Origin of the sequence: Roseiconus lacunae, assembly GCF_008312935.1 — a bacterium.
Lineage (GTDB): Bacteria > Planctomycetota > Planctomycetia > Pirellulales > Pirellulaceae > Stieleria > Stieleria lacunae.
In genome coordinates this window covers 1-115343 of sequence record NZ_VSZO01000005.1, presented here as the reverse complement: position 1 = coordinate 115343, position 115343 = coordinate 1, and the positions used below count along the sequence as shown (strand labels likewise).

Genomic DNA, 115343 nt, shown 5'->3' with positions numbered 1-115343 from the left:
CCGATGATTCTGCCGAAGTCTGGCCGCCGGTCGATCAACAGTTTCAGATCCGCCATCTCTCGAACACCATCGACGCCGAAAGCCGAACGTTCGATTTCTATGTTCCGTTAGATAACCAGTCCCGAAGCTACGAGAAAGCTGGCGAGACCTTCCTCGTCTGGCGTTTTCGCCCCGGACAAAGGACTCGCATCCAGGTTCCTGTCGAGAAACTGGAAAACGCTTTCATTCTTCCCTCGGAAGCCGTCGCGCACGAAGGACCTGAGACCTTTGTCTATCGGCAAAACGGCGACCTGTTCAATCAAATCGCCGTCCACGTACTTCACGAAGATCGCCGGCATGTCGTGATTGCCAACGATGGCAGCATCACTCCGGGGACCTTCCTTGCTCAGAATGCGGGCGCATCGCTCAGGCGTGTTCTCAAGTCGCAGTCGGCCAGCGGTGAACAACCTGGTCTCCATGTCCACGCCGACGGCACAGTCCACGCGGCGCACTAGAAGAGGTCAACATGCTCAACGCAATCATTCGCCTTTCGCTTCGTTATCGGATGCTCGTGATCATCGCAAGCTTGTTGATGCTTGGATACGGTTCGTATCTTGCATCGACAATGCCGATCGATGTTTTTCCCGATCTTGACCGACCACGTGTTGTCATCATCACCGAAGCACCCGGACTCGCGACGGAGGAAGTCGAGACGCTGGTCACGCAACCGATCGAAATCGCATTGATGGGATCCAATGGCGTGCAAGCAGTTCGCAGTCAAACGACGGCCGGTCTGAACGTCCTGTATGTCGAATTCGATTGGTCTACGGAAATCAAAGCAGCACGGCAAACAGTCAGCGAACGGCTGGCCACTCTGGAAGGGATTCTGCCTGAAGGAATCCGTCCGCAAATGACGCCGCCGTCGTCAATCATGGGCCAGATCGTCGTCGCGGGCATCTATCGCCAGCCTGGTCCGAACGGAGGCCAGCTCGCACCTGTTGAACGGACCAGTTGGGTTGCGGAACTAGTTCGCGATCGCGATCAAACCAAGATCAATCTTTGGATACCGGGTGATCGGGATCACGTCGATCAGTGGGAGCATATTGAAAGTGAGATGCTCGAAGTCACAACCCGCGGAATCGATCCGGGACTGGCCGCGATCGCAACAGTTCGCATTGGGGATCAAACGCATGAAGTACAATTTCAAACCGAAGCGAAACAACTCCTCGAACTTCGCACGATCGCCGACTGGGTTATCCGTCCGCGTCTCTTAAAAGTCACCGGAGTCGCCGAAGTCTTCATGCAGGGTGGAGATCGAAAACAGTACCAAATCCTGCTCGATCCCACCGCCTTGCTCGAACACGACGTTACGGTTCAAGACGTCGAGCAAGCTCTTCGCGAAAGCAATATCAATACGAGTGGCGGCTTCGCCATCACGGGCGAGACTGAGCGTCCTATTCGAATCCTTGGACGGCTTGGCACCGAATCCAACAGCGTCGTGGAGGACTTACGAAAAGTCCCAGTTGTTCGGCATCCAAAAAGAAGTGTCTTGCTGGATCAAGTCGCGTCGGTAGTCGAAGGTCCGGAGCTAAAACGGGGCGACGGTAGTGTGAACGGGCACAGCGGAATTGTTTTCACGGTTGTGAAGCAGCCGCACGTGGACACTCGTCGATTGACGGACGACGTGGCAGCCGCCTTCGAAGAAGTCGAGGCATCGTTGCCGCCGGACATTATCATCAACTCAGAGCTATTTCGATTAAAAAACTTCATCGATCGAGGCATCTTCAACGTCGGCGAAGCGTTGGTGATCGGCGCGACGCTGGTCATCATTGTCCTGTTTCTTTTCTTGCTCAACTTTCGGACGACCTTCATCACTCTCACCGCGATACCTATGTCGTTGGTGATGACGACGCTGGTATTTCGCATTGTTAGCTGGCTGAGTGGAAGTGAGCTTTCGATCAACGTCATGACACTTGGCGGTATCGCGGTCGCCATGGGTGAGCTCGTCGATGATGCGATCGTGGACGTGGAGAACATTTTTCGGCGTTTGAAGGAGAACAATCACCGCGACAATCCAGAGTCTGCCATTCGCGTGGTGTACGAGGCGAGCAAAGAGATTCGCAGCGCGATCTTGTTCGGCACTGCAGTCGTGATTCTTGTCTTCCTGCCTCTGTTCGCACTTTCGGGTGTGGAAGGCCGACTATTCGCTCCGCTCGGTTTTGCCTATATCGTCAGCATTCTGTCTTCATTCCTCGTGTCGCTCACGGTAACGCCGGTTCTTTCGTACTACCTGCTGCCAAATTCGGGAGCAACACACCGCGAGTCGGACGGACCGGTGCTACGCGGTTTGAAAGCGATCGCCACACCGTTGATTCGCACAAGCATGGCAATCCCGGGCAGCCTGCTCTTGCTCACATGGATTGTCGTTGGGATTGCCGGTTGGCAACTCGCGAGATTGGGACGAAATTTCCTACCGGCTTTTGACGAAGGTAGCGTGCAGGTCAACGTCACGCTTCCGCCAGGCTCATCCTTGCAGGCCTCCAACCAAGTCTCCAGCAACATCGATGACGTGTTTCTCTCGATGCAAAAATCGCCGTCAAACCCCGATGGCGAAATCCTGAACTTTGTTCGCCGGACTGGGCGAGCCGAGATGGATGAACACGCGTCCCCGGTCAATTTCGGCGAGTACATCCTGAGTATGAACCCGGAGGCCGACCACAACCGAGAGGAAATGCTGGCGGAGCTGCTCGACAGAATCCACGATGAGGTGCCTGGCGTCGATATCGAAGTGGAGCAACCACTGGCGCACTTAATCAGCCACATGGTCTCCGGTGTTTACGCACAGATCGCGATCAAGATTCACGGTGATGACCTGGACCAACTACTAAATCTGGCAGAACAAGTCAAAACGTCCATCAAAGACATTCCCGGAATCACACCTCCGATTATTGAGCCGATTCGGATGACACCGGAGTTGCATATCCAGCTGCGTGGTGATGATTTGGCCTTGTATGGACTGACTCGCGAGTATGTCGCCGACGTTTTACAAACGGCGTTACAGGGCGAAGTCGTATCGCAGGTTTTGCTTGGCCAGAGACGTTTCGATTTATTGATTCGGTTGGAAGAACAGTATCGGACCGACTACGCGAATCTCGGTCGACTACGCATTGATCTTCCGCACCTGGAAGGTCAAGCCGAACGCGGGCAGATCGAACTACGTGATGTCGCGACGATTGGCGAGGGGGCAGGTCCCAATTCGGTCAATCGCGAAAATGCCCGTCGGCGGATTGTTATCCGTTGCAACACACAAGGCCAAGACTTGGCAAGCGCCGTGCAGGCGATCAAGCAGCAGGTTAATGTCAATTTGAATCTGCCGGTCGGATACTACGTCGAATATGGCGGCCAGTTTGAAAGTCAGCAAAACGCAACACGATTGATCATGATCTTGGCCGGTGTCGCCGTGGTCGGGATGTTCGTCGTGTTAATGATTCTATTCCCCTCGGTTCGAGTGGTGCTACAGATACTCAACGCATTGCCGACTGCGTTTATCGGTGGTGTGCTCGCGTTGGTGATCACGCAACAGAATCTGACCGTCGCCAGTCTTGTTGGCTTTATTTCGCTGGGCGGCATTGCAGTGCGCAACGGCATTCTTCTGGTGACGCACTACTTCCATCTGATGAGTGAAGAATGTGAGAGCTTCACGGAGGAAATGATCTTGCGCGGCAGCTTAGAGCGACTTGCCCCCGTCCTGATGACTGCGCTGACCGCGGGTATCGGCTTGATTCCGCTGGTCTTGGGCGGTCAAGAACCCGGTCGTGAGATTCTGTACCCGGTCGCGACGGTCATCCTCGGCGGCCTGACAACGTCTACGTTTTGTGAGTTCCTGATTCATCCGGGACTCTTTTGGAAATTCAGTGGTCAAGACGCCAAGCGGCTCGTGGACGCTGAAGAAGTTACCTCGATTTGAAGGATTGAATGAAGATGAAGAAGTTTCGTTTTGTAGCCGTTTTGTGTCTCGTCGCTTCTGTGATGGGATGCAATAAGTCCACTCCAACATCAGACCAGGCGTCCAGCAGCACCAGCAGTTCTGCAAGTGATGATCACGGACACGACCACGCGGATGGCGACGCCCATGCTCATAGTGTCGAAGGGCATGCACACGGAGTTGGACCGCACGATGGCACCATCGCCGATTGGGGTGGTGGCAAGTTCCACGTTGAATTCACGGTGGACCATGACAAACAACAAGCCACGGTGTTCGTGCTGGGAAGCGATGAGAAGACGGCCACTCCGATTGATGCGGAATCGATCGAGCTGAGCATCACCGATCCGGAGATGCAAGTCACCTTGTCGGCCGAGCCACAGGAAGTCGATCCGGAAGGAAAGTCATCACGCTTTGTCGGAACGCATGAAAAGCTCGGCGTTGTGCAAGAGTATGCCGGCACGATGACCGGTGTTGTTGACGGAACGCCATACTCGGGCGACTTCAAGGAAGAAGCCCACGGCCACGAACATTAGGTCGTGAGGGCCTTCGGCACAGGTCGCAAGTTTCAGATGTATTCTTCGAGTCGGCCGCTTCTAAGAACGGAACCACATCGACCGAAGCGAGTTCCATCCTCTTTGAGTTGATATTGGTTCGACAAACTTCCAGCACGAAGCGATTCCGCTTCGGCGCGGAGGTGACGTAAACTGATGCGAGTTACGGTCTTCCCCGAGCGAGCACTAGCGGCCAACACTGATTTTTTCACTCTGGATGTCGCTGGCCGTCGGTTTTTGGTAGCCTTCAACTGGCATCACCTTCGATCTGTTTCGATTCTTCCTGATGTCGCAAAGGGCTTTGCGAGGGATCAGCCACAGCCGTGCGCGTCGATCGTTACCGGTTTTACCCCGCATCTCGTCAAGCCACACACCTTTGATCATCGACCATTCCAGTCAGGCACAATAGCGGTTTCCGTAGCTGGCGTTCAGTGCCAACAGGATCATCGCGTGCATCTCGACGTCAGCATGATCAAGAGACTATGGATTTCTTCGCCAGTGAACTTCTTTTGCGGCTTCTTGCGGCGATCGGCCTTGATGGCCTTCGCCGATGGTGGGTCGAAGACTTCGCCATAAACGGGCGCCCGTTCAATGCAACCTTGCTTCGTTACTCCCCAACTGAACAACGAAAGGACGAACACGATTTGCATCGGAATCGATCTCGGCCCCAGTTCTTTGGAAATGCCTTTCGATAGGCGGTGAAGTCGCTTGCGCCGAATGACTCTGCGGGTCGGTGTCGCCCAAAGTAGCCAAGCAAGTGCTTGCAGCCTGCTTTCGCGTCATCGAGCGTGTCACGTGACCTTTGGCCTGTTTCGTGGAGATCTTCTTTACTTGCAGTGTTGAGATCGCAAAAAGATCGTCGATCGTCAGGTGTTCAGGCCTGGCGGGATCAATGCCAAGCGTCAGCGAAGCCTCGATCCGTCGCCATTCTTCGAGGGCCTCATCTGGATTCGACCAAGGGCCACAGTACTAATCTTTTCCTCGAAACCGTTTCCGCCATTGCGAAGACTCATGGGCGGTCAACAGATAATCGGAATAGGGTATCGCTGTTTTCCAGCAGGAATGAACGGCAGTCATGTTCGCATCTCAACAGCGATTTTTGACCAGCCCGACATTGACTTTACCAGCGACTTCGTCGGGCGTTCTTATTGAGCCCTGACCAAGTAATCGGCGGCCGACGGTACCGCCACAGATTGCGGACGCAGCACTGCCTCGTCAAATTTATCGCAGCGCGCACAAAAAAAGCCCGCGATTTGCGGGCTAATTCTGCTTAGCGGAGGACATGGGACTCGAACCCACAACCCCAATGGGGCAACTGATTTCGAATCAGTCTGCTGGCCAATTCGCTTATCCTCCGGGACGTGGACCACGACGCATTTTGGTGTCACGACCACGTTCGGGAAGTCTAACCGCGAAACCGGGTTGGCGGCAAGAGCCGCTACCCAGATTCATGGCGGACTCGACCTAGTTTTATCGCTGCGGCCAGACTCATTGGATCAGCCAATCCGTCACAGTCAATCAATGGCAAAGAACAGGACAGACATCGAACCATTCGCGATGCTGGTCGGCCATCCACTGATTCGACTCGGTCGGTCCCCATTGACCGGTTTGGTACTGATGCAACTCCGGTGCCGCGGGGCTGCTCCAAGCCGCAATGATCGGGTCAATGATCCCCCAAGCCAGCTCGACTTCGTCGCTGCGGGCGAACAAGCTCGCATCCCCGAGCAACGCGTCAAGCAGCAGTCGCTGGTATGCGTCTGGCATCCCGCCGGTCGACGAGGCGTTAAAGTCGAAATCCAGCGTGCTGGTTCGTGTCTTCATCTCGCTCTCGGGAACTTTTGACTCGAAGTGCAACTGAATGCCTTCGGCCGGTTGCACTTGGATCACCAACCGGTTGCCCATCGGGGCACGTGTTTTTTGACCGAACAAGATATGAGGGACTTCGCGGAATTGGATGACGATCTGAGTCGTGCGACAGGACATCCCTTTGCCGCTCCGCAAGTAGAACGGCACCCCCTTCCATCGCCAATTATCACAATAAAGTTTTAAGGCCGCGTACGTTTCAGTCTGGCTGTTCGCCGGCACGCCTTCTTCGTTCAAGTAGCCTTTGTACTGGCCGCGAACGGTGTTGGTCGCGAAGTCGCCGCCGATCATTTTGCGAACGCTGTGAAGGACCTTCACTTTTTCGTCTCGCACCAAACTGGAATCGTAGCGTGCCGGTGGCTCCATCGCAGTGATCATCATCAACTGCAAAATATGGTTCTGAAACATGTCACGCAGGATTCCAGAGCCGTCATAGTAGCCCGCTCGACGACCGATGACGACTTCTTCGGCAACGGTGATTTGCACGTGATCGACGTAGTTACGGTTCCAAATCGGCTCGAAGATCGAGTTCGCGAAACGCAAGGCGAACATATTCTGGACGGTTTCTTTGCCGAGATAGTGGTCGATTCGATAGATCTGGTCTTCACGAAAGACCTTATGAATTTGCTCGTTCAGGAACTGTGCCGAACCGAGGTCGGTCCCAAACGGTTTCTCGATGATGACTCTCCGAAAGCCATCGCTGTCGTCGGCAAGACCGGCGGCCCCAAGTTGTTGAATCGCGTCTAGATACAACTGAGGCATCGTGGAGAGATAATAGATTCTTCCGACCGGCTCGCCTTCTTCGATTTCTGTCAAAAAACCAGCGAGCTTTTCGAAGTCTTCGGCCTCTTTGATGTCGCCGGCGTGATAAAAGATCTGATTGCTGAATTGCTCCCATGATTCGGCATCGAAGAGATCTTTGGTGAACTTCTCCGTCGATTCTCGAAGTGAATCGCGATAGGCGGCGTGCTCAAACGGAGACCGAGAGACGCCGACGATTCGCAATACCTGATCTAACTTGCCCTTCTTGAACAGACTGTAGAGGGCGGGAATAAGTTTGCGGCTGGTCAGGTCGCCGGAAGCACCGAAGATTACGATCGTGTGAGCCATCGCTAAGGTCTGATTTGAGAGGCAAGTGTGGTCCATCGTGCCGCGCGGTGCCGCTGCCGGCGCGGATCAGTGGAGCGTAGCTTTAAACAATCGCCCTTGCCAGGGGACGGAGGGTGACCGCAACAGAGCGAGGGAGAACCTTCAACACCGAGGGCCAACGACCGCAAGCCGGCCGACGGAGGATGTCGAGTACGGCGGAGGTTCCGGCGAGCAAGTAGCACGGGAAATTGCGCGGTGTCTGGATCGAAAACCAGAATTTGGGCTTAGCGGAAATAGCCGACGGCTTGTTGATCTGGTCGAATTGAGCGATTCAGCGATCGGCCGACGGGTTAGAGCCCATGTTTGCGCGGGAGAACCGCACGCGATCGCGTTTACGGCTGACAAAATCAACATCCCGCCGGCGAGTTCCGCCATGTGGAAACGAGAGTAGGGCTCGTACAAACCACCGCAGGAGCGCCGGCAAGAGCGCGAATCAGCCGCGATTCTAACCGCGGCGAGGCTTGGCGAACTTGATTTTTTCGATCAGCTTGATGACTTGACCGGTGCCTTCGTCCCGATAGCCGCTGACAGCGGTAATCGCTTGGATCACGTGGGCGTAGCGAAGGTTATAGTCGGTATCGATTTCGATTTCCGGACCGTCTTCGCCTTCGACGGGATCATCGGTCCCGACCAGTGAAACGATGTTTGCCCGGAGCTTGTCGAAGTCGGTACCTAGGTTGATTTCATTAAGTTCGATCGCAGTCAGTGACCCTTGATCGTCGGCGCGCAAACGCAATTTGTAGGGTAGATCCAGGTCGGTTGAACTGGATTGCCCGTCGCCGGCAAGCGGCATGCGTACGGTGAAGTCGCCTTCCATTTCGACGATCTTGAACGTCATCACGAAGAACACCAACAGTAGAAAGACGATGTCGATCATACTGGTCATATTCAGTTCATTTTTTTCCTGCTCGACTTCGCGGCGAATCTTCATTACGAACGGTCCTCTTTAGCACGAAGTGCGAACTGCTCCAGTTTTTCATCCTGGGCGACCTTGATGATCTCCTGAACTTGCCCCGCCGCGGTGTCTTGGTGACCACGAATGATCACATTGGCTTCGGAGGGTTCTTTGTTTTCGGCGCGCAGGACGGCAAGTTCCCGGCGCAAACCTGAACCGAGCGTTTCGGTGGTGTAACTGTCGCCACCGAGAATGATTTCACCGTCTTTGGCGACGTGCAAGATGATCGGAAACTCCAGTGGTTTGTCTGGAGGTTTCACGAGCGTACTGCTGGGCAGCACGACCCGCTCGTTCGATTCGGTTTGCGAAAAGTTGATCAGCACCATGAAGAACGCGATCAACTGAAACGTCATGTCGATCATGGGAGTCAAATCACCCTCGGCCAAGTCGACCTTTTTGGATTTGACTTTCACTGCGCGGTGCCTCCGGGCTGAATGTCTTCAAACCGGCTCATCAAGTTTTCGCTTTGTACGCCGACTTCGAGCAGAAGCCGTGCGACACGGTTACGCAGGATGTTGTAGGCGGCGATGGCGGGGATCGCGATCGCGAGTCCAACCAAGGTGGTGAACAACGCCGTCGATATCCCTTCGGCCAACTCGGAAGGCTTGGGCGTTTGCGGACTGGTGGCGATCACACGGAACGATTCGATCATCCCTTGAACGGTTCCAAACAGTCCGATCATCGGACTCAAGTTTCCAATCAGTGCCATGTAGGAAAGACGGTGTTCAAGTTTCATGCTCTCCTCTTCACCGACTTCTTGCATGCCCTCGATGGCCTTGTTGTAGCCTCGCGAGATCTTTGCCAATCCCGCCGATAACACTTGCCCTAGAACTGATTCGTCGGTGCGGGCCATGTCATAAGCTTCTTGGAACTGTTTTGCGTTGAGCTTTTCCTCGAACGACTCGACCAGTTCTTGTGGACACAATGTGTCACGTCGGGCCGCCAACATGTTCATCACAAAAAGCGATACGAGCGTGACCGAAAGCAACAGGAACACGATCATGTAAGTGTAGCCGAGTGATTCGAGTACCCAACCGAGTAACGAATCGCCTTCGGCACTGTCCGCCGCACCGCCACCCGCCGCGTCGCCTGCACCACCATCTTCACCGGCGGGAGCTTGTCCGGCATTGTCATCGGCCGGAGCTTCGTCGACCGGTGGCTCTTCCCCTGGACCGGCGACGTCACCGAATTCGGCATCGATGTCGTCTTGTGCAATCACAGTGGAGGGCGCCGTGGCTCCGATCATGGTGATCCCGGCGAACAAGATCATCGCCAGCAAGGGCAGTTTCAGACTTTGGCCATGAACGTTGATCATCAACGAAGCTCCAGAAGAGATGAGTGAAAGGGCTGATGGGGAGGGGCCGAAGAAGCCCGATGTCATCACTAGGTCGCACGCATCGCCTGACTGTGATGACTTCGATGCCATTAGAACACAATAGTTTACCAGACGTTCCCAACGACCTGGGCACTACGTCCAGGGAAAAGAGATTGAACGCGTCTTAGTTTGAACGAACCGCGTTGAAGATTCAGTCCGATCGGCAGAATCACCAAGCAGATCGTGGGGCACCCGTCTGGTCAGAAGGGTTGCGCCGATTGGATCAACGAATTGATGCGGACGAGAGAAAGCGGTTCCGATCGAGGCGCAGCATACGGACGCACTTCAAGCATGATCGGACGTTTCATGGCCGCAGCCCAAAATCCACCCAACGCCCATTAGTCATGGGTGTTGGAGGGCACACGATCGTCGTCGCGCATTCATGAAAGCCACGGCAATGACCATTTGGCTGAATCTGAATCTGATCAGAACCCTAGAATGCGAGCAGTAGCCGACTGGGGGCTTCCAAGTAGCCAATCACGTCATTGAGGAAACGAGCCGCCGTGCCACCGTCAACAAGCCGGTGATCATAAGAAAGCGAAAGCGGCATCATCAGTCGAGGCTGGATGCTATCGTCGGGCATCACGACGGGCAGTTTGCGGCTGCGTCCGACCAACAGAATTGCAACTTCGGGAACGTTGACGATCGGAGTTGAGTACTGACCGCCGATCGCGCCGAGGTTACTGATCGTGAACGAACCACCGCGAAGATCGTTGACAGGGAACTGCCCGCTGCGGACTTTGCCCGCCATCTCGGCGAGGGCACGCGTGATACCTGGAACGCTCATTTGATCCGCGTTCTTCATCACCGGAACTACCAGACCGCGATCTGTGTCGACCGCGATTCCGACGTTCACATAGTCTTTGTAAATGATCTGTTCGTTCTCGCGATCGACGGTGGCGTTGATCGACGGGTGGTGCTTCAAAGCGGTTGCGACCGCTTTGATTAAGAACGGCATCGACGTCAGCTTCAGCCCTTGGGCGGCATAGTCTTCTTTGCTGCTCTGACGCAAGCGTTCCAGTTCGGTGATGTCCGCGTCATCAAAGTTTGTGACACGAGGAACGTTCGACCAGCTTTTGTGCATTTGGTCGCTGATCGTTTTCCGGATCTTGCTCATCCGTTCCACACCGACGGTTCCGTAATCGTCACTGGCGATCGTGCCTGGCAATTGGGACGAAGCGGCACCGGCTTGCGGCGCGGCCGCCTGCGGAGTCGACGCAGCAGCCTGACCGGCGGAAGCGGGTGGCTGAGCGACGGCGGCTTGGCTGGACGAGCGAACGGCCGACAAAACATCGTCACGCGTGATGCGTCCGCCTTCGCCGGTTCCGGCAACGCGTCCCAAGTCGACGCCGACTTCTCGAGCGAAACGCCGCACGGCAGGCCCGGCAGGGATCACATCGCCGGAGGCCGGTGCGGGTGCGGGTGCGGGCGATTGAGGTGCGGGTGCGGATTGGACTGGCGCGGCAGGTTGTGGCGGCGCGGGTGCAGGCGTTTGAGGAACCGTTGGTGACTGCTGTGCCGGTGGTTGTGGGGTCGGCTCTGGGGCGGGCGCCGCTTCTTGTTTCGGCTCGGGTGCCGCTTCGGGTTCTTTCGCCGGTGCTTCTGGGGCTGGGCTTTCCGGCGCTGGGGTGCTGGCCCCCGACCCGGCTTCGACTTCGATCAAGACGCCACCGATCGCGACGGTGTCACCTTCGCTGACCACAATCTTGGAAACCTTGCCGGCTACCGAGGAGGGAACGGGAACGGTCGCCTTGTCCGTTTCCATTTCGACGATGTCTTGGCCTTCGGTGATCGTGTCGCCAACGGAGACGAAAACTTCCAGGACGTCGCCGGATTCGATTCCATCGCCAAGTTCGGGAAGGGTAACTTCGGTTGCCATCGTTGTGAATTCTTTAACGCTTGATCGGGAAAATCGCCTGCGGTCCAAGTCACCGGGTTGCAACCAAACGCAGCCCTTCGATGACTCGACCGATGAAACGGGAAATGTCGGGGTATTCCGACTGGTTATGCATAGTACGGATCGACTTTGTCGGGATTGTACCCGAGGTCTTCGATCGCCTTTTGGACATCTTCGGGGCCGAAAACGCCAGCCTTGGAAAGTCGGCTGAGGGTCGCGATCACGATCGACTCGGCGTCAACTTCGAAGTGTCGACGCAGTGCCTCGCGGGTTTCGCTGCGGCCCATGCCGTCGGTACCGAGGACGAAGTAGTCACCTGGCATCCAAGGCGTCAGTTGTTCGCCGAGTGCACGAACGTAGTCGCTCGCCGAGATGAAGGGACCCTCGACACCTTCGACGCATTCTTCCAAGTAGCTTTTGCGTGGTGTTTCGGTGGGGTGCAGCATGTTCCAGCGTTGGCATGCGGCCGCCTCACGACGCAGTTCGGTGTAACTGGTCACGCTCCAGGCATCGCTGGCGATGCCGTACTGTTCGGCCAAGATTTCTTGAGCCTTGAGAACACAGTTCAGGATCGCACCGCTGCCGAACAACTGCACGCGAGCTTTGGGGCTATCGACATCGCGGCTTTGGTACTTGTACATCCCTTTGACGATGCCCTCTTCGCAGCCGGCCGGCATCTCCGGGTGCTCGTAAGCCTCGTTCTCGGACATCAGGTAGTAAATGCACGTGTCACCTTCGGCGTACATCTTCTTCAGGCCGTGCTGGACGACGACAACGGCTTCGTAAGCGAAGGCCGGATCGTAGGAGCGAACCGTCGGAAACGCGATCGCATTGAGCAAGCTGTGCCCGTCCTGGTGCTGGAGACCTTCGCCGTTGAGCGTCGTTCGGCCGGCGGTGCCGCCGATCAAGAACCCTTTCGCACGCATGTCGGCGGCGGCCCAGATCAGGTCGCCGATCCGCTGGAACCCAAACATGCTGTAGTAGATATAGAACGGAATCATGTTCACGCCGTGGCAGCTGTACGCGGTGCCGGCGGCGTTGAAGCTGGCCATCGAGCCCGCTTCGGTGATTCCTTCTTCCAGGATCTGCCCGTCCTGAGCTTCTTTGTAGTACGAGATGATCGCCGAATCGACGGGCTCATAAAGCTGACCGGCGTGAGCGTAGATCCCGAATTGGCGGAACATGCCTTCCATCCCAAACGTGCGGGATTCATCGGGCACGATCGGCACCATGAACTTTCCGATCTTCTTATCGCGGCACAGCGCGATCAACGTTTGCACGACGGCAAAGGTCGTGCTGATGGTTTTGTTTTCAAGCTTTTTGATGACCTTAGTCATGTCCTCCATCGAGGGGACTTCCATGGTCAACGGTTCGGTCGGCCGCGAAGGGAGGTAACCGCCAAGTGCTTTGCGGCGCTCATGCAGGTACTTGATCTCGTGGCTGTTCGCCGGCGGCTTGTAGAACGGGGTTTTGACGACTTCTTCGTCGCTGATCGGGATGCCAAAACGCGAGCGGAATTCGAGAAGCTCCTCGTCGTTGAGCTTCTTTTGGTTGTGGGCGACGTTGCGACCTTCGCCTGCTTCGCCGAGTCCGTAGCCTTTGATCGTCTTGGCGAGAACGACGGTGGGTTTGCCGTTCTTCATCTCGGTCGCCGTCTTGTACGCGGCGTAAACCTTTTCGGGGTCATGTCCGCCGCGACTGAGCTTCTCGAGCTTTTCGTCGCTGTAGTTTTCGACCAGCTTCAGTAGTTCGGGGTACTTGCCGAAGAAGTGCTCGCGGATGTAGCTACCGGGCATACCGGTGTATTTCTGGTACTGGCCGTCGACGACCTCGCCCATGCGTTTGACGAGCAAGCCGCTTTCGTCGCGTGCGAGCAGTTCGTCCCAATCGCCGCCCCAAATGACCTTGATGACGTTCCAGCCGGCGCCGCGGAAGATCGATTCCAATTCTTGGATGATCTTGGCGTTGCCGCGAACGGGGCCATCGAGTCGCTGCAGGTTGCAGTTGATGACGAAGATCAGGTTTTCCAGCTTCTCTCGCGAAGCCAACCCGATCGCACCGAGAGTTTCCGGTTCGTCGCATTCGCCGTCGCCGAGGAACGCCCAGACGCGTTGGCCGCTGGTGTCTTTGATGCCACGGTCACGCAGGTATTCGTTGAAGCGAGCTTGATAGATCGCCATGATCGGACCGAGTCCCATCGAGACGGTTGGGTATTCCCAGAAGCTTGGCATCAGCCATGGGTGCGGATAGCTGCTCAGCCCGCCGCCGTCTTCGAGTTCACGTCGGAAGTTGGTGAGCTGTTCGGCCGACAGACGTCCTTCGACGAACGCACGGCTGTACATCCCAGGCGACGCGTGACCTTGGAAGTAGACCGAGTCACCGCTAAAGCCATCCTCGCCACGTCCGCGGAAAAAGTGATTGAACGCGACTTCATAGAGCGTCGCGCTTGAGGCAAACGTACTGATGTGACCACCGACGCCACCGCCCCGATTATTACCACCGACAACCATCGCCATCGCGTTCCAGCGAATGATCGATTTGATCCGACGTTCGAGATCTCGGTTGCCCGGATACGCCGGTTGCTCGTGAACGGGGATCGAGTTCAGGTACGGCGTGTTGGTATCGGCGGCGACCGCATGCACGCCTTCTTGGGCGGCGCGGTCACGAAGCTTTTCAAGCAAGAAACGGACCCGCTCGGGGCCTTTGCTTTTCAGGACGTATTCCAATGAAGCCATCCATTCATTCGTTTCCGCCGAATCGACATCGATCTCTGACTGTCGCTCCAGTTCGCCGAGCTGCTTGCGTACTTCGTCTTGAGCAATGGTCTTAGAATCGGACATAGAGAGAATGCTTGGGTGGGGAATAGAAAGGTAAAGGCAAATCTGGGACCGGTCGTATGGGACCGGCAAGTGGCCAAATTGCGGGCTTTACGTCGAGTGGACCGCCTCAAAAGGGTAGCTTTCCAAGTGACGTTACGGCAAGGGCACGAAGGGGCGGAGGTTCACCGCAGCGCCCTTCGGTCGCAGGATTCGGGGGCCGAATCACCGCTAGGTTTGACCTTAGGCTAGCTCGTCCCCCGTAAAGTCCGCTCGCAACCGAAGCCGTCGACCGCTAAAAACTTTGCGTCTTCATCAGGATTTTACCCGGTTTCTCCCTCGACGGAGGAGTCCGCAAGGCGTTTTCGGTGTCCGGGCGTTCGATCCACATGATCAGCGTTCAAATGTTTTCTTTTCAAGGGAGTTTAATCGAGCATGACGCACCCACATCGTCGCGCCGTCGTCACCGGGGCCTCTTCCGGCATCGGCCAACAAATCTCGCTGCATCTAGCCCAGCAACCGTCGGTCGCGCAAATCGGGATTCACTACCGGAACAACCGAGCCGGCGCCGAGGAGACGGCAGCGATGGTTCGCTCGCTAGGAAAAGAAGCCGTGTTGCTGCAAGCCGATTTTGCATCTGAAGAAAGTTGCCACAAATTTGTCGACCAAGCCTGGCAGGAGGTGGCTGGGGACGATGGATCAAGTGGATCGCCGGACGGACCGAACGTCTGGATCAATAACGCGGGGGCAGACGTTTTAACTGGCGAAGCGGCCGGGTGGAGTTTTGACGAAAAGCTGCGTTATCTGATGCGAGTCGATGTGACCAATACCATCGCAATCAGCCGCCGTGTCGCAGCGAAAATGCGAGCGGATATCAAACAGTCGCAACGCCATCGTCGTAGCGAGTCACTCGATAGCGAAGACGTTTCGCAGTCACGCAACGATCGATCGATGGTCTTCATCGGTTGGGATCAAGCGCCTCACGGGATGGAAGGCGACGCCGGTCAAATGTTTGGGCCAGTCAAAGCAGCGGTGATGGCTTTTGCCGCTAGCTTGGCTCAAGAGCTTGCACCGGAGATCCGGGTCAACACCGTGTGCCCCGGCTGGATCCAAACGGCTTGGGGGGATTCCACGAGCGAGTACTGGGATCGTCGCGCGAAGGACCAATCGTTGATGCAGCGTTGGGGAAAGCCAGAAGATGTTGCCAAAGCCGTTGCCTTTTGCGCCGACGAAGCAAACACGTTTTGTTGCGGCCAAGTAATCAACGTAAACGGTGGATGGAACCGGCGCTATTAGCTGGTGCAAAGATTAACTGGTGCAAAGCGTGCCGCGATACCTTTTTCCTTCGCGCAAGTTGCCCCGGTAATTTCTTGTAGATCGGCAGCATCGCCCTGCTGGCGGTACCGCCATGCCGTTGGTTAATTTCGCTATCTCCCGAAAGGGTATTCAAGGACGCACTTCGACCGCCTGCAAAATCACGTCACTCAAGTAACCTTTGCGGTCGCAATCGAGCGCAACCGCGAGCATTCGAAACGGCAGGGTGAAAAAGATCGCAAACGCCCCAAACGCGACTTTTGTGCGTCCACGACGGCTTGTGGATTTTTGCGTTCCCCCCGTTCACCTTCGCGAATCGAAATCGGATAAACTGCTTGCTCGAACCTACAACTTGTCTTTCCCGATCGAGCTTTCGATGAGCAGCGTTACTGATTCTACCCAGCAAAAAGCAGACGACTTCCGTCAACGGTATGAACGAGTTCGGGAAATGATTGGGCGGGTGATCGTCGGTCATGACGAGATCGTTCAAGGCGTGCTGACGGCGATGCTCTGTGGCGGCCACTGTTTGCTCGAAGGCGTACCCGGACTCGGGAAAACGATGCTGGTGCGAACGTTATCAGAAGTCCTCGACCTGGACTTCAATCGTATTCAGTTCACGCCCGATTTGATGCCCGCAGATATCCTGGGCACCAACATGATTGTCGAATCGGATTCGGGGCATCGCGAGTTTCAATTTCAGCGTGGTCCGGTGTTCACACAAATTCTGCTTGCTGATGAAATCAACCGCGCGACTCCCAAAACGCAGTCTGCGATGCTGGAGACGATGCAGGAAGGCACGGTAACAGCTGCCGGCGAACGCTACGAACTGAAAAAACCATTTTTCGTTTTGGCGACCCAGAACCCTATCGAGCAAGAGGGGACATACCCGCTTCCGGAAGCTCAGCTTGACCGGTTCCTGTTCAAACTGGTCGTTGGCTACAGCAGCCGTGACGACTTGAACGAGATCGTTGAGCGGACCACACGGGGCGAGAAACCGACGATCGAAAAAGTCATCGACGGCCAATCGATCTTACAAATGCAGTCGATGGTCCGTGACGTGGTACTGACACCGCCAATACGCGATTATTTGGTCCGGCTGACCCTGGCGACTCACCCGGATGGGCCACATTCGGTTGATGCAACCAATCAATACGTTCGGTGGGGCAGCAGCCCTCGGGGGGCGCAAACGCTAGCACTCGCTTCAAAAGTACGCGCGATCTTAGCCGGCCGGTTCAATGTCAGCTTCGAAGACATTCGCCGTGTATTCTTACCAACGATGCGCCACCGCGTCTTGCTGAATTTTGAAGCTCAGGCGGAGGGGATCGAGCCGGATCAGGTTCTGCTCGATATCCTGGAAAAGGTCAAAGAAGCCGCCGACTGACGCGGAGGGGGGAAGGCAGTCCGCTCTTAAGGAACGGTCGTTGTCGCCCAAGCTTTTTCGACAAGTACCGCCCCCTCGCCACGCTCACAATTCTGTCTTACCGGATCGGCCTTACTGCTGATTACGCCACACGGCCGATTGCAGGGTGGTTCAAAGCCGAGTCCACCGGGTGAGGATTGGAACGTTTACTTCCAGCTTGCGGTGGGAGAACCGCTCGCTGTTTCTAGTACGCCGTTTCGATTAGAATTCGCGACCGAGTGGGGACGCGGCAAGTGATCACGTGAACGACAACTCGCTGAACTCCCCGAAAGAAGATTTTTACGATGCCTGGGATTTCAACGCCGAGTTTTTTGTTTCGGCGCAGGGCGAGATCATGCCCCGTTTTTCGGGGATTATGGGAGATGGGCCCTCGGGTGGCCCCGTGTAGGCGGACGCAGACTCCGCCTTCATCCAATCTTCATTCGTTGAACACGCCCATTGTGGTCGTCATTGTGGGCCCGCACTGTTATGTTTCGCGCGTGCCAGAAAATGTGGGATCGTGATTGTGGACAATTTCGAGCGGCATCTTTCTGACAACAAACGGCGCGTCTTTGTCATGACGCGTTTTACGGCCAAGCCAGCACAGTGATCTACCACCTATCACCGGAGTGATTTCCCCCGATGGCCACTCACTTGAAGAACATGCAACTGATGAAGCTAACCCTCCCCGTGGCAATCGCGGTCCTCTGTGCCGTGGGTTGTGGAAAATCGAGCACACCTTCCGACGACGATGCGACGCCTACGAGCGACGAAACCGTAGCGGTTTCGAACATGGCCGGGTCGATCAAGATCAACGGCAGCAGCACGGTTCTGCCGATTAGCAACGCCGTCGCCGAGCAATTCAGCAAGCAGTATCCTGAGGTTTCGGTTTCCGTTGACGGAGCGGGCACTGGCAATGGCTTCAACGACTTCGAAGTCAAAAAGACCGATATCTCTGACGCGTCGCGGCCGATCAAACCAGGCGAAAAGGAAAAGTGCGAAGCGAACGGGGTTGAGTTCGTCGAGGTTCCAGTCGCTTACGACGGTTTGACGATTGTGATCAACCCGCAAAACGACTGGGTCGACACTCTGACCGTTGAACAACTTCAGAAAATCTTCGTCGGTGAAGACGCGGCAAAGACTTGGAAAGACGTTGATCCTTCTTGGCCAGACGAAAACATTGACATCTACGCCCCCGGAACGGGCAGCGGTACCTATGACTACTTTCACGAAGTCGTCGTCGGTAAATCCGATGCCGAATTGCGGAAAGACATGAGCTTGAACGAGGACGATAACATCTTGGTCAAAGGTGTTGCCGACAATAAGAACGCCATCGGGTTCTTCGGCGTCGCTTACTATGAAGAAAGCAAGGACAGACTGAAGGCTGCCAAGATCGTCAATCCCAAAGACGGCGAGGCATACTTGCCTACCGGCGAAAACATCGCCAGTGGGAAATACGCGCCGTTCAGCCGTCCGTTGTTTATCTACGTCAGCACCGCGTCGCTGAAACGAGCCGAAGTCCAAACGTTTGTCGATTATTACTTGAGCAACGTCTCGGAACTCTGCGAACGCGTCGGCTACGTCCGACTGCCCGATTCGATCGTCGAGAAGGGCAAGTCAAATGTCGAAAATCGCGTCGCCGGAACTCACTACATCTCCCCGGAAGGAGAGACCCGCAGCGGTGCATTAGAAGACATCTTCGTCGAATCCAATTTGGTGAAGTAGTCTATTACGACGTGTTCGGTTTTTTCAACGAGATCCCACGACATCATGTCACTGCCTAAGGCCTTGCAATCGAAAGAGTTCCGATCAACCAGTCTTGGCGCTTTGTCCGAGCGGTTGATCGTCCTGAGCTTGGCGGCCTGTGCGACCATCACGGTTCTGATCACGATCGGCATTATCTATATGCTGGTCAGCCAAAGCGCGAGTTTTTTTGCCAGTGACGCGGTCACACTCGGCGGTTTCTTGACCGACACCGAGTGGACGGCACTACAGAGCAAGGAACTTGAGAAGGCGAAGTTTGGGATCTTGCCGTTGCTCAGTGGAACTCTGCGAGTCACCGCGATTGCCATGCTGATCGCTTTACCGCTGGGACTAGTCACGGCGATCTACTTGAGCGAGTTCGCTTCACGAAGAATTCGCTCTTGGTTGAAACCGACCTTGGAAGTAATCGCGGGCATTCCCACGGTCGTACTGGGGTACTTCGCGATCCTTGTGATCAGCCCGACGCTGCAATTCTTTGCCGACGGCTTCACAACGTTTAACGCGACGAGTGCCGGGATTGCCGTGGGGATCCTTTGCTTGCCCATGGTTTGCAGCCTTTCCGAAGATGCAATGCGAGCGGTCCCTAGGGCGTTACGCGAAGGTGCCTATGGACTCGGTTGCACCCCCTTCGAAACGTCGATCAAAGTGGTCGTCCCGGCGGCACTCAGCGGGATCGTTTCCGCGTTCTTGCTCGCCTTCAGTCGCGCCATCGGAGAAACGATGGTTGTCGCGTTGGCGGCCGGTACACTGCCGACGCTGACCGTCGATCCCACCCAACAGGCTCAGACGATGACGGGGTTCATTGTTGAGATGATTAAGAGCGAAAGTGAGTACGGTACGGTGCAGTATTTCAGCCTTTACGGCGTTGCGATCACGTTGTTCTTGATCACCTTCGGAATGACGCTCGTCGGCCAAATCATTCGTCGCCGCTTTCAGGAGTCGTATCAGTGAGCACGATGCCTACGGCTTTGACGAACCAAGATGCCCAGTACTTAACGAACAACGCGATCCGTCGGAAACGGATGAGCCGATGGTTTTATGGCCTCTGTGTAGCCATCGCGTTTGTAAGTGTGCTCATCCTGGTCGTCTTGTTGGCCGCCATTTGGACTCAGGGACAATCGCGATTGACGACCGATTTGTTGACACGTGCTCACAGCGAACTGGAAATCGAGCGCAGTGGGATGTGGCCGTCGATCATTGGCTCGCTGATCGTTTGTTTTGTTTGTGCCCTTGCGGCGCTACCGCTTGGGATCGCAACGGCGGTGTTCCTGGAAGAATTTAAACCGACAAGCAAACCGCTTCGTTTCGTCCACGGTTTCATCCAATTGAATATCGCGAACTTGGCAGGCGTACCCTCGATCGTTTACGGCCTTTTGGGTCTGACGGTCTTTGTCTACATGTTCAATATTTTCGGCCAGATCAAGGTCAACGAGTCGCCCGGTTGGGAGATCATGGGCGCCGAACACTATTACCAGGTGATGACCTTACAACCGGGGCATGTCGTCTTTGTCCCACAGGAAGATTCCTCGGTCCCTGAAATCGAGATCACCGAACCGACAATCGGAGTCGACAACGAGGGAAAACAACTCGAACTCGCTGTCTGGGAGCCCGGTACGCCGCGTCCGAAAGACGAAGCGACGAAGCGACGGACAATTGAGAAAGGCGCAATCGGCGGAACGATCACCCGCCGTAGTTGGTATTACTTCCGCCTGCCTTTGGACAAGAGTTTCTTGTCCGGAGGGCTCACGTTGGCGTTGGTGATTTTGCCGATCATCATCATCGCGTCTCAGGAAGCGTTACGGGCGGTGTCTCCGTCGCTTCGCGAAGCTTCGATGGGAATCGGCGCCACGACTTGGCAAACGGTGCGGCATGTTTGTTTACCCGCGGCGGTTCCAGGTATCATGACGGGAGCGATTTTGGCGATGGGACGTGCGATCGGTGAAGCCGCCCCGATCCTCGTTGTCCTTGGTGCGAATGTGATGAAAAGCGGGGCACCGGAACATTTAATGGACAATGCGGTCACGATGCCGGTGCTCATTTTTAATTGGGCGGGAAGGCAGCAGATCGAATTCCAAGAACTCGCCGCGGCGGCCATCATCGTCCTGCTGGTTGTCTTGTTGATCCTGAACTCGACGGCAATCATCATTCGCCAAAAAGTTCAAAAAGCTCATACCTGATCCCTACAACGCTATGTCTACCGCCCCGACGGCTCAAACTGACAATCCTCCGACGGTAACGTCCGCCGATCAAACGCTGATTCGGATCAAGGACCTCTGTGCTTGGTACGGCGATTACCAAGCGCTCCACAATCTCACGTTGGATATCGCCAAGAATCAGGTAACGGCGTTCATCGGTCCGAGCGGTTGTGGCAAGAGCACACTGTTGAAGTGGATCAATCGGATGAATGACATCGTGCCCGGCGCTCGGGCGAAAGGGCAGTTGTCACTGCTGCACGAAACCGATGGCGATGGGGCCGGCAAAAGCAAGGATCTGAATATCCTTGACCCTTCGATTGATGTCGTCGCGCTTCGTCGGCAAATTGGCATTGTCTTCCAAAAACCGAACCCATTTCCCAAAAGCATTTACGACAACGTTGCCTTCGGGCCTCGGTTGCACATGAAAACAACCAAGGCGGAACTGGATGAGTTGGTCGAATGGTCGCTCCAGAAGGCAGCCGTTTGGGACGAAGTGAAGGACCGTCTGCACGGACCCGCGCTCGGTTTATCCGGCGGTCAGCAACAGCGGCTTTGCATCGCACGTGCGATTGCCGTCGGTCCCGAAGTTCTGTTGATGGACGAACCGTGTAGCGCGTTGGATCCGGCTAGCACACTCGCGATCGAGGATCTGATTTTCGAGCTGCGATCTCAGTATACGATCGTGATTGTCACGCATAACATGCAGCAAGCCTCCCGGTGTAGTGATCGAACGGCGTTCTTTTTTGAGGGAAGGTTGATCGAAACGGGCGACACGAAACAAGTCTTTACGAAACCAGAAAAGAAGGAAACGGACGACTACGTCCGCGGCAAGTTTGGATGATCTCCATTGCAGCCGACACCATGTGTATTCAATGCGGTGAATGAAGGAGACACGCGAATATGTCGAAACATCTTGAACGCGAATTGGAACGCTTGCGCGAGCAACTGATCTCCCAATTCACGCTAGTCGAACAAATGATTCAACTTGCCGTTCGCTCGCTCGTCGAACGACGACCTGAGTTCGCCGAGCGCGTCCTGGAAAGCGACGTCACGGTCGACGAAATGGACGTACGGATCGAAGAAGAGTGTTTGAAAGTACTGGCGCTGCACCAACCGGTTGCCTTCGATATGCGTTACCTGATCGCGATCGATAAAGTGAACGGCGAGCTAGAACGAATGGGCGATACGGCATGCAATATCGCCGAACGTGCAAAGGCACTGTGTTTATTCCCATTGTTCACGGTGCCCGAAGAGCTGTCCGAAATGGTTGATACGTCCATCAAGATGGTTCGTCGAGCCTTGGACTCGTTCATCAACTGTGATGCCAACATGGCCAATCAGGTGATCGAAATGGATGACATCGTCGACGCACTTAACCGCGTTGTGATCGATCATTTGCAAGAAGTGATGAAATCAGATCGTGAGCTGATCGAACCTGCGATGCATTGTTTTAGTGCTTCAAGGCACCTGGAACGAATCGGCGATTTGGCCGAAAGCGTCTGCGAAGAAGTGATTTACCTCGTTGAAGGCGAGATCGTGCGGCACAAACATGGCTTAAACCGTGAGGCCGAACGCAAGGCTGAATCCAACGCGTCCTGATCAACCGATCGGCACTGGAATCAACCGACCGGCACTGGGGCGACCGACAGTTTTTGTTGGCGGTCCTGGCTGATCACGTTGAGTTCCAACAATCGATTGATAACCGGTTCGACCGGAAAGTCGATTTCCACTTCGATAGCCTCGCGGACCAGTCGTTCGCACTTGCGACGGAGTTTCCGATGACTCATCGGCTCGGTTTCGGTGGCGATCGCAAAGTAAGCCAAAATGGCCTCGTTCATCATTTGCCGGCGAGCCTGGCCGACTAGCTGCAACCCGGCGCCCGCGTTCGTGTCCAGTTTTTGAAAGTACAGGTTTCTTGTCAGGTTCAATAGATAGCGATTCTTCGTCTGGAAATACCCGAAGAAACTTTTCACACCGTAGCCGATCGCTGCGAGGACCAAACCGATGATCAGCGCCGTACTGTAGTAGGCGGCAAGTGCCAAGGTGACGAGCACGAAGCGTGATATCTTCTGTAGGGAAAACAACCATCCGCTCAGGCTGGGGACGATCACTTTGGCGTGATCGATCCCACTGAGTTTGATTTTGGTCCCCGGGAGCAACATGTCGACGTCTTGCTTGGGGATGTTTTTAAAGATGCGCAGGTGCAGCTTGTCGGCAGGCAGAAGTTCCCCACGCTCAAAATCTTCGCCGAGCTGAAAGATGACGACCAAACGCTGGTAGATAGCCACGTCGACCATTTGTAAGCGATAAAGCTTGCGGAGATGGCGATGGCAACGACGTCCGACCACGTCGCCGCGTGCATAGACCGATAAGTGACGAAACAATTCGAAGTTCGCACTCATCGGTACCCCCCAGTGACTTGCGACCCCGACGCATCGCTCGATGTCTTCCTGAGTCAGTTTGCTATAGCCGGCATCCTTGATGGTGGTTTCCAAGAGTTCGAAAAGCGGTTCCGTCTTTGTATCATCGCATGACGCTCGCGCCGTGGACGGGATCTTGCAGTCGCTGTCCGGGTCCAGCTCGTGGTAACGATCTGAAAATTCGGTTTGCCGCTTCGCAGAAATTTGGTCAACATGCGAAATGATCTGTTCGACGGCAAGTTCAAACGACTCACGTCGCTGCGACCAATTGGGAAGCCGATCGGCAACCGCTGTCAAATGGTCAAGCAGGACGCTTGTTTCGATCGGAATGAATGTTTCGATCGCCCAATGGGACGCATCCGGGTCGATCCAACCGGAAGTGCTGACCTCGGCGATCGATCGCGTCAGCGGTCCTGTTCCGTCAATGGACCAAGTGGTAAGAATGCGTTCGACCGACTTTGACACGTAGCGATTTTAAATAGTGAGGAAGCGATGGCCCCGGAACACCCACAGCGAGCGAACCGGCAGGGGACGCCAAAACAACCGACGCCCGCCGGTTCCTCAGATCAGGACACTCGTTCGTACGTTCGTGCCGTCGCGCTGGATATGGACGGACTGCTGTTTGATACCGAGCGGATTTATTGGGAGGTGGGCGATACCATCTTACAACGACGAGGGCTTCGCTACAGCGCCGAACTGCAAGCGTTAATGATGGGAAGGATCGGTACGGCCGCGGTACAGCAAATGATCGATTTCCATTCACTCAACGACGACGCCGAAGATCTTCTGCGGGAATCCGATCAATTGTACGGAGAACTATTACCTCAGCAAATTCGACCGATGCCAGGACTTGCCGCCTGGGTCGATCGACTACGTACAAGTGGACTTCCCTTCGCCCTGACCACGAGTAGCCGTCGACGTTGGGTTGACTTAATTTTCGAGCAACAAGACTGGCGTGACGAATTGGCATTTGTACTGACGGGCGACGATGTGGTCCGCGGTAAACCACACCCCGAAATGTATCTCAAGGCAGCCGAGCAATTCGCGATCACGCCAGAGCGAATGTTGGTGCTCGAAGATAGCGGCAACGGGACCGCCGCAGGCGTGGCGGCGGGAGCGATTGTCGTTTCGATCCCCAGCCCACACACCCAAGGCCAAGATTTTCGAGGTGCCCATTTAGTCGCGGAATCATTGACCGATCCGCGTCTTTGGGATTTGTTGCCTTCTAGAAGTTAAGCTTCTGAACGACGCAGAGCTTTTGCCGCGAGGCTTTTACCGAATGCGGGAGAACATGACGAGTGCTTCGTCAACCTCTGATTTTAGGATCAGCCGAATGGCGTTAGCCACGGTTTCGTTGCAGTAACCGGGGCTAACGCCCGTCGGCTGATGAGCCGAACCCGAACATTTGATCTAGTCGGAGCACTAGTCGCGCTCTAAGCACAATCTTGATCGCACCTAACGCAAAGCTGGTTGGTAATGAGCAGTCACGTTGCCGCGATCCGAGGATCGCGGCAACGGTCTGCCTCGGGGCTACGCCGTCGCAAGAAGTTCCAAATCCAGTTCTGCCTCATTTCCAAACGGATCGCTACTGTCATCAGATGCATAGAATTCAGTCAACGCGTCATCTGAATGCTGTGGTGCGGGAGCACTCGGCAGCGGCTCAGATTCGACGGGTGACAGGTCAGAAAAATCTGACTCGAAGACCTCGTCAACATCTTCGATTTCCGCGTTGCTTAAGAAGTCAGATCCGCCAACGTTTGCGGCACCGACCCCGCCCGATGATCCAGAACCGCCAGTCGCCCCGCCCCCGGATGCAGATCCGGCCGAAACCCCCGCGGCTGCGTAAGCAACCGAATAGAGGGCGCTGACTTTGCCAACCGCATCAGATCCATTCGCCGAACCCACTACGCCGGAAACGAGTAGATCACGCAAGGCCGACGGCGAAAGCGATTGATTCGCCGACAGCGTCAACGCGGCGACTCCGGCAACGTGCGGCGTTGCCATGCTGGTTCCGGACATCCGTCCAAACCCGCCACCGACATACGTACTGTAAACGCCAACCCCAGGCGCGTCGACTTGAACGGCTCCGCTGCCGCCAACGTCATTGCTGAAGGAAGCAATGTTGCCGTTCGAATCGTGAGCACCGACTGACAAAACGTTGTCAAGCGACGCGCTGAATCGAGCGGGATAGCCGGGTGTCGCCGCGTACTCGTTTCCAGAGGCCGCAACGACAAGCGAACCGAGGGATCGAGCGTATTCAATGGCCGTTTCAATTTGGTAGCTGTAGCCGCCCCCAAGACTTAGGTTAATGATGTCCGCGCCAAGGTCGGCTGCGTATCGAATCCCAGCGGCAACGCTGGAAGAGCTGCCCGATCCGTTATCACCGAGCACTTTGACGGGCAAAATCGTTGCGTCTGGGGCAACGCCGGTCGCACCGTAACCGTTATCAACAGCCGCGATCGTACCGGCGACGTGCGTGCCGTGCCCGTGTACGTCGTTTGGATCGGCGTCGTAATCGGCGAAGTCAAACCCGTGGATATCATCGACGTATCCATTCCCATCGTCGTCGATTCCGTTGCCGGCGATCTCACCGGGATTAACATACAGATTGCTGTAAAGATCCGGATGATCGAGGTCGACCCCGGTATCGACGACCGCTACCGTCACACCGGCACCGGTATAGCCAGCGGCCCATGCCTCCGGTGCACCAACGGCGTTGATTCCCCATTCGTTGGAACCACCAAAGTAATCGACGTCGGGAAGCGGCGAAACGCCGTCGGATGGAACTCCCGGATCGGGCTCAAGTTCTGGTTCGGGCAAAGGCTCCGGAACTTGATCGGCGGTTAGCTCCATTTGATAACCGGTGGTGTACCAAGACGTCGCCAATGACCACACGTAGTAGCTACCTGGTTCCACTGTCACGTCAATGGTCTCTGCAGCAGTGCCCCAATTCAGCGAGTAGTCGACGATGTACCCACGCGAATCGGTCAGATACAGATTCACATCTGACCAGAACCCATCCACGCGGATCGATACGTCCGCTTCGCGTTCCACCGAGAACCCAATTCGGTCATAGGAATTGAACCAGCCCAGAGTGCTGGAGATCATCGCGGTTCCGTCCAGATTGCCAATCTCTGCAAATGCCTTTGCCGAGAATTCACCTGCCGCTTCGAATGACACGTCTTCTTGAACAGGGCCCTGAAGCGCCCCGATGTCCGCTGCCAATAGACGACGCGCTTCCATCGACTCAAAAGAGAGTTTCCGGGACATATGGATATCAACCTGATTGTTGAGAAAAGTTTAGAGAGAAGAGGCATGACACAGCCGGTCAAGGTGATGTCATGTACAGGAAACTTATCTCTGAAACTTCAGGTTGATCGCCCGTGGTGGGGGTGTTTCACACGTCTTGAGGGGAAACAGCCCGACGCGTTGACTTGACACCACTTTGTGGCCGAATCACCCGTCGTGACGCGAATTTTCAACACCCACACGTTGCCCACGCAGGGCGTCTAAGACCTGTCCTAAGACTGGTCGTTCGAATAACAAGCCATGTGTGATACACCTTCGCACGGACTCTTTAAATATCTGCCTTGAGGTGATCTTCGCGAACGGAGACTTCGATAAATCCGATGCCTAATAGCCTGTTGATTTTCTATTGTTGCCCATCACTCCATGAAGGTGGCGTTCTGTCCCGCGAGTATTGCGGAGTGGTTGGCGACTCAGTGAGAGATCAAACCTGAAAATCACCCGTTCGCTAAGCTCCAAGGGCGACTCCATCTATTGGTCTTTTTCGGTCGGCGGAAAGCGACGTCTCGCGGAGCTGTCGATCGGGGCACCCGTTTTTCGACTCCACCATTCACCGGCGCGTGTTTTGTCGTAATGCGGATTGGGCAACGGCATCCGCGCGAGCGTTGTGGTTCTCCATTGACTGAGCTTTCGCTTCAGATCGGCAACGCGTCCTGCCTTCTCTTCGGAAAGGTCAGTCGTCTCTCCGATGTCTTGTACAAGGTGATACAGTTCGACGTCATTGCTGCCGTCGATGTACTCGATCAACTTCCAATCGCGCTCACGAATCGCGCTTGCCGGTCGTCCATGGTGATAGTGCGGGTAATGCCAATGCAGGGCGTCACGATCAAGCTTGCCTTGTGGATTGGCGAGCAATGGTAGCAAGCTCAAACCATCGATCGTTTGGTTTTCGGGAAGGCTTGCTTTTGCGAGCTCGACAAACGTTGGATAAAAGTCGTAGCTGATCGTCGGCTCTTCGCAAGTCGATCCGGCTTTTGCCATCGGCGGGTACTTAACGATCAGCGGCACCCGAATACCGCCTTCATGGAGTGAACCTTTCTCACCTTTCAGTGGAGTCTGTCGACTGACTAGGTCATCGGCGGATTCACGGTAGTCGTATCGCTTGTACAAGCCACCGTTGTCCGACGTAAACACGATCATGGTGTTCTCGGTCTGTCCGGCTCGGTCAACCGCATCGACGATACGTCCAACCATATCATCACAATGTTCGATCATCGCAGCGTAAATCGGATTGGGTAGATCAACGCCGCGTCGCTTTGCTTTCCCGCGATACTTTTCCACCTTCTCTGACATCGCCCCCAACGGGATGTGCACCGCGAAGGGAGAAAGCATCAAAAAGTAGGGACGGTCAAGATTTGATTCGATGAAATCAATGCAAACGTCGGCTTCGTAATCCGTACGATACTGCGACTTACCGGGCGGCTTCAGCTCACTCGGTTTTTGAACACGATAGCGTCCCGGAAGGTGAGGCCCATTGATTACCGCGCTTAAGTCGTAACCTTGGTACTGTGGCTGAAACTGTGCAGCCGTCCCCAAGTGCCATTTGCCGACGTACCCGGTCGCGTACCCGGCTGTCTTTAATGATTCGGCAATCGTGACCGTTTCAAGCGGCAACGCCATCGTGGTCTGCGGTGTGATGACACGTTCAAATGGACGCCAGTGACCGGGGATGTGTGCGGTGATTCCAACACGAGCTTGGTTTTGCCCCGATTGAACGGCACAGCGTGTCGGTGAGCAAACTGCGCCGGCCGCATAAAAGTTGGTGAAACGCACACCGCTCGAAGCCAACGCATCGATATTCGGAGTCTCGACAAAGTCGTTGCCGTAGCAGCCAAGATCTTTCCAGCCTAGATCATCGATAAAAATCAAGATGACGTTGGGACTACTTTCCGCCGCTGCGAAGGGCGATACCGCAGCTTGGTATACGATCCACGAGGAAGCGATCAAAACGAGCCGGGACAAGAGTGAATGCATGATGAACATCAGGGAAGGGGTAACAGTGGAGGGCCAACAATCTACCAAATCACCGCCCGGCTTGCTTTGTCATCGCTACACTATTGACGCACGCTCGGACGTTCTTCAGAATGTCTGAGGATCCAGATTTTATCTCCGTTGTTATTGAGGTCGTTCATGTCGCAGCCGATTCGTTTCATCATGGTTGGCGGTTTTCTTGGCGCCGGTAAGACCACGTTGATCTCGCGGTTGGCCTTGCATTTCCAACAGCAGGGAAAACACGTTTGCGTGGTGACCAACGATCAAGCCGCCGGATTGGTCGACACCGAATTACTGCGCAGCCAAGGCTTGAATGTCAACGAAGTCGCGGGATCATGCTTTTGTTGTAACTTTCATGGCCTGACCGATGCGATGGAATCGTTTGAGAAAGACAAGCGGCCGGACATCGTGCTCGCCGAACCGGTGGGAAGTTGCACCGACTTAGTCGCCACGATCGCGCTGCCTATGATGGAACGGTTGGGAGAAAAGTTTGTTCATAGCCCCTATGCTGTCGTCCTTAAACCAAGTCATGGGATGAAAATTCTGACCGGCGTCAATGGCCGTGGATTTTCGGAAAAAGCGGAGTACATCTTTCGAAAGCAGTTGGAAGAGAGCGAACTGATCCTGATCAATCGAATCGACGAACTGACTGACGCTCAGCAACAACAGTTACGGCAGTCTATCGAAGAACAATATCCCGGACGCCCCGTGATCGGTATCTCAGCGAAGACGGGAGAAAATTTTGAAGCCTTGTACGATGTACTCGCGGAAGACGCCGGTGACCGCAGCCATCTGATGGACGTCGATTACGATGTCTATGCCGAAGGTGAAGCCGAACTCGGATGGTTGAACGCAACGGTTAAACTATCAAGCACGGAATCGGTTTCGATTGATGATGTTGCGATCCAAATTGTCAATGATCTTCGAGATCGTCTGCTGCAAATCGATGCGGAGCCGGCACACTTGAAGGTTCTGTGTTCGTCCTCCGACGCGGTCGCTGTCGCAAACCTTGTCAGCAGTGAAACACCGACGGTTTTATCCGTCACGTCGGAATCGAACGCTTCATCGATCACCATTTTGATCAATGCCCGCGTCAGCGTTGCACCAGAAACACTTCAACAAATCGTCTCCGAAAGTGTGACCGAGTTGGGCGGGAACCTTTCGGCAACGACGTCGGTCGAGACCATGGAGAGCTTTCGTCCCGGACGTCCCGTTCCGACCTTTCGAGCGACTTAAAGCTGCGAGGATTCGATCCGATCAACGAGTTCGCGTATCTCTGGATTTGAGCGACGAAAGCTGACTATTTTAACGTCCAGTGGAAACCGTGCGAAGCGCCGACACGATCGTTCGATTGCATCGGTGATCCATCTTGACTCGTTGCCAAACGCGCCTCCACCGAGCAGTGTCAGGAACAACTTCGGACTTCCACACTGGTGATGGTTGATCACCGCCGCCGTGAAAGTAGCTTCGTAAGCCGCGTCTAAAACAAGCGAGGCAAAGGGTTGCCAGCGAGTTGGGCTTTGCCCGCTATATGCTACCGGCATCGCCGAACAGTAAACCTGGGTGACCAGTTGCCTGTCGCCTGCGAGTGATCGTTCGTTCGCGAGCGTGACCTCGGTGTTCCATTGAATTCCGACCTTAAGCTTCGTTCGTAGATCGTCGAGGTCGGCGTCAGACATCGCTTCCAATTTTGCGTTTATCTGAACGAGACCGTCACGCGTCGGCAACGCATACCCGTTTCTCATCTCCCAAAGCTTTGAGCCAGAGTTGCCAAGCACGGTTCCGACGCTTGATAAGCAGTCAACTTGCACTGTATCGGTCTGTCCTATCTGGCTACCGAGTTCAATGAAGTAGTTGCGGAAGATGGTGCCGGCACCACATGCGATTGCACAGGCGGGGCCCTGCGTTGCATCGTTCTGATAGATCGTCACGCCCGCTTCCGGACTGATGGCGGGCGAAACCATTTCCAGCAAATTAAACTGCGATGCTACCTGAAATACTGCGTTGGAGTGACTTGGGTCGGCGTGAAGTGTTTGCGCATCACCGACTATCTCCTCGCATGTTAGTCTTGAGCCGCTCGAATCAGACGGATCAGGCAAGTTTGCGAGAAGCCGACGAAGTTCGGCGAGTGAAATGATGTCCAGCCGACCACAACGAAACGTACGGCCGTTTTCCAAGCTATGAAGTTGCTCCCCCCGAACCGTCAAACGCTGACGCACTTCGTCGGGTCCACGTTCGGAAAAACCGGTCAGGCGAGAAAACCAGTCGTTGCGAAAGTTCATCGATTCGTCTTTTCTTAAAGGATTGAAATGAATTGAACTCGGCGAGTGCAATGCGACTAGTCCAAGTTTCGAATAAAGCCTGTACCAGAAGCCACGGCATTCCGATTCATCCAACGACGGGATCAATCACGAAGCGACTTCGCGACTTGACGAGACAGATTGCCTTTACGACCGACGCTGATTCGATCGAGTCCAAGAAATATCGCAAGTTCCTTCAAGCTTGCGGCGAAGGCCGGGGCAACGGCTTCGGCATCTGAATTCGCTTCGAGGTAGCAAGCCTTGGCCAGCAAGGTGCTTTCTCGCCGATCGGCCTTGATGTCGGCACGGCCAACGATCCGATCACCGAAAAGGAATGGGAGCACGTAATATCCAAAGATGCGTTTCTCGGCAGGCGTGTAGATTTCGATCTTATATTGAAAATCGAACAAACGTGCGGCACGAGGTCGATACCAAACAATCGGATCGAAGGGGCTAAGAAACGTTTGGGCGTGAATTTGGCGTGGGCGTTTCGCTTGCGGATGAAGGAAACCTGGCTTACTCCAGTCTTCCACGCGAGCCGTTTGAAGTTGTCCTTCCTCGACAAGTTCCATAATCAACGGACGAGCTTCCGGCATCCGGATACGATAATAATCGGCGAGATCATCCACCGTTCCGATGCCGTGTGAGCGTGCGGCGATCATCAGTAGAGCCTTCTGTGCGGCGCGTCGTTCGACGGGCATTGTCTTGAACGTTGCCTCATCAAGAACACGTTCGGGAAGGTCGTAGTGGGTCACGAAACTCTGATCGCGATGGCAGATCGCGAGGCGACCGGAGGTGTAAAGCCACTCGAGTGTTTTCTTACCCAGCGGACCGCCCCACCAAGAATGGCTCCGTTTACCTGGGTCAGATAGGTCGCGGACGGACAGAGCGCCCCGGTCCCTAACTTCCTCCAAGATCGCCTGAACATAATCCGGATGATCACGCTCAATCTTTTCCCGTCCCCAGCGGTTCTCGGTGAACCGATGAGCCAACAAAGCTCGCGTCGATGAGGGCGTAATCGAAGCTTCGTGTCCGACATATTCCACATTTTCGCGACTGCGCCATAGCCAATGATCTAACTTGGATCGCTCAAAACAGCCCAGACGCGCGAACATTGGCAAAAAGTGCGATCGGCACACAACGTTCACAGAGTCAAGTTGAAGCACCTGCATGTGATCGAGTGCGCGACGAAAATGACGGCGAGTCACATTTCCCTTGGGCCGGGCTTGGGCAAAACCTTGAGCCGCCAGCGCGATACGCCGAGCACTCGATTTGGTGAGTTCAAGCAATCTCTGAATCCTTGAATGAGCGAGGGATGTGGATCGGCTTCGCAAACAACAGCATCTCGATGTAGCGGGCGCTGACCGCGATCGAAGTTAAGACAGCTCTGCTACTCCTCAACAGCGACTCAGTCGTTTTTGTAAGCAAGCTTGTCGCAAGTGAACGAAGCGCGCGCTTTTCGATCTATGGTTGCGACGTCTCCATCGAAAGCTCAGCGAGCGGAGAATGAGAGATGGCAACATCATCGACAAGTACCTCACACGCGGCATCCGTTGCCGTAATCCCGACTTCTAAAGCATTCAGTATCGAGTTGCTCGCCGGTAGCGTAGCGACGGATTCGTCGAGAACAAGCTGATCGTCCTGCCAAATTCGGACATTCCCTTCGACATCATCAAGGATCAAATGAACGGTCAACGTGAACCACCGTTCGCGCGGAACTTTCATTTTACGCTGACGCAATTTAGGCTTCCACCCGGACTTGAGTTCATAGCCTAAGTACTCTTGCTCCCAGAGTGTGATCCGTGGCCCGGGACTGTTGTGACGACCGCGTTCCTGAAAGTCTGCGATCGTAAAAGGAACGCCTTCATTGAAACAGTATCGCCCACGGTACCAAAGGTCATCACCCTTGACGAACCAAAGCTGGTTGTGTTCGAGGAGCGATTTGGAAGTCACCATGTCTTTAGAAGGAGCAACGGCGATGAACTTCGCGTGCTCATCAACGGCTTCGATGCGATTGTCCAAAAAGTCACTTTGCCCCGCAAAGATACTTCTCCGCAGGTCGACGTAAGCCTGCAACGAGGGCGATGCTGGTGACAAGGTATCGATGGTCGTCCAACGCCCCTCACCAAACCATTTTCGAAACGAGGGTTCAGAAAAATCATCGTCGAACGACTTGTAAAGATTCCCGGTATGACCGTTGTAGCGAACAAGGACAGAAAATTTGTTCTCTCCGACAATCTCCACGTCGTCGGAGGTTACCGAAGCATGCCTCGGAAAAAGGAATGCGATTGCTATCAGCGAAGCCGTGGCTGGCGGGATCAGCAGAAGTGCACAACGCCGGTACGACATACGATCACCGCTCGAAGAGATATCCCTCTAGGGGAAATGAAACTAACGCGGATGCTACCATACCCGCGAACCAGATTCGCTAGCGTCAGGGCGGCTTCGTCAAAACCAGTCAAAACTGGGTGCCTCACGGCTAGCGTAGCCAAATTGCAATTTGCCGTCGACCGGTTTCTCGATGGGACCAAACCGCAAAGCGACTGCTACTTTCGCGAATCGCAAGACAACTCAGGGAATCCCACAAACCTCGACGACTTCTGTCACGGACGGATTCGAAGCCAACAAACGTCCTTGAAGATCTGTCATAATGGGCGTCAGTAGTGATTGACACTCATTCTGAGCTGTTGGCGCTCACCGTATGTCGATTCTCGTTCGTATTTGCCGTAGTGAGCCCCAAGGCTAGCACGTATGCCAGGCCTTGTTTGCATCAGTCATTGCCGTTCGGATCAGGATTCGCAAGACCAGAGATACAGGAAGGTAATCGCATGAAGAGAGCTTTAATCGTCATCGACGTACAGCGTGAATATTTCGAGGGTGCACTACCGGTTCGTCACCCGGAGGGACATCTTGAAAAAATCCTAAACGTCATGGATGCCGCCCATGACGCAAATGTACCCACCGTTGTTGTACGACATCATCAGCCCGATCCGGAGTCACCGATTTTCTGCAAAGGAAGTGATTTATGGCAATTGCACGAACAGGTCGAATCGAGACCACGTGACATCATCATCGACAAGCAACTTCCGGGGTCATTTACCAATACCCAGCTGGATTCGTTTCTAAAGGAACGCGAAATCGATACCGTGTGCGTTACCGGCTACATGACCCAGGTCTGTTGCGATACGACAGCCCGTCAAGCGATGCACCTTGGCTATAGCGTGGAGTTCTTAAACGATGCGACGGGAACATTGGATGTCGAAAACAAAGCTGGGAGTGTTTCCGCGGAAGAACTCCATCGATCGATTCTGGTGGCTCAGCAGATGTTTATCAGTGATGTTATCGACTCAAAGACATGGATTGAAAGGATTCGCTAGTCGATCGGTCGCCGGGCTAGTTTTTACATGCATTGCCAGCGGGATTTGTGATCGCGAACTCGCTGCGCAAGAGGCGACGCACTTGTATGTGAGCCCCAAGATCAATGTGACCTTTTCATCGCCGAACGAAAACAGCCGAACCCCGCTCGAGGATTTTGTAGTCGTTCGACGTGTACGCGGAAATCCGGTCGTCGATCCCCCCGTCGAAAAGATGCCGAAGACGGTTCGAGCTCGACTGGATGCACAAGGTGTTTCTCCAAGAATTTCGATGTTGGTAAAAGGAGACACTTTCGAGGTTGTCGCTACCGACGCGCAACAAACTGCCGATCACAACATCTATGTGGAATGGTTTAACAATTTCTATCGAGGTTTCACGCCGAGACTCGATCCCCCCTTGCTCTTTCAGCGTTCGATCGATCGAAGCGAACCGGGCTTGATGAAAATCAAGTGCAATATCCACGACGACATCGTCGGGTACTTGTTGGTCACCGAGCAAGGATTTGCGGCCGTCACAGATGATGACGGGAACGGCGTATTAAAAAAATGGCCAGCTGGGAAACAGTCCGTCAATCTTTTCCACCCGGACTACTCCTTCGTCAACGCCGACGCGTTTGTCAACGGCGACAAGGTTTTGCTCGACCGTTCACGACTGACGATCGATATTTCGGCAACGCCACTTCAATTGCATTTTGTGGGCCTTCGCAAAAAAGAATCATCGTGGCCCAACCGTTGATACACTGCTTGACTTCGAACCGGCCCGTCAGCCAAACGCGCGCGTGGGATCTGCATCGCCAACACTCTGATTTGCGGGACACACAACCGGTGTATCGCCTCAATTGGAATCCCAGGCTGATTTATCCGACGTCGAACAAGCTGTACCGCTAAACCGAATTGTGATAAAGGAGAATACAATGTGTCATTGGTCAAGTCATGCAGTGGCTGTCGCCTTTCTGATCAGTTGTGCGCAAACGCTAACCGAGCCTGCGAAAGTTGTCGCGCAAGACGAATCAATTCCTAAGTCACCGATCAGTGCCGTTGACAAAAGTCAGTTGCCGAGTGGGGACGGACTCGCAGTAGCTTTCGAAGCTGACCGAGGGATCGAGCAGCATCGAAAAGTAGTTTTTGCAGATGATTTTGAAGTTGAAGCGTTGGGAGGTAAATGGGATGAAATCAACGATCGCGGTAACGCTCTTTCGTTCGTTCACCCACACGCCAATTCTTCGCCGACGAAACATCCCCAGTTGGGACACCGATCATTGAAGGTCACGGCGACACTGGGCAAAAACACCGGCGGTGGCTTTACCAAGTGGTTCTCCTCTGCGGATCGCCTGTTCATCCGTTTCTACACCAAATTCGACCAAGATTGTGATTACGTGCATCACTTCTGCACGCTACGGGCGAACAAGTCGCTTCAGGGGGCAGAGCGATGGAGTGGCTTTGGTGGTGCCGGAAAGCGTCCCAATGGTGAAGAACGTTTTTCCACAGCGATTGAGCCATGGGGCAACTGGGGGAAATGGAATCCACCGGGACGCTGGAACTTTTATAGCTACTGGCACACGATGTCGGCGAGTCCGGACGGGAAGTACTGGGGAAATGGCTTTCGTCCAGACACACAGCCGAACATCGAAAGGGGAAAATGGATTTGCGTTGAAATGATGATCCAACACAATACACCAGGAATGGACGATGGCGAACAAGCCTATTGGATTGATGGAGAGCTACGCGGTCATTGGAAAGGCTTCAATTGGCGAACAAGTTCAACTCTTTTCGCTAACGCGTTGACTCTGGAAAGCTACGTAACCGATCGCTGGACAAAGCAATCTGAAAACATCGTGTACTTTGACAACGTCGTGATCGCAAAGGAATACATCGGCCCCGCAAGCAACGCAAACTGAGGCTCCGCCTGGGCAACGACTGGGGTTCCGGTGCATCACCCGATAGACCCATTGCGAATTCCCCTTCGAACGGCAGAATCTGACCGCCATAGCGTCATCCATTAAAGCAGTTCCACCAACGAACCACATCACATGCAATCGCTCGCCGAAATCGTCCGGCATATTACGGGGGCCAAATCTGTCGAGCTCGGTGACGTGATTCAAAGTCTTTGGAGCGGCTACGGCGTGATTCAGCGAGCCGAGCTAGTCGGTGTCGAAGAACAGGAACACGATCGGCCACTCGGAGTCGTCATCAAACATGTCGACTTATCGCGGGCACGTTCAAACCGTCGTGGATGGGGAGGCAGTATCTCCCATCAGCGTAAGGTAAAATCTTATCAAGTTGAAAAAACGTTCTACGAGTCATTCGCGAACCGATGCGATCGGCGCTGTACGGTCCCACGTTTCGTAGCATCGCATGAGATCGCGAACTCCGGCGGATGGGTGCTCATTCTAAGTGACCTTGATCTCGAAGGCTACGATTGTCGCAAGAGTCAGGCAAACACAAAGGACGTACAAGCATGCCTGACATGGCTCGCAAACTTTCATGCGACGTTCATTAACGAAACAGGAACCGAACTTTGGCCGATCGGTACCTATTGGAACCTCGACACTCGACCTGACGAATTCGCCGCCATGCCGGAAGGGCGTTTGAAGCGAGCAGCCAAGACGATCGACCGGCGATTGAACGAAGCAAAATTTCAAACGCTGGTCCATGGCGATGCCAAAATCGCGAACTTTTGTTTTGAAGGTCGCGCCCGTGCGGAAGTTGCCGCCGTTGACTTTCAGTATGTCGGACGCGGCTGTGGAATGAAGGACGTGGCCTATTTCATTAGCAGTTGCTTTGACGAAAGCGAAGCCGCCCGCCAGCAGGACGCGCTGTTGTCATTCTACTTTGAACAGCTCGAAAACGCTTTTGCATTCCGCGAAATACGGATTGACTTCTCTGCCCTCGAACGCGAATGGCGAGAACTTTATGCGGTCGCGTGGGCCGATTTTTGTCGCTTTCTCTCCGGCTGGTCTCCCGATCACTGGAAGCTGAACGCCTATAGTGATCAGGTTACCGAAACAGTTCTCGATCAGCTTGATGAAGCGTCGCCAAACGACGAGTAACCCATCTGGTTTCGAAATGATCTTTCGTATCATTCCCACCGCCGTGTTCCGATCAGGATTTGATCGCCGGTAACACCAGCGTAATGTTGTGCCGGACCAGCTCATAAGCCTCGCCATTTTCTTTGCCTGGCGTAGCGAATTCCACGCTGCTGCGCAACGTCAGGTCGCCGTTTGAAGGTCGAGTGAGTTTGACTTTGCCCTTCGCATCCGTCTTGACGTTCTTTCGCAATCCATCCGCACCTCGAATGAACACCATTCGGTCGGGGACAGGTTTGCCTTTCCAGAGCAATGTAAATTCGTAGTCGTTCCCGAAGTTGTGGGGAACTAGATCAAGGTTCAACTGTTCGGCGTAACCGAGTTCGTGCATCGCATCGTGCGACTTCACTCGCAGGTTTCGCGCGTAATAGTGGAGCAACACCTTTGTTGTCCCATATTCGTACACTCCGAATTTACCATACGAGTCGACGCTGTACTCCTCGGCTTTTGGCAGTCCGACCTGCATCCAACGAAGTTCACCTTCGTTAACCTCTTTGGCGCGGATAGGTTCCGGGGCAGGGTCTTCAATCGTTCGGATCCAAACATCGCTTTTTCCCAAAAAATGATCGAGGTAGTGTCCGTCGCCCGGCCGTGCCGACTCCTCGAAATAGATGTTGGTACCGGTATTTGGCTCCTGCTCGTGATCGACGGAGATCCACAGATAATGCGCATTTGCGTTCACGCCAAAGCAGAAAACTCCGACGGCAATCCCGAGGTATCCTAGCCAACGGAACGCAATCGTGGATGGAGAAGTTAATTGGATCACGTTGATCTCCTGATTGATGGTTCGCGAGGTCGAATCTATGAAAAAGTCGAGTCCGCACTAATGTCCTCTGCCAGCTCGATTTTTCAACCTGACGAAGCTCAAATCACAAATCTACACCAGTTTTTCGTCCAATTTTGAAGTCGTGCGACGAGTGAACAAGTCAGTGACCCGGCGCACAGATGGCGGTCCTTTGGCGATGTTGTCTGCAGAAAGAGCAATGCGGAACCAGATGATCCAACGCGTCGTCTGATTCTGATCCAACGCCATGCCGATCCTCGTGGGAGTTTTCATTCCCTGGGCTGATTTACTGCAATTCAGCGAAGCCCGCTCGGTCGCGCAAGAGAGCATCTGAATTCGCCCTCAATTTGCATTCCTCAAACGAACGCGAAAAATTCGTCGACGTTTGCAGTTTGATTTGCGGATTGGCGTTGGCCGCGATTTCCGTGCAATAACCGGGGCGAACGCCCGTTGGCTGTTGAGTCGAAGCAGACTTCTGGTCTCGACATGACCCCAGACCAGATTCATAAGAAATGTCTTCCTCGCAATGTTTCCTTCGCAAGGCATTGGCTCAAAACTTGCAACCAGCAAAAAAAGCGAGCGTCCAGCGAATAGCTACTTGAAATGAGACCGAGCAGAATCGTCGGTGCGTCAACGCTGTTTATTCGATCGCCGATGCCGCTTCGAACAACGTTGACGCAGTGAGCAGAGGCTCAGCGAAGTTTATCAACAGATCAGAGCAGAATTTGCTCCTGTTACGAATCCAAGTTGTTTCCGCCACCCCCAAATTTAGAAATTGCAATGTCAATGTTAAGCACAGAAGAACGTATCGAACTAAAAGACCCTCGCGAGATCTACGCGAAGCCACCGTTTGACCAACAAAGCAAGATCAAGATGCCGGGTAAGACCAGTGAAATGATCCCGACGCCGAATCACGGAGAATCCAGCTATCAAGGAAGCGGTAAATTACGCGGGCTCAATGCGTTAATTACCGGATCGGATAGTGGGATCGGACGCGCGATCGCGGTTTGCTTTGCGCGGGAAGGGGCAAATGTGGCGATCAACTATCTGAGCGAAACTGCCGATGCGGAGCAGACTGCAAACTTGGTTGATGATTGCGGAGTGCGATCTGCTGTGTTTCAATCTGACTTGACATCCGAATCGAACTGCCAGGAATTAATCAACAATTCCGTCAACGAACTTGGCTCGATCGATATCTTGGTCAACAACGCCGCATACCAAGAGACGCGCGAATCGGTCGAAGCATTTTCATCTGACCTATTCGATCGAATCTTCAAAACAAATGTGTATGCTCCTTTTTGGCTAAGCAAGGCGGCGATCGGCAAGCTTCCGGCAGGAGGATCCATTATCAACACAGCATCGATCCAAGGGTACAACCCGTCAGCACACCTTTTGCCATATTCGGCAACAAAGTCCGCGTTATTGGGAATGACAAAAGGTTTGGCGAAACTAGCTATCGAGCATGGGATCCGGGTCAACGCTGTTGCACCGGGGCCGGTCTGGACGCCTCTCATTCCAGGATCGATGGAGAAGGAAAAAATCGAGCAATTTGGCGCGAATACGGTATTCGGCCGTCCGGCTCAGCCGATCGAGCTTGCGCCGCTTTATGTCTGGTTGGCAAGTCCAGAGGCAAGCTACGTCACTGGCGAAGTATTCGGATGCACCGGAGGAAGGACTCCGGTTTGAGCCCCCTTGCGATGCATGGCCCCATTTCAACGACTTGGTACGAAGACAGTGATGATTGACCAAAAGATGTTTTTTGACGGCTGGGCACCGTTGCTGAGAACGACGATCCTGGGGACACTCGCTTACATCGCATTGATCATGATGTTGCGCGTCAGCGGAAAACGCACGCTCTCAAAGATGAATGCATTTGACTTCGTTGTCACGGTTGCATTCGGGTCGACGCTGGCGACGGTGCTTATCTCACGTGACGTTTCTCTCGCGCAGGGCGTCGTCGCGCTGGCGTTGCTCATTGTCTTGCAATTAGTTTGTACGTTTCTAGCGACACGATCCGCTAGCTTCCAACGTCTCATCAAAGCGCAGCCCACCTTGATCTTTTTTCGAGGCCGGTACTTGGACGATGTCCTTCGGCGGCAGCGCGTTACCCAGGAAGAAGTCGTTGCCGCAATTCGCTCCAAAGGGATTGCCGATCCAGAGTCTGTCGATGCCGTCGTAATCGAATCGGAAGGTACTTTGACAGTGATTGCTGACAATGCAGGTTCGGTCGGTAGGCTCTCTGACGTTGGAGTCGAGGTGGATCAGCCGCTCACGGGTAAAAGGGACTTTCGTAAAGCACAGTGCAACTGATTCGCCAAAACAAAGCTTCGTGAGTCATGCCTTCCTTTTCACCCGTAACGAAGGGTATCAAGTTGACACCTTCTATCGAATGTTTGCCACCGGGGCTTCCGCCAGCCACGACGACGGCGGTACGCGAGATATCGATCGCAATCACCGCTGCGACGTAACAAGCCCAGGCAGGAAATAATGACCACGCATGAACCTGTCGATCGCGTCTTCGTTGCGATCGCCAATGAGGAAGGCGAAATAGAGTCCGAGCGTTTGTATTTGGCTGCAATTCAAATTTATATTGATCCGCCATAGCCGGGGATGATGTCCACCGGCTGGCGCGTCGCCACGGATTCGCAATGGGAGCGAGTTAGCGGCAAGGCGAATTCTTATTGCTTCGAACTCGACTGAGACTCCGGCTCATCGAGACGTACCATGGTCCACTGTTGCGATTGGCCTTCGCTGAAATGCAGCAGTGCACCCGATTCATTTTCCGTTAGGTTGTAGATCCCAGTTTCCATGATTGGCCATTCTTCACCGACGGGCCCCCAGGCGGCACGTTGCGAATCCTGATCCACCATGCCTTCGACTTCGATGGTCTTGTCGGTCGCAGTGTTCTGGAACGTGCCGGCGATGATTCCTTCTTTGGAAACCGCAAGCTGTAAGAAAAGGGTTGCGTTTTCAACGTCGGAATCTTCTGAGTCGGTCAGGGCGAACACTCCTAGCGGTAACCATTCCATTTCGTCGACGTCGACTTCGGGGACACTCGCGGCGATTTCCTGAGCCTGGGCCGAAAATTCGTCTGCGGTCGCAATGGTCTCACCGTTGTAAACGACTGTGTCACCTTCGTAATACAGGTTGTTGCCATAATCGTAGTAAACCGGTTGGCTGTTGTTGCCATAAGCCCACCAACTGGTCAGAGCGACGGGCGTTGCCCAAGTCCACCAATTGTACCGGTAGCCACTCCAGTTCCAGTGCCATCCGGGCCTCCAAAACGGACGATTGTAGATTGGTAAATGAGCCGGCGGAGGTGGTCGATAGCCAGGGGGACGATAGCCTGGTGGTCGTTGCCCCGGTGGGCGATATCCAGGAGGACGATTCCCCGGAGGCCGATAGCCTGGCGGGCGGTGATGCGGCGGCGGACGGTATCCGGGCGGCCGATAACCCGGTGGACGATTGTTGGGCGGCCGATCTGCGGGCAGGGTTGAAGGACGATCAGTCGGCCCACCTGCACCGGGACGCTCACCTGCACCGGGACGCTCACCTGGGCCGGGACGATCACCTGGGCCGGGACGATCACCTGCACCGGGACGATCACCTGCACCGGGACGATCACCTGCACCGGGACGATCACCTGCACCGGGACGATCACCTGGGCCGGGACGATCACCTGAGCCAGCACCGGGAGGTCTTTGTCCGGGGCGATCCGGATTTGGCGCAGGTCGTGTCGCGGCTCCTGGCGTGGAAGGTCGTGGTCGATTTTGAAGAAAGTCGCCAGCGGCATTGCCCGGTCGGGTTGATGGTCGAGTCGAAGGCCGATTCAAATCTAGAAAGTCGTTGAGTTGCCCTTGAGAAGGTCGCGACGCGGGGCGATTGCTCGGAAACGAAGGACGAGCACTCGGCCGGCTGCCTTGTCCGGGAAGTTGAGAGGGGAATCCAGGGCGGGTGCTGTTTCCGGGCAGGGTGCTCGGTCGGTTCGTCGGAAGGTTGGGGCGGCTCCCCGGAGAGGGTTGGATGCCGGGACGCGACGGAGTGCCACCAAAGTTCGGGCGCGTTGCCGGAGAACTTGGCCGGGTCGTCGGGGATCCTGGCCGCGTCGATGGAAAACTTGGGCGACTGCTCGGCGTGGAGGGGCGGATCGAAGGGCTTGGCCGGCTTATCGATGGACTGGGGCGACTCATCTGGCTGGGTCGACTCATCGAAGGGCTGCGGTTGTAACTCGGCCGGCTCATCGATGGGCTGGGGCGATTCATCGAAGGACGACTTATTGACGGACGCGCCCCGCCACCGCCACGCGCACCACCGACGCGGCCTCGCTGAGCCGAGACTTCGTGACAGCAGTGCGTTGTCAGGAAAGCCAGCGCCAGAAAAGCGAAATTTGCTCGTAACATCCGTTTCATCATATGACTCTGTGAGTGGGTGGATTTTATCTGACGCTGGTGAGGTTAGCGTGGTCGGACAACCGTTTCGTCAAGACTGGGCAAGAGCGTCCCGTCCAACACACGATTGATCTTTTTCCAGCGGTACGTTCCGTCATCTTGCGGGGTGTAAACGCTGACGAACGAGCCTTGAGATCCGTTGTTGAGTGTCGCGACCGAAGAGACGGTCCAGCGGCCATCGCGTTCCAGCCAAATCCCTTTTACAAATCCGCCATCGGAATCAAATAGCCAGCTATTAATTTCCTTTGTCGCAGCATTCCAGCCGATGATTTGCAAACCGGACGAATCCACATCGCCTTCAGAAATGACTTTGTACTTGCGATAGAGATAACTTTTATTTTCTGTCCAGTCACAAGTGAATTCGACTGCGGTTTGTTCGTCGGCGTCGATCCAATCACCGACCAACCATTCAAGACGCTGTAGCTGCAAAATGCCTTCAGGAGTTCGCTCGATCTCTTCCTCAGTTACACGATCGATCAGCCAGCGTCCTTCTTGTTTTAAGTAGACCACCTGATAGGTCATTTGAATCGATTCAGCTTGCTCAACTAAAACGGTCGCTAACCCGCGTTCGATCGCCACGTTCGGAGAAACCAAATCAATCGACTCGGTTTGCAAGTCAAGCTCGAACGCCACATCACTGGAAAAGTGTTGCTCGAATTGTGCCCTCAGGTCGGCGTGCCCGGCGGTTCTTTCCTCGGACGTTCGATTAACGTAAACGCCTTCGGCAGTCCAATGCTTGACCAACGCGTCGACGTCCTTTGCCCGGAAACTATTCAGATAACTCTCCACCGCTGCTTCGATCTCGGCGATCGCGTCGTCAGTCGCAGACGCGTGCTTGTCACCAGTCGCTTTTTCGGCGCCGGTATCTTCCTGCGCGATCGCGGAACCGCACACGCCGATCGCGATCAATAGTCCACAGAACGACAATAGAAAACGACTCATGAAGACAGCCTTTAAACTAGCTCGGTTTGACATGAACGATCGGCAGATAGTAAAGCCCACGGCGAGCTTCGGAATACATCGCGGTTACGGTCGGTTTCGTCGGTGCGTTTGCCCGCTGAGCGGTCGAATTCGGTGGGGATGGCCGCACCGTGGCAATAGTGGCACCGGGTGTCCAGCGGTACCGTATCATTCGGAATTAGCCGCCTAACACCGACGCTTGACGGTCCATCATACATCTCAAATCTGGCGACAAGCAAGTTTGTGCCCTCGTTCCGATTGAATTTCTTCCTTAGCTGAGTCGCTTGTTTCAGTCGTGTTGTTTACAGATACTGACGATGGCTTACGTCGGTCGAGTTGGTCGGCCCGGGCGGATCGGTTCGCCGTGAATCGTTTAGCAGCACCACGCGGGGCTGGACTCGCCTGACCCAAGCTATGCCCAATCGCTAAGCCCAACCGATCAGCCGGGTCATGAAATTTCTGCGAAGATGATTTCCATGCTGGCCGTAAGATTTTCACACCCTTTGCCCGCGTCAGGGAGCGACGATGAAGAAACTCTTGCTCGACTACAAGAATTCATTTTCATTCGTTGGGCTTAGCGTCGCCGGCTTGTTTTTCGCGGCTTCGGTGACGCCGTCGCTGCTACCACGCACCTTCGTCGTTCAAGGAATCCTCTCAGGATTTTCGTTGGCGATTGGTTATGGCGTCGGCCTTGCCGGACTGTTTTCGTATCAGTTTCTCGGCTTGCGCGAACCGGAAGGCCGAGTTCAGGTGATTGCCAAGCGTATCACGGTCGTCTTGGTCGCCGTTGTTTTCATTGGATTCATTTGGCGTATGACTGCCTGGCAGAATTCAATTCGAGAGCTGATGCAGATGGAGCCTCTAGAATCCGCTTATCCCTACCGCACCGCGATCATTGCAATCGCCGTCGGCGCAATACTTGTCGCATTCGCACGAGCGTTTGGATGGAGTTGCCGGTTCGTCGCGGACAGACTCGACCGATTCGTTCCACGAAGGATCGCTTCAGCTGTCGCGGTGGTGTTTGTCAGCGTGGTGATCATGACCTTGTCAAACGACTTGATCGTTAAGAATTTGCTCAACGCAGCCGATCATTTCTTTGCCAATCTTGACGAGATAAGTGATGAAGTTCCGGCGAAACCAACGGAAGAGTTCCTAACCGGAAGCGATGAATCATTGGTGAGTTGGAATTCGATTGGCCGCCAAGGAAAGTTCTTTCTCGCTGGTGGCCCCACCAAAACCGACATAGAAACGCTTTGGCAAAGCGACGCGGACCATCCGATTCGCGTCTACGTTGGCTTGCGTTCTCGTCCCACGCCGAAAGATCGTGCCAAGCTTGCGCTCGAAGAACTGAAACGGGTCGGCGGCTTCGAACGATCTGTTTTGATCGTTGCCACACCGACCGGAACTGGTTGGTTAGATCCTTCGGCAGTCGATACGATCGAGTACCTTCACGGTGGCGATACGGCGATCGTCAGCACACAGTATTCGTACTTACCGAGTTGGATCACAATTTTGATCGATCCCGAACGTTCGATTCGGTCCGCGCAAGCTCTCTTCGACGAAGTCTATTCGCACTGGAAAACCCTGCCCAAAACGTCGCGGCCAAAGTTGTACCTGCAAGGGTTGAGCCTTGGTTCGCTCGGTTCAGAGATCTGCTCAGACATCTACACCGTGTTCGAAGATCCGATCGACGGAGCGGTGTGGAGCGGACCACCGTTTCCCAGCCGGCGTTGGCGGCAAGCGATCAACAATCGCGTGGAAGGAACTCCGGTTTGGCTCCCTAAGTTTCGCGACGGACGATTATTGCGTTTCACCGCTCAAGAAAACGCACTTGAACCCGATCGTCCTTGGGGACCGATGCGCAACGTCTACATCCAGCATGCAAGCGATCCGATGGTTTGGTTCTCGCCAGACTTAGCCTGGAGTCGCCCGCGGTGGCTGGGGGATTCGCGTGGTCCTGATGTTTCATCGCAGTTACGGTGGTATCCGATCATCACGTTCTTACAAATCGGATTCGACATCCCGATGGCAACGACCGTACCGATCGGATTCGGACATAATTATTCCCCATCAAGCTACATCGACGCGTGGGTCGCAGTCACCGATCCGCCGTTTGCCGATCCCAAGCAGCGGCGCCAACTTAAAGATCACTTTCGGTCGCTGGACACCCCCAAACCCTAATGTTCTGTCAACATTCCAAGGAAGATAAGCCAATTGGCGGACGCCACGGTATTCGTGCAATTTCTAAGGCCACCGCACGTTGGCCGATATTCGAGCCCACGTTTTTTTTCTAGACGAAGCACCTGTTGCTATCCGCCGTTGCGATGGATCTGTTTTCTGACAGATTTTTTTACGGCCTGTCATGGTTTACCTCGCCGGGAATCAGCGTTCGTTTTAGGATGGCTTGACAGACTCGTTTTGCGGCTTCCAACGCTCAGCTAAACCTTGGAAGACGACGAAGAACGTCGGGACAAACAACAGCGCGAAAACGGTTGCCGCTGACATTCCACCGACGACCGCCATACCGACGGCTCGACGACTTGCCGCCCCGGCACCGCTGGCGATCAGCAAAGGGAGAAACCCTAGGATTGAAGAAAACGCGGTCATCAAGATGGCTCGAAACCGCAGACTTGCTGCCTTCGCAGCCGCATCTCGAATTCCCAGTCCCTCACGGCGCTGCTCACTGGCGAACTCTACAATCAAGATCGCGTTCTTACTGGCCAGTGCCACCAACAGAACGATGCCGATTTGCGTGTAGGTGTTGTTGTCACTTCCGGAAAGGTACAACGCAATGACCACGCCGAGCGCTGCCAACGGCACGACCGCAACCACAGCGGCCGGACTCGTCCAGCTTTCATATTGGGCGGCGAGCACCAGGAAAACAAACAAGAACGCGAGTCCAAATATCGCGAATTGCCCGCCCGCAGCCGCCTTTTCTTGGAACGACATCCCCGACCAAGAAAAGCCATACGTACTCGGCAAGCTAGCGCCGGCAATTTCTTCCATCAAAGTCAACGCGTCGCCAGAGCTGACGCCCGGTGCGGCGGCACCGGTGATCGTTGCACTGGGATACAAATTGAATCGACGAATCACGTCCGGGCCAAAGTCGTCTTTAACCGAGAGCAACGTTCCCAATGGAACCATGTTGCCGGCACTGTCCCTTACATCGAGGGTTTTAATGTCATCGGTCGAATCACGATATTGAGGCTCCGCCTGCATCCGGACCTGATACGTTCGGCCGTTGTAGGTAAAGTCATTGATATAGGCGGCACCAAGTGACGACTGCAGTGCCGAATAGATGTTCGTCAGCGGAACATTCATCGATTTCGACTTCACGCGATTGACATCGACGAACAACTGCGGCACGCTCGCACGGAATGTGGTGTTGACTCCCCCGAGGTTGGATTGGCCCCTCGCCGCCTCAACCACGTTATCGGTCACGTTTTGTAGTTGCTGATAGCTTCCGCTGCTGCGGTCTTGAATCTCCATCGAAAAACCGCCGGCCATCCCCAATCCGTCGATCGCTGGCGGCGTAAAAGAAAACATGATGGCCCGCTGTTCGGACGCAAGTTTTGATTGTAGGTACTGCTGGATTGCTCGAATACTTGTTTCGTCAGACTGCCGTTCCGACCATTCATCTAGAATGAGAACAGCGAAACCGACATAGCTTCCTTGTGTTCCGCCGAGCAAGGAGTACCCCGTAACACTGATCCAGCTTTCCAGACCTGGAGTTTCTGCGAGGATACCATCGAGGTCTTTCATGACTTCGTCGGTTCGCTCTTTGCTTGCCGCGTCCGGCAATTGAACGTTGACGAAAACCACGCCTTGATCTTCGTCCGGCACAAATCCCGTGGGAATCTGCAGGAATGACCAGCCTGTCAGTGCGAGTAACCCGACAAAGACAATCGCTACGAATGTGGTCATGCGAACCAAGCGCCCGATCACGGCGCCGTACACCGAGGTGACTCGATCGAAGATCTGGTTAAACCAGCGAAAGAAAACGAAGCGATTCTCGTTGGTGGTCGGTGGACGAAGAAAAATACCACACAGCGCGGGACTGAGCGTCAATGCGTTGAGCGTACTAATGACAACTGAGCCGGAGATCGTCAACGCGAACTGTCGGAACAATTGCCCCGTGATTCCTCCCATGAAGGCACAGGGAACAAACACGGCAAGCAAGACAAGCGTGGTGGCGATGACTGGCCCGGTAATTTCCGACATCGCCTTGACCGCGGCGTCTTTCGGTGACAAACCGTCTTCGAGGTGGCGGCTGGTGTTTTCGACCACCACGATCGCATCGTCGACCACAATTCCAATGGCTAGAACGATACCGAATAACGACAGCATGTTCAGGGAAAATCCGATTCCGCTCATGATCGCAAACGTGCCGACCAGCGAGACGGGGATCGCGGCTACCGGAACAATGGTCGCTCGCCAGTCTTGCAAGAAGACAAAGATCACCAAAACGACCAAAACGATGGCAAGCATCAGCGTCGAATAGACTTCTTCGATCGAAGCGACGACAAATTCGGTCGCGTCGTAACTGATGTTGTATTCCAAGCCTTTCGGCCAACTCGGTGAACTCGACAGTTCCTCCAGTCGTTTCTGGATTGCTTCGGCGGTGGACAACGCGTTCGCACCGGGAAGCTGGTAGATCCCCATGATCGCCGCCGGTTGCCCCATGTACCGACCGGTCAGTGCGTAGGTCACGCCGCCAAGTTCGACCCTCGCGACATCACCGACCCGCAGCACACTGCCGCTTTCACCGGTACGAATGATGATGTTTGCAAACTCTTCTGCGTCCTTCAGTCGTCCGGCGGCATTGACCGAAAGCTGAAACGGCGTCCCATCTGGGGCGGGAGGGCCTCCGATCTGTCCGGCCGCGACTTGCACATTTTGCTCTTTGATCGCAGCAGTCACGTCATCGACGGTCAGACCACGTTGTTTTAATTTACGCGGGTCCAACCAAACTCGCATGCTGTAGTCGCCGTCTCCGAACACCTGCGTGCTGCCGACACCATCGATCCGACTGATTTCATCTTGGATATCCAGCGCATAATTGCTTAGGTAGCGGGCGTCGAAGGCTCCGTCGGGCGAGGTGATTGCAAGAAACTGAATGATTTGCGGCGATGTCTTTTTTGTCGTTACACCTTGAGCACGGACTTCCGGGGGTAACTTGGCCTCGGCCGAACCGACAAGGTTTTGCACCAGGACGGTAGCATTGTCGACATCGGCGTCGATTTTGAAGGTAATCGTCAGCGTGTACGTGCCTTCGTTCGTGCTCGAAGAAGACATGTAGATCATATCTTCAACGCCGTTGACCGCCTGTTCAATCGGTGCGGCGACGGTTTCGGCAACCGTTCGTGCATTCGCCCCGGGGAACGTTGCCGTCACCTGAACGGTCGGCGGGGAGATCGGTGGAAATTTCTCGATTGGCAGAACACCAAACGAAACCCATCCCGCGATCACGATGACGATCGAGATCACGGTGGCAAAAATTGGCCGGTGAATAAAGAAGCGTGACATTACGATGCAGACTCAACTTCCTGTGGCGAATCAGCTTGCCCACCGGTGTTTTTTTCGGCGTCCCCGTTACCGGGCGATTGAACCGGAGCAGTCTCGGACTCCGGTTTTGATTCCGAAGGTCGCGATTCTGAACCCGCTTTCAGTTCGATCGCAGCTTTCAAGATTGGGCTGTCGTCGGTAGAAAGCTCAGTCAACTTGGGATCCACCGCCGCACCGGGACGGGCGCGTTGAATGCCATCGACAACGAATTGCTCGTCTTTATCAAGACCGTCGGTGACGAGAACCCAGCCGTCAAGTTTTTGCCCCAATCGCACCGGGCGTTGTTCGACTCGATTGTCGCTGCCGACAACCATCAAAAACTGACCTTGCTGACTTCCCATGATCGCTCGTTGCGGAACCAGCACCCCGTCCTTGACTTGGTTGACCGGCAAACGAACGGTGACAAACATCCCCGGTAGCAGGTCGTCGTTGGGGTTATCAAACACGGCTCGCAACGACAACGTTCCCGTTTGTTGATTGATCCCAGTTTGATCAACGTATTCCAGCTTCCCCCTTCGCCACTGACTGTCCGCTTCATCGCGTTGCAGATACACCGGTACTTTTGACCAATCGACCGGGCCGGATCGGCGATCCTCGGGACGCTGTTTCATCAACTCCAGTAACGTCCGTTCGTCAATCGTAAAATAAACATAGATCCGTTCACGGTCGACAATCGATGCCAACGAAGATCCATTGTCGGCGAGGTTTCCGCGATCGATCAGTGTCCGTGAGATACGTCCGGAGATCGGAGCCCGAACGGTCGTGTAGTTCAGATCCAGATCGGCTTGGGCCAAAGCCGCCTTTGCCACCGAAAGTTCCGCTTGGCTAAGCTCGATCGCGGCGTCCGATCCACGGCTCTGTGCGACGGCAGCGTCGCGTGCCGCCAAGGCTTGATCGTACTCCGACTGCGAGCCCGCATTCGACTCCAACAACTTCTTGAAGCGTCTCAACTCATTCTCTGATCGCTCGACTTCAGCCGCGTTGGCTTCTTTCGCAGCCTTCGCCGCGGAGATCGACGCGGTCGCGGATTCGACCTGAGCCTCCGCCTGCATTTTCGCCGCGGCGTATTGCTCGGGTTCAATTCGGTATAGCGGATCGCCTTCGCTGACGACTTGCCCCGGTTCGAACATCAATTCTTCGATGAAGCCACGAACACGGGCACGGACCTCGGCACTGTTCGTTGCCTCGGTTTCTCCGTTGTTTTCATAGAACAACGTCATGTCTTGCTGGACCGGCTTCGCCGTCGTCACCGTTGGCGGAGGCGGTTCGACAAAATCGTTGTCCGGCCGAGAACATCCGCTAGACATCATCCCAATCGCGAGACAGAGTGATGAAAGGAACGCCCAACTGTTAGTCTTAAGATTCAAAGCCACCTGGATGCCGTCTAGTTAAACGGATGTGTTTGATCGTGGCGAAGTGTCGGCACCAATTACCCAATATCGATCCGCACCATCGGAATTCACTCGACGAAAAATGCGACTCGAACGCCAAGCACTTGAACACGGCAGAAGTCCCCAATAGTCTAGCGAGGTCGATCAATCGCTTCTAGTTGGCCAAAGCGAGTGCACAGACTTCATGAAGAACGACCCAAATGTGGTGCGGTAAGCAGTTGAACACGAATGATTCGGCTTTAAGTCATTTCACTCTCCCACCAGGAGAGTCGGGCCTTCGGGCCCGGAGAGGGCACCCTCCCCGGCCGTTTGCTCGTCCGCCGCTCCCGCAAGCGGGAGGGTGTTATCCAGATGTTTCGACCCAAAGACTCGTGTTTCACCGACTAGAGTGCCAACGGTTGCAGTGGGAGAAAAGCAATGATCTGTCATAAACCTGGCGAACGCAACGCCTCGCCAGTTCGAATGACTGAAACTCACCCAAACGTCGTCGTTTCATGGTCATTGCAATCCTTGCCGGTCTAATTCTTTCCACACTTACGGTGTGTATCCACGCGATAGGGACGACCTGGTGGGTCGGTCGGCTTCGTCAGTACGCGATCCGTACCAACGACCAGAGCCATTTCCGTGTTCGCCTGCGAGTACTCATCCATACGGTCTTACTTTTGTTAACGCTACATTTGACCGAAGTGGTCTCGTGGGCTGCCGCTTACTGGATGTTACCGGGAATTCCGCAATTGAACTCGGTCGAGGAAGCGATCTATTTTTCGACCGTCACATTCACAACACTCGGATACGGCGACATCGTCTTAAATTCCCCCTGGCGCATGTTAGGCGCGATCCAGGCTGCGTTGGGAATGCTGATCTTTGGATGGAGCACAGCGATGTTGTTTTCGGTGGTGCAGCGGACGATGCGAGATGAATCATCCCAAGGCAGCTGAACGGCGAACCATTCTTGCGTGTTGTTGCGTGTCGTCGGCGCTGACTGTTGGACGACGATCAAGTTTCTATTCGAACTCCGGTCGATTAAACGTCCGTATCATCTACGCAGTTCACAATCCCCGCTCGAGACTAGACCGTTTGATCGAGTGCTCCCTCTAGACCCTAGGTTCGGGTTCGACTCATCCGCCAACGAGCGTTAGCCCCGGTGATTACACCGAAACCGTGGCCAACGCGATACGGCTATCCGCATTCCAAAGTTTGACGAAGCACGAGGCTGTTCAATCAACCCGTTTAGGTCCATTCTTGTTGGCTAAGCAACGAAGGAACGTTGTCGCCATTTGTCGACTTCGGCCAATACGTAAAGAAGTAATCCGGCGGCGATCGCAAGAACCCATGGACGCCATGTCGTCGGTGCCGATCCAAAGAGCTGATTCATCACAGGAAGGTAGGTGAACATCAACTGTAGACCGATCATTGCCACGACGCCTCCCCACAACCAAAGGTTGCTCAATAGGCCGACATGAAACATCGAATGCCGAAGCGAGCGGCAATTGAGCAGGTAGAATGCTTGGCCAAGGACGATCACGTTCACTGCCGCCGTACGAGCCGAATCCATGTCGACTCCAAGTGATTTTTTGAACGCAAAAACAAAGTACGTCGCAATCACGAGCAGGCTGCCTACCCAGAGCGTTCTCCACATCAAAGGTTTCGTGAGGATCGCTTCATTTTTGTCACGAGGCGGTCGGTTCATAATGTCCGGCTCTTTGGGCTCAAACGCCAACGTGGCCCCCAACAGAACTGCCGTCGACATGTTGATCCATAGAATTTGCAGTGGCGTGATGGGCAATTGAAACCCGAGGAACGCGGCGACAAGAATGATGCCCGCTTCGCCAAGATTAGTGGGCAATGTCCAGGCGATGAATTTAATCAAGTTATCGTAGATGCCTCGACCTTCTTCGACCGCGGCTTCGATCGAAGCAAAGTTATCGTCGGTGAGAACCATATCAGCGGCATCCTTGGTGACCTCGGTTCCCGTAATTCCCATCGCGACACCGATATTGGCTTGACGAAGCGCCGGTGCGTCATTGACTCCGTCACCAGTCATCGCGGCGACATGCCCGCGGCTTTGCAGTGCTTCGACCAGTCGTAACTTTTGGGCCGGAGATACACGAGCAAAGACCGCCGTCGCTTCAGCCGATTCGATCAACTGCCGGTCCGTCATCACTTCAAGTTCAGCCCCGGTCAACCCGACGAGCGCCCCCGAAGCCTCATCCCGTACCCCGTCCAAACCCAATTGTGTAGCGATCGCCGTGGCTGTCACGACGTGATCACCGGTGATCATCTTGACCTTAATTCCGGCTTGGTGGCATGCCGCTACCGCAGTGATCGCTTCGGGACGTGGTGGATCGATCATCGCTTGCAGCCCTAAAAAACTCAACTCACCCTGCAAGTCGTGATGATCAAGTGTTTTTTGTTCTGCCGGCATCCTCTTGGTGGCGAGCGCGAGAACTCGCTGTCCCTTTTCGGCAAACGCTGCGACCTGCCGTTCGATCAATTGCGGATCAAGCGGTGAACCGTTCGCGTCACAGACACAACGCGGCAATAGGCGTTCCACAGAGCCTTTCATGTAAACACGGCTACCATCTGCCCCGCGATGCAAAGTTGCCATGTACTGATGCTGTGATTCAAACGGCACGGCATCGAGACGCGGAAAGCGGTGCTTTTCGTCTTTTCGAATAAACCCCGCCTTGGCCGATGATACGAGCAACGCCGCTTCGGTCGGATCGCCTTCGACCAGCCAGTTACCCTCATCATCTTTGACCAAGCGGGCGTCATTGCAGAGGAGACCGGCACGAAGGGTTTCCATCAGGGTATCGTCTGCGGAAGCTTCGACCGACTGATCGCCGGAATCAATCAGTGTGTCTGAATCATTGACGCGGTGGAAGCCACCCTCGGGAGCATAGCCACTCCCCGAAACCGAGTAGAGATTGCCACCGGCCAAGATCGAGCGCACCGTCATTTGATTTTGTGTTAGCGTGCCGGTCTTGTCGGAGCAAACGACGGTAGTACTACCGAGCGTTTCGACGGCCGGCAACTTGCGAACGATCGCACGGCGCTGCGCCAAACGAGAAACACCCAGGGCGAGCGTCGCGGTCACAACCGCCGGGAGCCCCTCAGGAATCGCTCCGACCGCCAGAGCGACGGCGGCCAGCAACACCTCGACCGGTGGCGCCCCACGCAACATGATCGCTATCGCGACAAGCGCCGCGAGTACCAGAATGACTTTCAGCAACAGATGGCTTAATTCGTTGATCCGCCGAACAAGTGGCGTTTCCAGCACTTCGGCCGATGCGATCAACTCGTTGATTTGGCCGATTTCGGTGCGATCCCCCGTTGCGACGACGATCCCTGCCCCCGTCCCATAGGTAACCAACGTTGTGGAGAAAGCCATGTTATTACGTTCGGCCAGGACGGTCCCCGCTGGCAGTGCCGCCGTTTCCTTTTCGACCGACACCGATTCGCCAGTCAGTGCCGATTCGTCAATTTGCAAATCTTTCTCGCGCACCAGACGCAAGTCCGCGGGGACCCGATCTCCGGATTGCAACAGTACCAAATCACCCGGCACCAATTCCGTTGCCGAAATCTGAGCCGTTTCACCGCCACGAATCACCGTCGCCTCGTTGTTCATGATCCGACTAAGCGCATCGATCGCTTGCAACGCTTTTGCTTCTTGCATGAATCCGATCCAGGCGTTGACGAGTACCACCGCCAGAATGACTGCCGCGTCGGCCCACTCGCGTAAGACCAGCGTCAAAACGACGGCAGCCAAAAGGATATAAACCAAAGGCTGTTGAAACTGCCGCAACAGAATCTGCATCCGTGTCTCACCGGCCCGCTGAGTCAACTGATTCGGACCATGCTTGTCGAGACGTCGCGGGACTTCGAGCAGCGATAGTCCACTCTGAGCGTTTGTTTCTAAACGCGTGGCAACGTCATCAGAACAGTGATCGTGCCAAATTTCAGTTTGAGGCTTGGGCATGGTGGTTCTTGTCACTTGCTGGTTACCTTCGTTGAAGTATCGATTTTACCAGCTCCGTAGCATCCCTGCGTTTGAGATTTCCTGTGACGACCGGCTCACCTTGGGAGGAACAAGGGAATCGCACGTAACGCCGGGCTAACGTAATTTTGCTTTCCCCTGGCCGCGGCGATCGGCCAATTGCGTTACCATTCACGCGTTCAAAATTGTGAAGCGAAAGAATGGGACGTGGCGTGAAACGTGTTGCGTCTGCGAGGTAGTGGAATCAAGAGACTGAGATGACCGATCCGATCCCTGCGAGTGCTCATGGTTTACGTCGTGTATTTCGTGAAAGCATCGTCGCACGTGACCTTGCCGAACCTTTGGCATCCTTCGACGCGACGAGCATCGTGGATGATGTCCGCGAGTTCTTAGTCAATCGCCCACTGACCGTTCTGGGAATTCGTGTTGATGGGATCCTCGCGGGTTTTCTGCATCAGGGGCGTCTCGATGACCGTCCCATTGCTCAGCAGATGCACCCGATCGCCGAAGCCGCCGTCGTTGCCACGACGACGCCGGTCCAAGAGGTCGTCACACTTTTAAACCAACATTCATTTGTGTTCGTCGCAACGTTAGGCCAGCCCGTCGGCATCATCGAAAGACATGATTTGGAAAAGCCGCCGATGCGCATGTGGCTCTTCGGAATGATCACGCTATTCGAGATGAGTTTGACGCGCGTGATCGATCAGACCTATCCGAATGATTCGTGGGTTTGCGAAATGTCCGAAGCTCGAGCGGATAAGGCAAAGCAACTTCAAGCAGAGCGAGCTCGGCGAAACGAAACAGTGCGGCTGATCGATTGCTTACAGTTGTCAGACAAAGGGCAAGTTTTTGCAAAGTCAGACGAACTGCGGAAACGTTTTTGGGACCGCTCCAAAAATCAAATCCGTGGCGTCATCAAAGACCTCGAAAGCCTACGAAACAATCTGGCACACGCTCAGCCCTACGCGGCGACCAATTGGGACGCCGTGCTGCGTCTTTCGGAAACGCTCGATCGCTTGCTTGAGATTTCTCCTGACTATGTTTTGATGAATTCACTGCAGCCATTTCCAGACGGTGCCCCAGAATGTTAAGGCGGCCACGGTCGCGCTTCGCCAAAATCCGAAATCAGAATTTACCGAATGACGTTAGCCACGGTTCTGGTGCAATCACCGGGACCAGTGCTCGTCGGCTGATGAGCCGGACTTGAAGAATTAAGTTGGTCGAAGCATTTGCCATCAATCGCCAGCCGACAATGGCAGTGGATTTGACGATGGCAGAATGCACAGCAGGTAAGCGTTTCAACAAGAATTATTTTCCGTCGTGCCCACGCAACCGGAACGCGTCGTCGATCGACAGGAAACAATGGCACCATTGACGCGATGATGTGATCCACTAAGGTGTCAATTCGATTGACGCGTGATGAGATCGTGAGCGGACACGTTCCTGCGTGATTACGATCGGAATGCGTTGACGGATGATTGGGACATTGAATCGATTCAAGAAATGGCTTGGGGTTGAACTGATCCAGGTAAGTTGGGCCGAACGCGTGGTTGCGGCCGTGGGATCCGCTGTGGCGATTGCCTCAGTTTTCCTTATCACTCAACAAAGTCTCCCGCAAGCCGCCGCCGCCGGCGTGATCGCTTCGATGGGAGCCTCCGCGGTGCTTCTGTACGCCGTTTCTCATGGGCCTCTGTCCCAACCGTGGCCACTGCTTGGCGGCCATACTTTGTCGGCTATCATCGGTGTGACCTGCGCAAAATACATTGCGGATCAAACACTCGCGACCGCGGTCGCCGTCGGCCTAGCCATTGGCGTGATGTATCAATTGAAGTGCATTCACCCTCCCGGCGGAGCGACAGCGTTCACGGCGGTGATGGGCGGGCCGGCGGTGCATGAACTGGGTTACGGTTTTGTCCTGTGTCCCGTGTTGTTTAATGCAATTGCGATGCTGGCCCTCGCCGTCGCGATCAATTACCCGTTTCGCTGGCGACGTTACCCTGCGTTTTTGCTGCGTCATAAGAAAGTCGATCGTTTAGCGAAATCAGGTGAATCCGAGGAATTGCATCAGACCATTTTAGAAGCCATGGGATCGCTTGATGCATTTGTCGATGTCAGTAAAGAAGACCTCGTTTACTTGAGCGAGGCGATTACGACGCATATGAATCAAGCCCCAGACCATTCGAGGATCGGGGGACTTCGTCGCAATTCGACCGCGCGTTGGAATCAACGGGACGAGGATCAACGATCGATTCCCAAACGGCGTCGCTCGCCAAAAAGGGGTCAGGACTCAATTACCGGCGACCTCTGACGGTTCCGGTGCGTCGTGAGTGGTGACGTCCGGTTCGGGGAGCCAAAACGAGAGCAAACTGCCGACTAAATAGGCGAATGCGGCAACAATGCCGGCGGCAAACGCGACGTTCCCCGAAGGCAACATCGTGACCAGCCACGCCGTCAAAGCGGCGAACGAAGTTCCGATCATTCTGCCTCCGATGTTCGCGGCAAAACTCTCTCCGGTTCCGCGCAAATGCAACGGAAAGGCTTGGGGTAGATAGTTGCCCCAGAAACTGAATTGGGCAACGGTGACAAGGCCGGCGAAGAAAATCCCCGCTTTCAACCACCCCACACTTTCGTCAGCGGCGAACCAATAAACACAGGGAACGAGTATCAGTCCCGGCCACTGAAACGATCGCAGCAACCATCGTCGACTGACTACAACCATCGCGAGCGTAGCGAACGCGAAGCGTCCGATGAGTCCACCGATTTCTTGATATCCGTTGACCGTTGCGGCAATCTTTTGTTCGGTCGCTTTGCGTACGGGAACCGTCATATCTTCGGTCAGTGATTGGACTTCCGTAATCCCCGGAACGATAGAGGGCGTTTGTTGAAGCGCACCAAATGCGGCTCCGTAGCTGCACGCAAACATCAGCGTCGTGATGACCGTTGTTCTCCGGTAGCTGGGTGAGAACAATTCCCTGATGCTGGGGCGTCCGAGTGTACCGGCGGCCTTTTTGGCTGCCCACTCCGGCGACTCAGGCAGAAATGGCCGCACAATGATCAACGGAATCGCGGGGATCACGCCAGAGATCACGGTGTATCGCCACGCTTCATGGCCGCCCGCGATTTCAGGAAACGACGTGGCGTAGCGAATTGCGACCAGGTTTGCCGCAGTGACCAGTAATCCACCGACACTGCTGAACGCTTGCGTGTACCCCAGTACGGCCTCCCGTTGCCGTGGATTCGCGAACAGCTCCGCCAGCCATGCCACGGCCGCGACGAATTCCACGCAAACACCAACAAAAACCAAGCACCGAAAGAACAACAACATCGGTAGCGATTGGACGAATCCGCACGCCATCGCTGAAAACGCGTAAAGCAAGATACTGAACGTCAACACACGGCGACGCCCCAACGTGTCAGTTAGGTAGCCGCCGGCTAAGCCAAACAACCCGCCGACCATGGCAGGAACAAAGAACATCAACGCACGCCACGTTTCGAATTCTCGCGTTCCGGGAACAATTCCGCCAAGCTCAGCGAGTGCCGGTCGCAGGATCAGCGGCAGCATCAGTAGTTCGTAAATATCAAACGCGAAGCCAAGCGCCGCGATGAAACAGACAATCCATTTCGTTCGTGTACTTAGCATCAGCGAGTTACCGTCACGTTGTCGATCAAGACTTCCGAATTGGTTGCGTTCCCAAATAGCCCCGGACTACCAGAGTGGTTCGGCGCCGCATCGTTCGCGACAACCGTCCAGTCGTCCGGCTCAGCCTCATGCCGCGGCCAAACCTTTCCTCGAATTTCGGCTACATCGTCGGTGAGCGTGGCTTGCAGTTTCAGCGTGTACCACACACCAGCCCTCCAAGACACCGGCTGGCTCTTGGCCATTCGCAGTTGAGCTGCCCAGGTGCGTACTTGCAGCTGCTGTGATTCGCCCATTAAATCCAGGACGTAGCGTTGTCCAATGAGACCGATGTCGGGCAATTTATCAGTGCCTTCGACTGCTTTCACATCGGCGGTGATGGTGTAATTTGATAGATCCGTGGGACCGAACCATGCTTGACTACGAGTTCCTTTGGGAATCGTCGATAGCTTTGCGATCACCGCCTCGCCGTCGACGCTGCGTGCTTCGTGGCGGTAGCGTGCTCCGACCCAAGTGACCGGAACTTCGTTGTCTGAAAAATTGAATGACCATGGCAACGGTGGGACAACACGAAATCGAGCGCTGCCTGTAACACCGCGTGCAGAATCGCCTGTGACCGCAAGAACCGTGATTGCTTCGTGCATCGCACCGGCGTTGACCGACAAAACACCTTCGGAGTCGATCGTCCCAGGACCATTGACCTGGAATTGAACGCCAACGGGAAGATCGACTTGATGACCGAGTTCATCGAATGCGCGAACTTCAATCGCGATCTGCTGTCCCGGTGAAACGATGGCTTCGGCGGGTACCAACTGCAGCATATCACACACCGCAGTGCGGTTATCGAGATCGAAAGCCGGAACGGACGCCACTCGCTCAGCGTCCCGCGAAGGAGGCGCTTTCGGTTGAAAACCTGAAGTGCCTAGACAGTAGATACCGGCGGTTGTCGGCAAGAACACGCAACCACCGGCAGCAATCATCGATCCGTTGACACCTTGGCCACCCGGCAGTCGTGTTTTGAAAACGACATCCAATCCGCCTTCGGTAGGCTGCAACACATGAACGATGCCAGCGAGCGACGCGGTGTAAAGTTTGTTGTCCGCATAAAGTGGAGTGCCGCGCATGGCGGTGCCAAGTTTTAGAGCGGGACAAATTTCCTCCCCAGTCAATGCATCCAGGACGCGCATTCGGCCAGAGTCTTCGACCGCATAAATTCGCGAGCCCAGGAGTTCGTCTTCGATCAACAATGGCGACGCCTTTCCGGCCATCACTTCCAAGGCACGCCAACGTTCGCGAGGAAGGGAGCCCGCCCCACTTGGTGCGGTGTCGATCGCGACCACGGCGCCCATGGCGGTACCTTGTGGATTTTCTTCGCTGTGTCCGACGAATACGATTCCCGAGCTAGAAACGGTGGGCGAAGTATTGATTCCACGCCGCGATATCGGGTGATGCCAAAGGACCCGTCCTGTGCGTGGCTGTATGGCGTACAGTTCGCCGTCGCCCGCTCCGGCAATCATCACCGTTTGGCCGGCGATGGTCGTGATGACCGGCGTACTGTAGGTCGTATCCTCTGGTAAAGGACGGGTATCTGTTTGCCAAACAAGTCGTCCATCGTGTTTGTCGAACGCAAAGAAACGGTGACAGGGTCGCGCGGTGGAATCCCAGCCCGTTGTTACTCCGGAAATGATGGCCAAGTCTTCGAATAGAACAGGCGTGTTCGTACGACCGCCATAGGTACTAAGCATGCCAAACTCTTCTGACAGCGATCGAGCCCAGAGCGATTTCCCGGACGCCGCGTCAAGACACTGCATCAAACTGCATGATCCAAGTACATACAGTTTGTTCGTCTCCGGATCACCGGTCACATTGGACCACCCAATCCGTTCGGCAGGAAAATCTGTCAAAAAGACGTTGTAAATGTTCTCCCAGACGACCTTTCCGGTGATGGCATCCAAGGCAACGACCTTTTCGGCCTCGGTCGCTTTTCCGGCATCATGCCGAACGATTGTGAACAGCATTCCGTTCATCACAATCGGCGTCGAGATACCGCCGACGTTCGGATTGAACCAGACGATGTGACTGTCGTTTCCACCCTTTGGGTTGAATGAATCGATCAGTCCATCGGCAACTGCATGGCTGTTCTGGGATGGGCCTCGCCAAAACGGCCAATCCTGTGAAGTCGCGGTCTCGATCTGCGTTAAGAACAGCCCCGACACCAGTGTTGTCAGGCAAACCAAGTCAATTGTTTTCATTCACGTATGTGCTTGAAGGCTGCGATACCGGCGAAATTGGTCCGGCAATTGCGGCATCAGCAGCGATCGTGCCAACGTGCTTCGATCAGAGAAAAAGTTTGCATATTCCATCAATCGTATGCAAACCGACCCGACCGCAGTTGGTGGTGAGCGGTCGGCGTGGAAAGAGTTTTTCCAGGTGGAAACGTTTTGCTCAGACCGTGAATACAAAGCGGTGCCAAGAGTCTCCGGCAACTGAGCTTCGCAATCATCGATCCAATGCGTTGCCAGAAGTGTCGAATCAGTTTGGCGTTTTGCGATTTCATCGGCGACGGCGTCGATTCCGATGACGGGATGCCAAACGCACCAGCACCGGGCCTCCGTCGTTTCTAACGGGCAAAATGTGCGAGCTATGGCTAGCGTCAGATGATCAGCCGACGAGAGTAAGGACCGGTACTTGCGCCGTAACCGTGGCTAACGCCAATCGGCTAATCCAAAGTTCAAATGTTCTCGAAGCACCAGGAGTTTATGACTGGCGGGTGTTTCGCCAAAGGTGGCACGTTGTCTCTCCTAAGCCTTCCAAGCTCCGAAGGCTGCGAAGCAACTGTTTTTATGCAGCAGTTCGACGTGGGTGAAGCCAACTTCTCGAAGCAGATCAAGCTGATACGTCACCGATCGTGGTGAGTCTTCTTGCTCGATGTATTGGAATACTTGATCGCGATAGCCTGGACCACCGATCCCTTCCAGATAATCTCCGTAACGCGTCCACATCAGCTCGTGAACCGGTACGGTTTCTTGAACGACCAAGTCGGTGATCCAAAATGAACCACCGGGTCGCACACAAGCGAAAATCTTTCGAAAAGCAGACTCCCAGTCCGAGTCGTCTCGAAGGTGATGCAGAACGGCTGCCGCCAGAACGACATCATAACTTGCATGCGGAAGCTTGGCGTCGCGAAGATCACCGTGCCAAGTTGTGACCGAATCGATCCCGGTCTCACGCACTCGCTGCTCTGCCCGGTCAAGCATCGGCTTGCTGAGATCTAGCAAATCAGAGGCAAACGGACGCCCATAAATTTGTCGCAGTTTCAGCGTGTTGTTGCCGGCGCCGCAGCCGACGTCCAGCACTCGGTTGATCGTCGGAGTCAGTTTTACCGCCGCTTGGGTGATCAACTGCATCGCGAGTGGGGCATCGACGGTCGCTGATTGGCCCGATTCCAGATTGCTAAAACGTTCCACGTCACGATCAAACCGTTCAGTGATGTCGCTAGTGGTCGACTTGGAAGATAATTCTGAAGCCTGATAGGAAAATGCGTCTCGTGGTAATCGTGCGCTGTCTCGACGGTCGGGGTTGGAAACCATCTCAGCTTGATCGCGTTGTTCGTCCATATCGGTGGCTCTGTCCAAAGGGGGCAGTAATCGTAGCGAAACTGATTGACCGACAATGTCGTTGTCGGGTCAGATCTTAGTTGATACTGCGATTCGGTACGAGTTTAGGTTGCGTCTTGGACCAGTTTCTGATGCCGAGTCGGCATCACTGCGGTCAACGCCCACTGACTGATCGACCGCGTCCGAACTCTCAATCGCTGGACGATTCGCATAGCGTCAGCCACGGTGACTGCACCGAAACCGTGGCTAACAACACGCGGTTAATCCTAATTTCAAGAGTTAACGAAGCACGAGTGGCTGCCAGCGTATGACGCAGGCGGATAGGGACAACACAAAGGCACCAGAATCGCAAAGAAGACATCAGCAATTCCTAACCACTAATCTTCACTAATCGAACACGAATGAAGATCAGAAGCACGAGGGTTTGGATTGGTGTTCGATTAGTGCAAATTTGTTTTCCCAAAGAACACCATGTGGGCCAGTTCGTGCAGGACGGTGCCTAGCATTTTGTTGGTTGTTCGCTCGAGGAAGTCGCGTTCGATGTTCCGATTGCGAAGCACGATCATTCGGGCCGCGCCCTTCCCAGTCCCGCAGGCAATGGTGCAGATGCATACCGAGGCTCGGCGACGTGTAGCCGTAGCAATCCGTGGCCCGCGATTGCCCGCCTTCAATTGCGAAACCGCTTCTTCGCCAAGCATGCGTTTGTGAGATTGCCAGAGATCGATTTCGTCGTCCGTGGCTAGACGAACGGTTTGGATTTCGATGGGAATGTCCCGGCCGTGTGGGGCCCGCAAGTCGGCGTACAACGCGTGCAGTGCATCTTGGCAAACGATACAGCTTCGGTTTCGTCGGCCGCGTCAACTAGAACGTAGCGGGCGAGGGTATCAGCGAACCCAGGCCTGCGTTCGCGAGGCTAGCCAGCCTTTGCGTGGTACGCATTCGAGCAGCCCCATTCGGCCCGCCCGATGCAAATGGGTTTTCACGGTGCCGTAGTTGCGTTCTGGTTTCGCGGCGACATCCATCGTCCGAACGGGTGTTTCGCCGTCAAACATCTCCCGCACCGTTGCCGCGACGTTCTCCGGTTCGGAAAGCGGCCGATCTAAATCCGCTTCGGTGAACTCAAGCACCCACGGCATAGTTTTGCTCGCAGTACTACTTTCGCTGCACGTAGACCAACACGGCGTATGGACCAATGGACACAGTTGCCTTAGCAGAGAAGCCGTCGCGGTCTTCGCTAATTGCGGTGATATTTTCCGCGGGATGGTCATCGAAGCTACGGTCATAGCCGTCCCAATCGGTGTTCAGCCGGAGAATCCAGTCGCCGGGGGATGGCATGCCGATCTCGTAACTCTCCCACGTCCGGTTTGCAAAATTGACCACCACCACGACTTCGTTTCCATCGCGGTCTCCGCGGACAAACGCGATCACTTTGTCCGATTCGTTGACGTGCCGGACTTCGATGCTTTGGCCGCGTAGTCCGGGAAGTTCGCGTCGCAAATGAATGAGGTCGACGAACAAGCGTTTGATGCCGGAGAGTTTTTTCGCGCGGGTCCAGTCGAGTGGATCGGTGTCGCGAAACCATTCGTCTTCGAGCAGTTCTTGACCTTGGAATAGCATCGGAACTCCCGGGGCCAACAGAGTTAATGCTGCACCCAGGATGGCCCGCTTTTTGGCATGAACGCTCTCTGGATGATCAGCATCAATTTCGGTCGGAACCCGAGCCTTTCCGTTGGCAACCTCGTCGTGAGATTCGCTATAGATCACCCGTTGGAACGCGTCGTCGTTATAACGATGACAGAGCGCGTCTCGCACCGCCCACATATCGCGGTGGGCATCGTCGACCGCCGTGATGGCTTCTCGGATCGGATGCACGAACCCGGCATCCCATTGAGTCGTAAATCCGGCCCCTCCTTGATCGTCCGGTTTCGTCAGCCAGTTGTTTGTCTGCAAATCTTCGGCGACCAAATAGCAACCGGGGAAATCGCGTTTCAAGTCGCGATTGATCCAGTTCATCAATCCCCAACCTTCGGCGATATCATCATTCCCAATACCCGAAATCGTTCGGATATAAGCGGTCATGTCGTAACGCAGTCCATCGGCATGATAGTCTTTCATCCACATCTGAGCGTTATCGTAGATAAACTGACGGACTTCGCCGCGGCCGTAGTCCGGTCTTGTATCGCCCCATGGCGTGCTGCTTCGATGGTCATTGTAGAAATAGATACCACCCTTACCGTTCTCGCTCCATCCGTCGAACTGCCATAGGTCCAAATCGCTGGGACCGAAGTGGTTGTAAACGACATCGATGATCACTGCGAAACCAGTTCGGTGTGCCTCGCGGATGAAGTGTTTCAGTGCATCCGGTCCGCCATACGCCTGCTCGACCGCAAAAATATGAGCCGGGTTGTAGCCCCAGGATAGGTCACCGGCAAATTCCGCGATTGGCATGATCTGAATCGCATTGATTCCTAGGCCTTTCAAATGATTGAACTTCGCGATCGCGTCTGCGAACGTCCCAACCGTGTCTTCGTCGGTCCGATTAAAGGTACCGATATGCATTTCATAGATCACTAGTTCGTTCTGCGATGGACGCGTGAAGCTGTCTCCCTCCCAATCGAACTGATCGTGATACACGACAGCATTGCCAACACTGTTGGTGACCTCGCGGGCGTAAGGGTCTATTCGGTCAAATGTTTGATCACCGTTGGTAATCTGAAATTTGTACTGATCACCCGTTGCAGCAGTTTCGATGTCGGTGTACCAGAAACCATTTTCTTCACTCTGCATTGGGTGCGCCGATCCATCAAAGTCGTTGAAGTCGCCGATGACGCTGACCCGATTGGCATGTGGAGCCCATACTCGGAAGGCAACGCCGCCGTCGTGGACGATAGCCCCCATGCCCGAATGTTTGGCCTGTGGATTGGAGAGAGCGATCGTTTGTGTCACGGTTTATTCCGTTGGGCAAGAATTCAAATGAAGTAACAAAGGTTCTGTAGTCGTGAAGTAAACGCACTACATCGACTAAGCGGACATGATTACCGATGAAATACCATCACGGCGTCTATTGATTCGGCATGAAGACGTCACGAAGACACTTGCTTGTTGCGAAGAACGTTCAATCGACGTCGACATCGACACCCGATTCGTCAACGTTGACATCGACGTTGTCGATCGCCTCGCGGAGACTTTCACGGCGTTCATTTCGGCCGCCGGAGCGCGTGTTGACAGCAGGGGAATGACGGTCGACGCGAACTTCGATATCCGACTCATTGGGCTGCGTGATATCAGAAGCTGGCGCGGGCGGGTCAATCGATTCGTCGTGGTCGCAACCACAAACGCCTAGAACGATCGACATCGCGAATGCATACTTCATCCGGCTCATCGGCAAACCCAAAATTCATGCTGGTGAAGAGGCGAATTGATAAAATCCTTCACCTCGCTGCGGCCAAAGTGGCGATCGCTGCAAAGCATTTCTCGTACCAAATCAGATTTGGCCTGACTCAAATCTCGCAGAACTCCGTTGCTGAGCTGTCGCTTCTCTTCAGGCATCGCTTTCGATCGAAAATCATCCACTCCGGTCGGAACGACGCCCACAAAGCCATTCGATTAGCAGATTATGAGCCAACGACAGAAGCGACAAACCACTGTCCGCCGTACACCACTTTCACCGGTCTTCCGGTAAGCACCGCTTGATCACTACGGCGTGTTTCCTTTGGCTTTCAGTTCGATAAACAGCGTCGCCGGATTCACCGATTCGATTGCTAAATCGCTGGGAATGCCTGTGACCTGATGCGTGGTCGCGATGCTCGCGGGCGTGTCTCTGGGATGTTGCGATAGATCGATGGAAATCGATACGCTGCTCGGCTCAAGCAGATCGAACGCCGGGCGAGGTCCTGCAAGCGTGATCTCAGCAAATGAGGTGCGTGGCTCTAACAATTCCGATTGTTCAGGAAGGTTGCTATATTCGATCGGAACGATCAGAGTTCGTTGCAAAGTATCACTGCGATCGACCAAGATCAAAAACGAAAGTAGTGTGATTGCAATCGCAATGGCCAGCCGAGGCAAATGTAGAAATCGCCGATGGCGATGTGACGAAGTTTCGATGGCCAAGCCATTGATGCGACCGATCACATCAGCGGACGCGATCGTCTCAATCCGCCGGTCATGACAAACGCTGATGGTGCCGCGTTCTTCAGACACAACAAGAATCGTCGCGTCACTGACCTCCGCCAGCCCCAGCCCGGCAGCGTGGCGCGTGCCACCGTCGTGAAGCGACTCGACATGCTTGGTCAATGGTAGATGGAGTCCGAGCATCGTCACTCGCCCGGAGTCGATAACGATGGCACCGTCGTGCCCCGGCGACTTGGGATGAAAGATGCTGAGAAGTAACGGCAAGCTAACAATCGCGTCCACTTCAACGCCTCCGCGCAGATGGCGATCCAGAGATTCTTCGCCTGGAAAGACAATGAGCGCACCGGTTCGATCATCCGCCATTGTCGCGACCGCTTCGGCAACAACATCGATCCAACCTTCGCCCGCTGTGGATGATCTGTTCCGCAATCGACTCGAAAAGGTAGACAGTTTTTCAAAACCATGCCGAATATCTTGCTGAAACACGACCACGAGGGACAGTAGCAGAAAGATCGCGCCGTATTCGAACGCACGGAACGTCAGATATAGATCGAACGCTCGAGCGAGCAAGAAGACAGACGAGAGGATAGCCGATACGATCAGCACGGCGCGCGACGCCCGGTCCTGTAGCCACGTCAAAACACCATAAATCAAGACGGTGAAGATGACTAAATCTAGCAGGTCCTCCCAACGTAGATGTTCGATTTGATCAATGATGCCCTCAAGCATGGTAACTGTCGCGCCGTGATTTTTTTTCAAAAGGGACCATCGACTGCCGCCCATTTACGACAGGCGACCTGAACCATACCTACACAGACACTTATTCCTGCGAAGGATTGCCGATCCCACCGGAATCCGGGTTGAGTGCATTTTCCGGACCGGTTGCGCGCGATGCTAACTTTGAAGGTTGCGTGCGAACCTTAACCTGGGGACAGCTAGCCTTCGCCGATGCGTCATCGAATCGGTCGGTCGCTCTTCGGTTCGTCAACTCACCGGACTTTGGTACCGAAGCCAGCCTAAATTGAAACTGCGTCATTCACCGAACAATTTTTCATTGACACCTCGCGAGGTTCCGATATGTTGAGGTAGTTGAGTGTTGCGAAGCCTCGCGCGATCCAAAGCTTTATCTCTCGGAATGAATCGAAATTCGAGCCGGACCTGCGACGCGTGCCCCCCTCGGACGACTGGTGAGCCGCGTCATGGACCGGTGATTCACCGATTGCACCGGTCCAGTGCGACGCGCCACGACCGCAACCTCAATCAGCAGCGCACTTACACTGATACCACGTGACCTCTTGAGGTCGCGGTACTTTCCCCATCAAGGCAAACCAGGGAGAAACAAGATGCAAACGATCGACGTAAAAACGCTGGCGGAGCGTCAAGCCGGCGGCGAACTCGACCTAATCGACGTCAGGACGCCCGTGGAGTATCGCGAGATCCATGCGGAAGGTGCCGTCAATGTGCCGCTCGATTCGATAGACCCGGACGCAGTAGCGGCGAGTCGAAACGGACACGGCAGCCATCCGCTCTACCTTATTTGCAAGAGCGGTAACCGGTCGTCCAAAGCAGCTCAGAAGTTTATTGATGCTGGGATTGAGAACGTGGTCAGTGTCGATGGCGGAACGACCGCGTGGGCGAACGCAGGTCTGCCCGTGGTGCGTGGTAAGAAATCGATCTCGCTGGAGCGTCAAGTCCGCATCGCTGCCGGATTTCTCACGCTACTCGGCGCGACACTCGGTTTCTTCGTTCACCCCTACTTCGTTGGACTGTCCGCCTTTATTGGTGCGGGGCTGATGTTTGCCGGGATCACCGACACCTGTGGGATGGGAATGATGCTTGCCAGGATGCCTTGGAATCAATGCCGCGAAGGCGACTCATGTTCGATCTAGTGCTTCGTCAACCTTTTGAAGTCAGGATTAGCCCCATGACATTAGCCACCGTTTCGGTGCAATAACCGGGGCAAACGCCTCATGGCTGATGAGCCGAAACCGAACATTTGATTTAGACGAAGCACCCAGTTAACGACGTCAATTCGCTCGGCGTTTTTTTATCCGAATACCTCGCTACCTCCTTACATTTCCACCTTTCGTATATTGATCGAAGGAGTTTCACATTAGATGTTTGGCCAAGCGATCCTGTTCGGCACAATCGTCGGCTTCGCGCTCGGTCTTACCGGAGGTGGAGGAGGGGTATTCGCTGTTCCGCTACTGGTCTATGGACTTGGCATTGGCCCGCGAGAGGCAGTCGGAATCTCACTGGCGGCGGTTGGTGGAACGGCGTTGTCGGGCGCGGTGCCGCGGCTGATTCGACGCGAGGTTGAACTTCGCACGGGGCTTCTCTTTGCGATCGCAGGAATGATCGGAGCTCCCCTTGGCAGCTACCTCTCGACTTTGATCCCCGAGAGTCTGCTGTTGCTCCTTTTCGCCTGCATCATGTTTGTGGTTGCCCAAAGAATGTGGGCAAAAGCAACCAAGCCCACGGCGGCAACGGGAACATGCGTAACGGAAGGTCAGCCGAGTAAGGATCGATCGGCATGCCAGCGAGACGAAGATGGCAGGCTACGTCTGACCTCGCGGTGTGCACGATTGCTCGTCGCCGTGGGTCTGGCCACCGGCGTTCTCTCAGGGCTATTCGGTGTGGGCGGCGGCTTCGTCATCGTTCCCGCACTCGTCTTGTTCAGCGGAATGGCGATGCATCTTGCCGTGGCAACTTCGCTGTTCGTCATCGTGCTGATCAGCATCAGCGGAATCACATCGCACCTAATCGCCGGCAACGACATTTCCATTCAAACAACGCTCCTATTCATGCTTGGCGGGTTCGTCGGTATGAGTATCGGAGGTGTGGTCGCCAAGCAATTGAAGGGACCGACTCTCCAAAAGGTCTTCGCCATCGCTGTTGTTTTGGTCGCATGCTTTGTCATTTTCAAGTCGGTTGCTCTTTAACTTACACCATCACTCTCTCGGAGATTAACCATGTTGCTCAAATACTTTTATGACACCAAGCTGGCTCATGCGTCGTACTTGGTCGGATGCCAACGAACCAAAGAGGCGGTCGTGGTCGATCCTGGTCGCCAAATTGAATCGTACCTCGAGACGGCGGACCGTCAGGGCGTCAAGATCACCGCGGTTGCCGAGACCCATATCCATGCCGATTACGTTTCCGGTGCCCGCGAGCTTGCAGAACGTGTCGGCGCAAAACTTTACGTCTCTGACGCGGGACCGGATGACTGGAAATATGAGTACGTCAGCGCCTACGACCATCAATGGCTAACCGATGGCGACGCCTTTCAGATTGGCAACATCGGGTTCACGACGATGCACACGCCCGGCCACACGCCGGAAAGCATCTCGTTCTTACTGACCGATCACGGTGGCGGTGCCTCCACACCGATGGGAATTTTTACAGGCGATTTTATATTTGTGGGTTCGATTGGACGCCCCGATTTGCTGGAAGAAGCAGCCGGTATGGTGGACACGGCCGAGCCGGGTGCTCGGCAATTGTTCGAGTCTATGAAACGCTTTCGCGATCTTCCGGACCACCTGCAAGTCTGGCCGGCTCACGGTGCGGGCAGTGCCTGCGGCAAGGGCTTGGGTGCGATTCCGTCATCAACGGTTGGATACGAGAAGCTCTACAACCCGGCGCTTCAGTATGAGGACGAAGAGGAGTTCGTGAAGTACATCCTGGCCGACCAACCGGAGGCTCCGAAGTACTTTGCGGTCATGAAGCGAGTGAACAAAGAAGGGCCGAAAATTCTTGGCGAGAATCATTCGCACGAGATGCTTCCGCTCGGACAGTTGGATGAAGCAGTCCATAGCGGCGTGGTCGTGGATTTACGACCATCGGCAGATTTCGCAAGAGGCCACGTTCCAGGATCGATCAACATTCCAACGAGTATGCTTTCGCCTTGGGCCGGATGGCTGATTGACTACGACAAGACGACTTACCTGATCTGCCATCCGGGTGAACTCGAAGAAGCAGCTCGGGTGCTTCACGCGATCGGCTGCGACAACATCGGTGGTGGCTTCGACGCATCGGCGATCGCCGGCGGAGGAAGTGCGACGGAAACCTATAAAACCAGGCCACCGGAAGATCTTGCCAGTGCGATCAAGAACAAGGACGTGCACCTAATTGATGTTCGATCGCAAGAGGAATGGGACCAAGGCCATATCGAGCACGCGTCGCACCATTTCCTGGGGCGACTCGCCAACACGGCTCACCAGATCCCTCGCGATTCCAAAGTCGTCACCCAGTGTCAAAGCGGTGCACGATCGGCCATCGCGGCAAGTCTCCTTCAATCGCAAGGCTACAAAAATGTCACCAACCTGACTGGGGGCTATGGAGCGTGGGAGAGTGCTGGCCTTCCGAGCGTTAAGCCAGCAAGCGAAGCAGTCGCATAACGAGGCTACTTGGCCTCCAGGCTTTAGCTCAACACGGTTTCAAGGCTTTCAATTTGTGCGGCGGTATTGGCCTTTGGGTCAATCAGCCAAATAACTCCCCCGTTGTACCTCTTTCAAAATCGAAGGTGATGTCATGAAGAATGTTTTGCTTTGCTTACTGGTCGGTGTGTTCCTTGTGAATTTGCAGGGAATCAGTCAAGCACAAGAAGGCCGGGGTCCCGGCCAAGGCCGAGGGATGGGCCGAGCCCAGGGTATGGGGCCGGGACAAGGCATGGGGCGTGGCCGGGGAATGGGGCGCGGAATGCAGAGAGGGCACCAGCATGACGATCGCCATGATGCCGATCACGAGGTCTTCGAGTTTCTGCTGCAACATCACAAGAAGATCAAGCGGATCGTCAAGGAGCTACCCGATGGTGTTGAAACATTGACGGAATCGGACAACGCGGAAGTCGCAGCGATGATCAAGGATCACGTGCAGTGGATGGAGTACCGCGTCGAAGAGTCGAATCCGATTCGCATGCGAGATCCACTGTTCGCGGAACTTTTCAAATACACCGATAAAATTAAGATGAAGCACGAAGATACGGAGAAGGGGGTGCGAGTCGTCGAAACCTCTGATGATCCGAAAGTCGCCAAGCTGATTCAAGCTCATGCGAAGGTGGTATCAAAGTTTGTCGAGAATGGCTTTGCCGAGGCGATGAAGAATCATGCCGTGCCGACCGATGCGGTTTTAACGTCCGCGGAACCTGGAAAGCCTGTGATCGATGGCCATGGAAAGGTTGTCCGTATGGCCAGTGCCACCCACCAGCCACGAGACGGATCGAAGGTTGCGGTCGATATCACAAGCGGAGGATCGCCAGGCGAACTGAACTCTGCCATCGAGAAGGTTGCTAAATACCTGAACATCTTCGCAGCAGCAGGTGCGGAACCCGCTCTGGTCAGTTTGCCATGATCTTTCACGGTGATGCGACGCTCGCGATCCTTCATCCCGAAGCCTACACCAACGAGTTTGGAACGGAGGGAAATCCGAATGTCAAACTGCTGCGTGAACTGCACGAAGCTGGCGTGGAAATGATCGTTTGCGGCCAAACGCTGACGGGCAAAGGGAAGTCATCTGACGACGTGCTGGTATTCGTCGAGGTCGGTGTTTCCGCTTTGACAGCGAATGTCAATCTCCAGCAAGACGGTTACGCCTTTATTCCGCTAGGAAACTGAAATGGGAGCGAACACTTCCACGACAAGCCGTAAATGCCGAGCGTGCCATTCCAGCAAGAACGATCTGTCGGAAGAGGGATGGCAGCAGCGTTGCGACGCTGGAAAGACGGGATGGGACCGTGGCGAATCAAATCCGATGTTGACGCATTGGCTTCAGCAGAACGATCTGCAGCCTTGTCGGAGACCGGTCCTCAATTAAGTTCCGATGTGACCGCCGTAAATTTTGCCGAGGCTGCTGTCCAGACGCCCCAGAAGCAATTGGCGATGCCCACGGCATCGGACCAGTTCGGAGAATTCATCGGCGGCGGGCCAAAGGTCGAAGAAGTTTTGCCCGCCGAACTTCACAAGCTGCTTGAAACGCGTAGTAAGGAAGTGGCGAAAACAGAGTCCGCTGGTCAGCAGCCTTTGGAACCGCAGTTCGCCGTTGTCGATGTCCGGTCGGATAAAGAGGTCAATGTGTCTATCATTCCCGGAGCGATCACGAAGGTGGCATTCGAGCGAAACAAGTCCCGCTACAAAGACAAACTGATCATTCCCTGCTGCAACGTGGGTAGCCGTAGCGGGGCCGATGCAAAACAGCTCGCGAAGAGTGGTTCGTTGTTCCCGATCATTGGCCATCCCCATCGGAACGCGATTGGCTCCAGTGACGAGTGCAATCAGTAGCGCGAAAATCGAATCGTGTGTCTGACGTGGCAAATGCCTTTAGGTCGACGCTTCTTAGATCTCCGCTTGAATACGTTGCAGACGATCGCGAATTTGAGTTTTTGTTCGGTTGATTTGTTGCCGGCTTGAATGAGGAAAGAATGGCAAGTCATCGATGGGGACTCCCATTTGTGCCAAGGTCAGACGCCATGCTTGTACGTCTTTGAAGCCGGACGTGATCGGCGAGCGACGTAGCAAGACCAGCCTGCGAATCATTGCGGCATCCTGCTTTGCGGCAGGACCAAGTGATGCGTAAGCGTCTCGAATCCCCTTGACCATCGCGCGTCGTTGATTCCAATTGTCTTTGGTCGCCACATGACCAAGCGCATCGCGAAGGATCGGCATTGCACGCGGCGCACCGAGATCAGCGACTCGCGACAGGAACGGACCAGCCTGTTCATAAAGCTCTGGGTGAGTCCAGATGTCGAGGTATGTCGGATCAGGATTGGCAAACGTGCCCGCCGGCATCGACGCTAAGTCTTTCGCCAACAGCGATCGTTCTTCTACGGTCGCGTCATCAAATGTGATTCGTTTCGCGTAGGCGATTGCGAGTTCGATCGGCGTGCTGCCTTGGGAATAGACGCTCTCGATCGGGCCGGCAATGTCTTTGACACGCCGATCGCCGACGATGCGGGCGATTAACGCATGGTCGTCTTCGGTCGCGTCAAAGAAAAATAGCGAAAGCCAACGTCGGGCGAGTTCGAGCCTCGCTGGGCTTGCATTGGGATCGTCGATCGCACGTTGGACTTCCGACCGCAACCGATGGCGGGCGTCGTCAAGCTTCGTGAGACGAGGTAACTCGATAGCTTCCAACAACGTCGATTCTAAATTGATTGACTGATCCGATGACCTCCAATCACGTCCGCCAAGACAAAACGAAGCATTGGAACTCATTGCCGCGGCGGATCGAATATCAAAGCCGATATAGAATAGTTTGCCTGGTACGAAATGACGAATTTCACTCTTGCGATACCGAATATCGTTACCCATACGGGCAATTTCCACTCGTTCGATTCGTGGATTTTGTTTGCTGTGGGTTGAAACCAATCGCACGATCCAATCGGCTTCATTGACAGGTATTGGCATCGCCGCAACGATTCGCTCTGCACCGGAAAGACGCAGCGCCCAATCGGCTTCAAGTGACTTTTCGACCTTAGTTAGATCATTCCCCTTCACTCGTCGCCTAAGCGCCGGATGTTTGCGAATAAGCTGACCGGGGCGGGAAGGAAACACGCCAGGTTCTGCATTCGCTCCGGGACGGACCAAGGCGAACGCTGCAACGGATTGGTCGTGATTGCGGCCCTTCCGACCGGTGCCCTCGATGGTGACCGACTGCACACCCGGTAGATTTAATAACATTGTGCAGAGGTAGTCACATTTAGGCGACCGATACAGGTCGTCATTTGCAACGTAGACATGTCCACTCAAGACAATGGGTTCACGCGGAATCACGTCGGGCAGGTCATTCGATCGAAACTCCGATATCGCGGACGATCGAATCGGTTGCACAACGAACCAGCCAAGTCCGATCGCGAGCAAAATGGCGATCGGATACGAGGCCCCGCCCAATTTTACAGTCAGCATTCGTTGAAGACCGACCGCGGTCGCCAGGTAGACGAACACGGTGGGAGCGGTGAGCAACACCAAGCCGGGAAGGATGAGTGCGAGAAACCCCAACACCACCAGCATCGGACAACAGATGGCGATGGCGGCCGCGACTCCCGTGAAGATCAGTACGAAATTCAGAAATTTCTGCATCTTGAGATCATCACCGTAACACCGAACGCCCACCTGTCGAAAAAATGACCGCAGGTCGCTGAAGTGTAGGTCACAATTAGCCCCCGCAAAAAAACGTCTCCAGTTATACAACGGCATTCATCGGCGATATCTCAGCCACGCCCGAGTACGGCGTACCAATCCGGAAGGGACTGTCAACGCAGCGGTCAGTCGAATCCTGCATGACAATCCACCGCTTCGGTCGCTTGCCAAAGTCGCTCCGCTCAAAACTCGTTTGATACAATCATGGCAACATTGCGGTGACCGACGAAGCAGGATACTTGAGTCTGACAGGATGCCGACGACGGCTTGAACGAATTAAGCACGGCGGGTTTTATTTCGGTCGTGAAGGACAATCCATGCAATTAAGCCCCAAAAATCCACTCTACACACCTGTCTTCTTCGTCTCGATCACGCCGGCACCGCTTGGCTTAGTTCGCCGCTCGAAGTGCTTAGGACTGTGCGTTATCTTGCTCACTAGTTTGTCGATGCACTCGGCGCCGGCGAACGACGGGCAAAACTCAGGCCTCTTGGCGAATCAACCGCATGTGGGTCGCGCGGTTGAAACGAAACAGGGATTCATGGTTCCATACAGTCAGAACATTCCCGGCACCGAGATAGAATTCGAGATGATCCCGGTTCCTGGCGATCCATACCGGAAGATACAACCATTCTGGATCGGCAAGTTCGAGGTAACGCTTCGCGAGTACCGCGAGTACGCGGCAATGTACAGCGTATTCAAGGCTGATCGAACTCGACCCGATTTCACCGAGCCTGATCGGGTGGATGCCGTGTCCGCTCCGACCGAGGTTTACAATCCGCAAGATCGTTTCGCGGGGGCTGAGTCTCTTCAATGCCCCGCTTACTCAATGACACTCTTTGCGGCAAAACAATACACGAAGTGGCTTAGTCTGCTGACGGATCGACCATACCGTCTGCCTCTTGAATCAGAATGGATCAAAGCGTGCAAAGCGGGAGGCACAGGATACTTTTGGAAGGACGATCAGTTAAGAAAATTGGCGTTCTTCAATCTGGAAACCGAAGGTGTTCAGCCGGTTGGTTCAAAGGCTCCGAACCCTCTTGGAATTTACGATATGCAAGGGAATGTAAGCGAATGGGTCATCACTTCGTTTCCAACCGGTCGACCCGGTCGCGAGGAACGGCCGTCAACGAAGCATTCTGAGGTGCTACCTCCGGTTTGGATTGCGAAGGGCGGTAACTTCGCGTCACGTCTGGAGGAGTGTCTGCCCGCACACCGATTCACAATCACCGAAGACGAATGGGACGAGGAAGCGACTTTCCCAAATAGCGTCACTTGGCTGGGAAGTTACTCGGATCGAACCAAGATCGGCTTTCGGGTCGTTCGACAACTCGGTGAACTCGACAAAGTTGAAATGTCGAAGTTCTGGGACGTGGCAAATCCATCGTACGACGAACTGATCGAATTTAAGCTGGAGTCGGGCCGTGGGGCGAGAGGATCGGTCAACAAAGAGACGTTTGGAAAGATGAAGGACGCAAGCGAAAAAATGCAAGCATGGATTGATTGATGCCGAATCCATAGGCCACCTTAATGATCTTAAAATAGGCAGCTCGAATAGTTTCATGCTGGTGCATGTCGAGTCGCGTTTGAAGACGCCAAGAAGTTGATCGGGTGATGTCACATTGCATTTGGTACCGAACGTTGCGGCGAGACATCATCTCCAACAGCTTTAGCGAGAGCCCGTATCGAGTCAGATTCAGACAATATGTGGGGTGATGGTGAGATGACGACAGCCACAGAAATCCGAACTTTCACACGAGAAGAATTCTACGACTTCGTCTGGTCGGCGCCCGCCACGAAACTCTCGAAAGAACTTGGTTGCTCGGACGTGATGATCGGTAAGACGTGCAAAGCTTTCGACATTCCCAAACCCTATCCCGGCTACTGGGCGAAGCTTGCAAACGGCAAGAAACCAAAGAATACTCCGCTTCCAAAGAACGACGATCCTACACTTCAGTCTTTGACCTTCTATCAACACCCAAGTTATGAGGCCACGGTCAATGAGCCTCCGCGCGAACTGCAATTCGACGATGACATCCAAACGATGCTCCAACGCGCAAAAGAACTCGGCCCGGTCAAAGTGCTTGATTAGCTGCGAAGCCCGCATCGACTTGTCGTTGTCACGAAACAGGACGACGAACGCCGCGCCCGCGAAGCCAAGATCCCATGGTCGGAACGCGATCCATATTCGAGAGACCACCGCGCGAAAAGGCTTGCATTCGAAGTGACCGGGAAGCTGCAATCTCGAGCCTACCGTGTATTTGACGCATTGATCAAAAGGATTGAGGCGGTCGGTGGAGAGGTGCAAATCGTTGAACCGAGATATCAGCACGGAACCAGTTCAACGGTTGTCTTCTTCGGAGGCGAGCAAATCTCGTCACTCCGGCTCCGAGAGAAGTCCAACCAGGTTCGAATCAACAATCCGAAGGCCACCTATTCCTGGGATCGGAATCGAACTGAGCTGGTCCCAAGCGGCTTGCTTCTGCTTGATCGCGGGCCATCGGACTACAACAGTCCCCTCGCAATGGATGGCAAAGTGCAAAAACTCGAAGATAAGCTCGAAAGCCTAATCGTTGAATTTGTACGGCAGGCCGGCGAGGCTCGAATCAAACGACGTGAAGATGAAGAGCGTGCAAGAATCGCAGCCGAGCGCGAACGAATTCGGCAAGAGCGAGAGGCGGAAATCAAGCGTAGGCGTGACGCCTTGGAAAAGCGGAAGTCCGAGGAGACCACCCGTGTCACCCAGCTCATCGAACAAGCTCAGAGCTGGCAGCGGAGCCAACAGATTCGTGAATTTCTGGACGCGTTGTGTTTGTCGGCCGCTCGCGAGGATGGCTTGGTGGACGTTGATAGTGAGCTCGCCAAATACCTGCGCTGGGGATTCCAGCAGGCAGACAGGTTCGATCCACTTCGTCCGTCGCCGCCGTCAGTTCTTGATGAAGAAGTCGACACCAGCGACCTTGACCAGAACGCTAGTGCAAATCCATGCAAGCCTCGTTGATAATCTTGGCATTCATCATGAAATCTATTTTTGATTGCTGCAGCGTCATGCGACGGAGTCGGCAAATCACATACGCGCTCGCGTCCACTGAGTCATTCGCAGCATCGATAACCCGGGAGGGAGACCGTATCCGCCAGCGACGAGGATGTTGGTTGAAGAAGAAGCAGCAACGAGATCTCGCCAAAGCGGCTGAAAGTGCGGCCACAATAGATCATCCATGATTACCACTACGCCTTCGATGCGTTAATGATGGACTGATGCAGATCCTTGGCCGTTTCACGTTGACGAGCGTCGCCTGCATTAAGCTCAATCCAAGTCTGAATTCGACTGGCATAGCGAACCTCATCATCGTCTTGCTCGTTGGCAAAGAACGCTGCATCGTCTTGCGTTTCGATCAGTACGATATCAGCGAAGCTGGGGACGCTCTCAGGCGTCAACGAAAGCAGCGATTCAGCCAACTTCATGTCGCTAACGGCCACCTTCATTGGTCCGCCTTGTGCGATGGTGCAATAGCGTGTCGCCGAGGACTCGCCGGTTAGCGCCCAAGCAAGTTTTGTTGAGTTGGATAGTTCGCTTAACCGCAGTGGGCCTTTTGAACTTCGATAATAGTGACTTCGAGCAGACGGATTCGAACGCCAGTTCTTGCCGAGCTGATCCAGCATCCGAATGGGATCGGCAAGGCGAATGGTGTTTCCATCTTTGAGCACGAGCAACTCTTCGGCATATGCGGAGACCGTTTTGGAGACTTGTGAAAGCGACAGGCCCTTTAGCTGCGCATGCTTCGCGATAGCATCAGTCAATTCGCTCAGTGTTTCCCAATGGGGCTTCTCGATTAGTATCCGCGCAACGAGTCCGGAGCGCCCACGAAAGGGATTCGCGACTAGTCGTGAATCGGGATAGAGATTTGGCTGACCTGTACGCACGACACAGATACGGTTGGGAACGTAAACAATACCGTTGCCACACAAATCGATTCCGCTAACAGCCATACTCTCAAGTTCTGCCAGTCGATCCGGTGACAAATACGGAAGGAAGATCAACGGATGACACCGCAGTCGCTTGGCGTTTTCAGTGGCTTGCTGAGTGGCTTTTCGAAAATCTTCCTTCGTGGATCGAGTCTTGCACTCAACGTTGAATCGTTCGGTATCAGCGGCACCGTTGAACGCCACCTCGAGTACTGCGTCGATCGCTCGATCCGACCCGAAACTCGAGTGACGGATGACCAGCGGCGGCAGCAATGGCTCCCCGGAATGCAGCCGGTCAAGCATCAACTGCGGGTCGATTTTCGTGTTTTCGCCCATTTTCTCACTAGGGAAAAGTGCCTTTTACACGAAAAGATAGCCTTGTTTCGCGAAAAAGCAAGTTTTCCCATGTGGGAAAACTACCAAGAACGCGAAAACGTGCCGTTGGTTCCGGCGATCAATACGCGATTCCATATCGACGCTTAAACAACCAGTCGATGACGACGTCGGGGCTGTAGCTGACCTTGAGACTGAGATTGAGATTGATGGACTTGTGGAGATGTAGTCCCAGTTCGGGATGCACCTTCTCAATCGCTTCGATCGATCGCGAGATCGCCTTGCAGGCGTCTTTCGTGAACGCTCGGCATCGAACTTCTGGCGGACCCGTCCACCGAGGCCATGATCCGATTTGATCTAGTCTAGAATGGCTTGCGTTCATCGCCAAGCATTTCATGACGCGCTGGATCGTTGAAGCTGGTTGCTTCCTCAAGCTCTTCGTCGATCTAGTGTCGGGCCACATTCAAGCGAAGTCGTTTAGTTTCGGTTGCGATCGGTCGATATCCGACGCTAAGAAATGCCCATTGGGGCACTCCAGTCTACAGAACTCGTCCGTCTACTTTGCACTTGCAGGTTGCTGCTCTTTATTTGGGATGCTTGCACTGGTGTCTCAACCCACACGATAGATTCATAGTTTTAGTGGGTGGCGGCGCGACAGCCTGGCTCTGTGGAAGTTATCCATCGCGAGCTGCCCACCAATCGGCGTAGGGTGTGTTCTTGATGAGGTGGCGGTTGTAGTCGGTGTCGTCGTTCCACCAGGTTGGGCCTCGTTCGCCGAGGGCGACTTTGGCGGCGTGAACTTTTTCGCGAGCTGCAGCGATTGAGGCTTCGTCGCTGGCTCGCTTGGCGACGGCAACTTCTCGGCGCGCGGTCATCAATTGGTTCACCAGTCGCTGACGAGTTTCTTCGCCGAGGCTTGGATTCGTGCAACGCCACAGGCGTTCTTTGTGAACGAAGTAGCGGCCGTCAGGTGTGACTGGATATTTCATTGCCGCCAATTTCTATCTTTCTTTTCTTGCTCACTGGGTGCCAACTTACCCGGACAGCCTGTTTTGATCGATCGTCGGGGCCTCCTACCGAACAACACCCTTTCAAACCCAATGATTTGCAGGGCCAAATGCTTTTCGAATCTGGATCGATTGGGAGATGCCGACGGCTTCTAACGCGCAGCGTCTGAGAAACGGAGAACGTGAGAATTCTGGGCCAGAGTTCGAAATTGGGCCACCGGACTCGCCGCGGGTTATCTGGTGGTTCTCAGACGGCTGAGAAATTTCGGTTGGCCGGTGTGACGCAAGTACTTGCAAGAACACGGGACAAAACGCAAAAAGCCGTCGTGGGTTACACGACGGCTTTTCGTTTACTGGTGGGTCGGAACGTGTTCCAACCAAACAGAGAAGTTGCGGGAGCCGGATTCGAACCGACGACCTCGAGGTTATGAGCCTCGCGAGCTACCGGGCTGCTCCATCCCGCACAAGGAATATCGTCGAACAGGCCTTCGGCGCCCAGGGGTTCTTGCGCGAAAGTGTGAATTTATTGTGAGCTATTTTTCTGCAACGTCGTTCACTCAGCGAGGCACACGTCACGCAAGGTCAAACCACCTTCTTGAAACAAACTTTGAGTCAGATTTTGGCCGATCGCAACGGTCGAGTCCCCCGCTTCGGATCGTCGTATTCCCCCAAGCGTCGGTGCAAACGCTTCTTTGACTTTTTCGTTTTGGTTATGCGGCGTCCAATTGAGCAGCGTCCTAGACCAACCAGAACTTTTTCGAAGCGTTTCGCGGTACCGTCTTTTCGTTGACTTCGCCGGGAATAATGATTCCACCAATACGGCTACACCCGGCAAGACAAAGACGCCACTTCGAAGCGAGCCCCCGAATCGTGATCGAGCGGGAATGGGAAGAGGAACAATCGGCTTGCTCGCCAGCCTTCGGCCTGAAGGGAGTTGTCGTGGTGCTTCCTTTCACACGGAATCAATCCATCGATACGGCGATCACTTCATCAAACGCTTGGGATCGTAGTGATCGAGCACCTTGTCAAACCGTTTCAGTTGGTCATCAATCCAAGATTCGTCCCGACGCAACTCTTGCGCAAGCAACTTGGCGACCGTTGGTGCGATCCGCTGACAAGCAGCGACGTTTAAAAATAGCGCCCGCGTTCGCCGCCCAAGCGCATCTTCGATCGTTCGTGCCATCTCTCGGCGGACAGCCCATACGATTTCTGATTTGAGAATCGGGAGGGCGTCGTCGAGACGTTCGTCGAGTTCGGGTTCGTCGCGTTCGAGCTTTTCAATGTCCTGCAGATCGGTCCCGTAGAACGAACGCGTCTTACTGGTATCACTTGTTGCCCCATGAATCGCGAGGTCGTGAGTTTTACATTCGGACGCGGGTATCGCCCCCACCTCGATGGCTCGGTCGACACAATCTTCAGCCATTTTGCGTACCGTCGTCCACTTGCCTCCGGTAATGGTGATCAATCCGGTATCGGAAACGCGGATGACATGATCACGAGAAAGGGACGCGGTGCGGCCGGACTTGTCGCCTTTGACGAGCGGACGAATTCCCGTGAAGATGCTTTGCACGTCGTCGATCGTGGGCGAACGGGTCAGATACTGTGCGGCGGTATCGAGCAAAAATTGAATTTCGTCACGTTGGGGCGTCGGTTCGGGGACGGCTTTTGGGATTGCCGTGTCGGTCGTCCCGACGACCGCGTGTCCGTGCCAAGGAACAATGAAGATGACGCGTCCATCCGATGTCTTCGGGACGATCATCGCATTGTTGCCCGGAAAGAAATCAATGGGCAGCACCAAGTGGATACCTTGGCTCGCCGCCACCATCGCTTCTGAGCCGGGATCGTCCAACTGCCTTACTTCATCGCAAAATGGGCCGGCCGCATTGACGACTGTTTTGGCTAAGACGTCGTGGCTTTTCCCGGTTTCAGTATCCGTCACCGCAACGCCACGAATTCGCCCTTGGTCGTTTTTCAATAAGCGGTCGACGTTGACGTAGTTGGCGGCACAGGCTCCACATTCGGCAGCCGTCTGCAGCATGTTGATCAGAAGCCGAGTGTCGTCGAACTGCCCATCGTGGTAAACGACACCACCCCAAACACGCTCGGGTTTCAAACCAGGTGAATGCTCGAGTGCAAATTTACTGGACACCCTGCGCGAGCGGCGGAAATTGTTGTTCGCGGCAAGAAAGTCATAGAGCTTCAAACCGATCCCATAAAACATCCACTCCCAGACGCTTTTGCACGGGATCAGAAACGCACGATCTTGGACGAGGTGCGGCGCGTTGTTCTTCAGCAACGTACGTTCTCGCAGTGCGTCACGAACCAGTGTGATGTTGCCTTGCTTGAGATAGCGAACGCCACCGTGGACCAGTTTAGTGCTGCGGCTAGACGTTCCGCTACCAAAATCGAATCGCTCCAACAGCACCGTGTCCAGTCCGCGGCTGGCTGCGTCCATTGCAATCGAGACACCGGTTGCGCCGCCCCCGATGACTGCCAGATCCCACGGTTTACAGCGATTGGTGATTTGTTCGAGCGAGGCTTGCCGATCGAGTTGGACCGTCATACTTATACCGATTCCCAGTGTTGCGATCGTTTGAGTGCTTCGGCCCAACGGGCGCGGCGGTTTGCGACTTCGGTTGCTTTCATGGCCGGTTCGAATCGCCGCTCGACTTCCCAAATCGATTCAATCGAATCCAGGCTGGGGAAGAAGCCGGTGGCCAATCCGGCAAGGTAAGCGGCTCCCATTGCGGTTGTTTCGGTCATCTTCGGACGAACGACCGGCGTCTGCATGATGTCCGCTTGGAACTGCATCAGTAGGTCGTTTTGTGCGGCGCCACCGTCGACGCGTAGTTCTTGAATCTTTTCGCCGGCGTCGTTCTGCATCGCCTCCAAAACATCGGCGACCTGAAAGGCGATACCTTCCAGGGTCGCTCGAGCGAGGTGGGCTCGCGTCGTTCCGCGGGTGATTCCGACGATGGTTCCGCGGGCTTCGGGATCCCACTGCGGCGCCCCTAGACCGCTAAACGCGGGAACCAAGTAGACGCCATCGGTGTCTTTGACGCTGGCCGCTAAGGATTCAACATCTGACGACGATTCGATTATCCCCAGCCCATCGCGTAGCCACTGTACCGCCGCGCCCGCGATGAAGACGCTTCCTTCAAAGGCGTAACTAGGCTTGGGATCAGGACTCGCGGCAATGGTTGTCAGCAGTTTGTGCTTTGACGCTTGCGGCTGGTGCCCCAGATTCATCAGCATGAAACACCCCGTGCCATACGTATTTTTGGCCATCCCGGGACGCGAACAATTTTGCCCAAAGAGGGCGGCTTGCTGATCACCGGCGGATCCCGCGATTTTGATCGCTTGGCCGAATAGAGACGGCTCGGTTTCTTCGTAGACCTGGCACGCCGGTCGGATATCGGGAAGCAATTCGCGGGGGACGTCGAAGAGCTCTAAAAGTTCGTCGTCCCACTGGCCGTCGTGAATGTTCATTAACATCGTGCGTGAGGCGTTGGTCACATCCGCCATGTGCAGACGCCCGCCAGTTAGGTTCCAAATCAGCCAACTATCGATCGTGCCGAAGGCTAACTCACCGCTGCGAGCCCGATCGCGAGCACCGTCCACGTGATCAAGAATCCAGCCAATTTTCGTGCCACAAAAATAGGGATCGATCAACAAGCCCGTTTTTTCTTGGACCATCGAGTTGGCACCTTGGGCGATCAATTGTTGACAGATCGGCGATGTCCGCCGGTCTTGCCAAACGATCGCTTTGTGAATCGGTTGGCCGGTGCGACGATCCCAAATCAGGGTTGTTTCACGTTGGTTGGTGATTCCAATCCCGGCGGCTTGACTGACGTCTTGCGGGATCGAATCGAGCAACGCCCGAGTGACTTCGAGTTGCGTCTCCCAGATCTCATTGGCATCGTGTTCGACCCAGCCAGACCTGGGAAAGTATTGGGTGAACTCTTTTTGCTTGATGCCAAGAATACTGCCTTTTTCGTCGACCGCGATCGCACGCGAACTGGTAGTGCCTTGGTCCAAAGCAACAATGAAACTCATCGAAAACCGCCTGAAGGGAGTGTCGCTACGGGAGAGTTACTTTCTCTTATTGCCAACCCATTGTGTCGACTTGGAAAGCAGGATCGTAGACTTGGTGAAAGTCAGAACCTGATCGAAAACCGATGCATGCGAACTAGTCATTCGACGGTCTTGGTCACCGTGTCCGTCGATTGTCCGGTTTTGGCGACGCAGGGTCCGACGGCGGCGCGTTCGGCTGCCGGTTTTTGATCAGGTCTTTGCAATCGCATGATAACAAAGTTTTGGAAGCCGTTGCTCGCGACCAACGGTCATCTTCGCGACCGAGGAGCAATGCCAAGACTTAACTTTAGAAAACCGCATCATTGGAGATGAAATTTGGCGGACGGTCGCGCTGTAAATTCCGCCGATCAAGCTCACACGCTTTTTTCTTTGCGCTGAATCTCGATGTGTTCGAACGTGTAGAGCTTTCCGGTCCCCGCGCCGGGGCAGACGTCACACGTTTCCTTCCAGTCCTTTTTCGAAGCGAGTGTCGAATCCCAGAACGGCCAAGTTCGGCATTGGATCGGACGGCCTTCATAAACCATGCAGGTTCGTTTTTCTGGATCGAGCAAGATACAGTCGCCGTCCGGATACTCGCGGAGACTTTTATCGACTCCGACTTTGCGGATGAATTGGGATTCAAATTCATCGATTGATAATTTCATTTGATCCGCCATCGCTTCAATTTCCTCGTCATCGACCCAGACATAGCCCGGTTCGCCGCTGCAGCAGATTCCGCATTGGGTGCATTCAAACTTCAATCCGTTGCGGTACCAGGGATCCTTTTTCGATTTCTTGCTACGAGATGTCATCTTGGCTTGGGAAAGTTACGGGCGTTGGCGCGGCGTTCGTCGAGAGGCCATTGTCAGCACCGATTGTATCGAATGGTCCTGTCTTGCCAGCGGGGTTGAGTTGGGGCAAACGAATTCTTCTAGACAAACTTTGGCGACACGGAAGACTTTGACGAGTCCATTAGAGCGACGCCGAGTCTGCCTGCCCCTCCCAATCCTGCGGGTATGACTCGGCGTCGGTGTGAATGGCCGACGGTGACCAGCACTGAATGTTCCGTGTGAACTGCGTTCCCTTTGAAAAAACGGGACGACTTCGCGAGACATGCCCACCGTATCGGCCGGCGCACCAACTGTTTGCCCAACCTCCGTCTGACGATTGGGAACGCTTGTCCGTTGGCATAGCAGACGAACTCGTCTGCTGGGTCATGGCACGTCAAGATCCCAAAACCCATGGAGCTGCGAGTCGTGAAGCTATCAGACCCCGCTGAAGCCTCCGATCCGTGCGTGATCGAGAGCCACCGAGCCTTACAGAACCCTCCCCTTGCTGTGCCAAGTTTTGGAATGCCCTCCTATCCTGGAAGATCTCTTCAGACCGAGTTCCTGCTTGTTTGTGAAGCACGGTCGACAACGCTCACCGATGGGCATTGGCGATTCGGTCTCGAAGACAGCTTCGGTGAAACCGTGCTCGAAGCTGAAGACAGCGACCTCGGCGACTTGAACCGATTGACGCTGTTGGCCGCCGTACGTGGTTTGGAAGCGATCGACGGCCCCAGTTCGGTGACGCTGCTGAGTACCAACCGCTACCTAATTCGATCGCTCTCCAACTCGCTTCCGCGGTGGCGCCAGAACAACTTTGTCTGGGAGCACTTCGGGCGGCGGGTTGCGGTACAGCATGCCGATTTGTGGCGACGAGTCGATCGAGCCCTCGATATCCACACCGTTCAAGCATGTTTGGTCAGCTCCTGTCTGGTCAGCCGACGTGGACCGGAGACGCAAAGCAAGCCCGCAGTAGGTCACGGTACGGAAGATGCAGCCTCAACTGCTCGTCCGTCCAGCCGTCGAGCGTCTGGTCAATCGCAACTGCGAATCGATCGGCCGGTGGCTCCCTCCGGGCGGAACCGCATCATGCCTTTTTCCGGCGGCACAAACACGCCGGAAAACGCAAACGCGCCCAACCAATCCGGTCCTGCTACCAATTTTGCGGGTCCCAGTATTGTCCCCGCACCGAGTGCGAGGCTTCGTCGGTTGCTTGCCAGTGATGTGCTCGCTGGCAATCCGGCAAACAGCGACGCGGTGCAAAACGATCCCGATCAACCGTCATCCGATGGCCTGACGTCGCGTCGCGCCCCCACCGCGAAGCGACGAGGGCGGTTTACCGCCGAAGATCTCCACGCCGAATGACTCGGTCGTGATTCGATCAGCTCGCCCGTTTTTTAACCAGTGTCTTTCCTTTTTACGCAAACCGTATTCAACGTACTTTTGGGCCATGCAAACACAGGTCAACCTTTCAGAAATCGGACGACTGATTGACGGTCACCTGGAAAACCCTTCATCTATTCTGGGACCGCATCCGGTTGAATACCGTGGGGAGCGTGCCGTTGCCGTTCGGAGTTTTCTTCCCGACGCGCAAGCGGCATGGGTGATCGATCGTGCCAGCGGAACCCGCCGGCCGATGCGAAAACTGCACCCCGCCGGGTTTTACGAAGCGATTTGCGAGGGTGTTGTCGACGCCGGGCGTTCGACGCATCATGATGCAGCCACCTCCATTGACCACGCTACCTATCGAATTCAAATGGCTGATAAAACTGGCAAAGTTGTTGACATCGCCGACCCATATGCGGTGCCGTCGATCATGTCCGACTACGACCGCTACCTCCTTGGCGAAGGTAAGCACTACCGTTTGTACGACACCCTCGGAGCGCAACTGCGAACGGTTGGCGACAGCGACGGAGTCAACTTCGCCGTGTGGGCGCCGAACGCCCGCGTCGTCCAAGTTGTCGGTGATTTCAACGGTTGGGACGGTCGTGCACACGTCGCCAAGCTAGACCAATCGGTCGGCATTTGGGAACTGTTTATCCCCGGTGTGAAGGCCGGGCAGAAGTACAAGTTTCGTATTCTCGATCAGCACGGCCAATGGGTCGACAAGACCGACCCGGTCGGGTTCGCCGCCGAACTCCCACCGTTGACCGCGTCGATCGTCAGTGACCTTGGTAACTACCAGTGGGCCGACAACGATTGGATGGAAAGCCGATCGGAGATGGACCCGATGCATGTCCCGATGAACGTTTACGAATGTCATCTGGGAAGTTGGCAAAAGGGCCCCGGCAGGACACACGGATGGCTTGACTATCGCGACCTTGCCCATCGATTGGCCGATTACTGTCGCCGTATGAACTTCACCCATGTCGAGCTACTGCCAATCACCGAGCACCCCTTTACCGGATCTTGGGGTTACCAAACTGTCGGCTACTTTGCACCGACGTCCCGGCACGGCAGTCCCGAGGACTTCATGTACTTCGTCGACTACTTGCACCAACACAACATCGGCGTGATCGTCGACTGGGTCCCGGCCCACTTCCCTAAGGATGGCCACGGACTAAGGCGTTTCGACGGCTCGGCGTTGTACGAGCACGCAGATCCGCGTCAGGGTGAGCACCCGGATTGGGGCACGATGATCTTTAATTTCGGCCGTAACGAAGTGCGAAACTTCTTGGTCGCCAACGCCTTGTTCTGGCTGGAGAAGTACCACATCGATGGCTTGCGTGTTGATGCGGTCGCATCCATGTTGTACCTCGATTACAGCCGCGAAGCCGGCGAATGGATACCGAACCAATACGGCGGCCGGGAGAACCTGGAAGCGATCGAGTTTCTACGCGAATTCAACGTCGCCGTTCACGAGCATCACCCCGGTGTGGTGACCGTTGCCGAAGAATCGACGGCATGGCCCGGTGTCTCACGTCCGGTCTACGATGGCGGCCTCGGTTTCACCTACAAGTGGAACATGGGCTGGATGAATGACACGCTCGCTTACATGCATCGCGAGCCAGTTCACCGCGGTCATCACCAAAACGATCTGACGTTCAGCATGATCTATGCGTTCACCGAGAACTTCATGTTGCCGCTATCGCATGACGAGGTCGTTCACGGCAAGGGCGCGCTGCTGAGCCAAATGACCGGTGACATGTGGCAAAAGTTTGCGAACTTACGTTTGCTCTACAGCTACATGTGGACGCACCCTGGCAAGAAGCTCCTGTTCATGGGCGGCGAACTCGGCCAGTGGAACGAGTGGAATCATGACGACGGACCAGACTGGCTGCTGCTGGACTTCGAGTCTCATCGTGGCATCCAAGAGCTGATCGCGGATCTTAACCGCGTCGTGCTGGAAAACCCCGCGTTATACGAGCTGGACTTCAGTTCGGAAGGGTTCGAGTGGGTCGACTGCATGAATTGGGAAGAGAGCACGCTTGTCTACCTTCGAAAAGGTCTTGAGGGATCCGAGCCGCTGCTGATCTGTGCGAACTTCACCCCGGTCGTTCGCCACGATTATCGCGTCGGAGTCGACAAGGCCGGGTTCTGGAAAGAGATCTTCAATAGTGACAGCGATCGCTACGGTGGCTCCAATGTCGGCAATTACCCCGGGGCAAAGACGACCGGCCAAGCTCACCATGGTCGCACCGACAGCATCCAGGTGACGCTCCCACCTTTGGGTGTAACCATCTTCCGCCGAGAAGAAGCGTAAGACGCATCGATGCGTCAAGTGTTTCGACTGCGGACGCGAACGTCGCGTCCAATGTTGGTATCATAAAGATGGTTCGTTGATTTTCGAGCGATGCGGCGGCGACGTCGTTCGTTCTGACGATGGTGACTGCTTCGTCGTTGACGGTCGTCTTCGTTTTTCAGAGTGCCTGTTTCCGGATTGATTTTCGGCAGTCATATCATCTGGGTCGACGAAACACTTGCCGGAACTCCCTCCCGCAAGCCACCTTTCATCCGTGGTGAACCCTGACCATGCCCGTCGAAATGCAACTCGCTCGGATCATCATTTCCGAGCTTACCGAAAGCCAGGTGATCTACCTTCGCGAGATCGATGGCGACCGCGAGTTTCCAATCTTGATTGGGATCTTTGAAGCCACCAACATTGATCGACGTGTGAAAGAGGATGACTACACGCCTCCGCGTCCGCTGACGCATGACTTGGTAGTCCAAACGGCCGAGGCCTTGGGAGCCCGAGTTCACAGCGTCGTGATCAGCGACCTGAGCAACCAAACGTATTTTGCGCAGCTACGTTTGGAAACCGCAGAAGGCCAGATGGTCGAAATCGATTCTCGCCCAAGCGACGCCATCGCCGTCGCGGTCACCTTCTCGCCACCGCTGCCGATCTACGTGGCCGAGCATGTGCTCGACGAAGCCACGTCGAGTCTTCCGTAGTGGGTTGATTCCCAACCTGGTGAGACCACATCAAATCGACGCTGTTTCCAAAGTGATGGATCAATGGTGCATCGGGCCGCGTTAGAGAAACCGAATAGCGGATGAAATGACCTGAGATTCTGATCGGATTCGCATTGGGTATCGAGGGTGGTTGCCATGCTCAGTTGATGCGAGGATGATGTTCGCCAGACCACGGTTTTAGACCGAACAGACCACGGTTTTAGACCGAACAATGATCATCGATCGATGGTCGTCATTTCGCTCGCACTCGTATCCGCATGCAGATCATCGACAACACGGCCGAAGCACACGACTTTGTCCGTTCGTGCCGGCGGAATGACCAGAGCGTCGGCGTCGTGCTGACCATGGGGGCACTGCATCAAGGGCACCTTTCGCTTGTCGAGCACAGCCGCAAAGCGTGCGATCATACCATCGCCACGATCTTCGTTAATCCGACGCAGTTTGCTCCCGGCGAAGATTTGGATCAGTACCCGAGGACAATCGAGCGGGATGTCACCCTGCTCGGCGAGGCCGGTTGTAACGCGGTGTTGATTCCTGACGTGAAAGACATGTACCCGGCCGGTGCGAGCACTTCGGTCAATCCGCCGAAAGTTGCCGAGCCGCTCGAAGGGCAATTCCGTCCTTCGCACTTCGGCGGGGTCGCCACGGTTGTCCTCAAGTTCTTTCAGATATTGCCCGGCAGCCACGCTTTTTTTGGCCGAAAAGATTACCAACAGTGCTGCGTGATCAAAGCGATGGTAGAGGACTTCAAAATTCCCATCGAGATCATCGATTGCCCGATCGTTCGCGAAGCGGACGGGTTAGCGATGAGTAGCCGAAACCGGTATCTCAGCGAATCCGATCGGCGACGTGCGCGGTGCCTCTCGATGGCCCTGGCGGACGTTCAGACCGCATTCGACGGTGGTCAGCGGAACGTTCAGGCCTTGACCGATCGACTACGGGAACGATTATCGGGGGCTGCCTCCAATCAATCCGTCGATCGATTGGACTATGCCGTCATCGTCGATCCGGTCACCTTGCAGCCGATCGACAAGGTGACGACATCCGCGGTCGCATTGATCGCCGCCCACGTCGGCACGACTCGACTGATCGACAATTGCGTCCTTGACTGTCACATGTCGAATCACCATAACGCGACGACTGACCCTTTACGCTAGGCTTTCCAAAGAGCAGAACCTCACATGATCGAACGAATTTTAGTAACCGGTGGTGCGGGATTTTTGGGATCCTATCTGTGCGAACGCCTGGTGGATGAAGGGCACGACGTGATCTGCCTGGACAATTTCTTTACCAGCCAAAAATCGAACGTATCGCACCTGCTCGATCGACCGAACTTCGAACTGGTCCGACACGATGTAACGCTGCCTGTCTTCCTGGAAGTCGATCAGATTTACAACATGGCGTGCCCGGCCGCCCCGGGGCACTACCAGTACAACCCCATCAAGACGATGAAGACAAGCGTGATGGGAGCGATCAACATGCTAGGGATCGCCAAACGCTGCGGCGCTCGGATCCTGCAAGCCAGTACGAGCGAGGTCTATGGGGATCCGGAAGTCCACCCGCAAACCGAAGACTACCGTGGTAGTGTCAACCCGATCGGTATCCGAGCGTGCTACGACGAAGGTAAACGTGCCGCCGAGACCTTGTTTATGGATTACCACCGCAGCAACAAGGTCGACGTACGAATCGTCCGCATCTTCAACACCTACGGACCGCGGATGCATCCGTTTGACGGCCGCGTCGTTTCGAACTTTATCCGTCAAGCACTCGCGGGCGAGGACATCACGATCTTCGGCGACGGGTCTCAAACTCGCTCGTTCTGCTTCCGTGACGACTTAGTCGATGCGATTATTGGGATGATGAATCATTCGGACTTTATCGGTCCGGTCAACATCGGAAACCCCGACGAGTTTACGATCAAAGAACTCGCCGAATTAGTCATCGAGATTTCGGGTTCGTCTAGCAAACTGGTCGAACGACCTCTCCCGTCGGACGATCCGACCCGCCGCCGACCGGACATCTCACTGGCAAAAGATAAGCTCGGCTGGGAACCAAAGATCAAACTCGCCCAAGGCTTGGAACGAACGATCGAGTGGTTCAAATCGATCAACCTCAGCGACTACCGCCCCCCGACGCCGAACTATCACTGATCCGCACCGATCAGATCGGAACTCGCCAAGAGAACCGAAGCGGCCGCCATCGCTGACGTCACCTTCCCACTCGCGATAGGGTCGGACGCTTGAGCGGCCGGGGAAGGGCCACGCTTGATTCACGTAGCGGAACTCGCGGACGGTTTGTTGATTTAATCAGCCGCAATCGCGATCGCGTGCGGTTGTTCAGCGCAAATCTGGGCTCGTGCCCGTCGGCTGATTGTTGAGTCGCCCAATTCGATTCAATCAACAAGCCGCGGAGAGTTTCGGTGCACCCGGATGCCGAAAGCAGTCGGCGGCTTCCGCTGGTCACAAACGCAGTCTTCGTGAACACAAGCCAATCGCCGTCAAGCCAACATCACTGCTCGGGAAAACTGTGTTGCAACTGTCGGTTACGTGGCCATACTTGCAGGATGGCGCCCTCGGCTTGTTCGGCGTCATCGCCGAGTGGATAGGCAACGACGCGGCGCAGTTCCAACGTGCCCATCAATCCCAAGTGTCGCGCTTCCTTACGTTCCTCGATCCATTTGGGGCCTTTGATCAAAAGCATCCGATCAATGTTGCTCCAGTACGGTTCGACCCAGCGGCACAATTTGGCAATGCTACCGACAGCGCGGCACATCAAAGTGCTGAAACGAAAATCGTCCAGCAACTCTTCGCCGCGTGACGCATATACCGGAACCGGCAGTTCCAATTCGGCGACCATCTCGGCCAAAACATTGGCGCGTTTGGCGACCGACTCGGCTAGCGAAACCTCAATATCAGGACGCAGAATCGCGAGCGGAATTCCGGGGACCCCATTACCGCTCCCCAAATCCAAGACTTCTTCACCTTCGACGATCACTTTAGAGACCTGCAGGCAATCGCGTAAATCGCGACCGACAAACAGATCCCAGGTCGTGTGGCGTGTCAGATTCAATTGCTCGTTCCAACGCCACATTTCGGTCGCGTAAGCCTGTAAACGCAGCGTGACCTCTTCGTCGAGTTCGATATTGTGGTCGGCCAAGGCGGCTGCGAATTCGGGAATGATGGACATTCGATGCACGGAATCGGGGAAGAAATTTTTCGTAAGCTGCATCATGGTCGACAAACGGCGATTTGGGAACAGGCATCGGCGGAGTTCCGTGTCTTTGCCGGGCGTGTCAACTCCGGCGAAAGAACTGCCCAGCACAGGGCTGCGGCCCCGAAGGAATCGTCGTGGTGGTTTGCCTCGGCGGACCGGCGTTCTAGAATAACCGCCCGCACGGATTGCAATTGAGGGGCGATCCGGTGTTTCCGGACTCCTTTCGATCGCTCGGCAAAACGAGTTGCTGATGGCAAGAAACGAACAGCTCATTCGTCAACACAAGCTACTGCAGTTGCTCGAACTCTCACGTTTCGGGCGAACGTTAGACGAATTGCGTGGCGATTTGGTCGCCGATTTGGGGCTGACGAAACTACACGAGCGGACGGTACGCCGTGACCTCGAAGCGTTGCAGGCGGCGGGCTTTGACATTCAGTCAGAAACGGTCCAACGGGGTCGGGTCTTTAAGCTTGGGCAAAATACCAAGGACGTTCACGAAATCGGAATTTCGTCGACCGAGTTGATCGCACTGTCGATCGGGCGAGAATTGCTGTATCCGTTGATGGGGACGCAGTACTGGCGAGGAATCGAAACGTTCTGGAACAAAGTTCAAGAAGCGGTCCCCAATGGAGTATTCGATCACTACGCCCGCTATCGCGCCGCGCTTCACGTGTTCGGATCACCTTACAAATCGTACGAACGCCAAGAAGGCATGTTGAAGACGATTAACCGGGCGATCTTGGAACACCGGTTGGTGGAGATTGACTATCAAGCGATCGGTAAACCGGTTTCCACTCGAAGGATCGAACCGTATGGCTTGGCGGTTTATCAAAGCAGCATTTACATCGTTGCCGCGACACCCCAAGCAGAGGGCGATGTAGCTGCGGCGGAAAAGAATGCGCGGCTGCGGAACTGGAAACTTGATCGATTTCGGCAAGCTCGTTTGTTGGACGAATACTTTAAACCGGATTCTGAAATCGACTTGGCAAAATACCTTGGCAGTAGCATCGGAATATTCTCAGGCGACTCGCCGACCAAGGTCCAAATTAAACTCGGCAAACGAAGTGCGGCTTACGTCCGCGAAGACCCCTGGCATCCGGAACAAGTCCTCGAAGAACTCGACGATGAAGCTGCGATGTTGACCGTTCCGGCATCACATCCACGCGAGATTTTGCCCCGAGTCTTGTCGCTCGGTGCAGACGCCGAAGTGATTGGCCCAGAAGAATTTCGCGAAACCGTTGCCGAAGCCGTCCGAACGATGGCCGAAGCCTATCGATGAGAAAGAATCAACGGTCGCCTTTCGATCCGCCGAAAGTAGCGTTCTGCTCTTCGCATCGACCTGTTCTTCGCGTCGACCATGGCAAGCCGAACCCTGTCGACCTCGCTGACAAAACTCCCAACGGCAAGCGGCGAAATGATGGCCAGCGGTGGGGTGGGTAGAAATGGCGGTCGGTCTGGAGAAATGAATTGTTCGACTTGGGAGGGCGACGGACATGGGCGTGAGCATCGAGGCCAAAAAATTTCTCCCGAACCTGCCAAGAAGTGACCGAGTCCTATTTGGCAACGGCGAAGCATTTGCTAAACTTCGCGGACAGCTCAACGAGCACTACCCCGTGGTGTAATCGGCAACACTACTGATTTTGGTTCAGTCATTCTAGGTTCAAGTCCTAGCGGGGTAGCTAGATCGAAAGCCCGGGATTTGCGGATGCAAATTTCGGGCTTTTTTGTGCGCAATCTGAAAAGCGTCCCGCGCGATGCGCCACGCTGCTAAACCGCCTGCCCGAAGCCGCCAGGCGATTCTGCTTTCGACACGACGCCACCGTGCCGCCCCGACTTGCAGCTGGTTCGACACTCTCACACTCCGGCGTTTTGTTTCCCGGGTCGGACATCCCGGGTGATTACCCGGTGTCGCTTCGCGCCCCGATTGGAGGGACGTTGACTTTGGCCACAGAAGTCACCACCCCCTGTCGCGTTGCGGGTCGCTTAAGGGGAAGACGGTTTCCGTTGCGGACGACTTCCGGCGTTGCTACGACGTGTGGGACGTCAGTGGATATCCGCTTCGCTACGATACGGCAAATCAGTCTCCACCAACGATTGTCAGCGACGATTGCATGAAGAACCCAACCGGAAAAGAAGGAACCCTCGATCACCTCGTCGAACAACTCGATTTGGTCGTCCGCGAACAGGTCGGCGAGTCGTTGGCCGACACGATGCATCGTATTCGACGACTCGGTCTCGAACGACGAGCCGGCATCCCCGACGCAGAGTCTCGCTTGGTCGATGAGATCGAACGGCTGACGCCGAATGAACTGCGGTCCGTGATCCGTTGGCTAAGCCTGTTCTTCGATCTCGCCAACGCGGCCGAAGAACAGCAGCGGATCGATGTCCTAAAACGTCGTGACGCGACCGCCCGCGCCGAAGGGATCCCACGTCGCGAATCGATCGCTCATGCCGTCGTTGAAATGCAACAACAAGGCGTGACGGCTTCCGAGATGCAACGTTGGCTAGACAGATTAAAGATTGAACCGGTCTTCACGGCGCATCCTTCGGAAGCAAAACGACGAACGACTCGGCAATTGCTGCGCCGCGTGCGACAATTACTAGCCCAAAAATCGGGTGCCGATTCAGAAGCCGCCGAAGCAGAACTGCTAGCGAATTTGACCGTACTCTGGCAAAGCGATTTGATGCGTCCGGACCGGCCGCCGGTGATGAGCGAAGTCAGCCGCGGCGTGTACTTTGCGTCGACCTTATGGGACGTCGTCCCGAAAACTTATCGTGAATTGCGAACGGCGCTCGAGAAGGCTTATCCACATCATCACTTTGAAATCCCACAGTTCTTGGCATTCGGAACGTGGATCGGTGGCGATCGAGACGGACACCCCTTTGTGACCGCCGAAGTCTCACGCAGTACGTTCGCGCGGTTGCGCCGAGCTGCGCTGGAAGGCCATCTCGCCGAGTGCCGGCAATTGCACAATCAAGTCGTGATGTCCGATCAGCAAGTGCCCTCCGACGATGGATTGCGCGAACGAATCGACCAATGTGTTCAACGCTGGTCCATGCTGGACGAACGTTTGGCTCCGGTTTCTCATTCGGAGACCTACCGTCGATTCCTGCGGATGCTTCAGTTCCGGTTGGAACAAACCCTTGGCACGTTGCAACGCGACACCCAGCAATCGGAGTCCGAGCCATCGCAAGACGCAGAAGCTGACACCGAAAGCGAAGCTGCGTTTGAATCACTGGCCGAATTCCGCTCCGATTTGGAGCTGCTCCGTGAGAGTATGTTGGTCAACCGAGGTCGCCGCGTTGTCGATCAATACCTGCAGCCTTGGATCGACTTGGTGGATACGTTTGGTTTTCATTTTGCGGCCCTGGATATCCGGCAAAATTCGGAAGTCCACCGCGAGTGCTTACGTGAAGTTGTTGCGGTCCAAACCGGTGCTTCACATCCACCGGACGACAAGGCACTCGCCGATTACCTTCGTCAAGATACCGTGCCCGAAGCAATCGACGTGGACGCGCTTTCAGAGACTTCTCGCGAAGTCTTCGACACATTTTTGCTGCTGGTCGAAGAATCCTCGCGCTGGGGAATGGCCCCGATCGGCGGCTACATCATCAGCATGACTCACTCGGCAGACGATGTGCTGACGGTACTGTCACTTTGGAAAACCGCTTGGGCACAGCGGCAGCGTGACGCCGAGCGGTTGCCGTACCTTCCGATCGTGCCGCTGTTTGAAACGATCGACGACTTGCGAAACGCGGCGGGTATCCTGCAAACACTGTTAAGTAATGCGAACTACCAAAGTTACCTTGGGAAGCTAGATCAACCCGAACAGATGGTGATGGTGGGCTATTCTGACAGCACCAAAGACGGCGGCTATCTGACTGCGTGCTGGGAACTTCACCAAGGCCAAGAAAAACTAGCAGCGGTCGCAAAGGAAAATCACGTGGATTTGACGGTTTTCCACGGTCGTGGCGGCGCGCTCGGTCGGGGAGGCGGCCCGGCAGCTAGAGCGATTCGGTCGCTGCCGCAAGAGGCCGTCAACGGGCGATTACGTGTGACCGAACAAGGCGAGGTGCTTTCCGAACGCTACGATGACCCCGTCATCGCTCATCGACACCTGGAGCAAATCATCAACGCGACATTGTTGGTGAGTGCGACGCCAAGCGTGCCACCGGACTCGGCATGGGTGGAAGGGATGGAGTTTCTGTCGGCGGAATCATTGTCGACCTACCGAAAGCTGGTTGAGCATCCGGAGTTCTTGCACTACTTCGACTGCGCAACCCCGATCGGAGGAATCGAGAATTTGCCGATCGGATCCCGTCCGGCAAGACGTGGAAAGCGACAATCACTCGGCGACCTTCGAGCAATTCCTTGGACGTTCGCGTGGACGCAATCGAGACACCTACTACCGGCGTGGTTTGGCATCGGTACTGCCGTAAGAAAGTTTGTCGACCAAAAGGATCCCGATTGGTCCGTCTTACGCTCAATGTTCTCCAGTTGGCCTATGTTTCGAGCGTTGATTGACAACGCGGAATTAGCTCTTGCCAAGGCCGACATGCAGATCGCGAAAATCTACGCCTCATTGATCAGCGACGAATCCAGCCAAGAAATTTGGCAGATGATTTCATCAGAGTTTGAAAGTAGCCGGGGTGCGATTTTGATGATTAAAGAGAATCATGAATTGCTGACCGATATCGAGTGGCTCCGAGCCTCGGTGTCGATGAGAAATCCCTACGTCGACCCCCTTAATCTGTCGCAAATTCATTTGCTCAGTCAACTCAAGTCGGGAGAGCAGGATGAGGAGCACACTAGCCTGTTGCGGCTATCGATCCAAGGCATCGCCGGCGGATTGCGCACGACCGGTTGAACGACCTCACGTGACGCAGTGACGAAACCGCCGGATCCAAAGCGACGTGCACCTCGGAGAACCAATCGTTCTATCGGCGCAACGTTTGCAGGCTACGCTTCCCCGCCTCATCTTTTCAGAGGTGTCCGGCAACTCAACACGAACTTGGCCTCGGTGTCGGATCGTATGACGGTTGTCGACCTCATAAGATGACGGAAGTTGATCGTCCATGACTCGAATTATAGGAGCACATCTTTATGAACAATAAAGCATCAGCAATTTGGAAAGGCGGGCTGAAAGACGGATCGGGTACGTTGCAAACAACAAGCACGGCATTGCAGTCGACACATTATGACTTCAAGACCCGCTTCGAAGGCGCCGAAGGGACCAACCCGGAGGAACTAATCGCGGCGGCACACGCCGGTTGTTTTTCGATGGCTTTGTCAAATATCCTTGGCCAGTCCGATCTGACCGCCGATTCGATCGAGACATCAGCGACGGTCACGCTCGGGAAAGATGACGACGGCCCCGCGATAACAAAGGTTCATCTGGTTGTGAAAGCAACAGTCCCGGGGGCTACTGAAGAAACCTTTTTGGAATGCGCCGGCAAAGCAAAAGAGGGTTGCCCCGTTTCGAAACTGCTCAACGCAGAAATTACGATGGACGCTCAGCTAACCTAGTTGACCGACGGAGCCTCCACGCGGAAGAAAAGAGCAGTTGTTGCCACTATTCGGCGATCGTTTTATTCCATTTCAGAACCCCGGTTCCGAACGTTTAGCCATCGAGCTTTGGCCAAGGTTATCGCCCGGAAACCGCGGCTTGCGCCTTGCGGCCCATCCGAACTTAGGCGGTCGACGACGCGTTGGTGCTCCAGTCAGACCCGACGTTCCCGTTCGACTCATCAGCCGACGGGCGTTAGCCCCGGTTGTCGCAACGAAACCGCAAGCAACGCGATGCGGTTCATTCTCCTATCGAACTGCAACGAAGCGTCATCACCGAGTGCATCTATCGAACGCTCTTGTTTCATTCTGTCACCTTGTCATACAGAATTGAGTATAAAGACGCAGTGGTGACGGAAATCGATCCCAACGACAGTTCAAACGCGAACGAAAAGCTGCGTCATTGCTTAACCTCCGGATTCGCATGACTCACGGACATGGGTGCATCAGCACTGTGGATTGCCGATCAATTCCTCGCCCTGCCGAACTTCCTGTGACAAGCTACCAAACTAAATTGGCACCGGAGCAGCAATGAGTCGTCAAGACAGTTGGATTATCGAGACCCTACAGACACTTGCGTCCTATCGCCGCATGATCGATGGGATCACCGTCCAGTTGTCTGACGAAGAGCTCTTTGCGCGGCCTGCACGCGAATTCAATTCAGTCGCCATCATCCTTCGTCACCTTGGGGGAAATCTCCAAAGCCGATGGACCAACTTTTCGACAACCGATGGTGAAAAACCAACTCGTGATCGCGATCAAGAATTCACGGACTGGAACGATGATCGCGAATCCTTGATGAAGTACTTCGACGATGGATGGTCAACGTTAATCAAGGCGCTTTCTGAACTTGATGAAGCTGCGCTTGAACAGACCGTTACGATCCGGGGTGAACCGCAGCTCGTGACACAAGCGATTCTTCGGGCAATCACGCACATTGCCTATCACGTCGGACAGATCGCACTTATCGCTCGACTTGTCCATGACGGTCCATGGCAGTGGCTGACGATCGCGCCGAACCAAAGCCACCATCACAACCAATCAACCTGGGGAACGTCAGCTAGCCGAAGCGTTTTTGGCCAAGGCGAAAACGAAAACTAGCTGGCAACGTCGCAATCATTCAATATCCCGAGCTGAGATTCCGGCTTGACGATACCCGATATTCGGATTCGCATCATCAGCCAACGGGCTTTAGCCCCGGTTGTTGAACCGAAACCTTTAAAACAAGGAAAAGGTACGCGGACTCTTTGTTAACCGAAATTGCCCACCGAGCTGTCCAACTTCACCGCATCAGGGCGTCACCCTACAAGCGATTCTGCTGGGACTCCGCGTCACCAAGCCTCTAAATGCCGCCAACCGAACCAGCAGTTTCGTAGAGAGTGCAAGACTCGCCGTTCGTTTTCCCAGCGTGCACCGAAAGTCATCCAAATGATTGGCGCGCATCTACGGATTCACTTAGGATTCCGCAGGTCCCAGACACCCAATCGAGCTTTTCCGCCAGGGCCCGTGTGACTGAATAGACTCCTGCCATCGTGTGACAACACCGGATTTCCGACACGCTGCGTGAAGCCGAATTGAACCGGGACGCCATCGCTCAAATGCCAAAGTGATATCGTATTGACTTCGCTTGTGACGATCGTCGCTCCGTCATCGGAAACCGCTTCAAGTCTGCCGATGATCTGAGCGGTCAATCGTCTAGACTGCCTGTCGTAAATTAGAACACGGTTGATTTCCCAATCTGGTACATTCAGTACGTTCACGGTGCTCAGCAACCATCTACCGTCTAAGGAGAACTCATGGCGGTGTGGCCCTCTCGAAGAATACTGTGGACCACCAGAATAAAACGCTTTTGCTTCATGAAAGAGGTAATCAACTTCTCCTCGTTTTGTGTCCACGACACCGACTCCATGGCGATTGGAAAACGCGACGGTCCGACCGTTCGGCGATAATGCCATCGAGTCCATCGAAAGCAACTGATTGATCGGTTCAAGCTCGCCTGTCGCTATCTTTCTTGGCTTCAGCTCACCGGTGACGACATCGACAACCGCAAACAGGACGTCCGTGGGCTCGGCTTCCATGCGTGAGACGACCAATAGATGAGCACCATTCGGTGAAAACGCAAGCTTTGCGACGGGCCAGGGTGCTACGATGGTGTGCACCGGTGCTACCTGTTCAGATTCAACCTTGGGTATTCGCCAGATCGTCACTTGCTCTGGCTTGGACTGCTCGATTGGGACGGTGCGTAGTACACGTTGAATCTCGTACCCGCCTTCGTCGACCATTTTCCTTGCGGTCGAACGCTTGGCACCGGTCGCGAGCAATTCGGCATCCCGTGACAATGCGATCGGACAGGAATAGGCGAGTTCCTTGCCTTGCCCGAACGTCAGTTCTTTGGAATTTCCCGTCTGAAAGTCGATGGCTAGAACTTTCAGCCGATCCTCAAAATAACTCGGAGTGAACGCAACAACCATCATCCGTTCTTTCATAGAGATCGCAACGCGCTGCAGATCACGGATCCGTTCGCGGGCCTCCACTTTCGGTAGTGCTCGCCAGTGATCCCACCCCAAATACAGCGACTTATTCCGTGATGCTCGCCAGGGGAAAAATCGAGGTAAATGTTTCGCACGAAGATCGTCGGCATTTTCGCCCGGCGGTAATTCTGGAAGTGTTAAGCGATCTAAATTGGGAAGTTTCGCCAGGTGGTGAAGCCCTCTTTCGGTCGTTGCTGTCCCGCTTAAATGAAGCGTTTCGAGGTGAACCATCTTTCCCAAAAATGGCAGTGATTCATCGGTGACATTTGTATCACTCAGTTGAAGCGATCGAAGACGTTTCAGCTTCGAGAGTTGGATCACACCTTCGTCACCTATCGATGTACGGCTCACATCAAGTATTTCTAGATCCGCCACCTTTGCTAACGAACGAAAACAAGCATCTGTAATATTCGTTCCACTTAAGATAACTGCCCTCAGATCATTGAGCTCTGACAAATAAACGACCGACTGGTCTCCAATCTTTGTCTCGCCTAATTCCACGGACTCAAGCCCCGTTCCCCCGTAGAATCCATGCCTCCCAAAAATCCCTAGCCCCGCCGCTTCTAGCTCACGCTTGCTGACGTTGGCCTTTTGGTTTCGAACTTTCTCAACGAACCTCTTGATGCCTTCATCGGAAATGTTTGTCCCCGTCAAAACTAACTCACGTATGGGTGTTTCGGCGAGTCTTTCAAGTCCTCTGTCGGTGACTTTAATACCACTTAGATCTAAACGAGGTACAAATGGCAGCATGTTCAAGACTTGCAAATCGTTGTCGTCAACCGACTCTCTATTTTCAGCTGTAACGTAGAGCTCCAGTCCATTGAATTCCCAACCAACTTCACTCAGTCGTTGACGAAGGGCATCGATACCACTCGATTGTTGCAATCGATATCGCATCACCTTTATCACATGATTTTTCAGCCTGTCGTTGGCCGCAGACACGGCCTCCTCGAGTTCGGAGACGGCGTCTTCACCGACGAGACGACAAAACTCGACCAACAGAGGTTTCCATTCAGAATGCCGGCTCGTTCTGGCGTCTGGTGACTGTGCCGATAGCCTAAAAGTCGACCATGCCCCTACGATGAAAAGGCACAAGAAAAGCCGTGGAATCGCACCAATCGAAATAGACATCAATAAGGCTCCATGTCGATGATCGCCCGAAGATCGTAGAACCACCCGATCGCCAGAGTGAATCAGTTTAATACACTTCCGCTAGTGGCAGCTGCTTTAAAATCCTTCAAAACGGTTACAGCTCACTCAGCACTCAAAGCAATGCTAGCTCTGTCCGGAAAAGGTGCCAGGGCGAGACCCAGGCTTGAATCATGTCAAAATCAAGGGGTGTCTCGATCCGGAGTTTGGTTGCCACATCACGTTCAGTACGGGTACACCACAAATGCGGAAAAAGAAGTGATCAGAAACGATGGGGACTTTTTCATTGACTGAATAGTTGGACACAAAGTCCCAGAAGCTTGCTTTCCGCTTGACTCGGATCCAAAGGAGGAGTGAGCGAAGCTGTTCAATTTCGATTACGACAAAACGGGATGAAACACCCGGCGGAAAAGGGCTAGACACTTCCGGAAGAACTGCAGGAATGAATGTGAAATATCCAACTTTGATGGTTTCTATCCCGCAACGTAGCCGACCGGCGGGAGTTTTGGCAGATCTCCGGTCGTTGCATCGCCTGGAAGAACTCTCAAGACGGAATCAATCGGCTCATACCTACGGAAGCGAAGTGTGCGGAGCACTGTGCACTGGGATCCGTCTGCGCCGTCGCCGCCTCGGTCTCTGTGATTGCTGTGGCTGTTCTTGCGGATCATCACCGCAGGACGAATGGCTCGCTCTTTTGTGTGAGCCGCTCATGGCGATGGGACCGCCATGGCTCCCGTGGGTAGAATGGCCCGACGCCGCGGTTCTTCGCGTCTCTCGCCTTGTATCGATCGCGGCGACCGCTTGCGACAAACAATCGATCCCAGTCGAACTCGGCGCATCATATCGACGGAACTTGTATCGCACGTGTCAGCCTCGCAAGTAAAGACTCACTGCTGACGTCAAGGCAGCTTCCCAATCCATCGACGTTCACTTTGACGCGGACTTGTGGGTCGTTCACAAGTTGAGTTTATATCGCTGATGCAACGGAGCTGTCAGTCGGTCGCCCGGAACGTACAAAGCGTAAGTGCTCAAAATCTTTTCGGGTCCACGCTGCCGATCGACGGTTGGTACAATGCTCCGCTTTCGGTTTGCATTCGCCTCGAATGAGTCGAGTGCATCCGATTGGAGCCAACTCGATCGCGGTATTTCGGTGATCGCAACGGCTACTTGAAAGACTAATGGAGCGATCGAAATTCATGCAATGCCCGCGATGTGACACTGCGTTGCGACTAGAAGCAGTAGATGCCCCCAAGCATCCGCTGGCGGATCCAAAAGTGCTTCGGCGGTTCAAAATCCTCGACCTGCTCGCGTTCACGGCACTGGTCGCAATCCACTTCGCCGCATTCCCCGTTCTCGCCAATTCACGAGGTTCAGAGTGGCCCCTGGTCCTCAACTTTTCACCAACTGCAATCACCTGCCTTTTACACCTTCGCCTGAGTCTCGGGACGTCGACGGCAATGGCGGCCCACTACGTGATCTCTCTTGTTTGGTCGTATTTGTTTTCGCTTGGTCACCACGCCGCAGTTAATACGTACAACCCGATGCAGCGAAGCGGTGGTAGCGTCCAGGTTGATGTGTACGCGGCCGCCTGGGACGACGCATGCGGGATGGCAATCATGGGCTTCGCCTTCGCAGCTACCTACGGACTTATCTGCTACACTGCACTTAACGCTGGTCGACCGGGTCCCCAAAGAGGATCGCGTGACAAGGCCACGGTCACTGAATAATGGCGGCACGGACCGAGTCATACGAGTTGACCGTTTGGCGATGATCGTCACGATGCATCTCTAATGTGCAAGCACACATCGACGACGAATGCAAATTGCCGAAATAATTGATGTGCGTGCGTCGCCAGATCGATTGCCCGCCCAGTGCGTTGGACATTGCCAGGATTCCTTTGCCTTGTTCCTACGGAACTCCAGGGAAAACCGCAGTCGTTCGACGTGGGGCGGCCCCACCTACCCGAAGAGAAAGGGAGAGCGGGTACGGTTCCACGACGGATTGTTGCTCCGAACAGATCAACACTTTCAAAATAAGTTGGCAACGCGTTTACAATCGCAGGTGCGGCGGCAGGAATGATTGTTCTCCCGCACCGCGCCAAGTTGATAGTGACATTGCCAGACGGGGTCGCTTCCGATAGGGCCACGCCTCTTGAACCGGTGGTGAAAACTACTTGGATGCCGGGCGATTCGCCACAGGCAGCAAACTCTCTGGGGTTACAAGATCACGCTAATGACTCGGCGGATGGAACATTGCCACTTGGGGATCAACGGTCACGAGCGGACGATCTCGGCGTCGAAACCGAGCACTGTTCTGTTTGTGGAAGCAACGCGATTGTTAATAGCGATTACCGATGCACGGAATGCGGCTGGCCGATCTAATCCTTGCGAAATTCATGAGGGTGCTCAATCACCGGATCGCTTTAGGTCAGAAGTCAAGAATATGCCAATTTTCCGTCGCACGCGATCCTCACTCATTGTCCGAGACAGAGTGTAGTGGATGCGTCGGTATCCTTTTGCTGCCTTTGGCAATCACTGCCGTGTGATGGCTGCCCGATACGCAATCAGATACTGATACTTCCTAGTTACTGCCTGAGAAATCTTCAATTGACGTCATCGATTTAGATTTTGGTGAGAACCGGAAAGCTAAATTCGTTCGATCAGGTACGGGAAATCTGCCGACGCTGATAGCCGATTATCCGTTCTGGTTCAGTCCAAACAGAAGGGCTCTCAAGCTAAAGACGTCGAGATCCTTGAAAAAACCAAGAAGGTATCGACTGGGGGATGCCGCAATCGGAGGTCTGATCAGCGGCCCCGTTGGAGTTGTTGCTAGAGCGTTTACTGGCGCATCGGCGTGAGGAACGTCGTGTCAGTCACGCTAAATGATGGACGCCCGCTGCTCTGCTCTGCGGACAAGAAGGAGCCAGAGACTCTGAGGCCAGACGCGATTGACAATGCTACGGATTTCTCGAACCAGATTTAGCTGACGGACAATTATGTGGAGATCGCACAGCGGTAATTGTCGTAGCCGGTGTCCCAATCACTCTCGCCATCACGGTCAAGATGGCCGGACGTCTTCTGTTGCCATGGTCAGGTCCTATCGTGAAGATAGGACCTGATCATACTCATGGCGTAAGCGTTCTCTATCGCATCAACTCCATTGCCCCCACGCACTTTGCCAATCCCGCCCCAGACCGGAGTCCCGCAACATACCGATCCGTAATTGCTACAATGATTCAAAACCGTCCAACGATGTATTCGCGCCACCTGTAGAACGACCAATTTTTCGATCTGCCTGAGTCGCCTAGTAAAGGTGATTAAAGTAGTTTGCCTTTTGTGGCGACTACGTAACTTCAGAAATTATCCGATTCGTTCCCACCATTACGGACCAATGGACTTATTCCCCGACACATCGCTTCTAACTTTCTCGATTGAGCCAACCGCGTCCGATCACGATTCGTTTCAGTGCGATGTTTTCTTTGCCACTCCACATGGATTCGGTGATGCCAATACAAATGTGAACTCCCTGTGGGTTTCCAACTCGGTATTTGACGCGTTCGTATCTGACGTCGGAAAGCTTTGTGCGTCAAAGCAAGTTTACGCGGAACTTTCGGATTTGAGTGAGTGGTTTTCACTTCGGCTTTGTATGTTTAAAGAGAAATATGCAATACACGTGGCATTCCAAAATCAGAATGACATGTACGCCGACACGAAACTATCTTCTCAGGCCACGCTTACACATCAAAATATCAACGCACTTCGTATTACACTAATCGGTTTCCCGAGACCTTGGCGAGATCAGCGAGGGTAGCCATTAAGTGAACCAGAGAACGTAAGATGGCGTTCCTGCATGTGGAAAATCCTTCGCGTGTACCCAATTCCGCTTTCCCTTCCGCCAGGAAGTACGAAAACCAGGTGTCACATTAGCTTGCATCGGTCCAAAACATCGCCGATTAAGTATTTTTGGGCACTTGTACAAGCGTGTATAGAAACGCGCGATCGCAGCTACGATCAATTGGTATCCTCCATCTCGCGAGCCTGCGAGAGGGCTGACGCGACAAGCCCTGCCGGTACCGACACAATCCCTAGGCCAACGAGCAAAACCAAAAAGGTGAACACCTTCCCGCCGGCGGTGACTGCGTAAACGTCCCCGTATCCGACGGTTGTCAGCGTCGCAATCGCCCACCAAAGCGAATGGAACACGGAAGCAAAAACTTCCGGTTGGGCTTCGTTTTCAAAATGATAGATCCCAACCGCCGACAGGAACAACAAGATCCCGGTAGTGAATCCAAAGAGGATGAACTCCTCTTTGGCGATAACGAGCGCTCGATGGAACCTTGCGATAGCTTTATTGTATCGGGCCAACCTCAGCACTCGGATCAGTCGAAGGAGACGGAAGGCTCGAAGCGCACGGAGGTTGAAGCCTAGCGAAAGATAGAACGGAAGAATTGCGAGCAAGTCTACGACACCAAAGAAACTTCCAGCAAACTTGAGTCCTCCTAGGTACAAGCGGACGACGTACTTGATGGTGAAGACTGTCACAATGGCGACTTCGGCATACCGAAGCAATCGTCGCGCTACTGAGGTCGGGCAAAGTCTCGATCGAGAACAGAACCAGCGAGATGCAGATGAGCAATTGCATCAAAATGTCGAGATTCTGCTTATTCATCCTTAACAACGACGCAAGCCTCCTGGTCTTCGAACGCATCCCAGTGGCCGTTCTCATGAATAACTACGATAGGGATACCCCGTTTGCGATAATCTTCCAACTCAATCCTAGACTCTCGCCGCTATGACTTGAGTATGCCTGCCAAATGCCCGACGATGGGTTCAACGGGAAGCCCTTGCGTGTGCTTCGCTCCGACTTGGGGCGCGGGTATGTCGGTGACAATCCGCTTACTTGACATACAGTAATAGAATGGATTCTGGATGTCGTGTTGCAAGAACCGAATCGCATACTTGGCTAACTTTTCTTTCTCAGGTCGCCCCCATGCGAACCACACGATAGGCGGAATGATTTGCTCCGAAGCGCATATCGGGAGCGAGTGGTATCGCTCCATTTCCCCGATGCTCACCTTCGCGGCTTTCAGGTCCGGGTCAGTTAGATAGAAAAGATTCCATGACTGAATGAAGTCACCGGCGCGCGGCGAAAGCCCCGCGCGTTCGTAAGCTAAAAGAAAACACCGACGAACGGTTCGCGGAAGCCGCCCATGACTGGGATCATCAAGGTTCAGACGCGTGAGACAGTCTGTTTCGGTCGGCATCGCTGAGCCTGGGTTTTTCCCAATGACTGCGGCAACAGCACGATCACGCTTGCTGGGGTGAGTTGTCTCTTCGAGATAGATTCGAGTGTCGAACCGGAACCTGAAAGGTCCGACCTTCCTCATCATCGTAAAACAATCCATAGCTTGCACCACCTCCCATATTTCGATCTGTAAACTGGTTAGGATAGCAAATCAGCACAACACAGCGGAACCCAGCGATCAAACCACGCAGCTAGTCGTCAGTCGTTCACGCTATAAAGACTACACAACGGGCGACCATCGTTCCGTACGATTGAAAACTCACATCCGCCACTTCGATCTATACGATCGCAGGAAGTAGCCAACGGCAACGACGCCCTGCAAAGATCTCGCGGTGCCTACCAGTCGCAGGTAGAAGTGTCATCTGGTTGAACAAATATCGATTATCGGGATTGCTGGATCAACAACGGCGACTCGCCTTGATTCCTGAGGCAGCGGCTTGGATCGCGATTTGGATGCGGGACCGGGCCGATGGATTCACCCTAAACACTGATACGGCAGCGGTGGGCGGTCGGGCGAACTCTGAGTATGCAGTCCGGGCCTTTGGGAGGCCAGCCTATCGGAGCTGAATGCGATGGTCGTTTCACGAAGCTACCCTACGGTGGTCGATCGTTACACAAAATGTATCACGGCGAAGCGTTTCTGTCCGTCATCCAAAACAGATCTGACGATGGACTTCTCACGATGGACTGTCAGAATCAACGCTTTGCCCACGCCGGCAGTTGATGCTTCTGGTACTGATGCACAGCTTCGTACGGACCGATAGGTCGCAACATTTCGTCGCCACCCACACGCCGATCTTGCTAACACTTCCAGGTGCTACGATAATGCCCATTGATGATGGACAGCTTGAATGGATAGCACTCGAAAACATTGTGCGGCTTCAGATCGTCGCTAACAGTGAACCGACGAATATTGGTAGATGAAACCTACTCAGTCGGGTGATATGCTTCGTGTTGCCGTAATGCACCTGACTGAGTCGGGTTTAACTAATGTCGTTCCCCGACGGAAGCAAGACGTTGACTTTTCGAACTTCTCAATCGCAGTCACGCGAACGCTATCTCGCAATGTGCAACGCTGGCGAAGCATCGAAGTACGATACGTGGATCGACGCAATGGACCGCGCAGATCATGATGCGTGCGTCGCAGACCTCGAAGGCTACGTGCGGTTCTCTGGAGATATGGCGGTGCTTGACGTGGGAAGCGGTACTGGCGCACTTTGCCTTGCGTTAGTCCGGGTTCCGGGACTCGATATCACAGCGCTGGAACCTTCCCAGCCAATGATCGCACTGCTTCGAGCGAAATCTGAATTGAGCGATGTCACCACCGTTCAAGGCTTTTGTGACCACTCCGATGATGCGTCACTCTTCTGTTCAGGGACATTTAACCTCATTGCGTCACGTTTGTTGGTAAACAATCTTTTCGATCCTCTTGCCGCTTTTCGGAACTGGAACGATTGGCTTCGCCCTGGCGGTTGCGTGGTCATCATGGATGGACTCTTCGATCGTTGTGATTGGACCGGTGATTGGGCCGAATTCGTTGACGAACTTCCTCTCTCTGCTTGCCGTACAATCGCGACGGTTCCATATTTGCTTGAACAAGTTGGATTGGTGGTCGAGCATGTTGGCATGATGGATCATACGAATGCAATGCCGTCAACACGAACAAAACGCTATATGGTCGTGGCGCGCAAACCGGAAGAGGAACAATCCATGCACCCGAGTCGGGCGGTTTGAAAATGGAAGATCAACCGTGCGGACCGGGTGATCGGTGTTGTTGGCTAGAGACTTGGTGTATTCGATGAAGATCGCTGTCGCTCAATCACGGCCAATCGTCGGTCCGGTTGAAGGCAATATCGCTGGTCATCAGTCCCTGATCGATCTAGCCGTGCGAAACAACGTTCGCCTCATCGTCTTTCCGGAACTCTCTCTGACCGGCTACGAACCACCATTGGCGGCATCGCACGCAAGGTCCCATGAAGACACTTGCTTCGCCAGTTTACGGTCAACTGCGGTGCAACACGGCATATATATCGCTGTGGGCGTTCCCACGCTTGGTCATCGTCTACCGTGTATATCAACGCTGGTGTTTGAACCTAATTCGGAATTGCGGGTCTATTCAAAACAGCACCTGCACCCGGACGAAGAGCCATTCTTTGAGCCTGGTCCAGAATCCGATGCCGTAATACACACGAACCCCACCATTGCCTTGGCAATCTGCTACGAACTGTCTGTTCCGACGCACTCGCAGCGAGCAATTGAATCTGGTGCGACCGTCTAAATAGCGAGCGTCGCCAAGACTGCTCACGGAGTGGATATCGCGAACGAACGGTTATCCGAGATTGCCCGCGTTCATTCGACGGTGGTAATGATGGCAAATTGTCTTGGAATGCTGGATAGTGCAGAATGTGTCGGGAGGTCATCGGCTTGGAACCGCAACGGCACTTTGCTAAAGCGGCTTGAGGCGACTCATGAGGGCATAATCGTTGTAGACTACGACACTGAGGCCGCTGCCGTGGCTATCCTAAGCAACGCTGGGCGCCAATAACCATTCGATCACTTTAGATGAGAAGTCAAGAGTATAAGCTGCAAGCGAGCCGATCTTTCACGTTGGCTGCTCGGGTGCGTCCTTCCGCTTTACGCGTCCGGCATAGGGGCTCGTGGCGGAGTCGCTCGCGTCTTAGGTCTCGCCAGGACTTTCACGAATAGAATGGATCGCCGCTGCGGTACTTCGCACATTGTGCTTTGTGTCAATCACAACGTAAGCTTGCCACCAATCGTTTGCAGCCGGGCTCGGCGCAGCGTGTTTTGGGAAGTCGCATCGCACCTGTCGATGTCGAGATTTCTCGGTCTCCCCCTCCAGGTTTCAGCTTGGCTCGGACGGCGGCGTCTTTGGCCTCAAGCAGCTTGCGTAGTGCCACCGTCCTCTCGGGGCCGGGCTCGATCGAGTCACAGATCATCTCGGCTAGCTCGCCGAATGGCGGAGATGCTTCGCGGAGCGTGTCGGGTAGGTGGGCGTACTTGAACCAATCGAGCATCCGGTCTTTGTTGCCGCTTTTCATCGCTTGTTCCCTGGGAGTCAGTCGTCTCCCAGAACCTACGGATGGCGTAGGCGGTTACCATGAGCGCTTGCGATTAGTGGTCAGATCGTCACTACCGGCGAATTGAGGGATATCGGTAGATGAAGCCTACTCAGCCGGGTGATATAATCCGTGTTTCGGTACTACGCCTGACTGAAGCGGGTTCAACTTATATCGTTATCTGGCAAACTCAAGGCTACACCATAAATCAGGAACGAACGCAAATGAACGGATCGTTGGATATTTCCACTGACATATCTCAATCTCGATGGAACGCCGGCGGTTGGTTTGGCGGTGCGATTGGCAGTTCCGCATGGATGGTGATCATCGCCTGCTTCCTCATCGGATTCGACCAAACTGGTTTGGCGATCGTGCCGGTGATATGCTTTGCCATAACGATGACGGCCGCCGTGATGATTTGGTATTGCCGCGCACGCATAAGCGTAGCTTCCGGCATGTTGACATTAATTGGAGTCCTTACCTTCACGATTCCAATTACTTGGTTTTCGACATCACTCTTCGCGAATGACGCCGTGCGAGCGAGTATGAACTGGCCATCCTCTCCAATTGCAACACTGTTGGTGCTATTCACTGCTCCTGCGGTTGGCCTCTGGATGCTGTTTGTCGAAACGCGACGGACTTCCTAGAGCACGCCAACACTGCACTCTCAAGACGGCCCGATAACCAAGCCGTAAACCGGAGCGGCGAAGTCGGGCGATTTTGAAATGGAAAGTCTTTCGTCGCCGCCCGGTTACGGCCGTCGTTCTTGCTGCCTGAGGTTGCTCGGTTGATCGCCAAGCTTCGTGATACTTGTTCGCTCGCCGCCGCCGACCAATGCTGGGGAGCTCTCGCGACAAAGTCATTAGTGTGCGATTAGCGAAGATTAGTGTTCTTTCTAACTGGAACACTAATCGCCACTAATAAACACTAATCGTTGCGTGATCTTGCCAATGCCGGAATGCCAGTGCTGTCGCTTCGGCCGCAGGTCGTCGCTGGCTTGCAGATTCGCTCGGTCGATTGTTGCTCGGGCAAACTTCGGCCAGTATTCTAAGGTTAGCGACGTTCGTCCCCAGGGCGAGTCGTCCGCCACGCCAGCCCATCGCAAGAACCATGTGGAGCACATGAGTGGCGGCAACGTATTTTTGTGACCATAACATCCCGGGGCGCCACCGTGTGAACACCTACGTTTGCAGACAGAATATGATTGGGTGCGTCGCCGCTACCAAATTGGAAATGAAGATCAACGAGATTCCAGACCGATGGCACGCGTCACTTGACAACTACATCGCACAACATTCTTCACCTCCGGATTTTGACATCGGTTCAGTACCGTTTGATGACAATGTCAGTCTTCGGTTCCTCGACGGATCGACTGCCCATTTTTTCCGTGCCTTTGTGCTTCGAGATCCTACATACGACGAATTAGCTGTATTTACAGAACACTGTCTCCACCACATTTTCCCGCTTGCTGGAACTGAGGTGCGAATCACCAAGAACGATTCTGGGTGAGTTGGTGCGATATGTTTATGGAATTCTCACAGGGCATATCGTCGGTGCGGGAAATTCGGCGAACCTATCGATCGCTTTAGCTCAGAAGTCAAGAGGACAAGCGGCAAGCGAGCCGATTCTCCGCTGTACGCTATCCTCACTCCTTTTGTGAGGTCACCGATGCAGATCTTCGTGCCGGCCGCAGCGTCCGCTTGCTCATGCCGACTGCAACTGGGCTCGTCGCAGTGTGTTTTCGGAAGTCGCATCGCGTCTGTGCCTTTGAAGTAAACGCCAATCTCCTGACGTCGAGGATGTCCCTCTCATCGACCGGGTTTGAGTTCGACGCGGACTTGCCAGTCAGTCACCCGGAACGCATGGACCACGTAAGCGTTCGCAATCGATTCGCCCCCACGGTACCCACACACTTTGTCGATCCCGGTCCAGGTTGATGGATCGACCCCCGGATACGCAGCGGTCGCTACAATAGCTTGGGACTGTCCAACTTCATATCGTCGGGAACCTCAAAGCGACGAACCAAGTAACGCACCGTAGTCGGCGAGTTGGGTTTACATTTGTGTTCATGTCGCCCGCGCCGACGTGGTGACCACAATCCTTATCGCAAAGAAGAATCCAATGAGAATCTTGTACCGATCTGTTCTCGCACTGCTGACTCTTCTTTTAACGGTTTGTGTTGTCACAGCTGATGATCCAGTCGCCGGGACACCCCAGATGATCATCGATGCACGCATTGATGATAACACACCCAACGGGAAACTGTTTGTTGGGACCACAATGGACTGGATCCAGAATCACCAATCATGGAATCGCGAACGTACGATTGACCACGGTGGTCGGTCTGTGACGGCGTCGATTGATAGGGGACGGTCGGTGCTCGTCCTGCGGTCCAAGCGGTTTGCGGCTTCCTTCGACACACTTAAGTTCACTCGACTGAACGGCGACTCCATCGACTCATCCGCCATCAAGGACTTGCTTGCAAGAAAGCGAGCGGTAGTATTCTTGCATAAGGGGACTGCGATTCATCCGGCGATTGTGGGTTCACTTCATCCCGAAACGCTTGTTGTCACTCGGGTGAGTTACCCAGTAGATCCTTTGGTGATTGGCATTCCAGAAAAGCGATAACCATCGGTTGCAACGGAGATTGCGAGTTGATGTTTTCGAAGTGGTGAGTCGTTCACGCGGCCCTGCTGAACCGTAATTCGCCTGGAACCTTCTTGAGACGAAGCATGAATCGCACATTGATCTTCATCGCGTCCATTGTCGCTCCAACCGTTGCTCGGGCTGCGGACATAGGAACGACGTACGCCTTTACACCGGATCTCGCACTTGAAGGCAACCCAGCAATGGCCTCACTGGGCTTTCCAGGGATTATCGCTTTGAACATTACAATTGTCGCTGCGGTATCTCTCATGACGTACTATTGGTGGAGACATCCCGTTGATTGCAAGATGCCGTCAAACATGGATGACACATGGGCATTCGCGTCACTCAACTACTTCGGTGCAGAATATCCTAGGCGTACGTTTGCGTATAAGTTCATGACCAAGTTTCCGACCAATTGGCCACTTGCGATTCAAATGACCGGTTTAGTTTTGTCTTCCATTCTTGTGGTTGGCAGCTGCATGGCTATCTTTTCCTGGTTCGCGGTGCACGACTGGCATCTGCTCTGGTATCGCAAGGCGTATTTCGGTACTCATTTCGCATTTCCTTTCTTGCTCCTTTTGCCTGTGTTCCTTGCTGTAACTGCTATGTACTTCAAGGCTGAGCACGCTCGATTCCGTGCGGAACGGAACGGCGAATAACCATGGCATCGCTTTAGGTAAGAAGTTAAGGGGATAAGCGGCAAGCGAGCCGATTCTCCGCTGTACGCTATCCTCACTCCTTTCGTAAAGTCACCGATGCAAATCTTCATGCCGATCGCAGAGCCCGCTTGCTCATGTCGACTGCAAGTGGGCTCGTCGCAGCCTGTTTTCGGAAGTCGCATCGCGTCGGTGCCTTTGAAGTAAACGTCTACCTCCTGACGCCGAGGATGTCCTCACATCCAATGGCTTTCAGCTCGATACGGACTTCAGAGTCCTTGGCATCGCAGAGGTTGCATCGCTGATGCGAAAGGACCTGCCGTCAGTCACCCGGAACGTACGAACCACGCAAGCGTTCGCAACCGTTTCAATCCCACACTGCCGATCCGTGGTTGGTACAATGCTCCGTTGTCGGTTGTATTTGGTTCCATAGATTCGAGTGCATTTGAATTTATTCAACTCGTTCGCTGTTTCCCAGTGATTCCCAATGTTCCGCCTCAGAGGAGAACAGACCATGGGTATCGGCATTTCAGTCGGGTTATGCCTGTTCGTCGTTGCGTTGATAATCGTCGCCGCAAACAAGAAGAAGTGACACGGCGTTCATTTACAAGGCGACGGCTTTCAATGTCTCTCGGATGCGGTACCAAGACGATGGGTTGAGCCCGGACCCTGAGACTGCGGCCAAAGCGATTCGCCGAGCAAACTCGACCATTCAGATCGCGCTGTTGGGTCGATCGAATTGGCATCGACAGCGGCGGTTGCTCATGAGGCTCCGTGCACACTTCGTGTATCGGCTAAAACGGCAGTACGCCCATGGGGCTTCGGCTGCGCCTTGCGGATTAGATCATCGTCGTCGCCGGGGCCAGCGTCGCTCGGGTCGTTGCCTTCGAGTAGCGCATACTTCGGAGCATCCCACGCCATCTCGCCGGCGACAGGATCGTCCCAGGTGCCGAAGTAGTAGAGGCGACCGCAAACCTTCTTCGCCCATTGCCCGCATCGGTGGGCGTATAAAGGGAAGTCCTTTCGTGGCTTCACTGGTTTGGTGCGGCGACGGGCAAGAGACTTGAGAGACGACATCGATTGCTCCTCTGAGTGGAAAGGTCAGGAGCAATAGAAATTCCGCTTTTTTGAATTCAAGTCCGTTGGCAGGCGTGGTCGCGGGCGTGGTCACCGTTTGAAAAGCAGCACGCCCAGGAGGATTCGAACCTCCGACCGTCGGATTAGAAGAACAGCCAAATCACCGAGCCGGAAATGCAATAAAGCCCCGAAATCGCGGTATTTCCAAGCCTATCAACCGCAACGCAAAAACGCAAACGATCGCATCAAAATGCAGTACAAACAGTTTATCGGTATAAACCGGTAAGCATTCCGTCGCTCGCCATGCCACGCTTCAGTTTCTTGTTCCGGTATCGGCCACCGGTGCATCCAACGGTAGTAGCCAGTTCTAGACAGATACCTAACTTCAAAAACGAGTAACAGTGAGATCCAAAATACCTGACATCCAGGATCAACAGAGTTCGGATCGGATATACTCTCGCTCCGTTTCAATTTCTTGGAGATAGCACATAGTGGCAAAAAAAGAAAAAAAAGTTCATGTACCTAAAGACGCACTGGGCAGAGTGCATGTCGGGCATTCGTTCGCTGAATACGACATTCTAAGAGATGATCCATCGCTATTCGTTGTAACTCCTGCAATCCGCGCGGCAATTTCCGAAGAGCGAAAAAAGTGCTTTTTCGTGGGGCGACGGGGTACAGGTAAGACTGCGATCAGTTTCCGAGATATTTGCAATAGTTGTGTTCTGAGAAAATTCTCAGGCGGCGATTTCTTCCTGCAGGATTCCGTCTTTGAAGGACCGTCCTTCGATGACGTGAATGATCTTTTCGTGGCTGTTTAGTCGTCTCCATTTCTTCGATGCTGATTCAGCAAGCTTGAACATCATCGCTAAGCTCGCTCGGCGCGACCCGTTACCTTTTGTCTTGCGATGACGAAGGCGGATCGTCGCGAATGTGGATTTAATCGGATTCGTTGTCCTCAGATGGCTCCAGTGTTCGGCCGGAAAGTCGTAAAACGTTAGAAGCACCGACCGATCCTTTTTCAGGCAGGCACATGCCTGGGAGTACTTCGCTTGGTATTTTTCGCAGAACGCGTCGAACGCTTTCTCGGCATCGGCCTTGGTCTCTGCTTGCCAGATCTCATG

Annotated in this window: 91 protein-coding genes and 3 tRNA genes (1 of these 94 running past the window's edge); 50 read left to right on the top strand and 44 right to left on the bottom strand. The window is 54.5% G+C overall.

Features of this window, described 5'->3' with window-relative positions; genetic code table 11:
* The 3 genes in view from FYC48_RS08965 to FYC48_RS08955 are tightly spaced (at most 14 nt apart) and all read left to right on the top strand, a layout consistent with a single transcriptional unit that may run on beyond the window.
* A protein-coding gene (locus FYC48_RS08965) for an efflux RND transporter periplasmic adaptor subunit (protein ID WP_149496360.1) crosses the window boundary here: on the top strand, window positions 1–494 show its 3' portion. The gene continues 925 nt to the left of window position 1, outside the view; only the last 494 of its 1419 coding nucleotides appear in the window; the start codon falls outside the window, past its left edge; the stop codon is at window positions 492–494.
* An 11-nt stretch (window positions 495–505) separates the two neighbouring features.
* On the top strand, window positions 506–3946 hold the full coding sequence (locus FYC48_RS08960; RefSeq protein WP_149496359.1) for an efflux RND transporter permease subunit: 3441 nt from the start codon (window positions 506–508) through the stop codon (window positions 3944–3946).
* A 14-nt stretch (window positions 3947–3960) separates the two neighbouring features.
* Window positions 3961–4497, top strand: a complete 537-nt coding sequence (locus FYC48_RS08955) for a hypothetical protein (RefSeq protein WP_235034159.1) — start codon at window positions 3961–3963, stop codon at window positions 4495–4497.
* Between the two features lie 1292 nt (window positions 4498–5789).
* Here FYC48_RS08955 and FYC48_RS08950 read toward each other — a convergent pair.
* The 7 genes from FYC48_RS08950 to aceE form a co-directional block, all read right to left on the bottom strand.
* Window positions 5790–5871 (bottom strand) — tRNA-Ser (locus FYC48_RS08950).
* Between the two features lie 162 nt (window positions 5872–6033).
* Window positions 6034–7488 (bottom strand): glucose-6-phosphate dehydrogenase, encoded by a 1455-nt coding sequence (gene zwf / locus FYC48_RS08945; protein WP_149496358.1) that lies wholly within the window; start codon window positions 7486–7488, stop codon window positions 6034–6036.
* A gap of 484 nt (window positions 7489–7972) precedes the next feature.
* Window positions 7973–8458 (bottom strand): ExbD/TolR family protein, encoded by a 486-nt coding sequence (locus FYC48_RS08940; protein WP_149496357.1) that lies wholly within the window; start codon window positions 8456–8458, stop codon window positions 7973–7975.
* Entirely contained in the window at window positions 8458–8895 is a 438-nt protein-coding gene (locus FYC48_RS08935) for an ExbD/TolR family protein (RefSeq protein WP_149496356.1), read from the bottom strand. The genes FYC48_RS08940 and FYC48_RS08935 overlap by 1 nt, the downstream gene beginning before the upstream one ends.
* Entirely contained in the window at window positions 8892–9797 is a 906-nt protein-coding gene (locus FYC48_RS08930) for a MotA/TolQ/ExbB proton channel family protein (RefSeq protein WP_390622115.1), read from the bottom strand. The genes FYC48_RS08935 and FYC48_RS08930 overlap by 4 nt, the downstream gene beginning before the upstream one ends.
* Window positions 9798–10290: 493 nt before the next feature.
* Complete coding sequence (locus FYC48_RS08925; RefSeq protein ID WP_149496355.1) at window positions 10291–11736, bottom strand: 2-oxo acid dehydrogenase subunit E2; 1446 nt, start codon at window positions 11734–11736, stop codon at window positions 10291–10293.
* A 125-nt stretch (window positions 11737–11861) separates the two neighbouring features.
* The gene (gene aceE, locus FYC48_RS08920) at window positions 11862–14594 is read right to left on the bottom strand and encodes a pyruvate dehydrogenase (acetyl-transferring), homodimeric type (protein ID WP_149496354.1); all 2733 of its coding nucleotides are present in this window, start codon (window positions 14592–14594) and stop codon (window positions 11862–11864) included.
* A gap of 411 nt (window positions 14595–15005) precedes the next feature.
* Between aceE and FYC48_RS08915 the strand changes: the two genes are divergently transcribed.
* From FYC48_RS08915 to phoU, 7 genes are all read left to right on the top strand, one after another.
* The gene (locus FYC48_RS08915; protein WP_149496353.1) at window positions 15006–15866 is read left to right on the top strand and encodes an SDR family NAD(P)-dependent oxidoreductase; all 861 of its coding nucleotides are present in this window, start codon (window positions 15006–15008) and stop codon (window positions 15864–15866) included.
* 394 nt (window positions 15867–16260) lie between these two features.
* Complete coding sequence (locus FYC48_RS08910) at window positions 16261–17265, top strand: AAA family ATPase (RefSeq protein WP_149496352.1); 1005 nt, start codon at window positions 16261–16263, stop codon at window positions 17263–17265.
* Window positions 17266–17925: 660 nt separating this feature from the next.
* Entirely contained in the window at window positions 17926–19008 is a 1083-nt protein-coding gene (locus FYC48_RS08905) for a PstS family phosphate ABC transporter substrate-binding protein (RefSeq protein ID WP_230777646.1), read from the top strand.
* 45 nt (window positions 19009–19053) lie between these two features.
* Window positions 19054–19998, top strand: coding sequence for a phosphate ABC transporter permease subunit PstC (gene pstC / locus FYC48_RS08900; RefSeq protein WP_149496351.1), 945 nt, complete (start codon window positions 19054–19056; stop codon window positions 19996–19998).
* A gap of 5 nt (window positions 19999–20003) precedes the next feature.
* Window positions 20004–21224, top strand: a complete 1221-nt coding sequence (locus tag FYC48_RS08895; protein ID WP_149496350.1) for a PstA family ABC transporter permease — start codon at window positions 20004–20006, stop codon at window positions 21222–21224.
* Window positions 21225–21237: 13 nt separating this feature from the next.
* Entirely contained in the window at window positions 21238–22083 is an 846-nt protein-coding gene (pstB, locus tag FYC48_RS08890; protein ID WP_149496349.1) for a phosphate ABC transporter ATP-binding protein PstB, read from the top strand.
* A gap of 59 nt (window positions 22084–22142) precedes the next feature.
* Window positions 22143–22841 (top strand): phosphate signaling complex protein PhoU, encoded by a 699-nt coding sequence (phoU, locus tag FYC48_RS08885; protein WP_149496348.1) that lies wholly within the window; start codon window positions 22143–22145, stop codon window positions 22839–22841.
* 20 nt (window positions 22842–22861) lie between these two features.
* On the opposite strand, the gene FYC48_RS08880 is transcribed toward phoU, so the two are convergent.
* A complete protein-coding gene (locus FYC48_RS08880; protein ID WP_149496347.1) occupies window positions 22862–24127 on the bottom strand; it encodes a DUF3754 domain-containing protein in 1266 nt (421 codons plus the stop codon).
* Between the two features lie 27 nt (window positions 24128–24154).
* On the opposite strand from FYC48_RS08880, the gene FYC48_RS08875 reads away from it, so the two are divergent.
* Window positions 24155–24898, top strand: coding sequence for an HAD family hydrolase (locus FYC48_RS08875; protein WP_149496346.1), 744 nt, complete (start codon window positions 24155–24157; stop codon window positions 24896–24898).
* A gap of 294 nt (window positions 24899–25192) precedes the next feature.
* On the opposite strand, the gene FYC48_RS08870 is transcribed toward FYC48_RS08875, so the two are convergent.
* Window positions 25193–26905 (bottom strand): S8 family peptidase, encoded by a 1713-nt coding sequence (locus FYC48_RS08870; protein WP_235034158.1) that lies wholly within the window; start codon window positions 26903–26905, stop codon window positions 25193–25195.
* Window positions 26906–27439: 534 nt separating this feature from the next.
* The gene (locus tag FYC48_RS08865; RefSeq protein WP_149496344.1) at window positions 27440–28942 is read right to left on the bottom strand and encodes a sulfatase; all 1503 of its coding nucleotides are present in this window, start codon (window positions 28940–28942) and stop codon (window positions 27440–27442) included.
* Between the two features lie 156 nt (window positions 28943–29098).
* Here FYC48_RS08865 and FYC48_RS08860 point away from each other — a divergent pair, with 156 nt between their 5' ends.
* Window positions 29099–30196, top strand: a complete 1098-nt coding sequence (locus tag FYC48_RS08860) for a CobW-like GTP-binding protein (protein ID WP_235034157.1) — start codon at window positions 29099–29101, stop codon at window positions 30194–30196.
* On the opposite strand, the gene FYC48_RS08855 is transcribed toward FYC48_RS08860, so the two are convergent.
* From FYC48_RS08855 to FYC48_RS08845, 3 genes are all read right to left on the bottom strand, one after another.
* Window positions 30193–31242 (bottom strand): hypothetical protein, encoded by a 1050-nt coding sequence (locus tag FYC48_RS08855; RefSeq protein WP_149496343.1) that lies wholly within the window; start codon window positions 31240–31242, stop codon window positions 30193–30195. The two genes, FYC48_RS08860 and FYC48_RS08855, sit on opposite strands and share 4 nt — an antisense overlap.
* Before the next feature lie 122 nt (window positions 31243–31364).
* The gene (locus tag FYC48_RS08850) at window positions 31365–32549 is read right to left on the bottom strand and encodes a winged helix-turn-helix domain-containing protein (RefSeq protein ID WP_149496342.1); all 1185 of its coding nucleotides are present in this window, start codon (window positions 32547–32549) and stop codon (window positions 31365–31367) included.
* 175 nt (window positions 32550–32724) lie between these two features.
* The gene (locus tag FYC48_RS08845; RefSeq protein WP_149496341.1) at window positions 32725–33609 is read right to left on the bottom strand and encodes a membrane or secreted protein; all 885 of its coding nucleotides are present in this window, start codon (window positions 33607–33609) and stop codon (window positions 32725–32727) included.
* A 479-nt stretch (window positions 33610–34088) separates the two neighbouring features.
* On the opposite strand from FYC48_RS08845, the gene FYC48_RS08840 reads away from it, so the two are divergent.
* The 4 genes from FYC48_RS08840 to FYC48_RS08825 all read left to right on the top strand — a co-directional run bounded on the left by FYC48_RS08840 (window position 34089) and on the right by FYC48_RS08825 (window position 37684).
* Window positions 34089–34637 carry a cysteine hydrolase family protein gene (locus FYC48_RS08840; RefSeq protein ID WP_149496340.1) on the top strand — a complete coding sequence of 183 codons (549 nt, stop codon included), beginning with the start codon at window positions 34089–34091 and terminating at the stop codon, window positions 34635–34637.
* A gap of 268 nt (window positions 34638–34905) precedes the next feature.
* Complete coding sequence (locus tag FYC48_RS08835) at window positions 34906–35370, top strand: cupredoxin domain-containing protein (RefSeq protein ID WP_149496339.1); 465 nt, start codon at window positions 34906–34908, stop codon at window positions 35368–35370.
* Window positions 35371–35548: 178 nt separating this feature from the next.
* Window positions 35549–36532, top strand: a complete 984-nt coding sequence (locus FYC48_RS08830) for a hypothetical protein (RefSeq protein WP_235034156.1) — start codon at window positions 35549–35551, stop codon at window positions 36530–36532.
* Window positions 36533–36664: 132 nt separating this feature from the next.
* On the top strand, window positions 36665–37684 hold the full coding sequence (locus FYC48_RS08825; RefSeq protein ID WP_149496338.1) for a phosphotransferase: 1020 nt from the start codon (window positions 36665–36667) through the stop codon (window positions 37682–37684).
* Between the two features lie 52 nt (window positions 37685–37736).
* On the opposite strand, the gene FYC48_RS08820 is transcribed toward FYC48_RS08825, so the two are convergent.
* On the bottom strand, window positions 37737–38486 hold the full coding sequence (locus tag FYC48_RS08820) for a DUF4198 domain-containing protein (protein WP_235034155.1): 750 nt from the start codon (window positions 38484–38486) through the stop codon (window positions 37737–37739).
* A gap of 798 nt (window positions 38487–39284) precedes the next feature.
* On the opposite strand from FYC48_RS08820, the gene FYC48_RS08815 reads away from it, so the two are divergent.
* On the top strand, window positions 39285–40190 hold the full coding sequence (locus FYC48_RS08815; RefSeq protein ID WP_149496337.1) for an SDR family oxidoreductase: 906 nt from the start codon (window positions 39285–39287) through the stop codon (window positions 40188–40190).
* A 51-nt stretch (window positions 40191–40241) separates the two neighbouring features.
* Window positions 40242–40814: a DUF421 domain-containing protein gene (locus FYC48_RS08810; protein WP_200836573.1), complete on the top strand. Its 573-nt coding sequence runs from the start codon at window positions 40242–40244 to the stop codon at window positions 40812–40814.
* 368 nt (window positions 40815–41182) lie between these two features.
* Here FYC48_RS08810 and FYC48_RS08805 read toward each other — a convergent pair whose 3' ends face one another.
* Window positions 41183–41533 (bottom strand): hypothetical protein, encoded by a 351-nt coding sequence (locus FYC48_RS08805; RefSeq protein ID WP_149496336.1) that lies wholly within the window; start codon window positions 41531–41533, stop codon window positions 41183–41185.
* Window positions 41534–41823: 290 nt separating this feature from the next.
* On the opposite strand from FYC48_RS08805, the gene FYC48_RS08800 reads away from it, so the two are divergent.
* Together FYC48_RS08800 and FYC48_RS27680 are read left to right on the top strand one after the other, a co-directional pair.
* On the top strand, window positions 41824–42354 hold the full coding sequence (locus FYC48_RS08800) for a hypothetical protein (RefSeq protein WP_149496335.1): 531 nt from the start codon (window positions 41824–41826) through the stop codon (window positions 42352–42354).
* 173 nt (window positions 42355–42527) lie between these two features.
* Complete coding sequence (locus FYC48_RS27680) at window positions 42528–42731, top strand: hypothetical protein (protein ID WP_160149408.1); 204 nt, start codon at window positions 42528–42530, stop codon at window positions 42729–42731.
* 227 nt (window positions 42732–42958) lie between these two features.
* Here the strand turns inward: FYC48_RS27680 and FYC48_RS08795 are convergent, their stop codons facing one another.
* A complete protein-coding gene (locus FYC48_RS08795) occupies window positions 42959–43894 on the bottom strand; it encodes a YybH family protein (RefSeq protein WP_160149407.1) in 936 nt (311 codons plus the stop codon).
* A gap of 543 nt (window positions 43895–44437) precedes the next feature.
* On the opposite strand from FYC48_RS08795, the gene FYC48_RS08790 reads away from it, so the two are divergent.
* Window positions 44438–46093, top strand: a complete 1656-nt coding sequence (locus FYC48_RS08790; RefSeq protein WP_149496333.1) for an alpha/beta hydrolase — start codon at window positions 44438–44440, stop codon at window positions 46091–46093.
* A 213-nt stretch (window positions 46094–46306) separates the two neighbouring features.
* On the opposite strand, the gene FYC48_RS08785 is transcribed toward FYC48_RS08790, so the two are convergent.
* Together FYC48_RS08785 and FYC48_RS08780 are read right to left on the bottom strand one after the other, a co-directional pair.
* Window positions 46307–49438, bottom strand: coding sequence for an efflux RND transporter permease subunit (locus tag FYC48_RS08785; RefSeq protein ID WP_149496332.1), 3132 nt, complete (start codon window positions 49436–49438; stop codon window positions 46307–46309).
* Window positions 49438–50784, bottom strand: a complete 1347-nt coding sequence (locus tag FYC48_RS08780) for an efflux RND transporter periplasmic adaptor subunit (RefSeq protein ID WP_235034154.1) — start codon at window positions 50782–50784, stop codon at window positions 49438–49440. Before FYC48_RS08780 ends, FYC48_RS08785 begins: the two co-directional genes overlap by 1 nt.
* A gap of 578 nt (window positions 50785–51362) precedes the next feature.
* Here FYC48_RS08780 and FYC48_RS08775 point away from each other — a divergent pair.
* Window positions 51363–51806 carry a potassium channel family protein gene (locus FYC48_RS08775; protein ID WP_149496330.1) on the top strand — a complete coding sequence of 148 codons (444 nt, stop codon included), beginning with the start codon at window positions 51363–51365 and terminating at the stop codon, window positions 51804–51806.
* A 311-nt stretch (window positions 51807–52117) separates the two neighbouring features.
* Here the strand turns inward: FYC48_RS08775 and FYC48_RS08770 are convergent, their stop codons facing one another.
* Window positions 52118–54847 (bottom strand): cation-transporting P-type ATPase, encoded by a 2730-nt coding sequence (locus tag FYC48_RS08770; protein WP_149496329.1) that lies wholly within the window; start codon window positions 54845–54847, stop codon window positions 52118–52120.
* Window positions 54848–55122: 275 nt separating this feature from the next.
* Here FYC48_RS08770 and FYC48_RS08765 point away from each other — a divergent pair, with 275 nt between their 5' ends.
* On the top strand, window positions 55123–55956 hold the full coding sequence (locus FYC48_RS08765) for a CBS domain-containing protein (RefSeq protein WP_149496328.1): 834 nt from the start codon (window positions 55123–55125) through the stop codon (window positions 55954–55956).
* 383 nt (window positions 55957–56339) lie between these two features.
* A complete protein-coding gene (locus FYC48_RS08760) occupies window positions 56340–57173 on the top strand; it encodes an HPP family protein (RefSeq protein WP_149496327.1) in 834 nt (277 codons plus the stop codon).
* Here the strand turns inward: FYC48_RS08760 and FYC48_RS08755 are convergent.
* From FYC48_RS08755 to FYC48_RS08720, 8 genes are all read right to left on the bottom strand, one after another.
* Window positions 57153–58505: an MFS transporter gene (locus tag FYC48_RS08755; protein WP_149496326.1), complete on the bottom strand. Its 1353-nt coding sequence runs from the start codon at window positions 58503–58505 to the stop codon at window positions 57153–57155. The two genes, FYC48_RS08760 and FYC48_RS08755, sit on opposite strands and share 21 nt — an antisense overlap.
* The gene (locus FYC48_RS08750) at window positions 58505–60754 is read right to left on the bottom strand and encodes a PQQ-binding-like beta-propeller repeat protein (RefSeq protein ID WP_149496325.1); all 2250 of its coding nucleotides are present in this window, start codon (window positions 60752–60754) and stop codon (window positions 58505–58507) included. Before FYC48_RS08750 ends, FYC48_RS08755 begins: the two co-directional genes overlap by 1 nt.
* A gap of 549 nt (window positions 60755–61303) precedes the next feature.
* Entirely contained in the window at window positions 61304–62119 is an 816-nt protein-coding gene (locus FYC48_RS08745) for a class I SAM-dependent methyltransferase (RefSeq protein ID WP_230778444.1), read from the bottom strand.
* 440 nt (window positions 62120–62559) lie between these two features.
* A complete protein-coding gene (locus FYC48_RS08740; RefSeq protein WP_149496324.1) occupies window positions 62560–62925 on the bottom strand; it encodes a Wss1p-related putative metallopeptidase in 366 nt (121 codons plus the stop codon).
* 78 nt (window positions 62926–63003) lie between these two features.
* Complete coding sequence (locus FYC48_RS08735; protein WP_149496323.1) at window positions 63004–63255, bottom strand: hypothetical protein; 252 nt, start codon at window positions 63253–63255, stop codon at window positions 63004–63006.
* Between the two features lie 16 nt (window positions 63256–63271).
* Window positions 63272–65017, bottom strand: a complete 1746-nt coding sequence (locus FYC48_RS08730) for an alpha-amylase family glycosyl hydrolase (RefSeq protein WP_149496526.1) — start codon at window positions 65015–65017, stop codon at window positions 63272–63274.
* A 217-nt stretch (window positions 65018–65234) separates the two neighbouring features.
* Window positions 65235–65492 carry a hypothetical protein gene (locus tag FYC48_RS08725; RefSeq protein WP_149496322.1) on the bottom strand — a complete coding sequence of 86 codons (258 nt, stop codon included), beginning with the start codon at window positions 65490–65492 and terminating at the stop codon, window positions 65235–65237.
* Window positions 65493–65815: 323 nt separating this feature from the next.
* A complete protein-coding gene (locus FYC48_RS08720; protein ID WP_160149406.1) occupies window positions 65816–67009 on the bottom strand; it encodes a diadenylate cyclase in 1194 nt (397 codons plus the stop codon).
* Window positions 67010–67593: 584 nt separating this feature from the next.
* Here FYC48_RS08720 and FYC48_RS08715 point away from each other — a divergent pair.
* The 6 genes from FYC48_RS08715 (at window position 67594) to FYC48_RS08690 (ending at window position 72525) form a co-directional block, all read left to right on the top strand.
* On the top strand, window positions 67594–68139 hold the full coding sequence (locus FYC48_RS08715) for a rhodanese-like domain-containing protein (RefSeq protein ID WP_149496320.1): 546 nt from the start codon (window positions 67594–67596) through the stop codon (window positions 68137–68139).
* A 228-nt stretch (window positions 68140–68367) separates the two neighbouring features.
* Window positions 68368–69192: a sulfite exporter TauE/SafE family protein gene (locus FYC48_RS08710; RefSeq protein WP_149496319.1), complete on the top strand. Its 825-nt coding sequence runs from the start codon at window positions 68368–68370 to the stop codon at window positions 69190–69192.
* A gap of 30 nt (window positions 69193–69222) precedes the next feature.
* Window positions 69223–70647 carry an MBL fold metallo-hydrolase gene (locus FYC48_RS08705; protein ID WP_149496318.1) on the top strand — a complete coding sequence of 475 codons (1425 nt, stop codon included), beginning with the start codon at window positions 69223–69225 and terminating at the stop codon, window positions 70645–70647.
* Between the two features lie 133 nt (window positions 70648–70780).
* Window positions 70781–71599: a hypothetical protein gene (locus FYC48_RS08700; protein ID WP_235034153.1), complete on the top strand. Its 819-nt coding sequence runs from the start codon at window positions 70781–70783 to the stop codon at window positions 71597–71599.
* A complete protein-coding gene (locus FYC48_RS28350) occupies window positions 71596–71862 on the top strand; it encodes a DsrE family protein (protein WP_235034152.1) in 267 nt (88 codons plus the stop codon). The genes FYC48_RS08700 and FYC48_RS28350 overlap by 4 nt, the downstream gene beginning before the upstream one ends.
* A gap of 78 nt (window positions 71863–71940) precedes the next feature.
* Window positions 71941–72525, top strand: a complete 585-nt coding sequence (locus FYC48_RS08690; protein WP_160149405.1) for a rhodanese-like domain-containing protein — start codon at window positions 71941–71943, stop codon at window positions 72523–72525.
* A gap of 54 nt (window positions 72526–72579) precedes the next feature.
* Here FYC48_RS08690 and FYC48_RS08685 read toward each other — a convergent pair whose 3' ends face one another.
* Window positions 72580–74322, bottom strand: coding sequence for a hypothetical protein (locus FYC48_RS08685; RefSeq protein WP_149496315.1), 1743 nt, complete (start codon window positions 74320–74322; stop codon window positions 72580–72582).
* Window positions 74323–74699: 377 nt separating this feature from the next.
* Between FYC48_RS08685 and FYC48_RS08680 the strand changes: the two genes are divergently transcribed.
* The 3 genes from FYC48_RS08680 (at window position 74700) to FYC48_RS08670 (ending at window position 77381) form a co-directional block, all read left to right on the top strand.
* Window positions 74700–75887: a formylglycine-generating enzyme family protein gene (locus FYC48_RS08680; protein WP_149496314.1), complete on the top strand. Its 1188-nt coding sequence runs from the start codon at window positions 74700–74702 to the stop codon at window positions 75885–75887.
* A gap of 216 nt (window positions 75888–76103) precedes the next feature.
* The gene (locus FYC48_RS08675; protein ID WP_149496313.1) at window positions 76104–76472 is read left to right on the top strand and encodes a hypothetical protein; all 369 of its coding nucleotides are present in this window, start codon (window positions 76104–76106) and stop codon (window positions 76470–76472) included.
* A gap of 132 nt (window positions 76473–76604) precedes the next feature.
* Window positions 76605–77381, top strand: a complete 777-nt coding sequence (locus FYC48_RS08670; RefSeq protein ID WP_149496312.1) for a hypothetical protein — start codon at window positions 76605–76607, stop codon at window positions 77379–77381.
* Window positions 77382–77608: 227 nt separating this feature from the next.
* Here FYC48_RS08670 and FYC48_RS08665 read toward each other — a convergent pair whose 3' ends face one another.
* The 7 genes from FYC48_RS08665 to FYC48_RS08635 all read right to left on the bottom strand — a co-directional run bounded on the left by FYC48_RS08665 (window position 77609) and on the right by FYC48_RS08635 (window position 84572).
* Window positions 77609–78682: a hypothetical protein gene (locus FYC48_RS08665; protein WP_160149404.1), complete on the bottom strand. Its 1074-nt coding sequence runs from the start codon at window positions 78680–78682 to the stop codon at window positions 77609–77611.
* A 118-nt stretch (window positions 78683–78800) separates the two neighbouring features.
* On the bottom strand, window positions 78801–79061 hold the full coding sequence (locus tag FYC48_RS08660) for a hypothetical protein (RefSeq protein ID WP_149496310.1): 261 nt from the start codon (window positions 79059–79061) through the stop codon (window positions 78801–78803).
* A 292-nt stretch (window positions 79062–79353) separates the two neighbouring features.
* Complete coding sequence (locus tag FYC48_RS08655; RefSeq protein WP_149496309.1) at window positions 79354–79668, bottom strand: hypothetical protein; 315 nt, start codon at window positions 79666–79668, stop codon at window positions 79354–79356.
* 408 nt (window positions 79669–80076) lie between these two features.
* Window positions 80077–80150: transfer RNA gene (locus FYC48_RS08650), tRNA-Met, on the bottom strand.
* Between the two features lie 518 nt (window positions 80151–80668).
* Complete coding sequence (locus FYC48_RS08645) at window positions 80669–82249, bottom strand: glycerol-3-phosphate dehydrogenase/oxidase (RefSeq protein WP_149496308.1); 1581 nt, start codon at window positions 82247–82249, stop codon at window positions 80669–80671.
* A 2-nt stretch (window positions 82250–82251) separates the two neighbouring features.
* Complete coding sequence (glpK, locus tag FYC48_RS08640) at window positions 82252–83742, bottom strand: glycerol kinase GlpK (RefSeq protein WP_149496307.1); 1491 nt, start codon at window positions 83740–83742, stop codon at window positions 82252–82254.
* 392 nt (window positions 83743–84134) lie between these two features.
* Window positions 84135–84572, bottom strand: coding sequence for a YkgJ family cysteine cluster protein (locus FYC48_RS08635; RefSeq protein ID WP_149496306.1), 438 nt, complete (start codon window positions 84570–84572; stop codon window positions 84135–84137).
* Between the two features lie 540 nt (window positions 84573–85112).
* Here FYC48_RS08635 and FYC48_RS28345 point away from each other — a divergent pair.
* The 5 genes from FYC48_RS28345 (at window position 85113) to FYC48_RS08610 (ending at window position 91150) form a co-directional block, all read left to right on the top strand.
* Window positions 85113–85952, top strand: a complete 840-nt coding sequence (locus FYC48_RS28345; protein ID WP_235034151.1) for a ribonuclease H family protein — start codon at window positions 85113–85115, stop codon at window positions 85950–85952.
* Between the two features lie 85 nt (window positions 85953–86037).
* On the top strand, window positions 86038–88290 hold the full coding sequence (gene glgB / locus FYC48_RS08625) for a 1,4-alpha-glucan branching protein GlgB (RefSeq protein ID WP_149496525.1): 2253 nt from the start codon (window positions 86038–86040) through the stop codon (window positions 88288–88290).
* Between the two features lie 269 nt (window positions 88291–88559).
* Window positions 88560–88979: a bifunctional nuclease family protein gene (locus FYC48_RS08620; RefSeq protein WP_149496305.1), complete on the top strand. Its 420-nt coding sequence runs from the start codon at window positions 88560–88562 to the stop codon at window positions 88977–88979.
* 278 nt (window positions 88980–89257) lie between these two features.
* Window positions 89258–90157, top strand: a complete 900-nt coding sequence (gene panC, locus FYC48_RS08615; RefSeq protein WP_149496304.1) for a pantoate--beta-alanine ligase — start codon at window positions 89258–89260, stop codon at window positions 90155–90157.
* Between the two features lie 24 nt (window positions 90158–90181).
* The gene (locus tag FYC48_RS08610; protein WP_149496303.1) at window positions 90182–91150 is read left to right on the top strand and encodes a UDP-glucuronic acid decarboxylase family protein; all 969 of its coding nucleotides are present in this window, start codon (window positions 90182–90184) and stop codon (window positions 91148–91150) included.
* Window positions 91151–91508: 358 nt separating this feature from the next.
* On the opposite strand, the gene rsmG is transcribed toward FYC48_RS08610, so the two are convergent.
* Window positions 91509–92186 (bottom strand): 16S rRNA (guanine(527)-N(7))-methyltransferase RsmG, encoded by a 678-nt coding sequence (gene rsmG / locus FYC48_RS08605; RefSeq protein WP_149496302.1) that lies wholly within the window; start codon window positions 92184–92186, stop codon window positions 91509–91511.
* A 277-nt stretch (window positions 92187–92463) separates the two neighbouring features.
* Between rsmG and FYC48_RS08600 the strand changes: the two genes are divergently transcribed.
* From FYC48_RS08600 to FYC48_RS08580, 5 genes are all read left to right on the top strand, one after another.
* Window positions 92464–93492: a helix-turn-helix transcriptional regulator gene (locus tag FYC48_RS08600; protein WP_149496301.1), complete on the top strand. Its 1029-nt coding sequence runs from the start codon at window positions 92464–92466 to the stop codon at window positions 93490–93492.
* A gap of 328 nt (window positions 93493–93820) precedes the next feature.
* Window positions 93821–93892: transfer RNA gene (locus tag FYC48_RS08595), tRNA-Gln, on the top strand.
* A 432-nt stretch (window positions 93893–94324) separates the two neighbouring features.
* Window positions 94325–97081 (top strand): phosphoenolpyruvate carboxylase, encoded by a 2757-nt coding sequence (locus FYC48_RS08590; protein ID WP_149496300.1) that lies wholly within the window; start codon window positions 94325–94327, stop codon window positions 97079–97081.
* Window positions 97082–97317: 236 nt separating this feature from the next.
* On the top strand, window positions 97318–97740 hold the full coding sequence (locus tag FYC48_RS08585; protein ID WP_149496299.1) for an OsmC family protein: 423 nt from the start codon (window positions 97318–97320) through the stop codon (window positions 97738–97740).
* A 570-nt stretch (window positions 97741–98310) separates the two neighbouring features.
* Window positions 98311–98880 carry a DinB family protein gene (locus FYC48_RS08580; protein WP_149496298.1) on the top strand — a complete coding sequence of 190 codons (570 nt, stop codon included), beginning with the start codon at window positions 98311–98313 and terminating at the stop codon, window positions 98878–98880.
* Between the two features lie 350 nt (window positions 98881–99230).
* Here FYC48_RS08580 and FYC48_RS08575 read toward each other — a convergent pair whose 3' ends face one another.
* Window positions 99231–101441, bottom strand: a complete 2211-nt coding sequence (locus FYC48_RS08575; protein WP_149496297.1) for a hypothetical protein — start codon at window positions 101439–101441, stop codon at window positions 99231–99233.
* Between the two features lie 1214 nt (window positions 101442–102655).
* On the opposite strand from FYC48_RS08575, the gene FYC48_RS08570 reads away from it, so the two are divergent.
* Window positions 102656–103186 carry a hypothetical protein gene (locus FYC48_RS08570; protein WP_149496296.1) on the top strand — a complete coding sequence of 177 codons (531 nt, stop codon included), beginning with the start codon at window positions 102656–102658 and terminating at the stop codon, window positions 103184–103186.
* Here the strand turns inward: FYC48_RS08570 and FYC48_RS27675 are convergent.
* Entirely contained in the window at window positions 103176–103343 is a 168-nt protein-coding gene (locus FYC48_RS27675) for a hypothetical protein (RefSeq protein WP_160149403.1), read from the bottom strand. The genes FYC48_RS08570 and FYC48_RS27675 overlap by 11 nt on opposite strands.
* A 1506-nt stretch (window positions 103344–104849) precedes the next feature.
* Between FYC48_RS27675 and FYC48_RS27670 the strand changes: the two genes are divergently transcribed.
* Window positions 104850–105269 carry a hypothetical protein gene (locus tag FYC48_RS27670; protein WP_160149402.1) on the top strand — a complete coding sequence of 140 codons (420 nt, stop codon included), beginning with the start codon at window positions 104850–104852 and terminating at the stop codon, window positions 105267–105269.
* Window positions 105270–105469: 200 nt separating this feature from the next.
* Here the strand turns inward: FYC48_RS27670 and FYC48_RS08565 are convergent, their stop codons facing one another.
* Entirely contained in the window at window positions 105470–106000 is a 531-nt protein-coding gene (locus FYC48_RS08565; protein ID WP_235034150.1) for a potassium channel family protein, read from the bottom strand.
* 248 nt (window positions 106001–106248) lie between these two features.
* Window positions 106249–106722 carry a hypothetical protein gene (locus FYC48_RS08560; RefSeq protein WP_160149401.1) on the bottom strand — a complete coding sequence of 158 codons (474 nt, stop codon included), beginning with the start codon at window positions 106720–106722 and terminating at the stop codon, window positions 106249–106251.
* Window positions 106723–107780: 1058 nt separating this feature from the next.
* Between FYC48_RS08560 and FYC48_RS08555 the strand changes: the two genes are divergently transcribed.
* Entirely contained in the window at window positions 107781–108497 is a 717-nt protein-coding gene (locus tag FYC48_RS08555; RefSeq protein WP_160149400.1) for a class I SAM-dependent methyltransferase, read from the top strand.
* 64 nt (window positions 108498–108561) lie between these two features.
* Window positions 108562–109041, top strand: a complete 480-nt coding sequence (locus FYC48_RS08550) for a carbon-nitrogen hydrolase family protein (protein WP_149496293.1) — start codon at window positions 108562–108564, stop codon at window positions 109039–109041.
* Between the two features lie 469 nt (window positions 109042–109510).
* Here FYC48_RS08550 and FYC48_RS28120 read toward each other — a convergent pair whose 3' ends face one another.
* Window positions 109511–109822 carry a hypothetical protein gene (locus FYC48_RS28120; protein ID WP_200836572.1) on the bottom strand — a complete coding sequence of 104 codons (312 nt, stop codon included), beginning with the start codon at window positions 109820–109822 and terminating at the stop codon, window positions 109511–109513.
* A 119-nt stretch (window positions 109823–109941) separates the two neighbouring features.
* Here FYC48_RS28120 and FYC48_RS08540 point away from each other — a divergent pair, with 119 nt between their 5' ends.
* Window positions 109942–110487, top strand: a complete 546-nt coding sequence (locus FYC48_RS08540; RefSeq protein ID WP_149496292.1) for a hypothetical protein — start codon at window positions 109942–109944, stop codon at window positions 110485–110487.
* A 270-nt stretch (window positions 110488–110757) separates the two neighbouring features.
* Here the strand turns inward: FYC48_RS08540 and FYC48_RS08535 are convergent, their stop codons facing one another.
* Entirely contained in the window at window positions 110758–110997 is a 240-nt protein-coding gene (locus tag FYC48_RS08535; RefSeq protein WP_149496291.1) for a hypothetical protein, read from the bottom strand.
* 964 nt (window positions 110998–111961) lie between these two features.
* On the opposite strand from FYC48_RS08535, the gene FYC48_RS08530 reads away from it, so the two are divergent.
* Together FYC48_RS08530 and FYC48_RS08525 are read left to right on the top strand one after the other, a co-directional pair.
* A complete protein-coding gene (locus tag FYC48_RS08530; RefSeq protein WP_149496290.1) occupies window positions 111962–112468 on the top strand; it encodes a hypothetical protein in 507 nt (168 codons plus the stop codon).
* Between the two features lie 104 nt (window positions 112469–112572).
* The gene (locus FYC48_RS08525; RefSeq protein ID WP_200836571.1) at window positions 112573–113148 is read left to right on the top strand and encodes a hypothetical protein; all 576 of its coding nucleotides are present in this window, start codon (window positions 112573–112575) and stop codon (window positions 113146–113148) included.
* 759 nt (window positions 113149–113907) lie between these two features.
* Here the strand turns inward: FYC48_RS08525 and FYC48_RS08520 are convergent.
* A complete protein-coding gene (locus tag FYC48_RS08520) occupies window positions 113908–114222 on the bottom strand; it encodes a hypothetical protein (protein ID WP_149496288.1) in 315 nt (104 codons plus the stop codon).
* A 734-nt stretch (window positions 114223–114956) separates the two neighbouring features.
* A partial coding sequence (locus FYC48_RS08515; protein ID WP_200836570.1) for a transposase occupies window positions 114957–115343 on the bottom strand: 387 nt, incomplete at its 5' end.

Coding starts and splice junctions, on each gene's coding strand:
- FYC48_RS08960 (WP_149496359.1), top strand. CDS start 506: ATGCTCAACGCAATCATTCGCCTTTCGCTTCGTTATCGGATGCTCGTG.
- FYC48_RS08955 (WP_235034159.1), top strand. CDS start 3,961: ATGAAGAAGTTTCGTTTTGTAGCCGTTTTGTGTCTCGTCGCTTCTGTG.
- zwf (WP_149496358.1), bottom strand. CDS start 7,488: ATGGCTCACACGATCGTAATCTTCGGTGCTTCCGGCGACCTGACCAGC.
- FYC48_RS08940 (WP_149496357.1), bottom strand. CDS start 8,458: ATGAAGATTCGCCGCGAAGTCGAGCAGGAAAAAAATGAACTGAATATG.
- FYC48_RS08930 (WP_390622115.1), bottom strand. CDS start 9,797: ATGATCAACGTTCATGGCCAAAGTCTGAAACTGCCCTTGCTGGCGATG.
- FYC48_RS08925 (WP_149496355.1), bottom strand. CDS start 11,736: ATGGCAACCGAAGTTACCCTTCCCGAACTTGGCGATGGAATCGAATCC.
- aceE (WP_149496354.1), bottom strand. CDS start 14,594: ATGTCCGATTCTAAGACCATTGCTCAAGACGAAGTACGCAAGCAGCTC.
- FYC48_RS08915 (WP_149496353.1), top strand. CDS start 15,006: ATGACGCACCCACATCGTCGCGCCGTCGTCACCGGGGCCTCTTCCGGC.
- FYC48_RS08910 (WP_149496352.1), top strand. CDS start 16,261: ATGAGCAGCGTTACTGATTCTACCCAGCAAAAAGCAGACGACTTCCGT.
- FYC48_RS08905 (WP_230777646.1), top strand. CDS start 17,926: ATGGCCACTCACTTGAAGAACATGCAACTGATGAAGCTAACCCTCCCC.
- pstC (WP_149496351.1), top strand. CDS start 19,054: ATGTCACTGCCTAAGGCCTTGCAATCGAAAGAGTTCCGATCAACCAGT.
- FYC48_RS08895 (WP_149496350.1), top strand. CDS start 20,004: ATGCCTACGGCTTTGACGAACCAAGATGCCCAGTACTTAACGAACAAC.
- pstB (WP_149496349.1), top strand. CDS start 21,238: ATGTCTACCGCCCCGACGGCTCAAACTGACAATCCTCCGACGGTAACG.
- phoU (WP_149496348.1), top strand. CDS start 22,143: ATGTCGAAACATCTTGAACGCGAATTGGAACGCTTGCGCGAGCAACTG.
- FYC48_RS08875 (WP_149496346.1), top strand. CDS start 24,155: ATGGCCCCGGAACACCCACAGCGAGCGAACCGGCAGGGGACGCCAAAA.
- FYC48_RS08870 (WP_235034158.1), bottom strand. CDS start 26,905: ATGGAAGCGCGTCGTCTATTGGCAGCGGACATCGGGGCGCTTCAGGGC.
- FYC48_RS08865 (WP_149496344.1), bottom strand. CDS start 28,942: ATGCATTCACTCTTGTCCCGGCTCGTTTTGATCGCTTCCTCGTGGATC.
- FYC48_RS08860 (WP_235034157.1), top strand. CDS start 29,099: ATGTCGCAGCCGATTCGTTTCATCATGGTTGGCGGTTTTCTTGGCGCC.
- FYC48_RS08855 (WP_149496343.1), bottom strand. CDS start 31,242: ATGAACTTTCGCAACGACTGGTTTTCTCGCCTGACCGGTTTTTCCGAA.
- FYC48_RS08845 (WP_149496341.1), bottom strand. CDS start 33,609: ATGTCGTACCGGCGTTGTGCACTTCTGCTGATCCCGCCAGCCACGGCT.
- FYC48_RS08840 (WP_149496340.1), top strand. CDS start 34,089: ATGAAGAGAGCTTTAATCGTCATCGACGTACAGCGTGAATATTTCGAG.
- FYC48_RS08835 (WP_149496339.1), top strand. CDS start 34,906: ATGTTGGTAAAAGGAGACACTTTCGAGGTTGTCGCTACCGACGCGCAA.
- FYC48_RS08830 (WP_235034156.1), top strand. CDS start 35,549: ATGTGTCATTGGTCAAGTCATGCAGTGGCTGTCGCCTTTCTGATCAGT.
- FYC48_RS08825 (WP_149496338.1), top strand. CDS start 36,665: ATGCAATCGCTCGCCGAAATCGTCCGGCATATTACGGGGGCCAAATCT.
- FYC48_RS08815 (WP_149496337.1), top strand. CDS start 39,285: ATGTCAATGTTAAGCACAGAAGAACGTATCGAACTAAAAGACCCTCGC.
- FYC48_RS08810 (WP_200836573.1), top strand. CDS start 40,242: ATGATTGACCAAAAGATGTTTTTTGACGGCTGGGCACCGTTGCTGAGA.
- FYC48_RS08805 (WP_149496336.1), bottom strand. CDS start 41,533: ATGGAATGGTTACCGCTAGGAGTGTTCGCCCTGACCGACTCAGAAGAT.
- FYC48_RS27680 (WP_160149408.1), top strand. CDS start 42,528: ATGCCGGGACGCGACGGAGTGCCACCAAAGTTCGGGCGCGTTGCCGGA.
- FYC48_RS08795 (WP_160149407.1), bottom strand. CDS start 43,894: ATGAGTCGTTTTCTATTGTCGTTCTGTGGACTATTGATCGCGATCGGC.
- FYC48_RS08790 (WP_149496333.1), top strand. CDS start 44,438: ATGAAGAAACTCTTGCTCGACTACAAGAATTCATTTTCATTCGTTGGG.
- FYC48_RS08785 (WP_149496332.1), bottom strand. CDS start 49,438: ATGTCACGCTTCTTTATTCACCGGCCAATTTTTGCCACCGTGATCTCG.
- FYC48_RS08780 (WP_235034154.1), bottom strand. CDS start 50,784: ATGTCTAGCGGATGTTCTCGGCCGGACAACGATTTTGTCGAACCGCCT.
- FYC48_RS08775 (WP_149496330.1), top strand. CDS start 51,363: ATGGTCATTGCAATCCTTGCCGGTCTAATTCTTTCCACACTTACGGTG.
- FYC48_RS08770 (WP_149496329.1), bottom strand. CDS start 54,847: ATGCCCAAGCCTCAAACTGAAATTTGGCACGATCACTGTTCTGATGAC.
- FYC48_RS08765 (WP_149496328.1), top strand. CDS start 55,123: ATGACCGATCCGATCCCTGCGAGTGCTCATGGTTTACGTCGTGTATTT.
- FYC48_RS08760 (WP_149496327.1), top strand. CDS start 56,340: ATGATTGGGACATTGAATCGATTCAAGAAATGGCTTGGGGTTGAACTG.
- FYC48_RS08755 (WP_149496326.1), bottom strand. CDS start 58,505: ATGCTAAGTACACGAACGAAATGGATTGTCTGTTTCATCGCGGCGCTT.
- FYC48_RS08750 (WP_149496325.1), bottom strand. CDS start 60,754: ATGAAAACAATTGACTTGGTTTGCCTGACAACACTGGTGTCGGGGCTG.
- FYC48_RS08745 (WP_230778444.1), bottom strand. CDS start 62,119: ATGGACGAACAACGCGATCAAGCTGAGATGGTTTCCAACCCCGACCGT.
- FYC48_RS08735 (WP_149496323.1), bottom strand. CDS start 63,255: ATGCCGTGGGTGCTTGAGTTCACCGAAGCGGATTTAGATCGGCCGCTT.
- FYC48_RS08730 (WP_149496526.1), bottom strand. CDS start 65,017: ATGGGGGCTATCGTCCACGACGGCGGCGTTGCCTTCCGAGTATGGGCT.
- FYC48_RS08725 (WP_149496322.1), bottom strand. CDS start 65,492: ATGAAGTATGCATTCGCGATGTCGATCGTTCTAGGCGTTTGTGGTTGC.
- FYC48_RS08715 (WP_149496320.1), top strand. CDS start 67,594: ATGCAAACGATCGACGTAAAAACGCTGGCGGAGCGTCAAGCCGGCGGC.
- FYC48_RS08710 (WP_149496319.1), top strand. CDS start 68,368: ATGTTTGGCCAAGCGATCCTGTTCGGCACAATCGTCGGCTTCGCGCTC.
- FYC48_RS08705 (WP_149496318.1), top strand. CDS start 69,223: ATGTTGCTCAAATACTTTTATGACACCAAGCTGGCTCATGCGTCGTAC.
- FYC48_RS08700 (WP_235034153.1), top strand. CDS start 70,781: ATGAAGAATGTTTTGCTTTGCTTACTGGTCGGTGTGTTCCTTGTGAAT.
- FYC48_RS28350 (WP_235034152.1), top strand. CDS start 71,596: ATGATCTTTCACGGTGATGCGACGCTCGCGATCCTTCATCCCGAAGCC.
- FYC48_RS08690 (WP_160149405.1), top strand. CDS start 71,941: ATGGCAGCAGCGTTGCGACGCTGGAAAGACGGGATGGGACCGTGGCGA.
- FYC48_RS08685 (WP_149496315.1), bottom strand. CDS start 74,322: ATGCAGAAATTTCTGAATTTCGTACTGATCTTCACGGGAGTCGCGGCC.
- FYC48_RS08680 (WP_149496314.1), top strand. CDS start 74,700: ATGCAATTAAGCCCCAAAAATCCACTCTACACACCTGTCTTCTTCGTC.
- FYC48_RS08675 (WP_149496313.1), top strand. CDS start 76,104: ATGACGACAGCCACAGAAATCCGAACTTTCACACGAGAAGAATTCTAC.
- FYC48_RS08665 (WP_160149404.1), bottom strand. CDS start 78,682: ATGGGCGAAAACACGAAAATCGACCCGCAGTTGATGCTTGACCGGCTG.
- FYC48_RS08660 (WP_149496310.1), bottom strand. CDS start 79,061: ATGAACGCAAGCCATTCTAGACTAGATCAAATCGGATCATGGCCTCGG.
- FYC48_RS08655 (WP_149496309.1), bottom strand. CDS start 79,668: ATGAAATATCCAGTCACACCTGACGGCCGCTACTTCGTTCACAAAGAA.
- FYC48_RS08645 (WP_149496308.1), bottom strand. CDS start 82,249: ATGACGGTCCAACTCGATCGGCAAGCCTCGCTCGAACAAATCACCAAT.
- glpK (WP_149496307.1), bottom strand. CDS start 83,742: ATGAGTTTCATTGTTGCTTTGGACCAAGGCACTACCAGTTCGCGTGCG.
- FYC48_RS08635 (WP_149496306.1), bottom strand. CDS start 84,572: ATGACATCTCGTAGCAAGAAATCGAAAAAGGATCCCTGGTACCGCAAC.
- FYC48_RS28345 (WP_235034151.1), top strand. CDS start 85,113: ATGCCCTCCTATCCTGGAAGATCTCTTCAGACCGAGTTCCTGCTTGTT.
- glgB (WP_149496525.1), top strand. CDS start 86,038: ATGCAAACACAGGTCAACCTTTCAGAAATCGGACGACTGATTGACGGT.
- FYC48_RS08620 (WP_149496305.1), top strand. CDS start 88,560: ATGCCCGTCGAAATGCAACTCGCTCGGATCATCATTTCCGAGCTTACC.
- panC (WP_149496304.1), top strand. CDS start 89,258: ATGCAGATCATCGACAACACGGCCGAAGCACACGACTTTGTCCGTTCG.
- FYC48_RS08610 (WP_149496303.1), top strand. CDS start 90,182: ATGATCGAACGAATTTTAGTAACCGGTGGTGCGGGATTTTTGGGATCC.
- rsmG (WP_149496302.1), bottom strand. CDS start 92,186: ATGTCCATCATTCCCGAATTCGCAGCCGCCTTGGCCGACCACAATATC.
- FYC48_RS08600 (WP_149496301.1), top strand. CDS start 92,464: ATGGCAAGAAACGAACAGCTCATTCGTCAACACAAGCTACTGCAGTTG.
- FYC48_RS08590 (WP_149496300.1), top strand. CDS start 94,325: ATGAAGAACCCAACCGGAAAAGAAGGAACCCTCGATCACCTCGTCGAA.
- FYC48_RS08585 (WP_149496299.1), top strand. CDS start 97,318: ATGAACAATAAAGCATCAGCAATTTGGAAAGGCGGGCTGAAAGACGGA.
- FYC48_RS08580 (WP_149496298.1), top strand. CDS start 98,311: ATGAGTCGTCAAGACAGTTGGATTATCGAGACCCTACAGACACTTGCG.
- FYC48_RS08575 (WP_149496297.1), bottom strand. CDS start 101,441: ATGTCTATTTCGATTGGTGCGATTCCACGGCTTTTCTTGTGCCTTTTC.
- FYC48_RS08570 (WP_149496296.1), top strand. CDS start 102,656: ATGCAATGCCCGCGATGTGACACTGCGTTGCGACTAGAAGCAGTAGAT.
- FYC48_RS27675 (WP_160149403.1), bottom strand. CDS start 103,343: ATGTCCAACGCACTGGGCGGGCAATCGATCTGGCGACGCACGCACATC.
- FYC48_RS27670 (WP_160149402.1), top strand. CDS start 104,850: ATGGACTTATTCCCCGACACATCGCTTCTAACTTTCTCGATTGAGCCA.
- FYC48_RS08560 (WP_160149401.1), bottom strand. CDS start 106,722: ATGCCGACCGAAACAGACTGTCTCACGCGTCTGAACCTTGATGATCCC.
- FYC48_RS08550 (WP_149496293.1), top strand. CDS start 108,562: ATGAAGATCGCTGTCGCTCAATCACGGCCAATCGTCGGTCCGGTTGAA.
- FYC48_RS28120 (WP_200836572.1), bottom strand. CDS start 109,822: ATGAAAAGCGGCAACAAAGACCGGATGCTCGATTGGTTCAAGTACGCC.
- FYC48_RS08540 (WP_149496292.1), top strand. CDS start 109,942: ATGAAGCCTACTCAGCCGGGTGATATAATCCGTGTTTCGGTACTACGC.
- FYC48_RS08535 (WP_149496291.1), bottom strand. CDS start 110,997: ATGTTATGGTCACAAAAATACGTTGCCGCCACTCATGTGCTCCACATG.
- FYC48_RS08530 (WP_149496290.1), top strand. CDS start 111,962: ATGAGAATCTTGTACCGATCTGTTCTCGCACTGCTGACTCTTCTTTTA.
- FYC48_RS08525 (WP_200836571.1), top strand. CDS start 112,573: ATGAATCGCACATTGATCTTCATCGCGTCCATTGTCGCTCCAACCGTT.
- FYC48_RS08520 (WP_149496288.1), bottom strand. CDS start 114,222: ATGTCGTCTCTCAAGTCTCTTGCCCGTCGCCGCACCAAACCAGTGAAG.